Source organism: Comamonas serinivorans, assembly GCF_002158865.1.
GTDB lineage: Bacteria > Pseudomonadota > Gammaproteobacteria > Burkholderiales > Burkholderiaceae_C > Comamonas_E > Comamonas_E serinivorans.
The window spans coordinates 3,408,212-3,523,554 of sequence record NZ_CP021455.1; the positions used below are offsets into that span (position 1 = coordinate 3,408,212).

General features: G+C 67.6%; 98 protein-coding genes, 2 tRNA genes and 1 pseudogene (1 of these 101 cut by a window edge). 26 read left to right on the plus strand and 75 right to left on the minus strand.

The features are described 5' to 3' along the window. From CCO03_RS14480 to CCO03_RS14535, 11 genes are all read right to left on the minus strand, one after another. Nucleotides 1–441: the 5' portion of a multidrug effflux MFS transporter gene (locus CCO03_RS14480; RefSeq protein WP_087282180.1), read on the minus strand. 744 nt of this gene lie to the left of the window's left edge; the window shows 441 of its 1,185 coding nt (coding positions 1–441); it begins with the start codon at nt 439–441; its stop codon lies beyond the left edge, outside the window. Nucleotides 442–705: 264 nt separating this feature from the next. Further along, nucleotides 706–1,719 (minus strand): aldo/keto reductase, encoded by a 1,014-nt coding sequence (locus CCO03_RS14485; protein WP_087282182.1) that lies wholly within the window; start codon nt 1,717–1,719, stop codon nt 706–708. A 166-nt stretch (nt 1,720–1,885) separates the two neighbouring features. After that, nucleotides 1,886–2,656 carry an enoyl-CoA hydratase-related protein gene (locus CCO03_RS14490; RefSeq protein WP_087282184.1) on the minus strand — a complete coding sequence of 257 codons (771 nt, stop codon included), beginning with the start codon at nt 2,654–2,656 and terminating at the stop codon, nt 1,886–1,888. A gap of 501 nt (nt 2,657–3,157) precedes the next feature. After that, nucleotides 3,158–3,793: a PadR family transcriptional regulator gene (locus CCO03_RS14495; RefSeq protein WP_087282186.1), complete on the minus strand. Its 636-nt coding sequence runs from the start codon at nt 3,791–3,793 to the stop codon at nt 3,158–3,160. A 171-nt stretch (nt 3,794–3,964) separates the two neighbouring features. Further along, nucleotides 3,965–4,186, minus strand: coding sequence for a hypothetical protein (locus CCO03_RS14500; protein ID WP_157667697.1), 222 nt, complete (start codon nt 4,184–4,186; stop codon nt 3,965–3,967). A 137-nt stretch (nt 4,187–4,323) separates the two neighbouring features. Continuing rightward, nucleotides 4,324–7,884: a DNA polymerase III subunit alpha gene (gene dnaE / locus CCO03_RS14505; protein ID WP_087282189.1), complete on the minus strand. Its 3,561-nt coding sequence runs from the start codon at nt 7,882–7,884 to the stop codon at nt 4,324–4,326. Nucleotides 7,885–8,298: 414 nt separating this feature from the next. Further along, nucleotides 8,299–9,756, minus strand: coding sequence for a hypothetical protein (locus tag CCO03_RS14515; protein WP_087282192.1), 1,458 nt, complete (start codon nt 9,754–9,756; stop codon nt 8,299–8,301). A gap of 14 nt (nt 9,757–9,770) precedes the next feature. Beyond that, nucleotides 9,771–11,240, minus strand: coding sequence for a hypothetical protein (locus tag CCO03_RS14520; RefSeq protein ID WP_087282194.1), 1,470 nt, complete (start codon nt 11,238–11,240; stop codon nt 9,771–9,773). 105 nt (nt 11,241–11,345) lie between these two features. Beyond that, a complete protein-coding gene (locus CCO03_RS14525; RefSeq protein WP_087282195.1) occupies nt 11,346–12,248 on the minus strand; it encodes a dienelactone hydrolase family protein in 903 nt (300 codons plus the stop codon). 258 nt (nt 12,249–12,506) lie between these two features. Then, nucleotides 12,507–14,213 (minus strand): hypothetical protein, encoded by a 1,707-nt coding sequence (locus CCO03_RS14530; protein ID WP_157667699.1) that lies wholly within the window; start codon nt 14,211–14,213, stop codon nt 12,507–12,509. Nucleotides 14,214–14,302: 89 nt separating this feature from the next. Continuing rightward, a complete protein-coding gene (locus CCO03_RS14535) occupies nt 14,303–15,544 on the minus strand; it encodes an ATP-binding cassette domain-containing protein (protein WP_087282198.1) in 1,242 nt (413 codons plus the stop codon). 184 nt (nt 15,545–15,728) lie between these two features. Here CCO03_RS14535 and CCO03_RS14540 point away from each other — a divergent pair, with 184 nt between their 5' ends. From CCO03_RS14540 to CCO03_RS14550, 3 genes are all read left to right on the plus strand, one after another. Continuing rightward, nucleotides 15,729–16,481: an enoyl-CoA hydratase/isomerase family protein gene (locus CCO03_RS14540; protein WP_087282200.1), complete on the plus strand. Its 753-nt coding sequence runs from the start codon at nt 15,729–15,731 to the stop codon at nt 16,479–16,481. 189 nt (nt 16,482–16,670) lie between these two features. Beyond that, nucleotides 16,671–17,510, plus strand: a complete 840-nt coding sequence (locus tag CCO03_RS14545; RefSeq protein ID WP_087282201.1) for an oxidoreductase — start codon at nt 16,671–16,673, stop codon at nt 17,508–17,510. Nucleotides 17,511–17,721: 211 nt separating this feature from the next. Then, nucleotides 17,722–17,943, plus strand: a complete 222-nt coding sequence (locus CCO03_RS14550) for a hypothetical protein (protein ID WP_157667700.1) — start codon at nt 17,722–17,724, stop codon at nt 17,941–17,943. A gap of 263 nt (nt 17,944–18,206) precedes the next feature. On the opposite strand, the gene CCO03_RS14555 is transcribed toward CCO03_RS14550, so the two are convergent. Beyond that, a complete protein-coding gene (locus CCO03_RS14555) occupies nt 18,207–20,498 on the minus strand; it encodes an IPTL-CTERM sorting domain-containing protein (RefSeq protein WP_157667701.1) in 2,292 nt (763 codons plus the stop codon). 26 nt (nt 20,499–20,524) lie between these two features. Here CCO03_RS14555 and CCO03_RS14560 point away from each other — a divergent pair, with 26 nt between their 5' ends. Next, complete coding sequence (locus CCO03_RS14560) at nt 20,525–20,959, plus strand: transposase (protein WP_087284738.1); 435 nt, start codon at nt 20,525–20,527, stop codon at nt 20,957–20,959. Between the two features lie 260 nt (nt 20,960–21,219). Here the strand turns inward: CCO03_RS14560 and CCO03_RS14565 are convergent, their stop codons facing one another. The 10 genes from CCO03_RS14565 to CCO03_RS14610 all read right to left on the minus strand — a co-directional run bounded on the left by CCO03_RS14565 (nt 21,220) and on the right by CCO03_RS14610 (nt 27,934). Beyond that, nucleotides 21,220–21,588 carry a phage portal protein gene (locus tag CCO03_RS14565; RefSeq protein WP_236903854.1) on the minus strand — a complete coding sequence of 123 codons (369 nt, stop codon included), beginning with the start codon at nt 21,586–21,588 and terminating at the stop codon, nt 21,220–21,222. Nucleotides 21,589–21,649: 61 nt separating this feature from the next. After that, nucleotides 21,650–21,725: transfer RNA gene (locus CCO03_RS14570), tRNA-Lys, on the minus strand. A gap of 126 nt (nt 21,726–21,851) precedes the next feature. Further along, nucleotides 21,852–22,544, minus strand: a complete 693-nt coding sequence (locus CCO03_RS14575) for a glutathione S-transferase family protein (RefSeq protein ID WP_087282205.1) — start codon at nt 22,542–22,544, stop codon at nt 21,852–21,854. A 138-nt stretch (nt 22,545–22,682) separates the two neighbouring features. Further along, nucleotides 22,683–23,426, minus strand: coding sequence for a 1-(5-phosphoribosyl)-5-[(5-phosphoribosylamino)methylideneamino]imidazole-4-carboxamide isomerase (gene hisA, locus CCO03_RS14580; RefSeq protein WP_087282208.1), 744 nt, complete (start codon nt 23,424–23,426; stop codon nt 22,683–22,685). A gap of 86 nt (nt 23,427–23,512) precedes the next feature. Then, nucleotides 23,513–24,172, minus strand: a complete 660-nt coding sequence (gene hisH, locus CCO03_RS14585) for an imidazole glycerol phosphate synthase subunit HisH (protein ID WP_087282210.1) — start codon at nt 24,170–24,172, stop codon at nt 23,513–23,515. Nucleotides 24,173–24,220: 48 nt separating this feature from the next. Continuing rightward, a complete protein-coding gene (hisB, locus tag CCO03_RS14590; protein ID WP_087282212.1) occupies nt 24,221–24,817 on the minus strand; it encodes an imidazoleglycerol-phosphate dehydratase HisB in 597 nt (198 codons plus the stop codon). After that, nucleotides 24,814–25,923 carry a histidinol-phosphate transaminase gene (gene hisC, locus CCO03_RS14595; protein WP_418236028.1) on the minus strand — a complete coding sequence of 370 codons (1,110 nt, stop codon included), beginning with the start codon at nt 25,921–25,923 and terminating at the stop codon, nt 24,814–24,816. The genes hisB and hisC overlap by 4 nt, the downstream gene beginning before the upstream one ends. A 29-nt stretch (nt 25,924–25,952) precedes the next feature. Further along, entirely contained in the window at nt 25,953–26,525 is a 573-nt protein-coding gene (locus tag CCO03_RS14600; protein ID WP_157667702.1) for a PIN domain-containing protein, read from the minus strand. A gap of 10 nt (nt 26,526–26,535) precedes the next feature. Beyond that, nucleotides 26,536–26,808, minus strand: a complete 273-nt coding sequence (locus CCO03_RS14605) for a hypothetical protein (RefSeq protein ID WP_157667703.1) — start codon at nt 26,806–26,808, stop codon at nt 26,536–26,538. Between the two features lie 325 nt (nt 26,809–27,133). After that, nucleotides 27,134–27,934 (minus strand): hypothetical protein, encoded by an 801-nt coding sequence (locus CCO03_RS14610; RefSeq protein ID WP_236903856.1) that lies wholly within the window; start codon nt 27,932–27,934, stop codon nt 27,134–27,136. Between the two features lie 253 nt (nt 27,935–28,187). Here CCO03_RS14610 and CCO03_RS14615 point away from each other — a divergent pair, with 253 nt between their 5' ends. Continuing rightward, nucleotides 28,188–28,487, plus strand: coding sequence for a hypothetical protein (locus CCO03_RS14615; protein WP_157667704.1), 300 nt, complete (start codon nt 28,188–28,190; stop codon nt 28,485–28,487). 510 nt (nt 28,488–28,997) lie between these two features. Continuing rightward, nucleotides 28,998–29,603: a L,D-transpeptidase gene (locus tag CCO03_RS14620; RefSeq protein ID WP_157667705.1), complete on the plus strand. Its 606-nt coding sequence runs from the start codon at nt 28,998–29,000 to the stop codon at nt 29,601–29,603. A gap of 350 nt (nt 29,604–29,953) precedes the next feature. On the opposite strand, the gene CCO03_RS14625 is transcribed toward CCO03_RS14620, so the two are convergent. Further along, nucleotides 29,954–32,149, minus strand: coding sequence for a TonB-dependent siderophore receptor (locus CCO03_RS14625; protein WP_087282225.1), 2,196 nt, complete (start codon nt 32,147–32,149; stop codon nt 29,954–29,956). 319 nt (nt 32,150–32,468) lie between these two features. Between CCO03_RS14625 and CCO03_RS14630 the strand changes: the two genes are divergently transcribed. Further along, a complete protein-coding gene (locus tag CCO03_RS14630; protein WP_157667706.1) occupies nt 32,469–32,765 on the plus strand; it encodes a hypothetical protein in 297 nt (98 codons plus the stop codon). Between the two features lie 171 nt (nt 32,766–32,936). Here the strand turns inward: CCO03_RS14630 and CCO03_RS14635 are convergent, their stop codons facing one another. After that, the gene (locus tag CCO03_RS14635) at nt 32,937–34,388 is read right to left on the minus strand and encodes a catalase (protein ID WP_087282229.1); all 1,452 of its coding nucleotides are present in this window, start codon (nt 34,386–34,388) and stop codon (nt 32,937–32,939) included. A 177-nt stretch (nt 34,389–34,565) separates the two neighbouring features. On the opposite strand from CCO03_RS14635, the gene CCO03_RS14640 reads away from it, so the two are divergent. Continuing rightward, entirely contained in the window at nt 34,566–35,846 is a 1,281-nt protein-coding gene (locus tag CCO03_RS14640; RefSeq protein ID WP_087282231.1) for an NAD(P)/FAD-dependent oxidoreductase, read from the plus strand. Between the two features lie 171 nt (nt 35,847–36,017). Here CCO03_RS14640 and CCO03_RS20500 read toward each other — a convergent pair whose 3' ends face one another. Next, complete coding sequence (locus CCO03_RS20500) at nt 36,018–36,572, minus strand: PAS and helix-turn-helix domain-containing protein (RefSeq protein WP_236904149.1); 555 nt, start codon at nt 36,570–36,572, stop codon at nt 36,018–36,020. A 374-nt stretch (nt 36,573–36,946) separates the two neighbouring features. Between CCO03_RS20500 and CCO03_RS14650 the strand changes: the two genes are divergently transcribed. From CCO03_RS14650 to nth, 5 genes are all read left to right on the plus strand, one after another. Beyond that, complete coding sequence (locus CCO03_RS14650) at nt 36,947–37,645, plus strand: CoA transferase subunit A (protein ID WP_087282235.1); 699 nt, start codon at nt 36,947–36,949, stop codon at nt 37,643–37,645. Nucleotides 37,646–37,736: 91 nt separating this feature from the next. Next, on the plus strand, nt 37,737–38,375 hold the full coding sequence (locus CCO03_RS14655) for a 3-oxoacid CoA-transferase subunit B (RefSeq protein ID WP_087282237.1): 639 nt from the start codon (nt 37,737–37,739) through the stop codon (nt 38,373–38,375). Nucleotides 38,376–38,759: 384 nt separating this feature from the next. Continuing rightward, complete coding sequence (locus CCO03_RS14660; RefSeq protein WP_087282239.1) at nt 38,760–39,470, plus strand: histidine phosphatase family protein; 711 nt, start codon at nt 38,760–38,762, stop codon at nt 39,468–39,470. Between the two features lie 30 nt (nt 39,471–39,500). After that, a complete protein-coding gene (locus CCO03_RS14665) occupies nt 39,501–40,613 on the plus strand; it encodes a hypothetical protein (RefSeq protein WP_087282241.1) in 1,113 nt (370 codons plus the stop codon). 30 nt (nt 40,614–40,643) lie between these two features. Continuing rightward, entirely contained in the window at nt 40,644–41,282 is a 639-nt protein-coding gene (gene nth, locus CCO03_RS14670; RefSeq protein ID WP_087282244.1) for an endonuclease III, read from the plus strand. A 457-nt stretch (nt 41,283–41,739) separates the two neighbouring features. Here nth and CCO03_RS14675 read toward each other — a convergent pair whose 3' ends face one another. Beyond that, nucleotides 41,740–42,930, minus strand: a complete 1,191-nt coding sequence (locus tag CCO03_RS14675; RefSeq protein ID WP_205690311.1) for an AAA family ATPase — start codon at nt 42,928–42,930, stop codon at nt 41,740–41,742. Between the two features lie 137 nt (nt 42,931–43,067). Beyond that, nucleotides 43,068–43,871: a hypothetical protein gene (locus CCO03_RS14680; protein ID WP_087282248.1), complete on the minus strand. Its 804-nt coding sequence runs from the start codon at nt 43,869–43,871 to the stop codon at nt 43,068–43,070. Between the two features lie 115 nt (nt 43,872–43,986). On the opposite strand from CCO03_RS14680, the gene CCO03_RS14685 reads away from it, so the two are divergent. Beyond that, entirely contained in the window at nt 43,987–45,249 is a 1,263-nt protein-coding gene (locus CCO03_RS14685) for a zinc-binding metallopeptidase family protein (protein WP_087282250.1), read from the plus strand. Between the two features lie 419 nt (nt 45,250–45,668). Here the strand turns inward: CCO03_RS14685 and CCO03_RS14690 are convergent, their stop codons facing one another. The 5 genes from CCO03_RS14690 to CCO03_RS14710 all read right to left on the minus strand — a co-directional run bounded on the left by CCO03_RS14690 (nt 45,669) and on the right by CCO03_RS14710 (nt 54,776). Beyond that, on the minus strand, nt 45,669–46,586 hold the full coding sequence (locus tag CCO03_RS14690; RefSeq protein ID WP_087282252.1) for a transglutaminase family protein: 918 nt from the start codon (nt 46,584–46,586) through the stop codon (nt 45,669–45,671). A 4-nt stretch (nt 46,587–46,590) separates the two neighbouring features. After that, nucleotides 46,591–49,209, minus strand: a complete 2,619-nt coding sequence (locus tag CCO03_RS14695) for a circularly permuted type 2 ATP-grasp protein (protein ID WP_087282254.1) — start codon at nt 49,207–49,209, stop codon at nt 46,591–46,593. 180 nt (nt 49,210–49,389) lie between these two features. Further along, nucleotides 49,390–52,839, minus strand: a complete 3,450-nt coding sequence (locus tag CCO03_RS14700) for a transglutaminase family protein (RefSeq protein WP_087282256.1) — start codon at nt 52,837–52,839, stop codon at nt 49,390–49,392. Nucleotides 52,840–53,217: 378 nt separating this feature from the next. Beyond that, a complete protein-coding gene (locus tag CCO03_RS14705; RefSeq protein ID WP_087282258.1) occupies nt 53,218–54,123 on the minus strand; it encodes a crotonase/enoyl-CoA hydratase family protein in 906 nt (301 codons plus the stop codon). Between the two features lie 131 nt (nt 54,124–54,254). Further along, complete coding sequence (locus tag CCO03_RS14710; protein ID WP_087282260.1) at nt 54,255–54,776, minus strand: ureidoglycolate lyase; 522 nt, start codon at nt 54,774–54,776, stop codon at nt 54,255–54,257. A 171-nt stretch (nt 54,777–54,947) separates the two neighbouring features. Between CCO03_RS14710 and CCO03_RS14715 the strand changes: the two genes are divergently transcribed. Further along, entirely contained in the window at nt 54,948–56,276 is a 1,329-nt protein-coding gene (locus CCO03_RS14715; protein ID WP_087282262.1) for an MFS transporter, read from the plus strand. Between the two features lie 179 nt (nt 56,277–56,455). After that, the gene (locus CCO03_RS14720) at nt 56,456–57,148 is read left to right on the plus strand and encodes a FadR/GntR family transcriptional regulator (RefSeq protein WP_087284742.1); all 693 of its coding nucleotides are present in this window, start codon (nt 56,456–56,458) and stop codon (nt 57,146–57,148) included. Here CCO03_RS14720 and CCO03_RS14725 read toward each other — a convergent pair. Next, entirely contained in the window at nt 57,143–57,562 is a 420-nt protein-coding gene (locus tag CCO03_RS14725; RefSeq protein ID WP_236903859.1) for a DoxX family membrane protein, read from the minus strand. The genes CCO03_RS14720 and CCO03_RS14725 overlap by 6 nt on opposite strands. A gap of 135 nt (nt 57,563–57,697) precedes the next feature. Here CCO03_RS14725 and soxR point away from each other — a divergent pair, with 135 nt between their 5' ends. Further along, nucleotides 57,698–58,213 (plus strand): redox-sensitive transcriptional activator SoxR, encoded by a 516-nt coding sequence (gene soxR / locus CCO03_RS14730; RefSeq protein WP_087282266.1) that lies wholly within the window; start codon nt 57,698–57,700, stop codon nt 58,211–58,213. Between the two features lie 120 nt (nt 58,214–58,333). Here the strand turns inward: soxR and CCO03_RS14735 are convergent, their stop codons facing one another. From CCO03_RS14735 to rpsB, 23 genes are all read right to left on the minus strand, one after another. Continuing rightward, complete coding sequence (locus CCO03_RS14735; protein WP_087284744.1) at nt 58,334–59,221, minus strand: Kdo hydroxylase family protein; 888 nt, start codon at nt 59,219–59,221, stop codon at nt 58,334–58,336. A gap of 249 nt (nt 59,222–59,470) precedes the next feature. Then, the gene (locus tag CCO03_RS14740; protein ID WP_087282269.1) at nt 59,471–59,902 is read right to left on the minus strand and encodes a DUF4149 domain-containing protein; all 432 of its coding nucleotides are present in this window, start codon (nt 59,900–59,902) and stop codon (nt 59,471–59,473) included. 104 nt (nt 59,903–60,006) lie between these two features. Further along, the gene (gene greA / locus CCO03_RS14745) at nt 60,007–60,483 is read right to left on the minus strand and encodes a transcription elongation factor GreA (RefSeq protein WP_087282270.1); all 477 of its coding nucleotides are present in this window, start codon (nt 60,481–60,483) and stop codon (nt 60,007–60,009) included. A gap of 302 nt (nt 60,484–60,785) precedes the next feature. Continuing rightward, the gene (gene carB, locus CCO03_RS14750) at nt 60,786–64,061 is read right to left on the minus strand and encodes a carbamoyl-phosphate synthase large subunit (protein ID WP_087282272.1); all 3,276 of its coding nucleotides are present in this window, start codon (nt 64,059–64,061) and stop codon (nt 60,786–60,788) included. An 88-nt stretch (nt 64,062–64,149) separates the two neighbouring features. Further along, on the minus strand, nt 64,150–64,875 hold the full coding sequence (locus CCO03_RS14755; RefSeq protein ID WP_087282274.1) for a hypothetical protein: 726 nt from the start codon (nt 64,873–64,875) through the stop codon (nt 64,150–64,152). Further along, nucleotides 64,868–65,227, minus strand: a complete 360-nt coding sequence (locus CCO03_RS14760; RefSeq protein ID WP_087282276.1) for a hypothetical protein — start codon at nt 65,225–65,227, stop codon at nt 64,868–64,870. Before CCO03_RS14760 ends, CCO03_RS14755 begins: the two co-directional genes overlap by 8 nt. Before the next feature lie 42 nt (nt 65,228–65,269). Further along, on the minus strand, nt 65,270–66,442 hold the full coding sequence (gene carA / locus CCO03_RS14765; protein WP_205690312.1) for a glutamine-hydrolyzing carbamoyl-phosphate synthase small subunit: 1,173 nt from the start codon (nt 66,440–66,442) through the stop codon (nt 65,270–65,272). A 316-nt stretch (nt 66,443–66,758) separates the two neighbouring features. Then, a complete protein-coding gene (locus CCO03_RS14770) occupies nt 66,759–67,529 on the minus strand; it encodes a TrmH family RNA methyltransferase (protein ID WP_087282280.1) in 771 nt (256 codons plus the stop codon). A 105-nt stretch (nt 67,530–67,634) separates the two neighbouring features. Continuing rightward, a complete protein-coding gene (rnhB, locus tag CCO03_RS14775) occupies nt 67,635–68,249 on the minus strand; it encodes a ribonuclease HII (RefSeq protein WP_087282283.1) in 615 nt (204 codons plus the stop codon). 32 nt (nt 68,250–68,281) lie between these two features. Continuing rightward, nucleotides 68,282–69,439 carry a lipid-A-disaccharide synthase gene (gene lpxB / locus CCO03_RS14780; protein ID WP_087284746.1) on the minus strand — a complete coding sequence of 386 codons (1,158 nt, stop codon included), beginning with the start codon at nt 69,437–69,439 and terminating at the stop codon, nt 68,282–68,284. Nucleotides 69,440–69,535: 96 nt separating this feature from the next. Continuing rightward, nucleotides 69,536–70,336, minus strand: a complete 801-nt coding sequence (gene lpxA / locus CCO03_RS14785; RefSeq protein ID WP_087282286.1) for an acyl-ACP--UDP-N-acetylglucosamine O-acyltransferase — start codon at nt 70,334–70,336, stop codon at nt 69,536–69,538. A gap of 11 nt (nt 70,337–70,347) precedes the next feature. Then, nucleotides 70,348–70,788: a 3-hydroxyacyl-ACP dehydratase FabZ gene (gene fabZ, locus CCO03_RS14790; protein ID WP_087282288.1), complete on the minus strand. Its 441-nt coding sequence runs from the start codon at nt 70,786–70,788 to the stop codon at nt 70,348–70,350. A 68-nt stretch (nt 70,789–70,856) separates the two neighbouring features. After that, nucleotides 70,857–71,879, minus strand: coding sequence for a UDP-3-O-(3-hydroxymyristoyl)glucosamine N-acyltransferase (lpxD, locus tag CCO03_RS14795; protein ID WP_236903861.1), 1,023 nt, complete (start codon nt 71,877–71,879; stop codon nt 70,857–70,859). 7 nt (nt 71,880–71,886) lie between these two features. Then, nucleotides 71,887–72,402 carry an OmpH/Skp family outer membrane protein gene (locus CCO03_RS14800; RefSeq protein ID WP_087282289.1) on the minus strand — a complete coding sequence of 172 codons (516 nt, stop codon included), beginning with the start codon at nt 72,400–72,402 and terminating at the stop codon, nt 71,887–71,889. 2 nt (nt 72,403–72,404) lie between these two features. Continuing rightward, complete coding sequence (bamA, locus tag CCO03_RS14805; protein WP_205690313.1) at nt 72,405–74,690, minus strand: outer membrane protein assembly factor BamA; 2,286 nt, start codon at nt 74,688–74,690, stop codon at nt 72,405–72,407. A gap of 99 nt (nt 74,691–74,789) precedes the next feature. After that, the gene (gene rseP / locus CCO03_RS14810; protein WP_087284750.1) at nt 74,790–76,178 is read right to left on the minus strand and encodes an RIP metalloprotease RseP; all 1,389 of its coding nucleotides are present in this window, start codon (nt 76,176–76,178) and stop codon (nt 74,790–74,792) included. Between the two features lie 66 nt (nt 76,179–76,244). After that, complete coding sequence (gene ispC, locus CCO03_RS14815) at nt 76,245–77,438, minus strand: 1-deoxy-D-xylulose-5-phosphate reductoisomerase (RefSeq protein WP_236903862.1); 1,194 nt, start codon at nt 77,436–77,438, stop codon at nt 76,245–76,247. 77 nt (nt 77,439–77,515) lie between these two features. Continuing rightward, the gene (locus CCO03_RS14820; RefSeq protein WP_087282294.1) at nt 77,516–78,364 is read right to left on the minus strand and encodes a phosphatidate cytidylyltransferase; all 849 of its coding nucleotides are present in this window, start codon (nt 78,362–78,364) and stop codon (nt 77,516–77,518) included. Between the two features lie 35 nt (nt 78,365–78,399). Next, nucleotides 78,400–79,080 carry a polyprenyl diphosphate synthase gene (gene uppS, locus CCO03_RS14825; protein WP_087284752.1) on the minus strand — a complete coding sequence of 227 codons (681 nt, stop codon included), beginning with the start codon at nt 79,078–79,080 and terminating at the stop codon, nt 78,400–78,402. A gap of 65 nt (nt 79,081–79,145) precedes the next feature. Continuing rightward, complete coding sequence (frr, locus tag CCO03_RS14830) at nt 79,146–79,706, minus strand: ribosome recycling factor (RefSeq protein WP_087282295.1); 561 nt, start codon at nt 79,704–79,706, stop codon at nt 79,146–79,148. A 48-nt stretch (nt 79,707–79,754) separates the two neighbouring features. After that, the gene (pyrH, locus tag CCO03_RS14835; protein ID WP_087282297.1) at nt 79,755–80,480 is read right to left on the minus strand and encodes a UMP kinase; all 726 of its coding nucleotides are present in this window, start codon (nt 80,478–80,480) and stop codon (nt 79,755–79,757) included. Between the two features lie 141 nt (nt 80,481–80,621). Continuing rightward, a complete protein-coding gene (gene tsf, locus CCO03_RS14840; protein WP_087284754.1) occupies nt 80,622–81,503 on the minus strand; it encodes a translation elongation factor Ts in 882 nt (293 codons plus the stop codon). A gap of 122 nt (nt 81,504–81,625) precedes the next feature. After that, the gene (gene rpsB, locus CCO03_RS14845) at nt 81,626–82,375 is read right to left on the minus strand and encodes a 30S ribosomal protein S2 (RefSeq protein ID WP_087282299.1); all 750 of its coding nucleotides are present in this window, start codon (nt 82,373–82,375) and stop codon (nt 81,626–81,628) included. A gap of 344 nt (nt 82,376–82,719) precedes the next feature. Here rpsB and CCO03_RS14850 point away from each other — a divergent pair, with 344 nt between their 5' ends. Continuing rightward, a complete protein-coding gene (locus tag CCO03_RS14850; protein WP_087282302.1) occupies nt 82,720–84,273 on the plus strand; it encodes an NAD(P)H-hydrate dehydratase in 1,554 nt (517 codons plus the stop codon). 316 nt (nt 84,274–84,589) lie between these two features. Here CCO03_RS14850 and CCO03_RS14855 read toward each other — a convergent pair whose 3' ends face one another. From CCO03_RS14855 to alaS, 5 genes are all read right to left on the minus strand, one after another. Beyond that, entirely contained in the window at nt 84,590–85,300 is a 711-nt protein-coding gene (locus CCO03_RS14855; RefSeq protein WP_087282304.1) for a DUF3011 domain-containing protein, read from the minus strand. 205 nt (nt 85,301–85,505) lie between these two features. Next, nucleotides 85,506–86,849: a hypothetical protein gene (locus CCO03_RS14860; RefSeq protein ID WP_157667707.1), complete on the minus strand. Its 1,344-nt coding sequence runs from the start codon at nt 86,847–86,849 to the stop codon at nt 85,506–85,508. A gap of 26 nt (nt 86,850–86,875) precedes the next feature. Then, complete coding sequence (locus tag CCO03_RS14865) at nt 86,876–87,190, minus strand: hypothetical protein (RefSeq protein WP_087282308.1); 315 nt, start codon at nt 87,188–87,190, stop codon at nt 86,876–86,878. Between the two features lie 20 nt (nt 87,191–87,210). After that, a complete protein-coding gene (locus tag CCO03_RS14870) occupies nt 87,211–87,978 on the minus strand; it encodes a hypothetical protein (RefSeq protein ID WP_157667708.1) in 768 nt (255 codons plus the stop codon). A 323-nt stretch (nt 87,979–88,301) separates the two neighbouring features. Beyond that, the gene (alaS, locus tag CCO03_RS14875; RefSeq protein WP_087282312.1) at nt 88,302–90,938 is read right to left on the minus strand and encodes an alanine--tRNA ligase; all 2,637 of its coding nucleotides are present in this window, start codon (nt 90,936–90,938) and stop codon (nt 88,302–88,304) included. 247 nt (nt 90,939–91,185) lie between these two features. On the opposite strand from alaS, the gene CCO03_RS14880 reads away from it, so the two are divergent. From CCO03_RS14880 to CCO03_RS14890, 3 genes are all read left to right on the plus strand, one after another. Beyond that, nucleotides 91,186–93,336 carry a DUF4272 domain-containing protein gene (locus CCO03_RS14880; protein WP_157667709.1) on the plus strand — a complete coding sequence of 717 codons (2,151 nt, stop codon included), beginning with the start codon at nt 91,186–91,188 and terminating at the stop codon, nt 93,334–93,336. Between the two features lie 215 nt (nt 93,337–93,551). Continuing rightward, nucleotides 93,552–93,875 (plus strand): YbjQ family protein, encoded by a 324-nt coding sequence (locus CCO03_RS14885; RefSeq protein WP_087282316.1) that lies wholly within the window; start codon nt 93,552–93,554, stop codon nt 93,873–93,875. Between the two features lie 10 nt (nt 93,876–93,885). Further along, the gene (locus CCO03_RS14890) at nt 93,886–94,359 is read left to right on the plus strand and encodes a YbjQ family protein (RefSeq protein ID WP_087282318.1); all 474 of its coding nucleotides are present in this window, start codon (nt 93,886–93,888) and stop codon (nt 94,357–94,359) included. A gap of 403 nt (nt 94,360–94,762) precedes the next feature. On the opposite strand, the gene chrA is transcribed toward CCO03_RS14890, so the two are convergent. Beyond that, on the minus strand, nt 94,763–96,037 hold the full coding sequence (chrA, locus tag CCO03_RS14895; protein WP_087282320.1) for a chromate efflux transporter: 1,275 nt from the start codon (nt 96,035–96,037) through the stop codon (nt 94,763–94,765). A 679-nt stretch (nt 96,038–96,716) separates the two neighbouring features. On the opposite strand from chrA, the gene CCO03_RS14900 reads away from it, so the two are divergent. Beyond that, a complete protein-coding gene (locus CCO03_RS14900) occupies nt 96,717–97,865 on the plus strand; it encodes an esterase-like activity of phytase family protein (protein WP_236903864.1) in 1,149 nt (382 codons plus the stop codon). Between the two features lie 234 nt (nt 97,866–98,099). Next, the gene (locus CCO03_RS14905) at nt 98,100–98,555 is read left to right on the plus strand and encodes an SH3 domain-containing protein (protein WP_087282324.1); all 456 of its coding nucleotides are present in this window, start codon (nt 98,100–98,102) and stop codon (nt 98,553–98,555) included. A 187-nt stretch (nt 98,556–98,742) separates the two neighbouring features. On the opposite strand, the gene CCO03_RS14910 is transcribed toward CCO03_RS14905, so the two are convergent. From CCO03_RS14910 to CCO03_RS20505, 12 genes are all read right to left on the minus strand, one after another. After that, entirely contained in the window at nt 98,743–99,528 is a 786-nt protein-coding gene (locus CCO03_RS14910) for a class II aldolase/adducin family protein (RefSeq protein ID WP_087282326.1), read from the minus strand. 509 nt (nt 99,529–100,037) lie between these two features. Further along, complete coding sequence (gene arsH, locus CCO03_RS14915) at nt 100,038–100,754, minus strand: arsenical resistance protein ArsH (RefSeq protein ID WP_087282328.1); 717 nt, start codon at nt 100,752–100,754, stop codon at nt 100,038–100,040. Then, complete coding sequence (gene arsC / locus CCO03_RS14920) at nt 100,741–101,172, minus strand: arsenate reductase (glutaredoxin) (RefSeq protein ID WP_087282330.1); 432 nt, start codon at nt 101,170–101,172, stop codon at nt 100,741–100,743. The genes arsH and arsC overlap by 14 nt, the downstream gene beginning before the upstream one ends. A gap of 28 nt (nt 101,173–101,200) precedes the next feature. Next, nucleotides 101,201–102,487 carry an arsenic transporter gene (locus tag CCO03_RS14925; protein ID WP_087282332.1) on the minus strand — a complete coding sequence of 429 codons (1,287 nt, stop codon included), beginning with the start codon at nt 102,485–102,487 and terminating at the stop codon, nt 101,201–101,203. A gap of 106 nt (nt 102,488–102,593) precedes the next feature. Beyond that, nucleotides 102,594–102,920, minus strand: coding sequence for an ArsR/SmtB family transcription factor (locus CCO03_RS14930; RefSeq protein ID WP_087282334.1), 327 nt, complete (start codon nt 102,918–102,920; stop codon nt 102,594–102,596). A 233-nt stretch (nt 102,921–103,153) separates the two neighbouring features. Beyond that, nucleotides 103,154–103,229, minus strand: a tRNA-Thr gene (locus tag CCO03_RS14935). 86 nt (nt 103,230–103,315) lie between these two features. Next, nucleotides 103,316–104,326, minus strand: a complete 1,011-nt coding sequence (locus CCO03_RS14940; protein ID WP_087282336.1) for a class 1 fructose-bisphosphatase — start codon at nt 104,324–104,326, stop codon at nt 103,316–103,318. A 281-nt stretch (nt 104,327–104,607) separates the two neighbouring features. Further along, nucleotides 104,608–107,289, minus strand: coding sequence for an aminopeptidase N (gene pepN / locus CCO03_RS14945; protein WP_087282338.1), 2,682 nt, complete (start codon nt 107,287–107,289; stop codon nt 104,608–104,610). A 213-nt stretch (nt 107,290–107,502) separates the two neighbouring features. Then, nucleotides 107,503–107,865 carry a 5-carboxymethyl-2-hydroxymuconate Delta-isomerase gene (locus CCO03_RS14950; protein WP_087282339.1) on the minus strand — a complete coding sequence of 121 codons (363 nt, stop codon included), beginning with the start codon at nt 107,863–107,865 and terminating at the stop codon, nt 107,503–107,505. 85 nt (nt 107,866–107,950) lie between these two features. Next, nucleotides 107,951–108,589, minus strand: a complete 639-nt coding sequence (locus CCO03_RS14955; protein WP_087282341.1) for a LysE family translocator — start codon at nt 108,587–108,589, stop codon at nt 107,951–107,953. Nucleotides 108,590–108,763: 174 nt separating this feature from the next. After that, the gene (locus CCO03_RS14960) at nt 108,764–109,084 is read right to left on the minus strand and encodes a YkgJ family cysteine cluster protein (RefSeq protein ID WP_087282344.1); all 321 of its coding nucleotides are present in this window, start codon (nt 109,082–109,084) and stop codon (nt 108,764–108,766) included. A 293-nt stretch (nt 109,085–109,377) separates the two neighbouring features. Further along, entirely contained in the window at nt 109,378–111,477 is a 2,100-nt protein-coding gene (locus CCO03_RS20505) for an ABC transporter transmembrane domain-containing protein (RefSeq protein WP_236904151.1), read from the minus strand. A gap of 576 nt (nt 111,478–112,053) precedes the next feature. Here CCO03_RS20505 and CCO03_RS14975 point away from each other — a divergent pair. Both CCO03_RS14975 and CCO03_RS20510 read left to right on the plus strand, forming a co-directional pair. Continuing rightward, nucleotides 112,054–113,034: an aldo/keto reductase gene (locus CCO03_RS14975; protein WP_087282346.1), complete on the plus strand. Its 981-nt coding sequence runs from the start codon at nt 112,054–112,056 to the stop codon at nt 113,032–113,034. 510 nt (nt 113,035–113,544) lie between these two features. Then, nucleotides 113,545–113,655, plus strand: a pseudogene (locus CCO03_RS20510) (branched-chain amino acid ABC transporter permease); the annotation flags it as partial. Nucleotides 113,656–113,848: 193 nt separating this feature from the next. On the opposite strand, the gene CCO03_RS14980 reads toward CCO03_RS20510, so the two are convergent. After that, nucleotides 113,849–114,508 carry an alpha/beta hydrolase gene (locus tag CCO03_RS14980; protein WP_087282348.1) on the minus strand — a complete coding sequence of 220 codons (660 nt, stop codon included), beginning with the start codon at nt 114,506–114,508 and terminating at the stop codon, nt 113,849–113,851. A gap of 326 nt (nt 114,509–114,834) precedes the next feature. Between CCO03_RS14980 and CCO03_RS14985 the strand changes: the two genes are divergently transcribed. Beyond that, on the plus strand, nt 114,835–115,218 hold the full coding sequence (locus tag CCO03_RS14985; RefSeq protein ID WP_157667710.1) for a hypothetical protein: 384 nt from the start codon (nt 114,835–114,837) through the stop codon (nt 115,216–115,218). Nucleotides 115,219–115,343 lie beyond the last annotated feature (125 nt).

Genomic DNA, 115,343 nt, shown 5'->3' on the forward strand with positions numbered 1-115,343 from the left:
CACCGCACTGCCGGCCAGCGGCGCCAGGATGGGCGAGACGCTGAACACCAGCATCAGCAGCGACATCATGCGAGCCGCCTGGTGGCCGGTGTGCAGGTCGCGCACCACGGCACGCGGAATCGCCATGCCGGCCGATGCGCCCAGGCCCTGCACGAAACGCAGCGCCACCAGGGTGTGGATGTCCTGCGCCAGCGCGCAGCCGATGCTGGCCAGCACGAACAGGCCCAGGCCCAGGTACAGCGGCTTTTTGCGGCCCCACAGGTCAGACAGCGTGCCGAACACCGGCTGGCCCACGCCCAGCGCCAGGAAGAAGGCCGTGAGGCTGGCTTGCACCGCCGCCACCGGCGCGTTCAGGCTGGCGCCGATCTGCGGCAGCGCCGGCAGGTACATGTCGATGGCAAACGGCCCGATGGCCGAGAGCAGGCCCAGGATGAGCACCATGCGCAGGGCAACGGCGTCAGTCGGTGCATCCGTGTGCGGGCTGGATGCGGCGTGCCCGGTCTGCGTGGACGCCGTGCCGGGTGCGGAAGTGGGTGAAAACGTGGGCGATGTGTTGGGCGCCCCCGCGGGCGCCTGTGAAGAAGGGGAAACCATGCCCCGATTGTTGCGGACGCGCACCGCCCTGATGGCGGTGGGGCCGTATGCCGGCTCACCCGCCCCGATCACCGCCGGCACGGCGGTGCGCAGCCGCCGCCACGGCCCTCATCATCCCGCCGCGCGCGGGCGCTGGTTGGTCCACAGGTAGGCCGGGTCGTTGAAGCCCGGTGTGGACGGGTGACCCGGCGTGACGAGTGCATCGATCACGGCCTCGTCCTCGGGGGTCAGCGCCCAGTCGGCCGCCGGCAGGTAGGCCTGCCATTGCGCCAGCGTGCGCGGCCCGGCGATGACCGAGCTGACGGCCTCGTGTGCCAGCACCCAGGCGGTGGCAAACTGCGCCGGCGTGATGCCGCGCGACTCGGCATGGCGGGCCACCTGCTGCGCGATGGTCAGCGATTCGGGCCGGAACTCGGTCTGCATCATGCGGCGGTCGGCACGGCCGGCGCGCGTGTCGGCCGGCGGCACCTCGCCGGGCGCGTACTTGCCCGTCAACACGCCGCGCGCGATGGGGCTGAACGGCACCACACCCAGGCCATGGAACTTGCAGGCCGGCAGGATGTCGGTCTCCGGTCCCCGGTTGAGCAGGTTGTAGTAGGGCTGGCAGACCACGGGCTGCGGCATGCCGATCTGACGCGCCTGGTGCACGGCTTCGGCAATGCGCCAGCCGCGGAAGTTCGACAGCCCCCAGTAGCGCAGCTTGCCCGCGCGCACCAGGTCGTCGAGTGCCCGCAGCGGCTCCTCCAGGTCCAGCCCCGCGTAGTCGCGGTGCAGGTAGAGGATGTCGATGTGGTCCGTGCCCAGGCGCTTGAGGCTGGCCTCGACCTCGCGCACCATCCACAGCCGCGAGTAACGCGACTCGTTCGGCCGGTTGCTCATGGCATTGCCCAGCTTGGTGGCCAGCACCCAGTCGTGACGCTGGCCCGCCAGCAGCTTGCCCAGCAGGGTCTCCGAGGCGCCCTTGCTGTACACGTCGGCTGTGTCGATGAAGTTGACGCCGGCCTCGCGCGCGCTGGCCACGATGCGCGCCGACTCCGCCTCGTCGGTCTGGTCGCCGAACATCATGGTGCCCAGGCACAGCGTGGACACCTGCAGCGGGCTCTTGCCCAGGGAACGGTATTGCATGAAGGCCTCCTCAACAGGGTGAAAGGCGGCAAGCGCGCAGCATGTACCGCGACCTGCCACGAAGCAAACAACCAGTACACCCCACCGACCGTTCACCAATGAACGACAATGGGCTCATACTGGCCGCAACAAAACACACACGAGGCGCGCTGGCCCCGCGGTCGCATCAGGCCGAGAGCTTGCTGAAATCGGGCTTGCGCTTTTCGGCGAAGGCGGCAAAGGCCTCGCGGGCCTCGGCGCTCTTCAGGCGCTGCTGGAAGACCTCGCCTTCCCGGTCCATCTGGGCGCTGATGAAGGCCGCATCGCGCATGAGCCGCTTCATGGCCGTGAGCGAGCCCGCGGGCTTGCTGGCCAGCTGGCGGGCCAGGCGGTTGGCCTGCGCGCGCAGGTCAGGCAGGGGCACCACGCGGTTGGCCAGGCCCAGGTCCAGCGCGCGCTGGGCCGACACGGGCTCGCCCAGCGCGAACATTTCGTAGGCGCGGGCGTAGCCGATGCGCTGCGGAATCAGCCAGGTCGACGCGGCCTCGGGCACCAGGGCCAGGTTCACGAACGGCGTGACCAGCTCGGCATCGTCGGCCAGCACCACCAGGTCGCAGTGCAGCAACAGCGTGGTGCCCACACCCACGGCCTTGCCTTGCACGGCCGCCACCAGCGGCGTGGTGGCGTTGGCAAGGTTCTTCAAAAAGCGCGCCACGTGGCGCACGGCCGGACCAGCCCCGCTGGACTGCTTGGCGAAATCGCCGAGGTCGTTGCCTGCGGTGAACATGTCGCCATCGCCCTGGAAGACGGTGGCCCGGATCTCGGGCTGGGCCTCGGCCGCTTCGAGGGCATCGGCCAGCGCGCCGTACATGTCGTTCGTCAGCGCATTCTTTTTGTCGGGTCGCGTCAGCGTGATGGTTTGCACGCCGTCCAGCAGTTCAACGGTCACATCGGCCATGGGGTCGCTCCTGAAAAATGAGGGATTGGGGCGCAGTATCGCGCGCACGCGCGTAGGGCCTGAGCCGGGCGCGACTGCTGCGCAGGGTCATCCACCGAATCTGCATGCGGTATATGCAGACTCTCGTTGATTTTGAAATGCCAGTGGCACCATACTGCAGTCAGTCCTGCAAAACCCGCCTGCCTGCTTCCAAGCCAGATCGGCCCTGGGCGGACGCACCGCCGACGTCGTGACGGTCTCTCCGCCCCAGCTCGCCTGGGGTTTCATCTTCGGGTCTTCAAGCTTGGCCGGTGCGGCAGTGCTCGCGCTGGTCGACCACCGCGTCGCGCGCTTCCAGGTGTTGGTCGCGCAGCGCGGTCTGCACGCTGCACCAAGGCGCCGTGGTGACGGCGAGGCCGGCAGGCGATGACGCCTTGCGGTTGCCATGCGGCCTGCCCGGACGCTGAACCCGGGCCTGAAGACCCAGGCGCCCTGCCCGTCCTTCGGTCATCGGCCCGTGGCTCAGGCGCGCTCGATCTTCAGCGCGGCCTCGTCGAGGATGGCGGCCAGGGCCTGGACCTGCGCCTCGCTCAAGGCGGCGCCCGCGGCGCCGGGCTGGCCATCGAGCTTGAGGCGCAACGCGGTCTTGAAGTTCTCGAGCGCGCGCACCAGCTGCGGGGGACGTCGGCGCTCGCCGCGGCCTTTGCCCTCGGCCAGGCGCGCCAGCAGGCGTTGCACGGCGGGTGCCTGCTCGTCCAGGGCCTGCTGGCCTTCGGGCGTGAGGGTGTACTGCTTGCGGCCGCCCTGGGTTTCCGTGGCGGTGACGTGGCCCATGTCGACCAGGTAGCTCAAGGTGGGGTAGATGGTGCCCGGGCTGGGCTGGTAGTCGCCGCCCACCAGCTCGCCCACGGCGCGGATGATGTCGTAGCCGTGGCTGGGTTGCTGCGCGATGAGGTGCAGGGCAATGAGGCGCAGGCCGCCCGACTCGAACATGCGCTCGCGCTTGCGGGCCCGGTGCTCGGGGTCATGGTGGGGGCCGTGGCCCATGGGGTCGCGGTGGCCATGCCGGCCGAAGCCCGACAAACCATCGTTCAAGGGGCCGCGCGGGCTGTGCAGGCTGTGGTGAAAGGCGTGGTGGTGATGGTGGTGATGAGGCATCGAAGCTCCTTGTTGAAGACATATCTAAGATATATCTTTAAAAGGTGGCTTTCAAGCCCATCGGGCCCCGTTATTGTGTAAAGTTAGGGCGTCGAACCCAAGATGCACACAGTATCCGTGCATCTTCGTTTACCCTTCAACGAGAATGGGGTTGTACTACCCCATTCATCGTCATTGGGCTTGCACACCGGTTTCCTGCGTCAAGCGACGCACGATGGGGAAGTCACGCTTGAAGCTGGCCTGGGCCTGTTCGGCGACCGCGGCCATGCCACCGCGACCACGGCCACCGGCGTGGCCTTGCTGCGGCTCAGCTGGCTGCCGCTGTGGTGGGGCCAGCAGTCGGTCTGGGTCTTCATCGCCGGCATGCTGCTGATCGTCGGTGCAGGCCGGCATGACGATCACCTGGGCGACGGCTCGGGGGCAAACCGTTGGCTACGTCACGGCCACGCCGGCCCAGCCCTCAAGGCCACAGGGGGTGCCTTCAGGTCACACAGCGGCTCATCACGGAGCTGGCGGCCCGGCCGGGCCCGTCACTCGTAGACGACCGCCGCACGGCCTTCGTCGGCCTGCGCCATCCAGCCCTTGAGCGCTTCGTCGCTCGGGAAGATCCAGGCCCGGTTGCCCAGCTCCAGCTCGGCCGTCACCCCGACGCCGCCCTCGGCGGGCCGCCGCTCCAGCGCAATGCGCACCGGCAGGCCGTGGCGCAGGTCGCCCTCCTCCGTGACCTCGACCTGGGCCGGGTGCTCGGCGATCAGGGCGCGCACATCGGGGGCCGCCTCGCCCACGACCACGCGCAGGAAGCGGCCGAAGCGACAACGCGCCTGCGCCAGGCTCCAGACCTGAGTGACCTTGAGCCGGAACCCACCCGAAAAGCGATCGGGCTGCATCAGCGCGGTGACGATCACGGTCTCGTCGTCCTTGAGCAGGCCTTTGGCGGCGGTGATCACCCGCTCGTCGGCCGTGGCCTCGATGCTGGCCGACTTGTCGTCCAGCTTGAACAGCGCCAGCTTGCCGCGCTGGCCATTGATGACGCGCAAGTCACCGATGATGCCGGCCAGCGTCAACTGGTCGCGCGTCTCGCCCAGGTCGGCGATGCGGCGGCGCGCAAAGCGGCGCACCTCGGCCTCGACCTCGTCGAACAAATGGCCCGAGAGGTAAAAGCCCACCGCCGTCTTCTCGAGCGTGAGCTGCTCGCGCACGCCGAAGGGCACGGCGGCCACCAGCGGGGGTTCTTCGGTGCTGGCGCCGGGGCCATCGTCAAACGCATCGAACAAGCCGCCCTGGTTGGCGTTCTCGTGCGTGGCGCTGGCAAAGTCGAAGGCCAGGTCGATGGAGGCGATGAGGCTGGCGCGGTCGCGCAGGATGGCGTCGAACGCACCGGCCTTGATGAGCGCCTCCAGCGTGCGCTTGTTGAGGCGGGCGCGGTCCACGCGCACGCAGAAATCGAACAGGCTCTTGAACGGCCCCGCGATGTCGCCCTTGGGCCCGGTGCCCCGCCCTTCACGCGCGGCGATGATGGCCTCGATGGCTTGCTCGCCCGTGCCTTTGACCGCGCCCAGGCCATAGCGGATCACGGTGTTGGACACCGGCTCGAAGCGGTAGGTGCCGCGGTTCACGTCGGGCATCTCGAAGCTCAGGCCCTCGCGCAAGGCGTCTTCGTAGAGCACCTTGAGCTTGTCCGTGTTGTCCATTTCCACGGTCATGTTGGCGCAGAAGAACTCGGCCTTGTAGTGCACCTTGAGCCAGCCCGTGTGGTAGGCCAGCAGCGAGTAAGCGGCCGCGTGCGACTTGTTGAAGCCGTAGCCCGCGAACTTCTCCATCAGGTCGAAGATCTCGTCGGCCTTGGCTTCGTTGATGCCGTTCTTGGCCGCCCCCTCGCGGAAGGTGGCTCGGTGCTTGACCATCTCCTCCACCTTCTTTTTGCCCATGGCACGGCGCAGCAAGTCGGCGCCACCCAGCGAGTACCCCCCCAGCACCTGGGCGGTCTGCATCACCTGCTCCTGGTACACCATGATGCCGTAGGTCTCGGCCAGCACCCCTTCGACCAGTGGGTGCGGGTACTCCACCTCTTCGCGGCCGTGCTTGCGCGCGATGAAGGTGGGGATCAGGTCCATGGGCCCCGGGCGGTACAAGGCGTTCAGCGCGATCAGGTCTTCCAGCCGGCTGGGCTTGGCGTCCTTGAGCATGGCCTGCATGCCGCGGCTTTCAAACTGGAACACGGCTTCGGTGCGGCCCTCCGAGAACAGCGTGTAGGTCGCGCGGTCGTCCAGCGGAATGGTCTCGAACGCGAAGTTCTCCTGCCCCTTGTGGCGGCGCACGATGAACTCGCGCGCGAGTTCCATGATGGTCAGCGTGGCCAGCCCCAGGAAGTCGAACTTCACCAGCCCGATGTCCTCGACGTCGTTCTTGTCGAACTGGCTCACCGCCGAGTCGCTGCCCGGCTGCTGGTACAGCGGGCAGAAATCCGTCAGCTTGCCCGGCGCGATCACCACGCCACCCGCGTGCATGCCGATGTTGCGCGTCAGCCCTTCGAGCTTTTGCGCCATCTCGATGAGGTTCTTGACGTCCTCCTCCTTGCGCACGCGTTCGTACAGCAGGGGCTCCAATTCGAGCGCGTAGTTGTTCTTGTCGCCCTCCTTCTTGGGCTCGGGCGGGTAGGCCAGCGTGTACGACATGCCCGGCTTGGCCGGCACCAGCTTGGAGATGCCGTCGCAGAAGGTGTAGCTCATGTCCATCACCCGGCCCACGTCGCGGATGGCGGCCTTGGCCGCCATGGTGCCGAAGGTGGCGATCTGGCTCACGGCCTCCTTGCCGTACTTCTGCTTCACGTAGTCGATCACGCGGTCGCGGTTGCTCTGGCAGAAGTCGATGTCGAAGTCGGGCATGGACACCCGCTCCGGGTTCAGGAAGCGTTCGAACAGCAGGTTGTACTGAAGTGGATCCAGGTCGGTGATCTTGAGCGCATAAGCCACCAGCGAGCCCGCGCCCGAGCCCCGGCCCGGGCCCACAGGGCAGCCGTTGTTCTTGGCCCAGTGGATGAAGTCGGCCACGATGAGGAAGTAGCCCGGAAAGCCCATGTTCAAGATGGTGCCGAGCTCGAACTCCAGCCGTTCCTGGTAGCGCGGCCGGGCTTCGTCGCGCTTGGCCGGGTCCGGAAACAGCAGCACCAGCCGCTCTTCCAACCCCTCGTTCGACAGCTGGCGGAAGTACTGCTCCACCGACATGGGCGTGCCATCGTCCAGCAGCGGCGTGGGAAAGTTAGGCAATTGCGGCTTGCCCAGCACCAGCTCCACGTTGCAGCGACGCGCGATTTCCACCGTGTTCGCCACGGCCGACGGCACGTCGGCAAACAAGGCCTCCATCTGCTCGTGCGTCTTGAAGCACTGCTCGCGCGTGAAGCGGCGCACCCGCTTGGCATTGCCCAGCACCTCGCCCTCGGCAATGCACACCCGTGCCTCGTGCGCCTCGTAATCGTCCGGCGTCAGGAACTGGATGGGGTGCGTGGCCACCACTGGCAGGTTCAGCCGCGCGGCCAGCTGCACGGCGGCCACCACCTGGGCCTCGTCATCGGCACGGCCGGCGCGCTGCAGTTCCAGGTAAAAGCGGTGCGGAAACACCGCGGCCAGGGCCAGGGCCGACTCGCTGGCACGCGCCTCGGCGCCCGCCAGCAAGGCCTGGCCCACCGGGCCGGCCGCCGCGCCCGACAAGGCCATCAAGCCCTCGGCCAGTTCCTCGATCCAGGCGAACTGAGCCACCGCCTGGTCGCGCTCCACGCCCCGCGTCCAGGCCCGGGCCAGGATTTCGCACAGGTTGAAATAGCCTTGCGTGCTCTGCACCAGCAACACGATGCGCGAGGTGTCGCCCGGCGCCATACCGGGCAGCCCGCTGATCACCACCTCGGCCCCCAGCACCGGCTTGACGCCCTTGCCGCGCGCGCCCTTGTAGAGCTTGACGGCGCCGAACAGGTTGCTCAGGTCGGTGACGGCCAGCGCAGGCTGCCCATCCTTGGCCGCGGCCTTGACCAGATCGCCGATGGTGCTCGTGCCATCGACGACCGAAAACTCTGAATGACTGCGCAGGTGAACAAACATCGCGCGATTTTAGAGACCCCGGCCCGCTCGCCCGAGCCGGCGAACGGTCAGCCCACGCGCTGCGAGGCCATGCGCCGGCCGAACCGTGCCCAGTCGTCGTGGTCACGGCCCACTTCGGGGACGGGGGAGCCAAGCACGATGACCAGACGATGAGGCTTGGCGCTGCCGATCAGTGCCAGGATGGCCGAGCGCTGGAAAACGGGGGCTGACCCGTCAGCAGGTGCCACGTCATGCTGGCGCGTGCCAGGCCTCACGCCCTGGCGACACAGGGCCAGCTGCGGCGCCAGGGCTGAGTCACCCCATGGTTTGAACGGTCAGCACCGGTTGGCTGCCCTCTGCATCCGAGCAATTCAAAAGGCAGTACACCCGGCTTCTCGCTCAACAGACAACGAGAGCCGGGCGATACTCGATTCATCAATTCAACACGCGCACATGGGGGACCACCGAGCCGTAGTTCCCGTTTTGCGCCGTGTTGCGCAGCGAGGTGGCGGAATAGCCCAGCATGGGGCCGTGGCGCAGGCCATCTTGGCTCAGCGCGCGCGATCTGAAGATGGCCCACCCGGCTTCATAGACACCTGGCCTTCCTAATTCGCGACCCAGCGGCGTCAGGCCGGCCTGCAAGACCTGGACGGACCCAAACGTCACCACCGTCACCACCCCACACGCACGCCAGGGCTGCGGCAAGGCAAAGCCCGCATCTGATAAGGCATTCATTTCGCGGTTCCAGACCTCCAGGCCCGCGGGGCTGCACACCATGCTGCCCATCTCCCCGTTTGGCGGGAGGACCACGCCACTAACCCCGGGCAGCCTCAACAATTGACCACTGCGGGGATCCACCGCCACCACATAGCGGCGCAGGGGTTGGCTGATCACCCAATCCGTGGCACCGGGCACGCTGGTCGCCTCCACCGTGTGCACGAATTCATTGGCCAGGCCGGGCCGACCTTCGCCACGGCTGTGTTGCGCCTCTACCTGTGCCTGGGCCGACGTGCCGGCCAGCGGCGTGGACAGGTCGGGCAGGTCGCTCCAGCTCAGGCCGTTCAGCGTGAGCACAGGATCCGTCGTTTGAGCCAGGCCCGCAGATCCAGCGGCCACATCGGTCTGAGGTGCGAACGCCCAGTTCGCCACAGCCGGCCGGCCCTGTGCATCCACCGCCGCCACCGCGTGCTGGCGCCCGCTGTAACTGGCGTAATTCGACAAGCGGATGATTTGCCACATGCCCATGAGCCCGCCCGTGGGCGGCGCCAGACCCACGGCACGCGCTTGATCTTCGCGGGTGATGGCAGCCGGCTGCGTCAGGACGGCCAACGCAGCGGCATCGCACGACGCGGGTAAGCCTTTTTGGGGACGGATGACATTGAACAGGACACCCGAATCTCCGGGCGCGACATCTGCCATGACGATGGCCTCGACCAGCCCCTCGCGCGTGTGCAGAGCCTTGGCGTCTGCCGGCAGTTCGGGCTGCAGGCGGTCCGTGCGAAAAGCCACGCCGCTCAAACTGGCCGGCAGCGTACAGCTGTTGTCGGGCGTAACCAGGCGAGTCAGGCCATCTTCCCCCTGCGACAGGCTGGCCGTCCACACATCGCTCGGACCGAGAAGCACCATGAAGTCGAGCAGCGTGTCGCCATTGGCCGCGCCGCGAAAGCGCACCTTCAGCAGCTTGCCGTTGACCGGGTCGGTGTTGACCCAGCTGAGCAGCGTGTTGTTGTCACCCTGGGTGCTGAAATATGGCGTGATGAGCTGGTGGCCCGGCTCGTCGCTGGTCCAACGCAGCTGCGTGGCCGTGGTGCCCGTGCCGGGGCCGAAGAGCTGCGCCTGGCTGGGGCCAGCCGAGCAGACCCATGCCATTGCGGCAGCGGCCAGCCAGGTCATGCGTGCAGGGCATGTCATGGATTCTCCTTGGCGGGCGACAGCAGACGAACGTGGGGCGTTACGCTGCCGTAATTGCCATTCTGTGAAACGTTGCGCAGCGAGGTTGCGGCATAGCCCAGCACCGGCAATCCCTCCGGCTCGGCAAAGGACGCCCTCACCCAACCCGCTTGAAGGGCCTGGGGGATGATGTTCCACACACCACGGGGCGTGAAGGCGGTCTGCAACACGGTCTCAGAGCCGTCGTCGGCAGGCATGGAAGGAACATCCACCACACCGCACAGGCTGACTTGACTCACCACAGAAAACGACGTGCTGTGACTCACGCCGTCTCGATCCACCATCAAGGGCGTGAACGAGGTGCACACCTGCTTGCCCCAGGGCTTGGTCACCACCTGCCAAGAGGCTGCCCGGTCAGCGGGCACCACCTGCCCGGTCTGGCCGTCAAACGCCATCACATAACGCTTCAACGGTTGCGTCAGCACCCAGTCTGTCGACCCGGGCACGCTGGCACCCTCTGCGGTCGACACGAACTCATTGGCAACGGCCGTCGCGGTGATGCCTGCGGCCAACGCCTGCACCTGCCCCTGGGCAGACGTTCCCACCACGGGGGTCGACAGGTCCGGCAGGTCGCCCCAGGTCAAGCCATGGAGGGTGAGCACCGGGTCGGTCGTTTGCGCCTTGGCCACGTCATCGGCCGGTTCCGCGGATTGGGGTGCCCATGCCCAGTTGGCGGCAGCGCGCTGGCCCAGCGCATCGACCGCAGCGATGGCGTGCTGGCGGCCCGCGTAGCTGGCGTAATTCGACAGGCGGATGATTTGCCACATGCCCATGAGCCCGCCCGTGGGCTGCGCCAGACCCAGCGCCTGGGCCTGGGCCTCGGTGGCGAGTGCGCCGGGCTGCGTGAGGGGAGCGAGCACATCGGCGGCGCACCGCTTCCGTCGCACTTCGTCGTACAGCGACCCCGGCGCCACATCGGCCATCTGCACGGTCTCGACCAAGCCTTCACGGGTGTGCATGGCCTGGGCGGTCGCCGTCAAGCCGGGCTGCAGCCGATCGGTGCGGAACGCCACGTCCTTCAAGCTGGCCGGCAGCGTGCAACTGCCGTCGGGCGAGGTGAGGCGCGTGATGCCATCTTCGCCTTGCGACAGGCTGGCCGTCCACACGTCGCCAGGACCGAGGAGCACCGTGAAATCGAGCAGCGTGTCGCCATTGGCCGCACCGCGAAAACGCACCTTCAGCAGCTTGCCGTTGGTGCGGTCGGTGTTGACCCAGCTGAGCAGCGTGTTGTTGTCACCCTGGGTGCTGAAATACGGCGTGATGAGCTGGTGGCCCGGCTCGTCGCTGGTCCAGCGCAGCTGCGTGGCCGTGGTGCCCGTGCCGGGGCCGAAGAGCTGCGCCTGGGCGGCGCCCGCGCAGGCCAGCGTCACCGCGCCAGCAGCCGCCAACGTTGCCGCCCGCCAGCGCGGGAGTTTGGTCTGTTTCATGCCGATCTCCCTGTGTCGATGTGCGCCTGAAGCAGGCACACCCTCCTGCCAGTATGGGGCCATTCCCGTTTCAAATTAAACGGTAACAACCCCATACTGCCTGCATCATGATGCCGACGGCGCCACGCCGTTGGCCTTGAACCACTCCTGCAGCTGCTGCCAACCGGCCTCTGCGGCGGCCTTGTGGTAGGTGGGCCGGTAGTCGGCGTGGAAACCGTGGTCGGCCTCGGCAAACAGCTCGATCTTGCTGGCCTTGGCCGCGGCGTTGCCCGCGTCGCCGGCCACGGTCAGCGCCTGGCGCATGGCCTCGACCGACTCGAGCGGAATGCCGGCATCCTTGGCGCCGTACAGGCCCAGCACCGGCGCTTTCAGCTCGCCGGCCACCTCGACCGGGTGGCGCGGCGTCAGCTCGGTCTTGGTGCCGGTCATGCGGCCGTACCAGGCCACGCCGGCCTTGACCTTGCCGCTGGTTGCATACAGCCAGGTGATGCGGCCGCCCCAGCAAAACCCGGTGACCGCAGCCCGGCTGGCATCGCCGCCGTTGGCGCCGGCCCAGTCCAGCGCAGCGTCGAGATCGGCCATGACCTGCGCATCGGGCACTTTGGCGACGACCTCGGCCAACAGCTTGGGGATGTCGCTGTACTCGCGCGCATTGCCCTGGCGCAGGTACAGGTCGGGCGCGATGGCCAGGTAGCCCAGGCGGGCCAAGCGGCGGCAGGTGTCGGCGATGTAGGCGTGCACGCCAAAAATTTCTTGCACCACCAGCACCACGGGCAGGTTGCTTTTGCCGCGGGGCTTGGCCATGTAGGCCGGCACGCGCACGCCCGCAGCCAGGTAGGTGATGGTGCCGGCTTCCAGGCCGTCGCTGGCGGTGGTGATGGCGCTCTGGGCCATGAGCGGGCCGGCCGCGGCGGCGTAGCCCGCGCCCAGGGCCAGCTTCAAGGCCGTGCGGCGGCTCGTGCCCGAGCGTTCGTCGAAGGACAGGTCGTCGGCGTGCAGGTCAGGCATGGTGCGTGGCGGGCGTTGAATGAAGACGGATCAGTCTAACGTGTAGCCCGCGGCGGCGGCTGTCGTGTACTGGCAGCACCATCCCCCTGCCCGGCTTGGCGCCCTGTGCCATGCGATCCACCGGATCCAGGCTTGCGGGACTGAACCCTGGGCCGGATCGCTGACACGGGCACAACCGCTGAGCCGGATCATGGCCCCCCCACCACCCTGCCCGCGACGCGCCAAGGCTGACTGCGGCTGTGGTGACCGACAGGCGGCTCAGCGCTCGGCCAGGCTGCGCCATCGCCGCCACGCGGGCGCCAGCGCGGCCATCAGCGCCACCAGGCACAGCGCGTAAGCGGGCGCGCCCCACAGCCACCGAACGACCTCGCTGGTGTGGCGCCCGGTCAGGCTGCTGCCCAGGCTGTCCAGCGCCTGGCTCAGCACCAGCAGCATCACGGCCAGTCCGCCGCCCAGGCAGAGGTGGGTGCCCCAGGGCCGGCCGCGCCACACGCGCCACAGCCCCAGGCCCAGCAGGGGCAGACCGAGCAGCGCGGGCGCCAAGCTTCCGCGCAGGCCCACGGCACTGAGCCAGACGCCCAGCGTCAGCAGCAGCACCAGCGAGGCACTCAGCAAGGCCAGCTGGCCCCAGGTCAGCAAGCGGATGGCGAGCAAGGCCAAGGCGCAACACAAGGCCCACACCGCCAACTCAGCCAGGCTGTGGGCCAGCGCCAGCAGGGGGCTGCGCGGCGTATCGTCGGCGCGGGGCAGTTTCTGCAGGTGCTGGGTTTCGTAGGGGTACACGGCCTGGCCGTGGCGCGGGTGCACCCACCGGGCGTGGCGTGCCAGGTCCATGCGGTCGGTTTGCTGGTTGAGCCAGCCCAGGCGCATGGCGTCGGGCAAGGCCGCCAGGGCGTGCAGGCAGGCCTCGGGGGCGGGCGTGTCCACGCCGACATCGCGGCGATGGGCCGCGTAGCGCGTGTCGCAACGGTCCAGCACATCGCGAGCCTCGGACTGGCTGCGGGTCAGCTGCCCCTCGCCACCGGCCGCCAGCTCGGCTGCCTCAGCCGTTGCAGCTGCCACATCGGACGAGGCCCGCGACGAACCGCTGTGCGCACCGGCATTCGAGGGGGCACTGGTCGACGCCACAGCCTCCGCCATGGCCTTGGCCTGGCGCGCCTCTTCCGCTTGCCACAGGGCCTGGTAGGCGTTCAGGTGGTTGCGATAGGCCTGCACCAGGGCCTGTGCCTGCGTGCGTGCGCTGCCCCCTTCGGCCGCCACATAGCCCACGGCCTGCAGCAGCTGGGCGTGCTCGGCAATCTGCTGCGCGATGGTGTCGACCTGGCCGTGCTTGAGCAGGCGCAGGGCAAGCAGCGTGGGGGACAGGCCATCGGAGTTGGTCATCCTGGCCGTGGTGCCCGGCAGATCGGCCACCGCGTCCCAGTGGGGCACGAACGGCGCGTTGGCAGGCGCCACCAGGGCTTCGAGCAGCGCCACCCGCTCGCGCAGGCTCTCCTGCCGCTGCGGGTCCACCGGCACGCCGTGCGTCGCCTGCAGCCAGCGCGCTGCGGTCAGCCCGCGGTAAACGCGGTCCTGCAGCACCAGGGGCGCCAGCAGCAGCGCGCACAGCATGGCGCCCAGCAGCCATTCGCGCCACAGCGCAAACCGGCCTGCGGGCAGGTGGTCTCGCCAGCGGTTGTGCACGCGGGCGCTGACCAGCCACCCCAGCGCCTGCAGCAGGCCCAGCACCAGCCAGGTGACGAACATCACCTGCAGCGCCTGGCTTTCCGGCGTGTTGTGGCGCTCGATGTCGGTGCCCCCATCGGCACCCAGCCAGCGCGCCGGGTCGGCCAGCAGCCCCATGGTCAGCGCCCACGCCAGCAGCACCCCCAGGGCCAGCGGCACACAGCGGTGCAGGCGCAGCTGCCACAGCACGGGGCTGCGCTGCAGCACCGCGTCATCCCAGGCAAGCAGCAGGTGTTTCATGGCCATCCTCTCCATAATTCAGGGGGTATGCATTGCTTTTCAATGCATCCACATCGGCAACATCGGCATACCCGCTCACCTCATGCGGCTCAACGCACGAACAGGCGGCGGGTGGAACGCGTGATGTCGCGGAAGTAGCTCAGCGGCAGCCCCACCTCGACCGCGTGGCGCAGGAAGGCGCTGGCGTCGAAGGCAACGTGGAAGCTGATGATGCGGGTCTCGCCGCTGTGCGCGAGCTCGTGCGCGGGCAACCCGGCCAGCTTGGCCGCCAGCGCCGCGCCACTCAAGGGCGACTCGAACTCGATCGCGCTGCCGGCCATCTGCGCAAAGCGCTCGGCCACGTGGCGCGGCTGGCCCTGCTCGAGGAACAGCACCTGGTCGGCGATCTTTTCGACCTCGTACAGCTGCTGCGAGCTGAGCAGCAGCGCCAGCGGCTGCCACGGCGACCGCGCCATGTCGCGCAGGTCGGTCAGCAGGGTCTGCTGGGCGTTGATGTCCAGGTTGGCCAGCGGCTCATCCAGCAGCAGCACGCGCGGCGCGCACAACAGCGCACGCGCCAGTTCAAACCGCATCTTGTAGCCCGAGGACAGCTGCCGCCACGCGTGGCCGCGGAAGGCCCGCAAGCCCAGGCGCGCGATGACCAGCTGCACCAGCGTGTGCAGGCGCTCGCCCGTCACGCCATGGCTGCGCGCCGCAAAGGCCAGGTGATCGAGCAGGCGCCCGCCCCATTTGGGCGGCCGCTGCGGGATGTAGATCAGCTGGCTGCGCAGGCGGTGCACGTCACGGGCGTCGCAGCCCCAGTCCAGGCTGCCGGCGTCGGCCTGCAGGTCGGCCGCCAGCATGCGCAGCAGCGTGGTCTTGCCGTTGCCGTTCTCGCCCACCAGACCCAGGATCTCGCCGGGGTTCACGCGCACGTCCACCGGCCCCAGCTTGAAGCCGCCGCGCGCGTAGGCCTTGGTCAAGCCACGGGCCTGCACATAGCGGGCCACCGATCCGTCGCGGTCGGCCGCCGGACCGTCTCGGTCCCAGTCCCTGTCCCAGTCCTGCGCATCCAGCGCACTGGCGCCCATCACATTGGCGGTCAGTTCGCCCTGCAGGCCTTGCCAGGCCTGGCGCAGCACCGCCTGCCGGCGGCCCTCGTCGCCCGCCTCCAGCGCGTCCCATTCGTCCAGCCGCTGCAGCACCGCCCGCTGCGCCGGCGCCGCCAGCGGCGTGGCCGCATCCAGCACGCCATTCCAGGCCGTGTGCCATTCGCGGTTGTCCACCGCCGTCAGCACCGCCGCGCCCCAGGCGGCCAGGTCGTCGGGCGCTGGCCCGTGGCTTGCGTTCATGTGGTCCTCTCCTCCGGGCACTGTAACCGAGCCCCTCAGCATGCCTGGGCCCTGCGAAGCCTGTGTGAAGTCGCCATGCAGGCGCGCCCGCGTGCGCACACAGGTGATCGCGGGATCCCCGCAATTCGGGCAGGCTTGCACCATGCCGGCCTGGACCGGCCCCTGCAACCCAAGGAGACTCCGCATGCCCCTCGTGACCCGTGAAGACCGCAACGGCCTGACCATCCTGACCCTGAACCGCCCCGACAAACTCAATGCGCTGAACGTGGCCCTGTTCACCGAGCTGCGCGACCACGTGCTGCAGATCGCCGAACAGACCGAGCGCGTGGGCGTGGTGGTGCTGCGCGGCGCGGGCAAATGCTTCTCGGCCGGACACGACCTGGCCGACATCGCTGTGGGCGAAAAACCACCCAAGCCCAGCTTCCAGGCCGACACCATCGAAGCCCTGGCCAACCTGCCCCAGCCCGTCATCAGCGCCGTGCATGGCCACTGCTACACGGGCGCGCTGGAGCTGGCGCTGGCCGGTGACCTGATCCTGGCGGCCGACAACGCCAAGTTTGCCGACACGCACGCCAAATGGTCGCTGACGCCGGTGTGGGGCATGAGCCAGCGCCTGCCGCGCCGCGTGGGCCTGGCCAAGGCCAGCGAGATGATGTTCACCGCCAGAACCTACACGGCGCAAGAGGCCGTGGCCATGAACCTGGCCAACTTCTGCGTGCCCCTGGCCGACTTCGACGCCGAGATCGACAAGCTCGGCCAGCAGATCCTGGCCAACTCGTGGTTCAGCCACCGCGCCAACAAGGCCCTGCTGAAGGAAACCGACGGCCTGCCCCTGGCGGCCGGCCTGTCCTACGAAATCCACCGCAGCAAGGGCCGCGGCCCTGACATGCAAGAGCGCATCGCCGCCTTCAGCAACAAGACCGCCAAGGTCTCGTGAACGGCCGTGCCCGTTCGGGGCTTGACGCATCGCCGGCCCGTTGCGATGGGCCAAGCGCCGACAGGCCTGGCGTCTGGGCCCCGCACCAGGTGCCTTGAATCACCTTAGAGCCAGTATGGTCCATTTCTCGTTTTAAAGAAAACCGCATTCGACCCATACTGGTCGCGTCCATTCTTACAGGAGCATCCCATGACGACCCAAGCGCCTGTCTGGTTCATCTCCGGCAGCACGGCGGGCTTTGGCCTCGCGCTGGTGCACTGCGCGCTGCGCCACGGCCTGCGCGTGGTGGCCACCGGCCGCCACCTCACCACCCGCGACGTGGGGCTGACGCCCGGCGACCGCCTGCTCCTGCTCGACCTGGATGTGAGCGAGCCGGCCCAGATCCAGGCCGCGGTGGGTGCGGCCCTGGCGCACTTCGGCCGCATCGACGTGCTGGTCAACAACGCCGGCTATGGCTACCAGTCCAGCGTCGAGGAAGGCGACGACGACGCCATCCGCCAGCAGTTCGAGGTCAACTGCTTCGGGCTGTTCGCCCTCACCCGCGCCGTGCTGCCCCATCTGCGCGCGCAGCGCGCGGGCCACATCGTCAACGTCACCTCGGTGGCCGGCTTCATCGGCTCGCCCGGCATGGGGTACTACGCCGCCAGCAAGCACGCCGTCGAAGGCTGGTCGGACGCCCTGGCCGCCGAGGTGAGGCCGCTGGGCATCCACGTCACCTGCGTCGCGCCGGGCCCGTTTCGCACCGACTGGGCGGGGCGCTCGCTCGCCGTCACCCCCTCGGCCATCGCCGACTACCGCGACACCGCCGCCGCGCGCATGGCCCTCACGGCACAGCGTGCCGGCCACCAAGATGGCGACCCCGAGAAGGCCGTGGAAGCCATCGTCCAGGCCGTGCAAAGCGCCCAGCCCCCGCACCACCTGCTGCTCGGCGGCACCTCGGTCAGCCTGGTGAAACAGCGCCTGGAGCGGTCGCTGGCCGAGATCGAGCAATGGCGCGGCGTCAGCGAGGCCACCGACTTCACGGATTGAACGGCTCAGAACCGGACGCGGCGCATCGGACAGTCGGGGGATGTGGGGCGTTGGGCCACCCGGGCGTCGGCCATGAGGCCAAGCCGCCGCGCCAGTCTGCATGCCCCACCAGCGCAACGGGCTGCCTGACGATGCCGCTCACGCGAGCTGACCCGCCAGCCAGGCCACGCCAGGGACAATGGCGGCAACGCGACCCTTCCCTTCGTCACCCATGAGCATCCCGTACATGGGCGTGAGCATCACGCCGGACTCCAAACAGCGCGCCGACACACCCGGCCAATGGTGGCCGCACGCCACCCTGCGTCACATGGGCCGCGGTGAGAACTGGCCTCCGATCAGCCACCCTCAAGCCTGCGCCAGCCAGGACGAAGCCGACGCCGTCGCCCTGAGACTGGCCAAACGCCACATCCGCGAGGCGTTGCACCAGGGCTGAGCAGGCACGGAAGGCCCGGGTGACGATTTCGGCGTCGTGGACAAAGCCCTGTACCGCATAAGCGGTAGCCTCCCAGTCTCCTCGGTGCCCGCCAGGCCGTCTCCAAGAACTGCTTCAGGATGGACCTGTCCGAACTCGGAACCTGGCTGAATCGTTCCGGGTGATGTTGACCCCGTGTTCCCAGCCCCGTCCCATTCGCAAGAAGGCCCTACCCTCAAAGATGGCGATAGTTCGGGGCCAGAGATTCAGGGAGCCTTCTCATGTCAGCCTTGGCGGGTACGGCGCATGCCCCACAGCCCGAGCAGGCTGGAAAGACACAGCAGCATCCAGGTGCTGAGTGTAGGTACGGGCGCGATCACAGGAAGCACAGCCGGCAGCACGGTGATGCTCACGGTGTATTCGCTGGTGCCCCCTCGACCGTCGCTCACGATGAAGCTGAAGCTGTCGGGGCCCTCGTAGCCCGACGTGGGCGTGTAGGTGTAGCTGCCGTCTGCATTGACCACGACTGCCCCGTGGGCAGGCTGGGTGGCGCCCTGGGCGTAGGTGATGGGGTCCCCATCGGGGTCTGTGGCCGCAGGCAAGGTGCTCGTCAGTGGCTGGTTGTTGGGGGTGCTGGCGGCGCCGTTTTGCGACACGGGCGGGGCATTGACAAGGGGAACGGGGCTGATGGTGATCTTGGCCGTGGCCTCACCAAACAAAGGGGTGCCGTTGATGAGATCAAGCGTCACGCCATCCACCACCAACTGCGACCAGCCCTGCGTGCCCACTGGAACGCCCCGCAGCTCCAGCAACTGGGTCGTGGACGTGGCGGTGAAGGTGTGCGTCACCAACTGCCAGGGCGCAGCGGTGCCTGCAGCGGGCGGCGTCAGTGTTGGGCTGTCCACGACGTCGTGGCCGAAAGTCGTCCGCACGAACCCCGACCGGTTGGGGTATTCGCCTTGGTTGGCGATGGTTTGGTAAAAGCGAAGCTGATACGTGGCGCCGATGATCAAACCAGACACGTTTTGCTGAATGACGCCGCTCGAGCCAAGTGGGTCATAGCCATTGCCTTGGATCATCACAAAGCGCCCCCCGTCGGGCGATGCGATGAACCGTTGGTTGAAGTCCGTGGTGTTCTCGTCCCCGAACCTTGCACCGATCGCTACCCAGCCATCAGTGGGCGATGGGGTGAAGTCGGTCTCAAACGACACGTTTTTGACCGAGGCACCGCGCTCAGAAATGCGGTAGGTGACCGTGTCTTCCAGCACTTGGCCCTGCGCCAAGCCCATCACGGCTGGGTTGGCGGTGTCCAGTTGGTAGGTGTAGCTGCCATCGGGGTTGAACACCCAGGCGCCGTAACTGCCGGTCAGTGCCGTGCCGGGCAAGACCGCCGTGCCATTCACGGTGGTGAACGTGAACGCATCGCCATTGGGATCGCTGTCGACGCCAAAGCCGTCGTCATCGGTCAGGAGGTTGCCGGTGACGAGGCTGCTGTGGTCGCTGAGGATGGCCTTGACGTTGTCTGTGGCCACAGGACTGGCGTTGACCGTGATCACGGACCGCGCCACGTTGGATGGGTTCACCCCGTCATTCACCACAAAACTGATGATGCGCGGGACCGGGCTGGGACTGGCTGCCGTCGCCTGAAATGTGAACCCCTTCAATGCACCAATGTATGCGGCGTGGCTGCCGGCCCCGGTAAAACTGACGGTCGGCCCGGCAGACACGCTGTAGGCAATGCCGTTGGCCATGCCCGAGCTGCCCGTCATCATGGGTGTGCCATTCAGCAGCAGCACATCACCGGCCTGCGGATTGGTGAAGACCACGGTGGCGCTCTGCAAAGTGGTGCCATCCGGATCGCGAACGCTGGCCTCAGGGCCCAGCAGGCCGATGGGCACACTGCCTTGGTCGTACCGTTCAGTCAGGTCACGCCCCGGCGAGGTGTCGCGAAACGCTTGTGCCGACACGTTGTCCAGTCGGAAGATGTCGGATGAGGCTGATTCGGGCGCGGTGTAGCTGAACTCCAGGTTGGCGTTGCTGGAAATCGTGGAGGGCAGCTCGAGCACCAACGTCGATGTGGTCCCTGCGGTCAGCGTGGTGAGGTTCCCCACGATGCCAGGAGCGTAGGTGACGGTGGCTGTGGTCCCCACGCCATTGGACGAGGCGATGGTGGCGTACGTTGTACCCCCCACATTGATGCGCAATACATTCTGAAAGCTGCTGGGACCTGCACCATCGGTCCACAGGATGTCTACCTGCACACGCACGCCGCCCAGCACACTGGGGCCCGATTGCCAACCATCGACATGAGGGGCATTCAGCCCGTGCGGCCCTGGGTTGTCGGGTGTTGGCAGGACATAGGTGGGCGTGGTGGTGGCTGCGCCACCATAGGTCCATTTGCCCGTTGCCGACCATGTGCTGGTGTTGGTGAAGTCGCCATTCTCGATCAGCGGATAGACCACATCGGCCGAGTTGAGGTCCAGCACAGGCGCCTGCTGGGCAGCTGCCCCAGCGCTCCAGGCTGTGGCAAGGCAACCCACGGCGAGCCACTGTAGGCAGACGAATGAATCACGCATGAAAAGCCTCACCCAATTGTCAATGAATGAAAAAATATAACCCAAGGGAGCTGACCAAAAACGCATTCGCCATTGCCCAGCAATCGGTCTCCAGACCGGTGCTTCACACAGCAGTGCAGGTGAATTGCCCCTTGAAGTCCCTCGAAAACCTGGACCGCCCGGAAGTAGAGAATTCCCCCAGCAGGAGTCTCTACGTGAAGAAATCCAGATTCAGCGAAGCCCAGATAGTGGGCATCCTCAAAGAAGTTGAGATGGGTGCCAAGGTCAGTGAGGCGTGCAGAAAGCACGGCATCAGCGAACCGACGTACGACAAGTGGAAAAGCCAGTTCGCGGGCATGACGGTGTCTCACCTGGCGCAGCTTCGCCAACTGCAGGACGAGAACGCCAAGCTCAAGCGCATGTACGCTGACCTGGCGCTGATGCACCACGCGCTCAAAGATGTCGTTGATCGAAAGCTCTGACCCCGGAGCGTCGCGAGATGGTCGTTCAAACCCTCGTGGGTGAGCATGGCATGAGCGAGCGACGTGCTTGCCAGGCCAGCGGCATCGCCCGCTCCGCCCTGCGCTATCGGGCTGTTACATGGCGCTCAACCGAACCGGCTGCCCGCGCGCATCAAACAGTCACTGCAGGCCGCTGGCCAACGCAACCAGGGCTGGCGCTGCGACTTCATGGCCGATGCGCATGGCCCCGCCCAGCACCTGCCGCGACATGCTCAGCAAGTTCAGCGTGCGGCCACCTCTGTGCTGTCGGCCCACGAGCGGAATTTGGCCTCGGTGACGTGGCCCCACTCCAGCGCCCAGTCGATGGTCTTGCCCAGCAAGCGATAGTCGGGCGCGGTGGACAGGCGCAGTGTGTTGCCGACGATGTTGTCGCGCAGCGTCTGCATGCCGCCGGCCATGATGCCGTTGTTGCGGTCCAGATCGCGCGAGCGGGCAGTGAGGCTGCGCAGGTCGGGCAGCAGATCGGCGTCGGCACTGCCGGCGACCGAGTTCCAGTCCATCAGCGACAGGTCTTGCGCCGACGCCCCGTCGTACGCAGCCATGGCCGACGCCGCAGGGGCGGCGCGCAGGCGCTGGGAGCGGGTGCGCAAACAAAAACGCCATTGCTACATCAAGAGTAGCAATGGCGCTAAGTGCCCGAAGGCTTAAAACTGGTGGGCCCTGAGTGACTCGAACACTCGACCTACGGATTAAGAGTCCGCTGCTCTACCAACTGAGCTAAGAGCCCTTTGCGGTGCAGATCAATTGCTGCATCGATCAAAGAAGCTGAGAGTATAGCACCGTTTTTGGGTTGTGCGCAAATCACTCAACTTTTTTCGCACACGCCATCGCCAGATCGCGAGAGGCCCCGCGCTCACGCCTTGGCGGGCGCCTGCCGATACGGCTCTTCAAAGGCGATGAAATCGTGTTCGCTCAGCGCGTCGCGCACCCAGGCCTGCACGCCGGGCTGCTGCTGCACGGCCTGCACATAGCCCCGCAGGTCGTCCGGCACGGGAACGCCGTAGCTCAGCAGGCGCATCACCACCGGCGCGTAGAACGCGTCGGCCACGCTGAAGGCGCCGAACAGCAAGGGGCCGCCGGAGCGCTCGAGCAGACTGCGCCACAAGCCGAACAAGCGCGCCAGGTCGGCGCGCAGGCGTTCGTCGCTGGCCAGCAGGCGCGCGCCCACCTCGGGCAACTGCGCTTCGATGTTCATGGGCAAGGCGCTGCGCAGGCCGCCAAAACCGCTGTGCATTTGGGCCACGGCGCTGCGCGCCTGGGCGCGTGCGGCGGACTCGGCCGGCCACAGCTGCCGGTCGGGAAACTGCTCGGCCAGGTATTCGCAGATGGCCAGCGTGTCGGCGATGACCAGCGGGCCGTCGATGAGCACCGGCACACAGCCGGCGGGATGAATGGCCGTGATGGCGCGCTTGAAGGCCGAGTCGGGCTCGAACCCATCGAAGCGCAGCTTGCGCTCGGTGAACGGGATGGCGGCCTGCGTCAGCACCACCCAGGGGCGCATGGACCAGGACGAGTAGTTCTTGTTGCCGATGACCAGCTCAAGCATGACGTGACTCCTTCTGAACCCCTCATTGTGGCAGCTTGCCCTGAGGCTCCATCAAAAGCAGTATGCCCCGGTTTCCGTTCATGATTAAACGGCAACCGGGGCATACTGCCCTTCACGCAGGCCAACAGCCGGCGTCTGTCACGCCTTGCTCAGCAGGTCGGCACGGGCCTGGGCGGCGGCGAAGTCGAGGTCACCCGAGTAGATCGCGCGGCCGCAGATCACGCCTTCGATGCCTTCCGACTCGGCTGCGCACAGCGCCTCGATGTCGGCCATGTTCGACAGACCGCCCGAGGCGATCACGGGGATGGGCAAGGCCTGGGCCAGGCGGATCGTGGCCTCCATGTTGATGCCCGACAGCATGCCATCGCGGCCGATGTCGGTGTAGATGATGGACTCGACGCCCCAGTCGGCAAAGCGCTGGGCCAGCTCCACCACCTCGTGGCCGGTCAGCTTGCTCCAGCCATCGGTGGCCACCTTGCCGTCCTTGGCGTCCAGACCCACGATGATGTGGCCAGCGAACGCGGTGCAGGCGTCCTTGAGGAAACCGGGGTTCTTCACGGCCGCGGTGCCAATGATGACGTACTCGATGCCGGCGTCGATGTACTGCTCGATGGTGTCCAGGTCGCGGATGCCGCCGCCGAGCTGCACCGGGATCTCGCTGCCGACTTCCTTCAAGATGGCCTTGATGGCGGGCAGATTCTGCGGCTTGCCGGCAAAGGCCCCGTTCAGGTCCACCAGGTGCAGGCGACGCGCGCCCTTGTCCAGCCAGTGTGCGGCCATGTCAGCAGGGGCCTCGCTGAAGGTGGTCGCTTGGTCCATGTCGCCTTGTTTGAGGCGAACACAATGGCCGTCTTTGAGGTCAATGGCGGGAATCAACAGCATGATGTGGCAGGGGCCAAGGCAGCAAAAAGGCCCGAAGGAAGGGGTGGCAAGTCAGACGCCGTGCGCCGCAGAGGGCGGCCAGGCGCCTACGGATTCCAGTGCAGGAAGTTGCGGTACAGGGCCAGGCCTTGTGCCGCGCTTTTCTCGGGGTGGAACTGGGTGGCGAAAACATTATCACGCGCAACCGCAGCCGTGAACCAGCCGCCGTAATCCGCCTCGCCCACGCTTTGCGCGGCGTCAAGGGGCTGGGCGAAATAGCTGTGCACGAAGTAGAACCAGCTGTGGTCGGGCACCTGGCCCCACACGGCATGCGGGCGCGACTGGCGCACGCGGTTCCAGCCCATCTGCGGCACCTTGTAGCGGCTGCCGTCGGGCTGGGTGCGGCCGGCCAGGTCGAAACGCTTGACCTGACCGCGGATCAGGCCCAACCCCGGCGTGTCGCCCTCTTCCGAATGGTCGAGCAGCATCTGCATGCCGACACAGACACCGAACAGCGGCTTGTTGGCGGCGGCGTCCAGCACCGACTCGAGCAGGCCGGAGCGGCGCAGCTCGGCCATGCAATCGGGCATGGCCCCCTGCCCGGGCAGCACCACGCGGTGGGCGTCGCGCACGGCCTGGGCCTGGTCGGTGATGACCACGGACACCCCCGTGTCCTGGGCCGCATGCAGAACCGCCTGCGCCACCGAGCGCAGGTTGCCCATGCCGTAGTCGACCACGGCCACGGTCTTGTTCACACTGGAATTCATAGCTGGATTCGCTTGCACCAAGCGAGGCAAGGGCAGGAAGCGGTTGGTTTAAAGCACACCCTTGGTGGAGGGGATGACGCCGGCGGCACGCGGGTCGATCTCGAGCGCCACGCGCAGCGCGCGGGCAAAGGCCTTGAAGATGGTTTCGCACTGGTGGTGCGCGTTCATGCCCTTGAGGTTGTCGATGTGCACGGTGGCGCCGGCATGGTTCACAAAACCCTGGAAAAACTCGAAGGCCAGTTGGGTGTCGAAGGCGCCGACCATGCCGGCCGTGAACTGCACATCCATGTGCAGGCCGGGCCGACCCGAGAGGTCGATCACCACCCGCGACAGGGCTTCATCCAGAGGCACGTAAGCATGGCCATAGCGTCGCAGGCCCTTTTTGTCGCCCACTGCCTGAGCCAGCGCCTGCCCGATGCTGATGCCCACGTCCTCCACCGTGTGGTGGCCATCGATGTGCAGGTCGCCCTCGCACTGCACGTCCAGGTCGATCAGGCCATGGCGCGCGATCTGGTCGAGCATGTGGTCGAAAAAGCCGATGCCGGTGGCGAGCCTGGCCTGGCCGGTGCCGTCCAGGTTCAGGCTGACGGTGATGCGGGTCTCCGCCGTGTTGCGGGAAATCGTTGCGGTGCGCGGGGCGTTCATAAACTCGTTTGCAAGGCGGCCAGCATGCGCCGGTTGTCGTCCGGTGTGCCCACCGTCAGGCGCAGGCACTGCGCCAGCAGAGGGTGCATTGTAGAAACGTTCTTGATCAGGATGCCCTGGGCGCGCAAGCCATCGAAGGTTTTTTGCGCATCGGGCACCCGGATCAGCACCATGTTGCCCTCGCTGGGAAACACGGTCACGTCGGGGAGGGTCGCAAGGGTCTGCAGCAGCTCGTCGCGCGAGGCGCGGATGGCTTGCGCCTGACGCGCGAAGGTGTCGGCATGGTCCAGCGCGAACTGCGCGCACTCGGCGTTCAGGCTGCTCACGTTGTAAGGCGGGCGCACCTTGTCAAGCTCGGCGATCAGCGCGGCGGGTCCCAGGGCATAGCCCAGGCGCGCCCCGGCCAGGCCGAACTTGCTCAGCGTGCGCAGCACCAGCACGTGGGCGTTGGCCGCGGGGTTGGCGCGGGCCTCGTCGAGCCAGCTGTGCGCGGCGAACGGCTGGTAGGCCTCGTCCACCACCACCAGGCCCTGCCCGGCCTGCGCGGCGATCACGGCCCGCACCGCCTCGGCCGCCCACAGGTTGGCCGTGGGGTTGTTGGGGTAGGCGAGGTAGACCAGCGCCGGGCGGTGCGTCGCGATGGCGGCCCGCATGGCCGGCACATCGAGCGAGAAATCGGCGTTCAGCGGCACGCCCTGAAAACCCAGGCCGGCCAGCCGGGCGCTCACCCCGTACATGACGAAACCGGGCTCTGGCGCCAACACCTGGGCGTCCGGCCGGGCGCAGGCCACGGCCAGGAGCGAGATCAGCTCGTCCGACCCATTGCCCAGCACCACGCCCCACCCCGCCGGCAGCCCCGTCCATTGGCCCAGGCGGTCGCGCAGCGCCTGCGCATCGGCCCCGGGATAGCGGTTCAGGGCCACGCGCCCCAGGCGCCGGCCCAGCTCGTCCCGCAAGAGGGGCGGCAAGGGGTATGGGTTCTCCATCGCATCCAGCTTGAGCAGGCTGGCCGCGTCCTGCACCGCATAGGCCTGCGTGGCTCGCACATCGGGGCGGATGCGCGCCAGCGCCGCCTCGGTGGCGAGCACCGGTTCAGTGGGGGGCAAGGCCGCGACCGTGCCAACGGCGGGAGACGTCATCGCAGGCGGTCCAGCCACTGAGCCGGTGACACACGGGCCGGGTTCAGCACGTGCACGCCGGCCAGCGTGGCGTCGACCAAGGTGGCACCGGCGCCCTCCGGCGCATCGGGCGACACGCCCACCCATGCGGTCGGCGAGCTGCCGGCCACAGCGTCTGTGCCAGCCCCGCGGCGGTCACCCGTGCCCTGCATCAGCGCACCCAGCGACACCGACAGCAGCCAGGCACACCCGCTGTGCTGGGCCGCGGCCACCGTCAAACACGCCGAAAACGGCAGACCCAGCCGGGCCTGCACCGCCCAGGCGCTTTCCAGCGTGGCGGCGTCCAGGGCCCAGGCCGTCCAGGTCTGGTAGCGGCGAATGGCGGCTCGCGCATCGCCCTGCGGCAGGGGTCGGGACGCCTGCTGCGTGCAGGCGTCGTAAAAGCGCACCAGCTCGTCCTGGCTCACGCGGCCTGCGCGCGCAGCCCACAGCGCGTCCAGCCACGCCACGCAGGCGGCCTGCAGGGCCGGTTCGTGCGCGTTCTCGGCCGCCACCAGCACACTGGCGTCCACAAACACAGGGGCAGTCACGGCCATCATGTCATTGACCAGCAGTATTGCCCAGTTCCCGTTCATCGATGAACGGAGATTGCCGCATACTGCCCTTCAAGATGGCTGCAGTCGACTCACCGGCCTGCCAGTCGCGCGCCTCGTTGCGCCAGGACTGGTGGGCGCGCGCGTAGGCGTCCTCCCGTCGCTGCAAATCGGCCAGCACCTCGCCCACCATGCGCGACACGCTGGTGCCGCGCCGCGCCGCCTCCACGCGTGCCCAGTCGAGCACGGCGTCGTCCACGGTGATGGTGAGGTTCTTCATGGTGCGCATGGTACACGAACTTCGTGTTGCACGAAGTTCGTGTCGCTAGTTGAACACTCTGGTTTGCACGCCCCGCTTGGATCCGGGCCCGCGCAACGCCGCATGAGTCGTATCCAGCGTGAAACAGCAGCAGGGTGCAGATCCGGACAACCGCGACGCCGCGGTGCTTCGCCAACTTACGAACGGTGTGCCTTGCCGGTCGTGCCCATGAACCGCATGAACCTACCTGGGCACGGCAGCGGCAGCTGCGCACCGGCGCTCGTTTCAAGCCCGGGGTCATGGTCGACCCCGCACCTTCGCCAGGCCTGCCCTCTGGCCGAGCAACTCAGCGCCTGGGCTTGCCGCTGATGCCTTTGGACGCGGCCACCGGTGGGCTGATCAGGGCTTCGCGCACGCTGGGCCCGCCCACCCAGCGCTTGATCATCAGGCCCAGCATGCCCCCGGCCGCGATCACGGCCCAGAACACCCAGCCCTGCACGTCTTCGATGCCGCTGTGCAGGTTCATGCCCAGCGCGGCCCCGATCGCCATGAGGGGAAAGGTCAGCGCGGCGATGACGTTGAGCTTGCGCTGCGCCAGCGTCACCTCCTGCGTGGCGCGCGTCTGTTCCTCGGCCGCCAGCGCCAGCCGGTAATCCAGCTCCATGCGCGTGTCGGCCAGCAGCAGCTCGAACCCGCGTGAAATCTCCACCGCCCGGTCGCGCTGGTCGATCAGGCCCTGGTCGTCGGGCGCGGCATCGCGCGCGGCCTGCAGTGCCGCCTGCATGTTGGACGCCGCACGCGCCAGCGGGATGCAGGGCCCGATGATGGTGAACAGCTCCGACGCCGTCTGCGCCCGCTCATGGCGGGCCTCCAGCTGCTCCAGGATCTTGACGTAATCGTCCAGCAAACGCATGAGCTCGCGCTGGCCGCCATCCTGCCCCTCGTACATCCACCGCGCCGCGTTGCCCTCGGCGGGCAGGCGCAGGAACACCTCGTGGTCGCGCGGCTGCCCGGGCCGCGGCGGCGCGTGCAGGATGAGCAGCACCTGGCCATCGGCGGCAATCGCCCGCTGCGCACCGTAGCTGCTGCCCAGGCGCCGCTCGATCTCGGGCGACATGGGCCAGTTGTAATGGGGACGCTTGTTCACCAAAAGACTCCTCCTCGCCTGCGTGGGCGCGATGCGGGCGGCGACCGAGCCGCCGCTTGCGCGCATTGTGGCCTGCGCGAACCGGGGTTGTGCGCCACCCGCCACACACAAATTGTTGCGCCCAGGCGCCAGCGCGAAGCCCCAAAGTGCGTGAAGCGTGTCGCGGGTCGCCCCATGCACGGCACAATGGCCCGATTGCCGCCCGAAGCAGCTCGATTGGCCGGCCGGAGTCAATCCCCCAAGAGGAGAGAAGATGAAAAGAATTGCAACCGTTGCCGCCTTGATGGGCCTGGTGCTGTCCGGCGCCGCGCTGGCCGAAGACGCCCAGAATTCCGACCTCGTGTTCCCCAATTCCCCCCAAAAACCCGATGCGGGCGAATTCAACCCCGTGGGCACGCCCATCAAGGTGCGCCCCAAGCGCGTGGTGATTCCGCCGCCCATCCCCTTTCCCGAGCCCCCGCGCGTCCACCGCGAACGCCAGCCCGTGATGTGGGTGACCGAACCCATGTCGCCCGCACCGGCCCCGCGCACACGGCGCGCAGACCGCAACTGAGCGGCAGCCGAACACCCCTCTGCGCGGCTCAGCCCGGTCCGTCAGCTGGCCTGTGCCAGCGCAGCCCAAGCACCGGCCCGGTCGATGCCGGGTCTCGCGTCACGGCCATGCGGCGCTCAACCAATGGGCAATGTGGGGTATGACCGCCTTCCCGTTTTCAAACCATCGGAAAATCACGGATACTGCCAACACCGGCCACGGTGTCCGCCTCCATCGACATGGACAACCACCCCTTCGCCAGCGCCAAGGCAGTCAGGGCTAGCCGAGCGCAGTGGTGATGGGCGGACGCACCTTGCAATCGTTGCAGGCCTGACGCAGATGGACAAGCTGGGCGATTGCGATGCAGGACATGCCCGCGCACCTGCACGACCTGGCGCACGCCATGCAGATCAGCACCCACGCTGCGCCGACTCGCCTACGCGAAACCCTGACGGCCTGATGACCGCCACGCTGGAGGAGAACGCCTTGCTGCGCTACCCTCGGGCCCACCGCCGTTTTGCCCGAGGTTCCATGCCGATCCGTTTCCGCACCTGCGTTGCTTGGCTGTCAGCCGTGCTGGCCAGCGCCGCCGTGGCCCAAGTGCCCGAAGACATCCAGCGCTTCGCCCTCGCGGCGGCGAACGCGCGCGACGTGTTCGCCAAACCCTTCGCCGTCATCGACAAGCCGCGCGCCCGCCTGTGGGTCTTCGACGAACGCGGCCAACTCATGCGGGACAGCGCGGTGCTGGTGGGCGCTGCGGCCGGTGACGTGGCCCCGGACGACATCGGCACCCGCCCCCTGTCCCAGGTGAAGCCGCACGAGAAAATCACGCCCGCGGGCCGCTTCGTGACCGAACCCGGCCGCAACACCAAAGGCGAAGACGTGATCTGGATCGACTACGACTCGGCCGTCTCCATGCACCGCGTGCGCAATGTGCCACGCGAGAACCGCACCCAGCGCCTGGCCACGCCCACGGTGAGCGACAACCGCATCTCCTTCGGCTGCGTGAACATCCCCGTGGCGTTTTACGAACAGGTGCTGATGCCGCACTTCGGCAAACAGACCGGCGTGGTCTACGTGCTGCCCGAGTCGCAGACGCGCGAGGCGCTCTACCCCTTTTTGCGCGACAGCCTCTGACACCGAGAGGGACGACATCGAGCCACCAGGCTCAGCGCGTGACGGCCGGCCTGCTCAACGCCCCAAGCACCAGGGCGCATGAGCGACCGGGCAGCCCCGAGCCGTTCCCGGCTGCATCACAACGCGTCCAGTTGACCGGTTTGGTGGCGTGAGCAACGGCCCCCCTTGACATGGGCGCGGCCGCAGGGCAGAGATGGCCTTCAACCCGATGGCATCGCGTACCCGGCAACGGGTACGGCGGCGTCTGAATTTCAAGGCATCAGCCAAAGGAGTATGGCCTCGTTCCCATTGTTCAATGAACGGAAGTGAGGCCATACCCCATCAAGAAAGGCGCCCTGCTTCATCACCCATCAGAACTTCACGCGCAGCGTCAGCATCACGTTGCGCGGATCGCCGTAGTAGTTGCTGATGCCGGTGGCGGCGTACTTCTTGAAGTAGACCTTGTCGAACAGGTTGTTGATGTTCAGCTGCACCGAGTAGGTGTCGTTCACCTTGTAGCCGACCATGGCGTTGTAGACGGCGTAGCCGCCCTGGCGCGCCGTCACGGCGCCCGAGCGCGCGTAGCCGTCGCTGTAGGCATTCACGCCGCCGCCGATCGTCAAACCTTGCAGGGCGCCGCTGAAGCGGTAGCTGGTGAACAGGCGCAGGGCATGGCGCGGGTCGATGGAGCGCAGGGGCTGGTCGACGTTGCCCGCGTTGCTGTCGCGCAGGTATTTGGTGCGGGTGTTGGTGTAGCCGCCCATCACCTGCCAGCCCGGCAGGATTTCGCCCGACAGGTCGACCTCGAAGCCCTGGCTGCGCGTCTTGCCGTCTGCCACGTAGCAGGAGGCTGTCGGGTCCCAGCAGCCGCTGGGCGAGACCGCGGCCTCGACGGCCTTGCCGACGTTGTTCACGCGGAACAGCGCCAGCGAGCCGTTGAGCTTGCCATCGAAGAACTCCCCCTTGATGCCCGCTTCGAAGTCCTTGCCCGTCACGGGCTGCAGGACGCCACCGTCCACGCCCTTGCTGTTCTGCGGCGCAAAGATCTCAGTGTAGCTGGCGTAGACGCTGAGCTGCTCGTTCAGGTCATAGATGGCGCCCACATAGGGCGTGAACTGGCGACCGGGCTTGTAGCTGTTGGCGGGGTTCACGCTGGAGTTCACCGAATACCAGCTCAGGCGCCCCCCCACCATCAGCGTCAGCGGGTCGGTCACCGAAAAACGCGCCGTCGTGAAGATGCCCTGCTGGCGCGTGTCCACGGGCTTGGACGAGCCGTTCGACACGTAGGTCGGCGCGGGGTAGCTGTGGGGGTCCCAGTTGCGGATGTCGTCGACCACGACCGGGTTCATGTTGCCCTGGCCATGGCTGTCGTAGGCCTTATTGCGCAGCGCGTCCACGCCCACCACCAGGCGGTGGCGGCGGCCAAACAGCGAGAACGGCCCTTCGGCCACGGCACCCAGGGCGTACTGGTCGTTCTTGGCGCCCTCGTACACCGACTGCGTGACCGTCATCTGGTACGGGTTGGTGGTGCTGGTGCGGGTGAAGTACGACTGGCGGAAGTCGTCGAGCCGGTAGGTGGTGTAGGCGCCGGAGACCTTCAGCGTCCAGTCGTTGTCGAAGCGGTGTTCGACCTCGCCGAACGCCTGCTGGTTGGTGCGGTTCCAGGCATTCCAAGCGGCGCCCAGGTACAGGTTGCGCGGCAGGTTCAGCGAACTGCCGTCGAAGTTGCGCGGGATGTTGCCCCACGAACCGCTGGCGTCCAGGTCGGTGTGCTGGAAGCTCACCGTGGCGGTGGTGCGCGGCGTCAGGTCGGCCTGCAGCACGCCGTAGAACACCTTGCGGTCTTCCTGCTTCACATCCTGGAAGAAGTCCTTCTTGTCGGTCACGGCCACCATGCGGCCACGCAGCGTGCCCGCGGCATTGAGCGGGCCGGACAGGTCGAGTTCGGTGCGCTTGCGGTCCCAGGAGCCGAGCGACAGGCCCACAGAACCTTCGAAGGTCTTGGACGTGGGGCGCTTGCGAACCATGTTCACGGTGGCCGACGGGTTGCCCGAGCCGCGCAGCATGCCCGAAGCGCCGCGCAGCACCTCGATGCGGTCGAGCACGGCCGTGTCGGGCTGGGCGAATGCCGAACCCGAGAAGCTGAAGCTCAAGCCGTCGACCTGCAGGCTGTCGATGGCGTGGCCACGCGAAAAATACGTCACGCGCTCGCTGTCGGTGTAGTCCACGCTCACGCCCGGCGTGTTCTGCAGCACGTCGTGCAAATCGGGCAGCACGCGCTCATCGAGGTACTCGCGCGTCACCACCGTCACGGGCTGGGGGATGCTGCGGATGGACTTCACGCCCTTGAACACCGACACGTTGGACGTGGTCAGCGAGCCCGACTTCTCGGTGGCAGGGTCGCTGGTGGCGCGCACGGTGACGGACGGCAGGGTCTGGCCCGCCTCGGCGCCGGGGCTGGCCTGCCCCTCCACCGACTGAGCGTGGGCAAGCGGATAGGCCAGCGCCAGGGCAGAACACAGCACGGACAGGGGACGAACGGACGAAGCAAGTCGGGACAAGGACATGGTGAGGAGGTGACGCAAAGAAAAGGCCCGGCTGACCGGGCCCTGGTGCGGCCTGCGGGGCGGCAAGCGCAACAAATGAATGAGAATCGTTATCAATCATAACAAGCATCCGCGATGGCCACGGCTGGCCTGTTGCTGCGTCACAACAAGCGCCGCCCTGGGGCCGCCTGCGCCGCTCCCGTGCTGACAGCGCCAAGCGCCGGGCTCCTACAGGGCGACGGGTTTCCTTCGCCCCACGTCACGGGCAGGCCACGCTTCACACTGAGCGGGCGACTGTGCAGTGAGGGGTCGCACCTGATCGAGACCACAAGGAGCCACCATGACAACAAGCCTTTCCGTCACCGCCGCTTTGATCAGCTTGGCCTTCTCGGGCGCCGCCCTGGCCATGGACGCCCAGAACTCCGACGACGTCATGCCCAATTCGCCCCAGAAGCCTGACGCGGGCGAATTCAACCCGGTGCCGGGACCCATGCCTCCTCCTCTGCCCCCCGTCATGGCTCCGCCGCCGCCAGCCCCCATGCCGGCTCCGGCGCCGGTCATGGCGCCCCCCCCGCCCCCGCCGCCGCCCCCACCCGTCATGCCGCCGCCCCGTGCCCCGCGCGCCGACCGCAACTGACGCGCGCGAGCGAGCCGCGCCGTCACGCGGCTGGCGCGCAACAAGCCCGGCTTGGCGCCTGCGTGTGCGGGCTCACAGGGCGCCGGCGCGCTGGCTTCACGTCGAAGCCAGCTCACTGGGGCGGCGTGGCGCGTCCCCAAGGCGTCCGCCTGAGGCGGGACGCCCTCCTCGTCACAACTGGCCGGCTTTCTGGCGGGCGATGGCCGCGGCCACGCCTTGACCATAGGCCGGATCGGCCTGGGTGCAATGCGCGATGTGTTTGTGCACGATGGCGTCCGACACGCCGGCGATCGCACGCGCCGTGTTCTCGAACAGCAGCTGCTGCTTTTCGGGCGTCAGCAGCCGGAACAGGTCGCCCGGCTGGGTGAAGTAATCGGCGTCGTCCTCGCGGTAGTTCCAACGGTCCGCGTCCCCATACAGCTTCTCGACCGGCTCGGCGAACTCGGGCTGCTCGGCCCACTCGCCTTCGCGGTTGGGCTCGTGCGCCAGCGTGCGGCCGTAGTTGCCATCGACCCGCATGGCACCGTCGCGGTGGTAGGCGTGGTAGGGGCACTGGGGCGCGTTCACCGGGATCTGGTGGTGGTTCACCCCCAGGCGATAGCGCGCGGCATCGGCGTACGAGAACAGGCGCGACTGCAGCATGCGGTCCGGCGACGGGCCGATGCCGGGCACAAAATTGCTCGGCGCAAACGAGGCCTGCTCGACATCGGCAAAGTAGTTGTCCGGGTTGCGGTTCAACTCCATGACGCCCACTTCAATCAGTGGAAAGTCCTTCTTGCTCCAGACCTTGGTGAGGTCGAAGGGGTGGAAGCGGTAGGTCTGCGCCTGCGCCTCGGTCATGATCTGCACGCACAGCGTCCACCGCGGGAACTCCCCCCGGTCGATGGCTTCCAGCAGGTCGCGCTGGCTGCTTTCGCGATCCCCCGCGACCACCGCTGCGGCTTCGGCGTCGCTCAGGTTCTCGATGCCCTGCTGGCACACCCAGTGGAACTTGACGTAGTGGCGCACCCCCTCGCGGTTGATCAGCGAGTAGGTGTGGGAGCCAAAGCCGTGCATGTGCCGGTAGCCCCGCGGGATGCCGCGGTCGCTCATCACGATGGTGATCTGGTGCAGGGCTTCGGGCAGGCCGGTCCAGAAGTCCCAGTTGTTCTCGGCGCTGCGCAGGTTGGTGTAGGGGTCACGCTTCACAGCCTTGTTCAGGTCGGGGAACTTGAGCGGATCGCGGAAGAAGAACACCGGCGTGTTGTTGCCCACCAGGTCCCAGTTGCCCTCTTCGGTGTACAGCTTGACGGCAAAGCCGCGGATGTCCCGCTCGGCATCGGCCGCACCCCGCTCGCCGGCCACGGTCGAAAAGCGCGCAAACAGCGGCGTCTGCTTGCCGACCTCGGCGAACACCTTGGCGCGCGTGTAGGCCGTGATGTCGCCCGTCACCGTGAAGGTGCCGAAGGCGCCCGAGCCCTTGGCGTGCATGCGGCGCTCGGGAATCACCTCGCGGGCGAAGTGGGCGAGCTTTTCCAGGTGCCACAGGTCCTGCAGCAGCATGGGCCCGCGCGGGCCCGCCGTCATCGAATCCTGGTTGTTCGGCACCGGGGCGCCAGCGGCGGTGGTGAGTTTCTTGCTCATGGGTCTCTCCTGTCGTCGTGGGAACAGTCTTTTACTGTATCCAATCGATCAGCTCATGACCATTGGTTATATCTATTTGAGAGATTGGCCAGCGGCATCAATACATACATTCTTGAATGTATAAAGCGGACTTCCCCGAGCGCGCGCATGCGGGCTCGACCACACACAAGGATTGGCATGCATTTCGACATCGTGATCGTGGGCGGCGGCGCCGGCGGGCTGGAACTGGCCGCCCGGCTGGGCCGACAGCTGGGCAAGCGGCAAGGCCGTGAACGCGTGCTGCTGATCGACAAGTTTTCCTTCCACATCTGGAAGCCCACGCTGCACGAGGTGGCAGCGGGCACGCTGGACGCCCACCAGGAAGGCCTTTCTTACACCGTGCTGGCCCGGCGCAACCACTTCAGCTTCACCCTGGGTGAGCTGACGGCGCTGGACACCGAGCGTCAAAGCCTCACCCTCGCGCCACTGTGCAACGACCGCGGCGAAGAAATCGTGCCCGAGCGCACGGTCAGCTACCAGCGGCTGGTGCTGGCGCTCGGCAGCGGCTCCAACGCCTTCGGCACGCCCGGCATCGAACACGCCTACCTGCTCGAAAACGTGCGCGATGCGCAGCGCTTTCACGCCGACTGGCTCCATGCCTGCGCCCACGCGGCCTTTGCCGACAGCCACGCGCTGTCGGTCGCCATCGTCGGCGCCGGCGCCACCGGCGTCGAACTCTCGGCCGAGCTGCTCGAAGCCCACGCCGAGCTGCAGGACAGCATGAGCACCAACCAGCGCTTCCGGCTCGACATCCAGCTGCTCGAAGGCGGCGACCGCATCCTGGGCGGGCTGCCGCCGCGCATTTCGGAGCAAGCCACACTGGCCCTGCAGCGCCGGCAGGTGCAGGTGCTGACCAGCACCCGCGTGCTGGCCCTGCACCCCGGCCGGCTCGAGACCACGGCCGGCGACATCCCGGCCGACCTCATCGTCTGGGCGGCCGGCATCAAGGCCGCCGACACCAACGCCCGGCTGGGCCTGACGGTGAACCGGCTCAACCAGTTCGTGGTCGACGACCACCTGCGCACCTCGGCCAGCCACGTGCTGGCCCTGGGCGACTGCGCCGCCTGCCCCTGGGAAGACGGCAAAACGGTGCCCGCACGCGCCCAGGCCGCCCACCAGCAAGCCAGCTACCTCGCCAAGGTGCTGCACGCCTTCCTGCAGCAAGGCGAGCACAGCGCCCCGTTCGTCTACCGCGACTTCGGCTCGCTCGTGTCGCTGGGCGACAACGCCGGCGTTGGCAACCTCATGGGTGGCCTCAGCGGCCGCAACTTCTTCGTGCAGGGCCTGCTCGCCAAGTGGATGTACATGTCGCTGCACCTGAACCACCACCGCGCCATCCTGGGCACCACCAAGACCGTGGTGCTGGCGCTCGCGCGGCTGCTGCAAACGCGCGTGTCGGGGCGCCTGAAGCTGCATTGAACCGAGATTCATGGGTATGGCTTCACAAGCCACATTTTAAAAACGAGAAGTCACCTATACCCATGCTCATCGATCTGGCCGATTCTTGGCCAATGGCAAACGGCCTGACACAGCGCCGCTTCGCCAGCGGGACGGCACCGGCCTGCAGCACCACCGGCCTGCATGCCCTGCCTAGCCCGAGCCGCGCAAGATCTTCTGCACCAGCTCGGCCGTGGTGGCGGCGCCGTACTTGCGCATCAGGCGGGCACGGTGGATTTCGACCGTGCGGTGGCTGATGCCCAGCGCGCGGCCGATTTCCTTGGACGTGAGGCCGTCGAGCAGGCGCGCCGCCACCTCGCGCTCGCGGCTGGTCAACTCGGCCTTCACGGGCTGGCGCGCGCCCAGGTCCTCGAAGCTCCAGATGCCGGCCGCATGTGGATCGGCCCGATCCAGCGCGCGCCCCGTCACGTGGCACCAGAAGCTCTCGCCCGTGGCGCGGCGCATCACGCGCTGGTCGGACCAGCGGCCGCGCGCACCCAGCACGGGCAGCATGCGCTCGCCCTGGCGCACGTACTCGTCGTGGCTGGGGTACAACAGCATGAACGATTGACCGATCATCAGTTCGTGCGAATACCCAAAGATTTCGCAGGCCGCCTCGTTGCAGTCGACCATGATGCGCTGGCGCGAGATCACCAGGCCCACGGGCGCCAGCGCAAACGCCAGGCGAAAGTCGGTGGGCGAGCCCAGCGACAACGCAGGCGGGCGCTCGGCGCTGAGCTCGGCGTGCACATCGGGCGTGCCGGACACGGACGACGCCGAACGCTGTCGGCCAAGCGCGCGGGCGCTGTCGTGGGTGGCGGTGCGCTGATCCGAGGGGCTGCCATCGCGCGCGCGCCGCTGGGGCAGCGCCAGGCTCGGTGAGCTGGACACCGCGTCGCCATCGGGCTCGGCAGGCAGACCCGGCGGCCCGCCCTGGACCGGGAGCGTCCTGCCCTCGGGCCGGGCCACAGACCGAGGCTGACGGGGGAGCGATGGCGGGCGGGGCATGCGACGATCTTACGAAAAACTACCTATGCGCTTACGTAGTATCGTGCGCCATCCCCATCAGCCAGGAGACCCGTGTGAACAAGATTTACCCCAGTGCGGCCAAGGCGCTTGAAGGCGTGGCCGCCGATGGCCAGCTCATCGCCGTGGGCGGCTTTGGCCTGTGCGGCATTCCCGAAGCCTTGATCGAGGCGCTCAAGGATTCGGGGGTGAAAAACCTCACCGCCATCTCGAACAACGCCGGGGTCGACGGCTTTGGCCTGGGCAAGCTGCTGGAGACGCGCCAGATCAAGAAGATGATCGCCAGCTACGTGGGCGAGAACAAGGAATTCGAGCGCCAGTACCTGGCCGGCGAGCTGGAGCTGGAGTTCACGCCCCAGGGCACGCTGGCCGAAAAGCTGCGCGCGGGCGGCGCCGGCATCCCCGCCTTCTTCACCAAGACCGGCGTGGGCACGCTGGTAGCCGAGGGCAAGGAGCTGCGCGAGTTCGACGGCGAAACCTACGTGATGGAGCGCTCGCTGGTGCCGGCGCTGTCGCTGGTCAAGGCCCAACGCGCCGACAAGAGCGGCAACCTGCAGTTCAACCTGACGGCCCGCAACTTCAACCCCGCCGTGGCCATGGCCGGCCAGGTGTGCGTGGTCGAGGTCGAGGAGATCGTCGAGACCGGCGAGCTCGCGCCCGACGAGATCCACCTGCCCGGCATCTACGTGCACCGCATCGTGCTGAACGCCACGCCGGAAAAGCGCATCGAAAAGCGCACCGTGCGCGAAGCCTGATTCCATCGACAGAAGAGTATGGCCGTGTCACTGTTGAACAAAAAACGGCAACACCCGCATACTGCCAAACACCATTGAACTGGAGGCACACATGCCCTGGACGCAAGATCAAATGGCCGCGCGCGCGGCGCAAGAGCTGGAAGACGGCTTCTACGTCAACCTCGGCATCGGCATTCCCACGCTGGTGGCCAACCACACGGGCGACAAGGAAGTCTGGCTGCAGTCGGAAAACGGCATGCTGGGCATCGGCCCCTTCCCCACCGAGGGCGAGGTCAATGCCGACCTCATCAACGCCGGCAAGCAGACCGTGACGACCATCCCCGGCTCGTCCATCTTCAGCTCGGACCAGTCCTTCGCCATGATCCGCGGCGGCAAGATCAACCTCTCCATCCTGGGCGCCATGCAGGTGTCCGAAAAGGGCGACCTGGCCAACTGGATGATCCCCGGCAAGATGGTCAAAGGCATGGGCGGCGCCATGGACCTGGTGGCCGGCGTCAAGCGCGTCATCGTGCTGATGGAACACGTGGCCAAGAAGAAGGACGGCGGCTTCGACCTCAAGATCCTGCCCAGCTGCACGCTGCCGCTGACCGGCGTGGGCGTGGTCGACCGCATCATCACCGACCTGGGCGTGTTCGACGTCACCGACGCCGGCCTGAAGGTGGTCGAGCTGGCGCCCGAGGTCAGCCTGGACGACGCCCAGGCCAAGACGGGTGTGACGCTGCTGCGCTGAAGCGGCGCGCGGCCGGCCCGCACGGACTGGCCCGTGTGCGGCGTCCCAGCGTGTCATGCGCGTCGGCATCCAGGCAGAGCGCCTCGCGCGTCCTGACGCCTGGATGGGTGGGCCGCGCTTTGGGTGCATGCCGCTGCGGTGCCACCCCTCGCCGGACAACCGGCCGGTGGACACCGAGCCTCGCCAGGTGTTCGAGCGCCCCGCGCAGCACCTGGTCCCTTGCTGGGTGCACGGGGTGAGCAAGCGTCTGGCCACTGCGTACCGCTGCGCCACTGACGGAGCGCCTGGCAGGTCGGATGCCCGGTCGCTCACTTTCAGGCAGTATCAGCCGATTTCCGATAATTAATCATCGGAAATCTCCACATACCCCAATCACCCCTCACCATGACCACCCTGCCGCCGTCCGCCCCCACGGTCGCTGCACCTGAGGCGACACCCGCCCGCGCGCTGCGCAGCGTCTGGTTCGTGCGCCACGGCGAAAGCACGGCCAATGCCGGCGGCATGACCCTGGCCCACGCCGACATCCCGCTGACCGAACGCGGCCTGCGCCACGCGCAGGCCCTGGTCGACTGGCTGCCGGCCACCCCGGGGCAGCTGCTGTGTTCGCCGTTTCACCGGGCCCGGCAAACGGCCCAGCCCTATGCCACGCGGGTGCGCATGGCGCCCACGCCGCACACGCTGCTGCACGAGTTCGACGCCATCGACCCCGCCCTGCTGGCCGGCATGGACGGCAGCCAGCGCCGCCCGGTGGCCGACGCCTTCTGGGCCCGGGGCAACGCCCACGAGCGCATGGGCCAGGCCGCGGAAACCTTCGCCGAGTTCGCGGGCCGCGTGCACACCTTCATGCTCACCACGCTGCCCGGCCTGCCCGACCAGTCGGTGGCCTTCGGCCACGGCCAGTGGATGGGCATGCTGGCCTGGCTGCTGCTGGGCTTCGAGCCGCTGGCCGACGGCGGCATGGCGCGCTTTCGCCGGTTCACGCAGGGCCTGCCCATGCCCAACGGCGCCATCTACATCGCGCAGGAGCTGGCGCCCGGCCAATGGCGGCTGCAGGCCCATGCGCCTGCCATGCACGGCCTGGCGGCACTGGGCTGACGGGCGCCTACTCAAGTCCAGCATGCGTCGATGACGTCGCCCGAAGCCGACAACCGCTATCGCCACCCCACGACAGGGCGCTGGGGCCAAGCGCTGGCGGCCGCCATGAACCACGGCGGCTGGGCCCGCGCACGGCGGGCGGTCATGGCTCGCCTGCCCTTCATGACCCTGGCCAGCGACGTGCACGACGTGGTCTACCTGAACTGGCTGGTGCCCGTGGCAGCGGCGCAGTCGCTGGCCCCCCCGGGCCTGACGCTGTGGCAGCAAGGCGGCTGGACGCCCTTCACCGTGCTGAGCTACCGCCACCGGCACTTCGGCCCTGCCGCGCTGGGCCCGCTGCGGCGGCTGTGTCCCTCGCCGCGGCAAAGCAACTGGCGCCTGTACCTGGCGGATTTGGAATCCGACTCAGCCCGGCCCCACTCCGCCGAACCTCATCTGGCACTGGACCCGATGGTTGCGGCACCTGTCGGGGCGGACGTGACAACGACTGACCCGGCCGGGCCTCACCGGACGGAAGCCCGTCGGGCTGGAAGCCCTCTCGCCAAGCCTGGCCGCGCCGACGCTGATGCCGCTGGACGCGACCCCGCGGGCCTGGCCGCCGCCGGGCCTGGCGGTGCGGAGCCAACGGCACCCGTGACGCACACCGTGCTGTTCCTGAAAAACGTCATGGACAGCCTGCCCTTCACGCTGGCCACGCGCCTGTTCAGCGACGCCCTGCCCACCCATTTGCCGCAGTCCTTCACGCACCAGCGCGTGGGCCATCGCATCGCCACGACCATCGCGCCGGGTCGGGGCAGCGCGCCGGCACTGAACGCGGCGGTTGAGCTGACGGCGACCCGGCAGTTCGCGCCAGAGGCTGCCCTGTTTGCCCAGGTGTTCGGCAGCTGGGACCAGGCCGTGCGCATGTTGGCCTGCCAGGACGCGGCCATCACCGCTGTGCCCACCGCGGGCACCACGCCAGCCCCGCTGGCCTGGGCCGCCATCGACCTGCCCATTGCGCTGCCGCAGGTGGTGCCGGCCCTGCCCGTCGCGCCGGTGCAGTGCGCGCTGCTGGCCGCGTTTGCGCAGGCCGTCGGGCCGTTTTGCTTCGTCGTCGAACAGGTGCCGTTCCGGGTCCTGTCCGAGCGGGTGCTGCCACGCTGAAGCTGGTAGCGCTTGCACGACAATCGCGCCATGAACAAGGCCCAGATCGAGCACTTCTTCGCCACCCTGCAGGCAGCCAACCCCGAACCCGCGAGCGAGCTGGAATACACCAGCGTGTTCGAGCTGCTGGCGGCCGTGCTGCTGTCGGCCCAGGCCACCGACGTGGGCGTGAACAAGGCCACGCGCAAGCTCTTTCCGGTGGCAAACACCCCCGCGAAAGTGCTCGCGCTGGGGCAGGCGGGGCTGGAGGCGCACATCCAGACCATCGGCCTGTTCCGCAGCAAGGCCAAGCACCTGCTGGCCACCTGCCGCATCCTGATCGAGCAGCACGGCGGCCAGGTGCCGCGCACGCGCGAGGCGCTGGAAGCCCTGCCCGGCGTGGGCCGCAAAACGGCCAACGTGGTGCTGAACGTGGCCTTTGGCGAGCCCACCATGGCGGTCGACACCCACATCTTCCGCGTGAGCAACCGCACCGGCCTGGCACCCGGCAAGACCCCGCTGGCGGTGGAGCTGAAGCTGCTGCAGCGCGTGCCCAAGGCCTACATGACGCACGCCCACCACTGGCTGATCCTGCATGGCCGCTACATCTGCCAGGCGCGCAAGCCCCGCTGCTGGGAGTGCGCGGTGGCGGCGGATTGCGACTTTTCGCCCAAGACGCCCAAGCCTTGATGGGGCAGTATCCCGTCATTCTCGATGATGCAGAAACGAGAAGAACGGCATACTGCATGTATGGATTCCCCCGTCGCGGCAAGGTGCCAGCGAATGCTGGCCTGCATCACCTGGGGCCGGCAGGGCTCCGCCGCGCCATCCCTCAGCCCGGCTGCGCACCGGGGACGAGGCTGCGCCGCCACCTGGCGACGCTGCCGGGCTGCGCGGCCTGAGCCTGCGCTCGCCCAGACGCTGGCGCGGCCGTGCATGCGGTGGGTACCCTGCGCGCGGGGTCAGGCGCTTTGCGCCACGCGGCGCTTCTCATCAGGCCCGCTGCGCTTCACGCGGATGTGATGCAGGCCCTGCACCTCGCCGCGCTGGGCTTCAACCATGGCGCATGCGGTTGGGCCCCCCACCCTGTCCCACCGCGAGCACCAGGCTGGTGTAGGCCGACAGGTCGTGACGCAGGCGTCGCCCGTCAATCCAGCCAGGACCAGCGCGGCAGTTCGTCGGCGCGCAGGTTCGCCACCACGGTCTCGCCCAGCTGCTTGTCGAGGTGCAGCGGCAGGTAACCGGACTCGGGCGCGGCGGCTTCCAGCGCGGCCAGCAGCCGGTTGGCATGGCTGACCACGACCACCTGCGTTTGCGCGGCCGCACGTGCGATGAGCCGGCCCAGCGCGGGCAACAGGTCGGGGTGCAAGCTGGTCTCGGGCTCGTTCAGCACCAGCAGCGGAGGCGGCCGGGGCGTGAGCAGCGCCGCCACCCAGAGCAGGTAGCGCAGCGTGCCGTCCGACAGCTCCGCCATCTGCAGCGGCCGCAGCAGGCCGGGCTGGCGCATCTGCAGCGCAAAGCGCTCGCCCTGCAGCTCGGCCGTCACCGTGGCGCCCGCAAACGCATCGTCCACGGCCTCGGCCAGGGCGTCGTGGTCGCCAATGGCGTGGATGCTGGCCCAGGCCGCCGCCAGGTCGGCGCCATCGGCCGCCAGCACGGGCGTGAAGCTGCCCAGGCGCGGCTGGCGCGCGGGTGCGTCGGCGTCCGAGCGAAAGTGATCGTAAAAGCGCCAGCGCCGCAGGTGCTCGCGCACCGTCAGCATCTCGGGCGCCGACCGGGGGTCTGCGTGCTCGGTCATCATGCTGGCCCAGCCCGGCACGGGCCGGTCGACGCGGGCCCAGCCCCGGCCGGCCTCGTCGCGCACGCGCAGGTTGGGGCCCTCGCGCTGCACCAGCAGGCTGGCCGCTCGCGGCTGCGGGCCCGCCCACACGGCCTCGTGCTTGATCTCGGGGTCGCGCTCGAACACCTTGGGCACGCTGCTGGGGGCGGCCGAGCCCAGCGCAATCGCATAGCCAAAACCGTCGTCGTCCGCGGCGAAGCCCAGCTTCATGCGCGTGGGCTTGCCCCCCACGGTGCCCTGCACCGGCACCTCGCCGCGCTTCATGCGGGCGCTGACCACGCCAGGCCCGGCCCACAAGGCCGAATCCAGCCCGCCTTCGCGCACCAGCGACGACACCACGCCTCCGCTGGCGATGTCGGCCAGCAGGCGCAGCGCTTTGTACACGCTGCTTTTGCCGCTGCCGTTCGGGCCGGTGATGACGGTGAGCTGTTCGAGCGGCAGCACCAGCTCACGCAGCGAGCGGTAGTTGGCGATGGCAAGGGTGGTGATCATGGGCAAAGGGGCAAGGCGCCGACAGGCCGACAGCCTACTCGACGCGTGCCTGTGCCGTCAGCGGGCGCATGGGCCAGCCCGCGAGCCGCGGTGCGCCCGCGCTGGTGCTGCTGGCCGTGGGCGGTTGGCGGGCGATCAGGCGGTCAGGCCCGAGACCGGCGACGGCGCACAGCCGTCGCCCCGAGCAAGCCCAGCAGGGCTGCGACGCTCCACCCACCCAGCGCAGGCACCGCCTTGGGCGCCACCACCACAGGGGGCTCTGCCATGAACTCGCACAGGTTGGCGAACAGTTGGCCGTTTCCATTGGCCGCGTTGCCGGCCATCATGAAATTCACATCCAGGACCATGGTCAGCTTGCCGGCTGCAGCCGGCCCGCCCAAGGAACCCACTGGCCACACAAAGGCGGAGCCAGCGCCTGCGACCATGTCATCCTGTGCGGCCATGACACCCGTCAAGCCCGTGGCTGTGGCAGAACCCGCCGCAAGAAAGTTCACAGTGATCAGCCCATTGGCATTCAACGGCGCCACCACCGTTTCACTGTAGCCGCCGCCGTTGGCGAACGTGAGCTGGCCTCCTCCAAGCTGGTTGACGAACTGAAACAAAGAATCGTTTCGCGTCATGAAACTGCTGTTTTCTCCCATCAGGAACAGCGACGCGCCGGCCGACAGCGCCCCCGTGTAGGCCGTCATGTCTGCAGGTGTCAGCGGGCTCGAGTTATCGAACCGAATGTCCCAGATCTGCTGGTAGGTCGACAGATTGGCCGGTGGGGTGTCGGCATAGGTGATCGTGTGCTGGCTCTGCGCATTGCAGACCACCGGCCAGTTGTCCATGTTGGCCTGCGTGGTGCCTGTCTCCGACGTCGTGCTCAGCCCATGCACGATCAACACGTTGTCGGCGTGTGCCTGAAAGCCGACGACACAGGCCAGCCAGATCAAATGCTTTTTCATGAATCCCCCGCGCGTTTGTGAATTAACCCTTTTCATTGTATTGGCATTGAGGCATGCCCCGGTCCATCCAGCCCTGTTAACGTCCCCTCTTCTCTTCTGACCCAGGACGCCCTGCATGCACAACCCCAGCGACGCGGCGCCGCAGCCGCTTGCGCCAACGGCGGCCTACCCCGCCACAAGCCTTTCAACCAACCCTTCGGCCACGCCTTCGACGACCCCTTCGGCGAGCCGGGCCTACACCTGCCAATGCGGCCGGCCGGTGTACCTGCGCAACAGCCAGTGCCTGGCGTGCGGCACGCCCCTGGGCTATGTGGTGGCCCGTCGCAGCGTGTTGCCCTTGGCGCCCCGGGCCGGCGTGCCCCAGGCCGATGTGCCCCAGGCCGATGCCGCCCGATTCACCGTGGTGGGCGAAGACGGCGGGGCGCAGTACCAGCGCTGCGCCAATTTCGAGCCGATCGGCTGCAACTGGATGGTGCCGGTCGATGGCGAGGCCCATGCCCAGGCCGACGCCAACCTGGCCCCCGGCTTGTGCCTTTCGTGCAGTTGCACGCGCACCATTCCCGACCTCGCGGTGGCCGGCAACCTGACGCACTGGCGCAAGCTGGAAACGGCCAAGCGCCGCGTGCTGTCGCAGTTGCTGGTGCTGGGTCCGGCCGGGAAAGGTCTGCCGCTGACCACGCGGCACGCCGCGCCCGACAGCGGCCTGGCCTTCGACATCCTGACCGACACGGTGGGGGCCGACCGCGTGCTGACCGGGCACCAGGACGGCGTGATCACGCTGAACGCCGAAGAAGCCGACGACGCCGTGCGCGAGCGCATCCGCACCGACATGCACGAGCCCTACCGCACGCTGGTGGGGCATTTCCGCCACGAACTGGGGCACTACTTCTGGGACGTGCTGGTGCGCGATGCACCGGTGTTGGGCGATTTTCGCCAGCTGTTCGGCGACGAGACCCAGGACTACGCGGCCGCGCTGCGCCAGCACTACGACAACGGCCCCCCGGGCGACTGGCCGTCGCGTTTCGTGACCAGCTATGCCAGCACCCACCCGTGGGAGGACTGGGCCGAAACCTGGGCCCATTACCTGCACATGGCCGACACCGTGGACACCGCCGTCAGCTTCGGCCTCGACGCCGGCCGGGTCGAGCTGAGCACCGACCTGTTCACGCCGCAGGACCTGTGGCGACCCGACGCGCCCGAAGCGGCGGCGTTTCTCGAGTTTCTGAACACCTGGGTGCGGCTGACCAATGCGCTCAACGAGCTCTCGCGCAGCATGGGCCAGCCGGACTTCTACCCCTTTGTGCTGCCGCATGCGGCCGTGCCCAAGCTGCAGTTCATCCATGCGCTGATCACGGCGCAGTCGTCGCCATCAACTTGACACAGTATCCAGCTGTTGCCGATCAATTCAAAACGGCAAACAGGTGATACTGCCTTATTGGCAACAAACAGCATGGCGATCGAATCGGGCCGCCATCCTGAACGCGGCCGCTGTGCCCCTACGTCCCCGGTAACGGCCCCGCATGGGGCAAACCATTCGGCGAGCCTTTTGGCGTTCCCTTCGGAAAGCCCACCGACAAGCCCCTCCGCAAGCCACTTTGGCGCATCGTTCGGCAGGCCACATCCGCAAACCGTTCTGTGGGCCACGTGGGCGGGCCGGTCCGCGAAGCTGTTGGCGCCGCGACGTGGCCAGCGGATCGACAGGCCTCTTCAACGGGCTGGGCCGACAAACCCTCGGCGAGCCTACGACAAGCCGTTGGGCAAGCCATTTTGGCAAACCACTCAGCAAGCCCCTCGCCGTCAGAGGCCGAAACCGGCTTCGTCCAGCGGCATCACCGTGACGGCCACGTCCAGCTCGTGGTGCTGCCCGCCCTGGATCACGCCGCGCACGGGCGAGACGTCGGTGAAGTCGCGCCCGCAGGCCATGTAGACGTAGTCCTCGCCGGGCGTGCGCGCGTTGGTGGGGCAATGGCCAAACCACTGGCCCGTCGCCTGCGCGGGGTCGGGCGACGGCAGGTAGACCTCCACCCAGGCATGCGAGGCATCGGCCCCGATCAGGCGCGGCTGCCCCGGTGGCGGGTGGGTGAGCAGGTAGCCGCTGACGTAGCGCGCCGGCAGCCCCAGGCTGCGCAGGCAGGCCACCATGACGTGGGCAAAGTCCTGGCACACGCCGCGGCGTTTGGCCAGGGCCTGGGCGGCGGTGGTCTCGACGCCCGTGCTGCTGCCGTCGTAGACGAAGTCTTCGTGCAGGCGCAGGTTCAGCGCCTGCGCGGCCTCGATCAGGGGCCGGCCGGCGCCGAAACTCTGGCGCGCATAGTCCTCGAAATCGGCGCCACGCGGCACCAGCGGACTGGGAAAGAGGTAGACGGACGCCGGGTCGTCGGCGCGGCCACCGCGGTAGACGAAGCGCTCGCGCACCTGTTCCCACGGCAGCTGCAGGTCCAGATCGGCCCGGGCCTCGAAAGGCCGGGTGCGCACGCGCGAACGGGCGCTCAGCGTCAGCGCATCGTGCGGCTCGGTCAGCGTGAAGAAGCGCCGCTCGTTGCCAAAAGGGTCGATGTCGAGGTGCCAGTCGCCGGGCACCGGCCACACCTGCAGGTGATGCGATTCCACCGCCTGCTGGTCGGTGGCGCGCGGCGAGAGGTGCAGCTGGTGCTGGGCGACCTGAACCGGCGCCTGGTAGCGGTAGTGGGTGTCGTGCAGAACGTCGAGCAGCATGGCGTCAACTCATCACCGAGGTGGACGCATCCGACAGCGTGAAAAACCGCGTGCCCAACGCGTCGGACAGCGACGTGGCGCCGCCACCGAGCTCGTCGAGCAAGGTGGCCAGCAGCGGGGTCGGCAGGTTCGCCAGGCACAGGGCCTCGGCCTGCCAGCCGTCGGGGTTGGGCAGCAGCGCACTCAGGGGCTGGCCGGCGTCCTTCACCTGCGCCTGCAGCTTGTCGAGGTGGCTGCGCACCGTCTGGCTCACCCAGGCCAGCGCGCGCGGGTTCTCGTCGTCGGTCACCAGCACGTCGCACAGCGTGAGCAGGTTGCGCCGCTGCTGGTGACGGGCGTGAAAGGTGATGGTGCTGTCGAACAGCGCCACCACGGCCTCGAAGCCCGCCACATCGGTCAGCGACTGGTGGTCCAGCGCCAGGGCCAGGGTGTCGGCCAAAAAGGCCAGGCGCTCGATGAGGCGGCCGATGAACAGCAGGCGCCAGCCGCTGTCGCGCGTCATGCGATCGGTCTGGCAACCGGTGATGGCCGACAGCCTGGCGCTCACGTCGGTCAGCAGGCGCAGCGCCGCCGGCGCGGCATGCCGGCCCGCATCCTGCAGCGCGCAGGCGGCCCGGCTGGCGTGGTCCAGCTCGGTGCTGGCCTGCTGGATGAGCTGCCACTGCTCCAGGCTCAGGCGCTCGCGCACGGATTGCGCGGTTTGCTGCATGCAGCTCAGGTTGAAGGCCACGCTGTAGCCGTCGCGCACCTTGCCCAGGTCGGCGATCACGGTTCGCTCGAACACGCGCAAGGCCTGTTCCAGGTGCGGCGCCGTGGCCTGCGGCGTGCCTTCGTCGGGCACCAACCCGTTGCGGCAGGCCATGCGCATGGCCCAGCGGCTCACGGCGGGCGACGGCAGGTCCTCGCCATCCACCAGCGCCAGCAGCTGGCGCGCCAGCCTGACGCTGTTTTCCGCGCGCTCGGTGTAACGGCCGAGCCAGAAGAGGTTTTCCGCCGCGCGGCTGGTTACCGGTGGCCGCGAGCGCGTGGCCAGCACGGTGGTCTGCGGCAGGCGCGAGGTGTGCGCTTCGCGCGCCTGCGCGCTGACCCAGACGTCGGCACTGCTGGCACCCAGCCGCATGGCGGCCGAGCGTTCATGGGGAGCGGAGAGCCGCGCCATGCCGCCGGGCAACACCCGCCAGGTCTGGGGACCGGTGCTCAGCGCGTACACGCGCAAGACCATCGATTTCAGGGTCACCTGACCGGTGCCATGGGCGTCGACGGTCCAGCTGGGCATTTGCGAGCTGGGCACCCATTGCTGCAGCGTGTGGGCCGAGGGCGCCTGACGGATGCGCGCCGCCCAGGCCTCGCGCTGGGGGGCGCTCAGCCGGTCGCCGAACACGGGCTCGAAATCGGCGTGCAGGCGCGAGCCGCGCACGGTGGGCTTGATCACGGACTGGTCCAGCAGCGGCAGGGCCTGGTCCAGGGCGGGCTGCTCGCCACACCACCAGGTCGGCAGGGCCGGCAGGTGCAGCGGCTCGCCCAGCACCTGCTCGGCCAGCCGGGGCAGGAAGCCCAGCAGCGCCGGCGATTCGAGGAAACCGGCGCCCGGCATGTTGGCCATGACGACGTGGCCGGCACGGATGGCCTGGAGCAGGCCGGGCACCCCCAGCGTGGAGTTGGCCTGCAGCTCCAGGGGGTCGAGAAACCCGTCGTCCAGGCGCTTGATGAGGGCATGGACGGGCCGCAGGCCCTCGAGGGTCTTGAGGTACAGGCGGCTCTGCCGCACCGTCAGGTCGCTGCCCTGCACCAGGGTCACGCCCAGGTAGCGCGCCAGAAACGCATGCTCGAAATAGGTTTCGCTGTAGGGCCCGGGCGTCAGCAGCGCGACGTGGGGTGCGCCATCCGGCGGGCACCGCGCCTCGAGGCCGGCCATGAACGCCGTGTAGGTGGCCGCCAGCCGCCGCACCTGCAGGGCCTGAAACGCCTGCGGAAACTGGCGCGCAATGGCCAGGCGGTTCTCGAGCAGGTAGCCCAGGCCGGAGGGCGCCTGGGTGCGCTGCGTCACCAGCCGCCACTGGCCATCGGGCGCGCGCACCAGGTCGAACGCCAGCACGCGCAGCCACGTGCCGTCGGCCACTTGGGTGTCTTGCAGGGCATGCAGAAAACCCGGGTGACCGCGCACCAGCTCGGCCGGCAGCAGCCCCCGGCGCAGCAGCTCGCGCGGGCCGTAGGCGTCGGCCAGGATGTGGTTGAGCAGCTTGGCGCGCTGCAGCACACCCGCTTCGATGGCCTGCCACTCGTCGGCCTGGATCAGCAGGGGAAACAGGTCCAGCGACCAGGGCCGCAGCAGACGACTGGCCTCGGCATGGACGTTGTAGGTGGCGCCATCGTCGCGCACCTGACGATCCAGCTCGGCAAAGCGCAGTGGCAGGGACTCCAGGCCTTCCAGGCCCAGTTCGTCGAAAAACGTCTGCCAGGCAGGCGATACGGGACGGGATGGGCCGTCGTCACCCGGCGCACGAAGGCACCGGCGCACTTCGTCGAAGTGGCCGGGCGTGGCGGGCGCCAGCAAGGCGGGCGCCAGGTCTGCGGCAGAACCGAGCACCAGGTCACCCAGCAAGGATGGAAGGGAAGCAGGCACGGAGGGGCCGAAACTCCCCGTCGGACACGCGGACCGGCTGCAGCCCGACCCAGCCTGGGCCAGGCGCCGCCACGTGCGCGGGGAAGGTCATGAAAGCGACCGATTTTATCGGGGGCCTGCGCCGGCGCCGGCTGCCCTTCCCCGGCCCCAAGGGGCCCGCGGGCGCCATCCGGTGAAAAGTCACTGCCGGCGCAGATCCATCGTGAACGGAAACTCGCGGCTGCCCACCAGCGCCAGGTTGGCGGGTGGCGTGGGCATGGTGCCGCCGGTGTGGCCCATGGCGAAGAAGCGCGCCAGGCGGCGGCTCTCGGCCTCGTAGGCGTTGACGGGGAAGGTCGTGTAGTTGCGGCCACCGGGATGGGCCACGTGATACTGGCATCCGGCCACCGAGCGGCGCATCCAGGTGTCCACCAAGTCGAAGGTCAGCGGCGCATGCGGGTCGATCGAGGGGTGCAGCGACGACGTCGGGTTCCACGCCTTGTAGCGCACCCCGGCCACGAACTCCCCCGTCACCCCCGTGGGCTGCAGGGGCAACGGCCGGCCATTCACGGTCACGGTGTAGCGGCTGTCGTTCAGGCCGGTCACGCGCACCTCCAGGCGCTCCAGCGACGAGTCCACGTAGCGCACGGTGCCGCCCACCGACCCCTCTTCGCCCATGACGTGCCAGGGCTCGAGCGCGTGGCGCAGCGCCAGGCTCATGCCCATGGCGTCGATGCGGCCGACCGACGGGAAGCGGAACTCCAGGTGGGGCGCGAACCACTCGTCCTGAAAGGCAAACCCGACCTGGCGCAGCTCGGCCAGCACATCGGCGATGTCCTGCTGCACAAAGCTCGGCAGCAGCCAGCGGTCGTGCAGGGCCGTGCCCCAGCGCGTGGCCGGCGCCCGGTACGGCGTCTGCCAGAAACGCGCGATCAGGGCCCGCAGCAGCAGTTGCTGCACCACGCTCATGCGCGCATGCGGCGGCATCTCGAACGCCCGCAGCTCCAGCAGGCCCAGGCGCCCCGCCGGGCCATCGGGCGAGGCCAGCTTGTCGATGGAGAACTCGCTGCGGTGCGTGTTGCCCGTCACGTCCACCAGGATGTTGCGGAAGGTGCGGTCCACCAGCGACGGCGGCATGGCCGAGCCATGGTGGCGCAGGTGCCGGTCCAGCTCCTGCAGCGCGATCTCCAGCTCGTAGACCTGGTCGTTGCGGGCTTCGTCCACCCGCGGGGCCTGGCTGGTGGGGCCAATGAACAGGCCGCTGAAGAGGTACGAGAGCGAGGGGTGGTTGTGCCAGTACAGCAGCAGGCTGCCCAGCACATCGGGCCGGCGCAGGAAGGGGCTGTCCGCGGGTGTGGCCCCGCCCATGACGAAGTGGTTGCCGCCGCCGGTGCCGGTGTGGCGGCCGTCGGTCATGAACTTCTCGGCACACAGCCGGGTCTGGTGGGCGGCCTCGTAGAGGAACTCGGTGTGCGCCACCACCTCGCGCCAGTTGCGGGCGGGGTGGATGTTGACCTCGATGACGCCGGGATCGGGCGTGACCTGCAAGACCTGCAGGCGCGCGTCGCGCGGTGGCGGGTAGCCCTCGAGCACCACGCGCACATCCAGCGCCTCGGCCGTGGCTTCGACGGCGGCGAGCAGGTCCAGGTAGTCCTCGAGCAAGGCCAGCGGCGGCATGAACACGTAGAGGGCCGACGAGGCCTGCCCCACCCGCTCGGCCGCAGGGCCATTGGCGCGGCGCGGGTCGCGCGCCTCCACGCACAAGGCCGTGCGCGTGATCCCCGCCGCCGACTGGTGCAGGGCTGGCTGGGCGGGTTGAACCGACTGAACCACGTCACCCGGCCGCTGCAGGCGCAGCCTGGCCGCCTGGGCCGGTACGCCGGCCTGCGGCAGCTCGGCCTGTTCACGGGGTCGTGCCGACGCATAGCGCGCATGCAAGGCCGCCGCGGCAGGCAGGCGGCCCACAGGCGCCAAGGGGTCGCGCTCTTCCAGGAAGGGGTAGTCCGCCTCGCTGACCCAGGGCTGCGAATCGAGTGGCAGCCGATACCCCATGGGCGAGTCGCCCGGCACGAGATACAGGCGGTCGTCGCGCAGGAACCAGCTGCCCGACCGCCAGTGCGGCCCATCGAGCGCCGGGTTCGGCTTCGCGGGCTCCAGCGGCAACACGTAGCCGATGGCCGAGCCCAGCTGCTGCGTGAACACGCGGCGCAGGCGCGCGCGCTCCAGCTCGTCGTCCAGCCGGGCATCGAAGGGGTCGACGTTGACCGGCAGTCGGCGCTCTCGCCACAGGTAGTAATAGACGTCTTCGTAAGCTGCTTGAACGAAATCAGGCGATACCCCCACGGTTTCAGCCAACTTGCGGGTGAAGCGCGCGGCATCGTCGCTGGTGTAGTGCATGGGTTCGCGCTCGTCGGCCAGGCGCGCCGGGTTGCGCCAGATCGGCTCGCCGTCGGCCCGCCAGTAGATGGACAAGGCCCAGCGCGGCAGCTGTTCGCCCGGGTACCACTTGCCCTGGCCTGCGTGCAGAAAGCCGCCTTGGCCGTACGCGTGGCGCAGGCGGTCGGCCAGCTCGCTGGCATAGCCCCGCTTGGTGGGCCCCAGGGCATCGGTGTTCCACTCGGGCGCGTCGCGGTCGCTGGTGGCCACGAAGGTGGGCTCGCCGCCCATGGTCAGGCGCACGTCGCCCGCGTCCAGGCTGCGGTCCACGGTGTCACCCAACGCCAGGATGTCGGCCCACTGGTGTTCGGCATAAGGCTTGGTGACGCGCGGCGATTCGTACACCCGCGTGACCTGCATCTCGTGGCCGAAGCTCACCTCGGCCTCGTCCATCAGCCCCTCGATGGGCGCGGCGCTCGAGGGCTGCGGCGTGCACGCCAGCGGAATGTGCCCCTCACCCGCGAGCAGGCCCGAGGTGGCGTCCAGCCCGATCCAGCCCGCACCGGGCAGGTAGACCTCGCACCAGGCGTGCAGGTCGGTGAAATCGACCTCGGTGCCGCTGGGACCGTCCAGCGCCTTCACGTCGGGCGCCAGCTGGATGAGGTAGCCGGACACGAAGCGCGCCGCCAGGCCCAGGTGCCGCAACACCTGCACCAGCAGCCAGGCCGAATCGCGGCACGAGCCGCTGGCCTTGGCCAGCGTGTCCTCCGGTGTCTGCACGCCGGGCTCCATGCGGATCAGGTAGCGCACGTCCTGCTGCACCCGCTGGTTGAGCTGCACCAGGAAGTCGATGGTGCGCTGCGGGCTGCGGTCGATGCAGTCGAGGTAGGCCTGCAGGCGTGGTGTGGCCGGCTCGGTCACGCGGTAGGGCGCCAACTCGTCGGCCTGCTCGGCGCTGTAGCTGAACGGGAAGGTTTCCGCCTGCGGCTCGAGGAAGAAGTCGAAGGGGTTGTAGACCGCCATCTCCACCACCAGGTCGACCGTGACCTTGAACTCGGTCACCGGCGCGGGGTAGACGATGCGGGCCAGGTAATTGGCGAAGGGGTCCTGCTGCCAGTTGATGAAATGGTCGGCCGGCTCGACCTTCAGCGCGTACGACACCACATGGCTGCGGCAATGGGGCGCAGGACGCAGCCGGATGAGCTGCGGGCCCAGCTGCACGGGCCGGTCGTAGCGGTAGTGGGTGACGTGGTGGAGGGCGGCGTGGATGGACATGGTGGGGTGCGATGAGCTGGAACGCGAACAGGCTGCAAGCAATAATCAGGCCATTTCATGACAGGGCAGCGGCACAGGCCACGGCGGCAGACTGCGCAGCCCCGCGCGACTGCGGGCCGGCGCCCTGGGCTGCCCACCCCGCCTCATCCGGCCGCCTTACCCGGTCACTGCGCGAGCCTGTCGACGGTCCACGCAGCACCGATCCGGACGAGGCCTTGGACCGGCAACGGGCCAGGCGCAGGTTGCGTGGGCTGCCCATGCGCCGCACCTTCAACCGAGAGACCCGCTTGCGGTTTGCACGCGGTGTGGCTACCACCCGCCAGTTCATCGCAGTATGGGCCTACTGCCGTTTTTTTCATAACGGAAATTCACCCATACTCATGATTTTTTCAGCTTCTCATCCATCTCGCGGATCAAGACACGGGCCTCGTCGCCTTCGGGGATGGGCCGCCCCGAGTCGCGCCAGGCCACGGCCGACTTGAAACCCTCGGTCTGTGCGTGGCGGCGAAACCACAGGCCTTCGGGGTTGTGGCGGGTGATGCCATCGAACACCGTGGCCATCATCTGGGTTTGCTCCAGGCCCATGGTCAGCATCACCTGGTTGACCACCATTTTGTGCATGGCCAGGTGGCCATTGGGCACGCCGGCGATGCGGTCGGCCAGCCGGTCGACTTCGGCGTCCAGCTGCGCGGCCGGCACGGCCGAGGTTGCCAGCCCCCAGTCGGCAGCCTGCCGCCCGTTGATGAGGTCGCCCGTGAACATCAGCTGTTTGGCGCGCATGGCGCCCAGGCGGTAGGTCCACATGGCCGTGGTCGGACAGCCCCAGACGCGCGTAGGCATGTAGCCAATGCGGGCGTCCTCGGCCATGACCAGCAGGTCGCAGCACAGCGCGATGTCGCTGCCGCCCGCCACGGCGTGGCCGTGAACCTTGGCGATGGTGGGCTTGCTGCAGCGCCACAGGCTCATGAAGTCCTCGGTGTTGCGCTTCATGTAGGCGTAGTCGCGCATGGGGTCCCAGGGCTGACTTTCCTGTTGACAGGGGTGCTCGTGCAACTGCTCGGCTGAACCCTGCAGGTCGTAGCCGCCGCAAAAACCCTTGCCGGCGCCCTCGACCACGATGACGTGGATGTCGTCGTTGGCCTGGGCCCATTCCACCGCGGCCCGGATCTCGCGCGGCATGTCGCCGTTGATGGCGTTGAGCCGTTCAGGCCGGTTGAGCAACAGCCGCGCAACGCGCGGGCGATCGGTCAGGGCGTCGATGCGCAGGGTGGAAAACTCGGGCATGGTCTGGTCTCCAGCGCACGCGAGGGTGAACAGGAGCCGCGGCGCCTGGCCATGCTAGGAGTGCCCCGGCCTGGCGACCAGCAAGGTGGGGACAGGCGGCGCCACGCAGGGTGCAGCCTTCCGGGGCACGCTCAGCGCGGCAGCGTGATCGACACCGGGCGATCCAGCGCCGCCACGTCGCAGTTGGGCCCCGGCCCCGCACGGTCCACCACCACGAAGCGCGAGGGACGATCGAGCACCAGCAGCGAGTGGTGCCAGACGCCAGCTCGGTAGTTCACGCCCTGGCGGCCATCCGTCCAGAACGCACGCACCGCATCAGCCCGGGGCTGGTCGCCCGGCGGCGCCACCACCACCAGAAAGGCCTGGCCGTCCAGCGGGACGAACGCCTGGCTGCCGCAGGGATGGCGCTCGAGTTCATGCGCCAGCAACGGCAGCGCATAAGGCTGGGTGTGAAACAGGCTGAGCACGGGCCGCGCGCCTTCGCCCAGGGTTTCGATGCGGGCCAGGTCATCGAAGCGTGCGGTCTTGCCGCCATTGATGGCCAGGGCATCCAGGCCCTCTGCCTCGATGACGTCGCCGAACTCGGCGAACGCGGCGCGCGTCAAGGGCTGGGCCACGAGGGCGTGGGCGACAACGGGGGCGGAAACGTCCATGGTGGGTCTGATGCTTAACTGGTCAGACCAGTTTATCCCACGACATCCGCCATATTGGGGCAAATATTAGAGGGTTATCCCTTGATTAATCAGGCAAAAGTCGCGATAGGATGCCGCCCACGCCAACTGGTCAGACCAGTTGAACCCTCTTCATTCCCCCAACAACCGATCATGACCAGCCTCTCTGCCCCCGCCGCACATGCCGATGCGGCGCCCGCGTCCGCCGCGATGCACGAAGACGCGCTCTACCGCCGCGTGGCCTGGCGCCTGCTGCCCTTCCTGATGCTGTGCTACGTCGTGGCCTACCTGGATCGCGTGAACGTGGGGTTTGCCAAGCTGCAGATGCTGCAGGACCTGCACTTCAGCGAAGCCATGTATGGCCTGGGCGCCGGCCTGTTCTTCATCGGCTACTTTTTCTTCGAGGTGCCCAGCAACCTGCTGATGCACCGCATTGGTGCCAAGGCCACGCTGGCCCGCATCATGATCCTGTGGAGCATCATCTCGGCGCTCATGATGTTCGTGCAGGTGCCGTGGCAGTTCTACACCCTGCGCTTCCTGCTGGGCGCGGCCGAGGCCGGCTTCTACCCCGGCATGATCCTCTACCTCACCTACTGGTTTCCCTCGCACCGCCGGGCCAAGATGGTGGCCTTGTTCATGTGCGCCATTCCGGTGTCGGGCGTCATCGGCGGGCCGCTGTCGGGCTGGATCATGGAAGCCATGCACGGCATATCCGGCCTGCGCGGCTGGCAGTGGATGTTCCTGATCGAAGCCATCCCGTCCTTCATCGTCGGCCTGCTGGTGCTGAGCTACCTGGACAACAACATCCGTTCGGCCAAGTGGCTGAGCACGGCCGAGAAGGACCTGCTCGAGCGCAACATCGCCAACGAAAACCAGGGCAAGCAGGACAGCCACACGCGTCTGCGCGACCTGTTCGCCGACCGACGCATCGTCAAGATGGCCCTGATCTGCTTCTGCACCGTCATGGGCCAGTACGGGCTGACGTTCTGGCTGCCGTCGCTGATCAAGCAATCGGGGGTGGTGGGCACGCTGAATGTCGGCCTGCTGACCGCCATCCCGTTCTCAGTGGCCGCCTGCTCCATGTTCCTCGTCAGCCGCAGCTCGGACCGCCTGCGCGAACGCCGCTGGCACCTGATCGTGCCCTTCTGCGTGGGCGCCACCGGCCTGGTCATCGCCGGCGTGTTCAGCCACAACGTGACGCTGTCGCTGATCGGCCTGTGCCTGGCCGCAGGCGGCAGCCTGGCCACCTCGCCGCTGTTCTGGAGCCTGCCGACCGCCATCCTGTCGAGCGTGGGCGCCGCCGCCGGCATCGCCATGATCAACTCGTTCGCCAACCTCGCCGGCTTCATCAGCCCCTACATGATCGGCCTCATCAAGGACCAGACCCAAAGCGCCAGCATGGGCCTGTATGTGCTGGCCGGTGTCCTGCTGCTGGGCGCCGTGCTCACCTACACCGTGCCGGCCAAGCTGGTCAACAAGTAAGCCTTCACCGCCCTGCTGCGCAATGCGGCGGGGCGCAGGCCTGAGCCGAAGCGCTCTGCGCCCGCCGGGTGGGCCGCCGTCCCCACCGCCACGCTGCACGGGCTGCCACCGGCGGTGTGCCCCGTCCGCCAGGCGATCAACCCGATAAGATCGCTGCGTCCCTCACTCTGCCCCTCGCCCTGGTGTCCTCTTCCGCCGTCGCTGCGCAAGCCGCTCATACCATCCAGCAATGGATTGCCCAAGGCCTGTACCCGGCGGGCGCCCTGCTGCCTTCGCAACGCGACCTGGCCGAACAACTGGCCGTGAGCCGCGCCTCGCTGCGCGAAGCCCTGTCGTCGCTGCAGGGCCTGGGCCTGATCATTTCGCGACCCGGCAAAGGCATGTACGTGGCCGAGGCGGTTGCCACGCCAGCCGGTGCGCCACCCTGGCGCTTTGCGGCCACGCACTCGCTGACCGACATCTACCAGCTGCGTTTCGCGCTCGAGAACTTTGCCGCCCGGCTTGCGGCCATGGTGATCGAGGACTCGGACCTGCATGAGCTGCGCAGCAACCTGCAGGCCCTGGTGGCCGCCATCGAGGCCGGCGACCTCGCCACCGCTGCCCAGCTCGACTACGCATTTCACACCCAGATCATCGGCATTTCGGGCAACCGTGCGATTGCCGATGTGCTGAGCAACAGCGCCGAACTCATGCAGGAAAGTCAGCGCCTGCCCTTCTACCAGCGCGCCGCCCGGCGGGCGACCGGCGAGGAGCACGCCGCCATCCTCGACGCCCTGGTGGCACGCGACCCCGCGGCCGCCCAGGCGGCCATGGCGCGCCACATCGTGCAGGCGGCCCAGCGCGCCGGCGTGCATTTCCCGACCGGTCTATAGCACCGCCCGCTGCGGAACCGCCAAGGCCGCACGCCGCGCCTGGCTGGCGATGGCCGCCGCGAGCAATCCCCCGACGAGGGACAGGTGCTCGAGCGCAAAGTACAGCGACAGCTGCGCCTGTTCGGCCGGCAAGGCCCAAAAGCGATGCACGATGAGGATGCTGAGCAGCAGAAAGCCCGCCAACAGGCCGGCACCCAGCCACAGGGCACGGTCCAGCAGGATCAAGGCCGACCCCAGCAGCAAGGTGACCGCCACCACCACGTTGAACAGCACCGGCGGTGCCAGACCGGCCGCCTGCATTTCGGCCACACCGCCTGAAAAGTCCAGCGTCTTCGCCAGGCCCGAAGCCACGAACACCACGACCAGCAGGCACCGCGCCACACGCCACGGCCACGCCCCCAACCAAAATCCCACACCTTGCATGCGCTCAACCCCCATGTCTGCACGACTGGCGGGCGCGCCCCATGCGAGCCCGCAACCCGGCGGTTGCAGAAGCCCGGCAGGTTCGTGACACCATACGACCTCAACTTAACCTGAGGTCAAGCCCCCATGCGATCGCCCGCCCCGCCGCCGCCCGAAACCCCACTGCCGTCATCGGCCGAAGTCACACGCTGGCTCAGCATCGGCGAGCTGGCCACGCGCAGTGGCGTCGCCGTTTCAGCGCTCCACTTCTACGAAGCCAAGGGCCTGATCGAGAGCACGCGCACCAGCGGCAACCAGCGCCGTTTCCTGCCCGTCACGCTGCGCTACATCGCCATCATCAAAGCAGCCCAGCGGACCGGCATCGCCCTGGAGGACATCAAGGCCTGGCTGCAGCCCTACCAGTCTGGCCGCAAGCTCTCGTCCAGCGAGTGGGCGCGGATGTCCGCCGCGTGGCGCGATCAGCTCAACGCCCGCATCGAACTGCTGACCCGGCTGCGCGACGAGCTCGACGGCTGCATCGGCTGCGGCTGCCTGTCCCTGGCGCATTGCCCGCTGCGCAACCCCGGCGACGCGCTCGGCCGCCAGGGCGCGGGCGCGCGCCTGCTCGAGCGCCCGCTGGGCACGGCCTACCCGCAAGACTGACGCGCGCAGCCACCTGCAGGAACAGCGGGTCGATCGCCCTTGCGGTGAAGCATCCCCACGCACCCTGAACGCGCGGCGGCGCGCTGTGCCGCGGGCGTCCGTGGTGCGTGACCGATTCGTTCAGCGCCGATCCAGGCCGCGCAAAGGACGGCCCAGCGCCTGCTCCAGGCGACCCAAGGGGCTGGAGGCCGGGTTGTACTCAGCCCCAGCCGGAAAATGCAGCGTCTGCTCGAGCATGAACTGGCCCGACATCACCGCATGCGTGGCCTGGTCCGAGAAGCACACCCAGGTCGACCCGGGCGGAAATGGCACAGTCTCCTGCCGGCAGTTGGCCTGGTAGTCCAGGTCGCCCTTCATGCCGTCGTGCAGCTGCAGCATCAGGTGGTCGAACTCGCTGCGGTAGGACTTGGTGGCGTGCAGCAGCTTCAGCGCCTGGGCCTGCCAGGGCACATACGACTTGGCCCTGGGCAGGAACTGCTGCACCACCTCGTCGAACGACTCGCCCACGCGCCACACACGCGGCTCGCCATGGGGGTTCACGTTGGTGAACACGCGCAGGATGCGCTCGCCATACGTGGGCCGCGACGGAAACGCATCCACATGCAGGCGCTTGTCATCGGCCCGCCAGGACTGCGCACGCGTTGCCACGGCCATGGGCCGGTAGCTGGTCGGCGCCAGGCGCAAGCGAGGCACATAGTGCGGGAACAGGCCATGCACCAGCGCCTGGGCCTGGCTGCGAAACCGGGCCACCATGGCGGTCAGCGCCGCCAGCGTCGCCGCATCGCCCTGCCCGCCCTTGAGCTGCCCCTCCACGCCCAGGCTGATGTTGCGCGCCTTGGGGTCGCGCACGGCCGGCGTCAACAGGGCCTGTTCGTCGGGCGAGAGCACGAAGGGCAAACTAGGAAAGTAGAGCACTTGACCCGCTTCCAAGGCGTCGATCCAGGCGGGATCGGCCTCCGGGCCAAGCCATTCGGTGCGGGGCACGTGAACGATGGAGGACGTGCGCATGTCCATGGCAGGTCAGGCGGTGCGGCATCCAGGTCCCACAGAACAGAACCCGCCAGCACCTCTCAGTGAAACAAGGCGGCCATGGTAGCGCGCCTGGTCCTTCACCTCCTGACCTGGATCAGGGACCGCGCCCCCGACAGGGGAAATCCCGGTTCAGGGCAGCGCCGTCGGCAACGGCGTGCCCGGGCGCCAGGCGCGGGCCACGGCCTGGGCCCCAGCCAGGCGCCGTTTGCTAACGCCGACCGCGTTTCAGGCCCACCGGGGCCGCCCGGCATGGCGCCACAGCAAGGCCGTCACGCACAGCCATTGCACGAGGTACAAGGCGCTGCCCACGCTGTGCCAGAGCTTGAGGTTGTCGCGCGCCACGATGCGCGGCGACACACCGTACTGGTTGGCGATCACCACGAACAGCGCCACCAGCACGATGACCAGCGTGGTGCGCGCGTGCGGGTCGGCCGGCACGCCGTGGCGCGTGGCGGCCGCGCGCCGGTTCACCAGCAACAGCACCACGCCGCAAGCGAGCGCCACCAGGCTTTGTTGCGCGAACAGCTGCGCCGCCAGGGTGCCCGCCATGGCCGGTGTGGGCAGCTTGGCAAACAGCATGGGCACGATCCAGAACCCCAGCGCGCTGATGCTGGCCCACCAGGCCGCGATCACGAACAAGGACAAGCGATTCAACATGGCAACTCCGCGCACCGGGTTTCAAGGCATTCAAATGGCAGTATGCCCGCATTGCCGTTTTGTTTGAAACGGCAATGCGGGCATACTCTCTACTGAATTAACGGTCAGCGATAGACGACGCTGACGATGTCGTAATGGCGCACACCGCCGGGCGCCTGCACCTCGGCCGCATCGCCCTCTTCCTTGCCGATCAGGGCGCGGGCGATGGGGCTGGAGATGTTGATCAGGCCCAGCTTCAGGTCGGCCTCGTCCTCACCCACGATCTGGTAGGTGACGGTGGCGCCGCTGTCCTGGTCTTCGAGTTCGACCGTGGCGCCAAACACCACCTTGCCGCCCGCGTCGATGGCGGCCGGGTCGATGATCTGCGCCGCGGCCAGCTTGCCCTCCACCTCTTTGATGCGGCCTTCGATGAAGCCCTGGCGGTCCTTGGCCGCGTCGTACTCGGCGTTTTCGCTCAGGTCACCCTGGGCACGGGCTTCGGCAATGGCCTGAATGACCGCAGGACGCTCGACGGACTTGAGTTGCTGCAGTTCTTTCTTGAGTTTTTCCGCACCGTTCTTGGTGATGGGAATGGTGGCCATGTGTTTGTCTACCTGTAAAAAGCAAACCGCCGAGCGTTGAGCCTCGGCGGTGTGTGAGCAATGCCTCGATTATGCAACCCACCAGCGTGCGTGCATGCCTTGGCCGGATGAATCTGTCGGGGCCGTGGACCGGCCCCTGTTGCCTGCATTTTAAGGGAGGGACGATGGCGGGGAAAGCCCGCCCGCCCCGCGCATCGCAGGCGCCGCACACACGGGTTGCGCGTCTCCCGTCATGGCGTCACGCCCACACGCGTTCGGCGGGACGCCCACGGCTCGAACGAGCGCCGCGGGCGCCAAAGCCGTCACGCGGCGTCGTGCAGGTGCGCGTGCATCTCCTGCACCGAGATCACACCCAGCTTGTCCATGTACTTCATGCCCTCGACGGCCGCCTCGGCGCCGGCGATGGTGGTGAAGGTCGTGACGCGGCCCAGCAGGGCGCTGGTGCGGATGGCGCGCGAATCAGCGATGGCGTTGCGGCGCTCTTCCACCGTGTTGATGACCAGGGCGATCTCGTCGTTCTTGATCATGTCCACGATGTGCGGACGGCCTTCGGTCACCTTGTTGACGACCTGCACCTGCAGGCCGGCGTCGGCCAGCGCCTGCGCCGTGCCGCGCGTGGCGCACAGCGGGAAGCCCATGGCGGCCAGCTCCTTGGCGATCAGCACCGCCTGCGGCTTGTCGGCGTTCTTCACCGTCATGAAGACCTTGCCCGACGGCGTGCCGTCGGCCTTGGTCGCGCGCGGCAGGCGCTCGCCGGCGCCCATTTGCGCCTTCACATAGGCTTCGCCAAAGGTCTTGCCCACGCCCATGACTTCGCCCGTGGACTTCATCTCCGGGCCCAGGATGGTGTCCACGCCCGGGAACTTCACGAACGGGAACACGGCTTCCTTGACGCTGAAGTACGGCGGCGTCACCTCCTGGGTGATGCCCTGCTTGGCCAGGCTCTCGCCGACCATGCAGCGCGCCGCCACCTTGGCCAGCTGGATGCCCGTGGCCTTGGAGACGAAGGGCACCGTGCGCGAGGCACGCGGGTTCACTTCGAGCACGTAGATGATGTCGGCGCCGTCGCGCTCCTGGATCGCGAACTGCACGTTCATCAGGCCAACCACGTTCAGGCCCTGGGCCATGGCGGCGGTCTGGCGCTTGACCTCATCGACCGTGGCCTGCTTGAGGTAGTACGGCGGCAGCGAACAGGCCGAGTCGCCCGAGTGCACGCCGGCCTGCTCGATGTGCTCCATCACGCCGCCGATGAAGACCTGGCCGGTGCTGTCGCGCACGCAGTCCACGTCGCACTCGATGGCGTTCGACAGGAAGTGGTCCAGCAGCACAGGCGAGTCGTTGCTCACCTTGACGGCTTCGCGCATGTAGCGCTCGAGGTCGCGCTCTTCGTGCACGATTTCCATGGCGCGGCCACCCAGCACGTAGCTGGGGCGCACCACCAGCGGGTAACCCAGCTCGCGCGCATGGGCCAGCGCCTCTTCGTGGGTGCGCGCCGTGGCGTTGGGCGGCTGCAGCAGCTTGAACTGTTGCAGCATCTGCTGGAAGCGCTCGCGGTCTTCGGCCGCGTCGATCATGTCGGGCGTGGTGCCGATGATGGGCACGCCTTCCTTTTCGAGGCCCAGCGCCAGCTTCAGTGGCGTTTGGCCACCGTACTGCACGATCACGCCAGCGGGCTGCTCGACCGCCACGATCTCCAGCACGTCTTCCAGCGTCAGCGGCTCGAAGTACAGGCGGTCCGAGGTGTCGTAGTCGGTCGACACGGTCTCGGGGTTGCAGTTGACCATGATGGTTTCGTAACCGTCTTCGCGCATGGCCATGGCGGCGTGCACGCAGCAGTAGTCGAACTCGATGCCCTGGCCGATGCGGTTGGGGCCACCGCCCAGCACCATGATCTTCTTCTTGTCGGTGGGCGCGGCCTCGCACTCCTCGTCGTAGGTCGAGTACATGTAGGCCGTGTTCGAGGCGAACTCGGCGGCACAGGTGTCCACGCGCTTGTAGACCGGGCGCACGCCCAAGGCGCGACGCGCATCGCGCACGGCTTTGTCGGTGGTGTGCAGCAGCTTGGCCAGGCGGCGGTCCGAGAAACCCTTGCGCTTCAAGGTCTGCAGCTCGTCCTTGCTGATCTGCGCCAGGGCCTGCTCGCCGTGTTGCTCGGCCAGCTGGTCCAGCTCGAGCTCGATCTTCACGATCTCTTCGATCTGCACCAGGAACCACTTGTCGATTTTGGTGATGGCGTGCACCTCGTCCAGCGACCAGCCGGCCGCGAACGCGTCGCCCACATACCAGATCCGGTCGGGACCGGGTTCGCCCAGCTCCTTTTCCAGGATCTCGCGGTCCTGGGTCTTTTCGTTCATGCCGTCCACGCCGACTTCCAGGCCGCGCAGGGCTTTCTGAAACGACTCCTGGAAGGTGCGGCCGATGGCCATGACCTCGCCCACCGACTTCATCTGCGTGGTCAGGCGGTTGTCGGCGGTGGGGAATTTCTCGAACGCGAAACGCGGGATCTTGGTGACCACGTAGTCGATGGTCGGCTCGAACGAGGCCGGCGTGGCGCCACCCGTGATGTCGTTCTTCAGCTCGTCCAGCGTGTAGCCCACGGCCAGCTTGGCGGCGATCTTGGCGATCGGGAAACCCGTGGCCTTGGACGCCAGCGCAGAGGAACGCGACACGCGCGGGTTCATCTCGATGACGATCATGCGGCCGTCGGCCGGGTTGACCGAGAACTGCACGTTCGAGCCGCCCGTGTCCACCCCGATCTCGCGCAGCACCGCCAGACTGGCGTTGCGCATGATCTGGTATTCCTTGTCGGTCAGCGTCTGCGCCGGGGCCACGGTGATGGAGTCACCCGTGTGCACACCCATGGGGTCCAGGTTCTCGATCGAGCAGACGATGATGCAGTTGTCCTTCTTGTCGCGGACCACCTCCATCTCGTACTCTTTCCAGCCCAGCAGCGACTCCTCGATCAGCAGCTCGTTGGTGGGCGAGGCCTCGAGGCCGCGCTTGCAGATGATCTCGAACTCTTCGGGGTTGTAGGCGATGCCGCCGCCCGTGCCGCCCAGCGTGAAGCTGGGGCGGATCACGGTGGGGAAACCCACGCGCTTTTGCACGTCCCAGGCTTCCTCCATGCTGTGGGCGATGCCCGAGCGGGCGCTGCCCAGGCCGATGCGCGTCATCGCATCCTTGAACTTCAGGCGGTCTTCGGCCTTGTCGATGGCCTCGGGCGTGGCGCCGATCAGCTCGACCTTGTACTTGTGCAGCACGCCATTGCGCCACAGGTCCAGCGCGCAGTTCAGCGCCGTCTGGCCGCCCATGGTGGGCAGGATGGCGCTGGGGCGTTCCTTGGCGATGATCTTCTCGACCGTCTGCCAGGTGATGGGCTCGATGTAGGTGACGTCGGCCGTGGCCGGGTCGGTCATGATCGTCGCAGGGTTGCTGTTGATCAGGATGACCTTGTAGCCCTCTTCGCGCAGCGCCTTGCAGGCCTGCACGCCGGAGTAGTCGAATTCACACGCCTGGCCGATCACGATGGGGCCGGCGCCGATGATGAGGATCGACTTCAGGTCTGTTCTCTTTGGCATAAACGGTTCAGTTCATCTATGGAGTATCAACCGATTCCCGTCATCAAACAAACGGCAATCTGGCCATACTCCTTTTCAAAAAATCAGGTCAAGAGGATTTCAAAGGCTTGCGTGCGGACATCAGGTCCAGCCCGCAGGCCCGTGCCGCATCCACCGTCAACGGCACCATGAAGCGCATGCCGATCTGCTGGCCCATGCGGTAGCCGCCACCGGGTTTCAGCATCGCGTCCGTCGCACCGTCGAGGTACAGCGCCTCGCGCAGGTCGGCATACCGCGACGCCGTCAGGAACTCGATCGTCCCCTTGAGGTCCTGCGGATCCGGCTGCGCGCCGCCGAACATGCCCGCGCGCATGGCGCCGCCCACGAAGCGCACCGCGCCGTCATCGAGCATGGCCACATCGCCGGACACGCGGTCCGGGTGCTTGCGCGCGTAGTCGGCAGCCCGCTGACGCATCACGGCGTTGCCCTTTTCAGGCGCCAGCTCGCGACGCATGCAGGCCACGTCCTGCGGCGTGTGGCGGTCCATCTCGTTTTGCAGCGGCCAGTTCGGGTCGTGCGCGGCGATGTGGCCCAGCATCTCGCCCAGCGGCATGATGGCCAGGAACTGATCCTGCAGGCGCTCGACCTGGCCCGCCGGCACCGAGGGCGCCGTGGCACAGCCCGCGAGGGCCGCCACGCCAAGCGCCGCGAGCCAGAAAGCCGGCCCCCGGCGGCCAAACGGCCACAGACGCGCCGACCCTGCACAGGCCGTGCGCGCGGCACAACCAGCAGCGCCGGCCAGGCCAGCGAACGACCCGGGCTTGGCCTCAGGCATGGCGGTCCTCGAACTTGGCGAGGATCGCCTGCTTGCGCGCGTCGGGCATGTTCTTCTGCATCAGCTGGATCAGGCCGTCGCCGTCCACCATGGGGCGCAACACCTCGACTTCGGCGTCGTAGAACTTGACGTTCCAGTCGGCGAGTTCGGTCGCGAAGGTCTCGTCGTCCCAGGTCTTGCCCTTGGCCAACACCGTGATGAGCGGCATGGCCTTGTGCTCGATGAAGGACTTCTTGTAGGGCTTTTGCTGCCAGCGGTCACCAAACCACTCGCGATGCGGCGAGACCAGCGTGAGCAAGCGCTTGTTGATGGCCTTCTCAAGCGCCGAGATCGGAAAACTGTAGAGCTTCATGGCGTGGATCGGTGGTTGCGGGTGGAACGACGGGCGACGCGATCACTGCATCAGCTTGATGAAGCGGTCGAACAGGTAGCCGATGTCGTGCGGGCCGGGCGAGGCTTCCGGGTGACCCTGGAAGCAGAACGCCGGGCGGTCGGTGCGTTCCAGGCCTTGCAGCGTGCCATCGAACAGGCTGATGTGCGTGGCGCGCAGGTTGGCCGGCAGGCTGTCCAGCGCCACGGCAAAGCCGTGGTTCTGGCTGGTGATGCTCACCTCGCCACTGTCCAGGTCCTTGACCGGGTGGTTGGCGCCATGGTGGCTGTTCTTCATCTTGAAGGTCGTGGCCCCGCTGGCCAGCGCCATGATCTGGTGCCCCAGGCAAATGCCGAACACCGGCTTGCCCGACTCCATGAGCTCGCGCGCGGCCGAGACGGCATAGTCACAGGGCTCAGGATCGCCGGGGCCGTTCGAGAGGAACACGCCATCGGGGTTCATGGCCAGCACGTCACGGGCCGGCGTCTGCGCCGGCACCACCGTCACGCGGCAGCCACGCTCGGCCAGCATGCGCAGGATGTTCTTCTTCACGCCGAAGTCGTAGGCGACGACGTGGAACGCGGGCTGGGTCTGCTGGCCATAGCCGGGCGTGCCGTCCTCGCGGGCCAGCTGCCACTCGGTCTCGGTCCACTCGTAAGCCTGGGGGGTGGACACGACCTTGGCCAGGTCGAGACCGGCCATCGACGGTGCCGCCTGGGCCTTGGCCAGGGCCTCCTGGCGCACGGCGTCGGTCAAGGTCTGACCGGCAGCCAGGGCCACGATGCACCCGTTTTGCGCGCCCTTGTCACGCAGCAGACGCGTGAGCTTGCGCGTGTCGATGCCGCCAATGGCGACGGCATTCTGACGCGTGAGGTATTGCGTGAGGGTTTCGGTGGCGCGAAAGTTGCTGGCCAGCAGCGGCACTTCCTTGACGATGAGGCCGGCGGCCTGGATGCCGTCGGCCTCCACGTCTTCGGGGTTGGTGCCGTAGTTTCCGATGTGGGGATAGGTCAGCGTGACCAGTTGTTGGCAGTAGCTGGGGTCGGTCAGGATTTCCTGATAGCCCGTCATGGCCGTGTTAAAGACCACTTCACCCACCGTGGCGCCAGCGGCGCCGATGGCGTAGCCCTCGAACACCGTGCCATCTGCAAGCGCCAACACGGCGGGGGGGTATGCGCCCTTCAAGGACAAAAGCACTGGGTTCTCCGATTGTTGCGGGTCGCCCTCGTTTGTCGATGCGCCGCCGCGTGGGGTGCGGACGTGCTTGGCGTGCGCCAAAACGGCCTGATCGATCGATCAGGCCTTGCGCGGTGAGAAATCAGGGGGCAACCGGTGTGCGAAAAAGCCCATCATTGTAGCCTGTGACCGGCTGCCTCGCCCGCGACTCGCGCGGCGTGTGGTGCAGTGGCCTGGCGGGAGTGGTGCATCGCCCTGCACACCCTTGGTCATGAGTATGGCACCACTTCCGATGAAAATAGATCGGGAACCAGGCCATACTCCAACAAATTGACTTTCAGTCGCCGGTTCGGGCCACGGCACTGGCGTGCAGGCAGATGGCGGCCGCAGCCGCCACGTTGAGCGATTCTTCGCCGCCCGGCTGCGCAATGCGCGCAAAGGCCTGGGCCTGAGCCATCAAGGCCGGGCTCACGCCCTGCCCTTCGTGGCCCATGAGCCAGGCGCAGGGCCAGGGCCAGGCGCGGGCGTGCACGAAATCGCCCTGGTGCGAACTGGTGGCCAGCAGCGGCACCCGCAGCTGCTGCACCAGCCCCTCGTCGGCCAGCTCGTGCAAGGCCAGCGCGAAATGGGCGCCCATGCCCGCGCGCACCACCTTGGGCGCCCACAAAGCCGCCGTGCCCTTGATGGCCAGCACCTGGCGGAAACCGAAGGCGCTGGCGCTGCGCAGGATGGACCCCACGTTGCCGGCGTCCTGCAGGCGGTCGAGCACCACGGTGGGCGCATCGGGGTCCACGCCCTGCGCGGCCGGCAGCGCGAACACCATGCCCACGCCGCGCGAGGACGGCAGGGCCGACAGCTCGGCGAACAGCCGGTCGGGCAACAGCACCGCACGCTGCGCATGGGCCGCGTACCGGGTCAACCCCTCGGCATTGGACTCGGCCAGGATCAGCTCCTGCGGTTGCCAGCCGCGGCTCAGCGCGGCGTCGCACAGGTGGTCACCCTCGACCCACACGCGCTGCAGGCTGCGGTAGCTGTTGGCGTCCTGCACCAGCTTGCGCAGGGTTTTGTAGCGCGGGTTGTCGCGCGAGGTGATGACCAGGGCCGGCATGGGCTGTCTTTGCAAAACGGGGGAACGCTCGCGCGTTCAAAAAGGGTCGGCGGCACCCGTGCCAGGGGCCGCAGGGCCGGATCAGCTGGCCACGACCTGCAGCCTTCAGGGGGGGCACGCGGCTTGCGCCTGCAGGGCCTCGCGGCATTTGGCCACAGGTGCAAAGCTGCTGCGGTGCAACTCGCACGGGCCATGTTGACGCAAGGCCAGCATGTGGGCGGCGGTGCCATAGCCCTTGTGCTTGCCAAAGCCATACTGCGGCCAGGTGGTGTCGACCTGAGCGCACCAGCGGTCGCGGTGCACCTTGGCCAGGATGGAGGCCGCCGAGATCGACGGCACCAGCGCATCGCCGCCCACGATGGGCTCGCACAGCATGGGCAGCACGGGCAGCTGGTTGCCATCGACCAGCACCTTGACAGGCTGCAGGCGCAGGCCCGCCACCGCCCGCTGCATGGCCAGCAAGGTGGCCCGCAGGATGTTCAGCGAGTCGATCTCCTGCACCGAAGCCTCGGCGATGCACAGGCACAAGGCCTTGTCCTGAATCTCGTCGAACAGCTGATCGCGCCGCTTGGCGGTCAGCTTTTTCGAGTCGTTCAGGCCATCGATGGGCCGATCCGGGTTGAGGATCACCGCGGCCGCCACGACGGGCCCCGCCAAAGGGCCGCGACCGGCCTCATCCACGCCGGCCAACAGGCCTGGCGCATCCCACAAGAGCGTCATTTGTTCAGCGCGCAATCGTCGTCTCTAAGAAATCAAGCCCCGGACCGGGCAGCCACCACGTTCGCAATGGCGTCACAGGCCAAGGTGGGGGTGTCCTGGGCCAGCTCGGTGTGCAGGCGGGCCAGGCGCTGACGCAGCGCAGCCACCTCGGCCGGGCTGTGCAGCCACTGCAGCACCGCCCGCGCCAGCGCCTGGGGCGTGGCCTGATCCTGCAGCAATTCGGGCACCACGGCTTGCTGGCACAGGATGTTGGGCAGCCCCACCCAGGGCATGAGCTGTTTGCGGCGCATCAGCCAGTGGCTGAGCGCCGGCATGGCATAGGCAATCACCATGGGGCAACCGAACAAGGCGGCCTCCAGCGTGGCCGTGCCACTGGCGATGAGGGTCACGTCGCAGGCCGCCAAGGCCGCGTGCGACTGCCCGTGCAGCAGCCGGACCTGGTCCTGCGCACCCTGCGCCGCCAGCAAGGCGGCCAGGCGCGCGTGCTGGCTGGGCACGGCGGGCATCACGAACTGCACGGGCCGCCCATGTTCGGCCTGCACCAGGCGGGCGGCCTGCACAAACCGATCGGCCAGGTGCTCGATCTCGGCCGCGCGGCTGCCGGGCAGCAGCGCCACCACCGGCACGTCGGGCTGCAGGCCCAGCGCCTGCTTGGCCGCCGGCCGGTCCACCTGCTGCGGAATCACGCTGGCGAGGGGGTGGCCCACGTAGGTGGCGGCCACCCCGTGCTCGGCCAGCAAGGCCGGCTCGAACGGGAACAGGCACAGCACGTGGTCAGCCGCCTCGCGCAGCTTGAGGACTTTTTCAGGCCGCCAGGCCCAGAACGAGGGGCTGACGAAATGCACCGTGGGCACGCCCGCCTGCCGCAGACGCCGTTCCAGATCGAAGTTGAAGTCGGGCGCGTCGACGCCCACGAACACATCGGGCCGTTGCGCCAGCCAGCGGTCGCCCAGGCGCTTGCGCAGCCGCAGCAGCGGAATGAGCTTGGGCAGCACCTCGACGTAGCCGCGCACCGCCAGCGCCTCGCTGTCGGACCAGGCCTCGAACCCCTGGGCCTGCATGGCGTGACCGCCCACGCCCTGGGCGCGCACCTGCGGCCAGCGTGCGCGCATGGCGGCCAGCAGCGCCGCAGCCAGCAGGTCGCCCGAGGCCTCGCCCGCGACCATGCCCACGCGCTCAAGCGACGGCATGGCACGCATAAAACTCAAGGAGTATGAGGTTGTTGCCGTTCACATTGAAACGCCAACAGCCGCATACTCCATGCAGACTGGAACAAGCCATGACCATCAGCGCACGATGCCGCGCGTCGCCTCCTGCAGAAAGGCCTGCATCAGGTGCACATCGGCCTGCATGTCGGCATCGTGCACCTCATCCCGCAAGGCATCCAGCTGCCCGCGCACCGCCTCCAGCGCCAGGCCCTGGCGGTAAAGCAGGCGCTGCATGTGCTTCACGTTGGCAATGCGCTCGGGCGAAAAGCCGCGCCGACGCAAGCCCTCGGCATTCACGCCATGGGCCGCCACGGGGTTGCCGCCCACGGTCATGAAAGGCGGCACATCCTGCGGCAACCGGGTCTGAAACGCCGCCATGGCATGCGCCCCCACGCGCACGAACTGGTGCACGCCGGTCTGACCGCCCAGGAACACCCAATCCCCCAGGTGCACGTGGCCGGCGAGCTGCACGGCGTTGGCCAGGATGATGTGGCTGCCCAGCTGGCAATCGTGGGCCACGTGCACGTACGCCATGATCCAGTTGTCATCGCCCAAGCGGGTGATGCCCTGATCCTGCGTGGTGCCGGTGTTGATGGTGACGAACTCGCGGAAGGTGTTGTCGTTGCCGATCTCGAGGCGCGTGGGCTCACCAGCGTACTTCTTGTCCTGCGGCGCGGCCCCGATGGAGACGAACTGGAAGAAGCGGTTGTTCTGCCCGATGCGGGTGTGCCCTTCGATGCAGGCATGCGGCCCGACCGAGCAGCCCGCGCCCATCTGGACGTGCGGACCGATGACGGCATAAGGCCCGACCTCGACCGACGAGTCGAGCTCCGCCCGGGCGTCGACCAGGGCCGTGGGATGAATCTTGGCGTGCGTCATGCTCAGGCGAATCAAGCCACCTTGCGCATGGTGCACATCACGGCGGCCTCGACCGCCAGCTCGTCTTCCACCGTGCCTTTGCAGTTGAAGCGGTAGATGCCCCCGCGCACGCGCTCGAGCGTGGCGTGCAGGATCAGCTGATCGCCGGGGCCCACGGGGCGCTTGAAGCGCGCGTTGTCGATGCCGACGAAATAGAACACGGCGTCGGGCGCCAGGCTCATGTCGAACAGGTCAAACGACAGCAGCGCCGAGCTTTGCGCCAGCGCTTCGAGCATCAGCACACCCGGCATGACCGGGCGGCCCGGGAAGTGGCCCTGAAAAAACGGTTCGTTGACGGTGACGTTCTTCAACGCCCGGATGGTCTGGGAAGGTTTGTCGATCTCCAGGATCCGGTCGACCAGCAAAAACGGGTACCGGTGGGGCAGCTTGGCGAGAATGTGCTGAATATCCATGTCAGGATCTGATGAAACTCTTCTGAAAACGAAGGCGTGTCGGATGGACACGCCCTGGCTTGTGTGGCTCAGGCATCGGACGCCTGCGGTGTCTGCAAATGCTCCAGCGCACGCACGCGCGCACGCAGTTGATGAAGTTGCCGCACATTGGCCGCATTCTTTTCCCAGCTGGCGTTGTCGGACAGCGGAAAAAACCCCGTGTACTGACCTGGCTTGGCGATCGACCGGGTCACCACCGAGGCCGCCGACACGTGCACGTGGTCGGCAATCGTCAGGTGACCCAGGATCATGCCGGCACCGCCCACGGTGCAATGGGCGCCGATGTCGGCCGAACCGGCCACGCCCGTGCAACCGGCCATGGCCGTGTGCTCGCCGATGCGGGTGTTGTGGCCAATCTGGATCTGGTTGTCGAGCTTGACGCCATCGGCAATCACCGTGTCGTCGAGCGCACCGCGGTCGATGCAGGTGTTCGCCCCCACTTCCACATCGTTGCCGATCACCACGCGCCCCAGCTGTTCGATCTTTTCCCAGCGTCCGTCCACGGCCGCAAACCCGAAGCCATCGCCACCAATCACGGCGCCCGGCTGTATCAGGCAGCGCTCGCCCAGTGAGCAATCTTGTCCGAGCCATACCCCTGATCGAAGCACGGAGTGTGCGCCCACCCGGGCCCCGGCCTCGACCACACACAGCGGCCCGATGTGGGCGCTGGCGTGGACCTCGGCCTGCGGGTGCACCACCGCCGTGGGGTGAATGCCGGGCGGAAAGCGCTCGCCGCCCACCGAGGTCAGGCTGCGCCACAGCTGACTGAGCCGCGCGTAGTACAGGTAGGGATCACCCGCCAGGATGTACGCCCCGCCGCGCGCCTGCGCAGCAGCCTCGGCCTTGGCCGACACCACGACGCACGCAGCCTGGCAGTCCGCCAGCTGGGCCGCGCGGCGTGGGTCCGACAGGAAGGAGATGGCCCGGCTGCCGGCGCGCGCCAACGGGGCCAGCTCGGTGATGGACAGGGCGGGATCCCCGTGCAAAACGCCACCCAGGCGATCGGCGATGCTGCCGAGCGAGATCGGCTCAGCCAGGATGGATGGCGTCACACCGGCCTCACTTGGCGCTGTCGAGCGCCTTGATCACTTTGTCGGTGATGTCGTGCTTGGGGTTGATGTAGACGGCTTCCTGCAGGATCACGTCGTACTTTTCCGTTTCGGCCACTTGCTTGACCACGCGGTTGGCACGGTCCAGCACCTGGGCCAACTCTTCGTTCTTGCGTGCAGCGAGGTCTTCCTGGAACTCACGGCGGCGACGTTGGTAGGCGTTGTCCTGATCGGCCAGCTGACGCTGGCGCGTGGCGCGGGCCGACTCCGACAGCGTGGGCGCGTCGCGCTCGAACTTGTCCGACGACGCCTTCAGGGCGTTGCCCGAGTCCACGAGTTCTTTTTCGCGCTTGGAAAACTCCGATTCCAGTTTGCTTTGCGCCGCCTTGGCCGGACCCGACTCGCGCAGCAGCTTGTCGGTGTTGATGAAGCCGATCTTGAAGTCCTGAGCCACCGCAGGCAGCGACACCAGCACGGCAGACGTGCCCAGGGCCAGTGCAGACAGGTAGCGTTGAAGTTTTGTCATGATCAGAAAGACGTCCCGATTTGGAATTGCAGTTTCTCGATTCTATCGCCGGCAAACTTGCGCACAGGCTGAGCGAACGCAAAGCGCAGCGGGCCCAGCGGCGAGATCCAACTGATGCCGATGCCGGTCGAGGCGCGCATGCGGCTCAGGTCAAAGCTCTCGTTCTCGCCGTACACGTTGCCCACGTCGACGAAGACGAATGCCCGCAGCGTGCGGTCGTTGCCCACACCGGGGAACGGTGTGATGAATTCGAGGTTGGCGTTGAAGCGCTTGGCGCCCCCGATGAAGGATCCAGTCACGTCGCGCGGGCCCAGCGTCGATTGCTCGAAGCCCCGCACCGAACCCAGACCGCCCGCGTAGAAATTCTTGAACACCGGGAAGGCGCGGCCCCCGAAGCCCTTGCCCCAGCCCACCTCGGTGTTGAACGCCAGGGTGTAGGACTTGGACAGCGGCAGGTACTGCTGGAACTGGTAGTTGGCCTTGACGTAGCGCGCGTCGGCCAGCGCACTCAGCTCGGTGTTCAGGCGCTGGTAACGGCCCTTGGTGGGCGCCAGCGCGCTGTCCCGGCTGTCACGCGACCAACCGATGGTCAATGGAACGCCCCAGCTGGTGTAGCCATAGTTCTCGGCATACGCCAGGTAGGCGCCGGGGATGTTGGTGCCGGGCTTGATGCGCGTGCGTTCTGCGGTGACGCCGAAGTACACCGTGTCGAGCTCACTGAACGGCACGCCGAACTTGATCCCGCCGCCGGTGGTGATCAGCTCGTAGTTGCCGCCCTGGTCCTTGTAGGGGCGTACCGACTTGTAGAACAGGTCATAGGTGCGTGACACACCGCCCGTGGTGAAGTACGGGTTGGTGGTGCTCAGCACCAGGGCACGGTTGTAGCGGCCGGTGTTCAGCTCCGCCGACAGGTAGTTGCCCGAGCCGAACACGTTCTCCTGCTTGATGGCAAAGGTGAACGACAGTTTTTCGGACGACGAGAAGCCCGCCCCGATGGACACGCTGCCCGTGGGCTTTTCCTTGACCACCACGCTCACGTCGACCTGGTCGGGGGCGCCGGGCACCTCCACCGTTTCGAGCGACACATCGGTGAAATAACCCAGGCGGTCCACACGGTCGCGCGACAGTTTCATCTTTTCGCCGTCGTACCACGACGACTCGAACTGCCGGAACTCACGGCGGATCACTTCGTCCCGCGTGCGCGTGTTGCCCTGGATGTTGATCTTGCGCACATAGGCCCGGCGAGACGGGTTGGCCTGCAGCGTGATCGCGACCGTGTTGTCAACACGGTCCACGTTCATCTGCGGCTCCACCTTGGCAAAGGCATAACCGTAGCGCGCAAAGCCATCGGTGAAGGCCTTGACCGTGTTCGCCACCTGATCAGCGTTGTAGGGCTCGCCCGGCTTGATCTCGATCAGCGACTTGAACTCGTCGTCCTTGTTGAGGAAATTGCCTTCGATGTCGACCTTGGAGACCACGAAGCGCTCGCCCTCGGACAGGTTGACCGTGACGCTGATGGACTCCTTGTCCGGCGAGATTGCCACCTGCGTCGAGTCGATCTTGAAGTCCAGGTAGCCACGGGCCAGGTAGAACGAGCGCAGCGCTTCCAGATCGGCGTTGAGCTTGGTGCGCGAGTACTGGTCGGACTTGGTGTACCAGCTCAACCAGCCACCGGTGTCCAGGTCGAACAGGTCCCTCAACTGGCTTTCGCTGAACGCGCGGTTGCCGACGAGGTGGATGTCCTTGATCTTGGCCGATTCGCCTTCGGTGAAGGCAAACGACACGTGAACCTGGTTGCGCGTGGTCGGCGTCACCGTGGTCACGACGTTGGCCGCGTACTTGCCGCGCTCGATGTACTGGCGGCGCAATTCCTGCTCAGCCCGGTCGGCCAGGGCCTTGTCGAACGGACGACCTTCGTAGAGGCCGATGTCGCGCAGTGCTTTGCTGAGCACTTCTTTGGTGAATTCCTTGTTGCCCGTGAACTCAATCGAGGCCACGCTGGGACGCTCCTGGACGACCACGACCAGCACGTCGTTCTGCACCTCCAGGCGCACGTCGGAGAACAGGCCCAAGGCAAACAGCGAACGGATGGCGCTGGCGCCCTTCTCGTCGTCGTAAGCGTCGCCCACCTGCAGCGGCAGGGAGGCGAACACCGTGCCGGGTTCCACGCGTTGCAAGCCTTCGATGCGGATGTCGCGCACTGTGAACGGGTCAACCGCCCAGGCCGCCTGGGCCGAAAAAATCATGGCCACGACTGCGGCAGCCGTTCGGACTCGGAAAGCTTTCATCGGTAATCGCTCACGGATTGAAGGGCGTCAGGCGGCGGGACTGGGCGTCCGCGCCTGCGGGGCAGCTGAATCGGGTGCAACATGCAGCTGCCAAGTGTCTCATGCGGTGAACCACGGCAACAGGTACCGCGACAAATCGTTGAACATGGCCAGAGACATCATGAGCAACAAGATGGCCAGACCACCTTTTTGCAGGCGCTCCAGCCAGACATCGGTCAGCGGTTTTCCTCTCACCGCCTCCCAAAGATAATACATCAGGTGCCCCCCATCGAGGACGGGGATTGGCAACAGATTGAGCACGCCCAGGCTCACGCTGAGCAGGCCCATGAAGGTCAGGAATGGCGTCAGGCCGATGCTGGCCGACTTGCCCGCATAGTCGGCAATCGTGAGGGGACCGCTGATGTTCTTGAGCGATGCCTCGCCGATCACCATGCGCGCCATCATGCGCAGCGTCAGCGCCGACATCTCCCAGGTTTTCTGCGCGCCCTGGGCCAATCCGGCGAACACGCCATAGCGCACCACCGTCATGTCGGGTGCGGCGCCGATGTAGGCCCCCACCCGCCCGATGCGGGCCCCGGCGTCCTGCACCACGTCGGGCAAGACTGCCAGGCGCAAGGTCTGGCCTTCGCGTTCAACCTGCCACTGCTGCGCCGGCGCCTGTGGCTGGTTGGCGGCTTTGATGAGGCCGCGCAGCTGACCGGCGTCGGTCACCGGTTGCGCATTCACGGCCACCACGCGGTCGCCCTCCTTCAGGCCGGCTTTCGCGGCCGCGCCGCCAGCCATCACCTGACCCAGCACCGGTGGCATCTGGGGCGCGTCGATGCCCGCCCGCTGAAACAGCTCGGGCGTGGGGTCCTGGATGCGCAATTGCGCCAGGGGCAGCGTCACCGGTGCCAGGGCGCCCCCATCGCGCCGCACGCTGAGCTGCAGGTCTTTGCCCTCGAGTGCACCGCGCGTGACCAGCCAGCGCAGGTCATCGAAAGACCGCAGCTCGCCCAGGCTCGCGTCGTCCAGCGCGGCGCGCTCCACCACATCGCCCGCCCGCAGGCCCACCCGCTCGGCCAGCGAACCCGCCGCCGGCGGCGCCAGGATGGCCCGCGGCTCGTTGACCCCGATCCAGTTCACCGCGCTGTACAGCAGAACCGCCAGCACGAGGTTGGCCACCGGCCCCGCGGCCACGATGAGGGCACGCTTGCCCACGGACTGCGCGTTGAAGGCGAGGTGCCGCTCGTGCGCAGCCACCGGGCCGTCCTGCTCGTTCAGCATGCGCACGTAACCGCCCAGCGGCACGGCGCTGATGACGTATTCGCAGTCTTCCAGCCCTGGGCGCGGGTGCTTGGGCTTGTAGCGCCAGATCACGCGGCCGAAGCCGATGGAAAAGCGCAGCACCTTGACGCGGCACGCCACCGCCATGCGGTAGTGCCCCCACTCGTGAAAGGCCACCAGCACGCCCATGGCGACGATGAAAGCCAGCACCTTGATCAACAGCATCACTCGTTGTCCCTGCGGCCCAGTACCGCGCTCATGCAGGCCGCAGGCCTGCGGCGCCTGGGATCAGGCGCGCGCCAGGCCATGCTGGACCTGTTGCTCGGCCAGGCACCGCGCCTCGCGGTCCAAGGCCAGCAAATCCTCGAGATTGTGCGGTCGCGAGAAATCCAGGGCATCGAGTGTGGCGACGTTGATGCGGTGGATGTCGGTGAACCGGATGCGCTCGTCCAGGAAGGCCTGCACCGCCACCTCGTTGGCGGCATTGAGCACGGCACAGCTGCCAAAGGGCGCGCGCAAGGCATCCCAGGCCAGGCGCATGCCCGGGAAGCGCTGCTCGTGGCCATGGCTGTCCAGCGCCTCGAAGGTAAGCGCAGACAGCGACGAGAAATCCAGCGCCTGCGCCCCCGAAGCCATGCGTTCGGGCCACGACAGGCCATAGGCGATGGGCACGCGCATGTCGGGCGTGCCCAACTGGGCCACCACCGAGCTGTCGTGGTACTGCACCATGGAATGCACCACGCTCTGCGGGTGGATCACCACGTCGAGCTGGTCGGGCGGCAGCCCGAACAGGTAGCGCGCCTCGATCAGCTCGAGCGCCTTGTTCATCATGGTGGCCGAATCGACAGAGATCTTGCGCCCCATCACCCAGTTCGGGTGGGCGCAGGCCTGCGCCGGCGTCACGGCGTCCAGCGCATGGGGCGCCCAGTCGCGAAACGGCCCGCCCGAGGCGGTGAGGATGATCTTGGCCACACGCGTGGACCAGGTGGCGGGGTCATCGGGCAGGGACTGGAACACCGCCGAATGCTCGCTGTCGATGGGCAAGAGCTTGGCGCCGCCCTGAGCCACAGCCTGCAGGAACAGCTCGCCGCCGACCACCAGAGCCTCCTTGTTGGCGAGCAGCAGGCGCTTGCCGGCGCGCGCCGCCGCCATGCAGGGCGCCAAACCGGCGGCCCCCACGATGGCAGCCATCACGGTGTCCACCTCGGGCGCGGCAGCCAGCGCAGTCAGGGCCTGCGCACCCGCCTGGGGCTGGGTGCGCAGGCCGGCCGCCTTCAGCTTGCTGGCCAGCTCGTCCAGCCGCGCCGCATCGGCCACGGCGGCCACAGCGGGTTGAAACTGCATGCATTGCGCCACCAACGCATCGACACGACTGGCCGCCGTCAAGGCATGGACCACGAAGCGGTCCGGGTGACGCGCGATGACGTCGAGCGTGTTGACCCCGATCGACCCCGTGGAACCCAACACGAGCACGCGTTGCATGGAAACCCCCAATTCAATCATTCAGGAGTATGCCCACGTTGCCGTTCAAAAATAAACGGCAGTGGCAGCATACTGCATCACATCAGCACCAGCATCAGCGCCAGCGGCAAGGTGGGCAAGAGCGCATCGACCCGGTCCAGCACGCCCCCATGACCCGGCAGCAGCTGGCTGGAATCCTTGACGCCGGCCGCGCGCTTGACCAGCGACTCGCTCAGGTCGCCCACCACGCTCATCGCTGTCAAGAAGACCAGGCTGAGCACCAGCACCACGGGGCCGTGCGTCTCGAGCAGCAGCGTGTACAGGCTGGTTCCGCCCACATGGCCGCCGCGCTCCAGCGCCATCCAGACGCCGGCCAGCACCGCCACGCCGACGAGGCCGCCCACAGCACCTTCCCAGCTTTTGCCCGGACTGATGGCCGGGGCCAGCTTGCGGCCGCCGAACAGCTTGCCGCCCAGCGCCTTGCCAAAGAAATAGGCGAACACATCAGCCGCCCACACCAGGGCCAGGGTCGACAGCAGGAAGGCCACGCCCAGGTAGCGCGCCTGCCCCAGGGCCAGCCAGGCGGCCAGCAGGACGAGCAGGCCGACGGCCATGCGCACAGGCTGGGGCACCCGGGGCCAACCGGCCACGCCAACCTTGAGCAACCAGCAGCCGCACAGCACCCAGAAGGCGCCCACGCCGATCCAGAGCACGCGATGCGGGCCGGCAAAAAAGCCCGCATACCAGCACGCCACGCACACCAACGCCATCAGCGCGCCCGCAGCGGGGGCCCACGCGCTGGCCCCGTTGAGCCGCGCCCACTCCCAGCTGGCGGCCACCATGGCCACCGCCCCCACCAGCAGGAACCAGTCGGGGTTGGTGGCGAACAAGGCCGGCAACAGCACGGCCAGCAGGATCAACGCGGTGACGATGCGCTGCTTGAGCATGGGAGAGGTCCTCTGTTCAGCCGCAAAAGAAGGGATCAGGCCGCGGACATGCCACGCTCCACCTGTTCGGAGGTCTTGCCGAAGCGTCGCTCGCGCCCGGCGAAATCGGCCAGTGCGGCATCGAGTTCGGCCGCATCGAAGTCCGGCCACAGGCAGTCGCTGAAGTACAGCTCGCTGTAGGCGCACTGCCAGAGCAGGAAGTTGCTGATGCGGCGCTCGCCTCCCGTGCGGATGAGCAGGTCGGGATCGGGTGCATGGGCCGTGGCCATGGCCGCAGACAGGGTGCCCTCGCTCAGGGGCTGACCCGCATCCACCACGCGCTGGGCAGCCTGCACCACGTCCCAGCGTCCGCCGTAGTTGAAACAGACGTTGAGCAGCAGCTTGGCATTGCCGGCCGTCTGCACCTCGGCCCCTTCCATGCTGGCCAGCAGCGAGGCGTTGATGCCGGAGCGATCCCCCACGAAGCGAATCGCCACACCGGCTTCGTGCAGGGGCTGCACTTCGCGAAGCAGGGCCGCAGCCATGAGCCGCATCAGGCCCGACACCTCGTCGGCGGGGCGCTGCCAGTTCTCGGACGAGAAGGCAAACACGGTCAGCACGCCCACGCCGCGTTCCATGCACAGCCGCACACAGCGGCGCAAAGCCTCCACGCCCTGCTTGTGACCGGCCACACGCGGCAAGAGGCGCCGCTTGGCCCAGCGCCCATTGCCATCCATGACGATGGCGATGTGCAGCGGCCGGGGTTCGGCGTTCGGTTGCTCGGGTTTCAAAACGATCGGCCTCAAACGGCCATGATGTCCTGTTCCTTGCTGGCGACGAGCTGATCGATCTCGGCGATGCGCTTGTCGGTCAGCTTCTGCACCTCGGCCTCGGCGCGCTTCTGATCGTCTTCGGATGCTTCCTTGTCCTTGACCAGCTTCTTCACCGATTCGTTGGCGTCGCGGCGCAGGTTGCGGATGGCCACCTTGGCGTTCTCGCCCTCGGTCTTGACCAGCTTGGTCATCTCGCGGCGACGCTCTTCGCTCATGGGCGGCATGGGCACGCGGATGAGGTCACCCATGGATGCCGGGTTCAGGCCCAGTTCGCTCTCGCGGATCGCCTTCTCGATCTTGGCGCCCATGTTCTTTTCCCAGGGCTGCACGCTGATGGTGCGCGAATCGATGAGCGCCACGTTGGCCACCTGCGACAGCGGCACCATCGAGCCGTAGTACTCGACGTGGATGGTGTCGAGCAACGCGGGGTTGGCACGGCCCGTGCGGATCTTGGTCAGGTTGTTCTTGAAGGCCGCGATGGATTGTTCCATCTTGGTCTGCATGGTCTTGTGAATGTCTTGAATGCTCATGGCCGGAATTCCAATGCGCTGTGTGCGCAAAACAGCAACGGGGACGCCTCAGGCGTGAACCAGGGTGCCCTCGTCGGCACCGCAGACCACACGCCCCAGCGCGCCGGGTTTGACGATGGAAAACACCTTGATCGGCAGCTTCTGATCGCGGCACAGCGCAAACGCCGTGGCGTCCATGATGCCCAGGTTCTGCGTCATGGCCTCGTCAAATGTCAGATGGGTATAGCGCGTTGCCGTTGGATCCTTCATCGGATCGGCGGTATACACCCCATCAACCTTGGTGGCCTTGAGGACCAGTTCGGCACCGATCTCGGCGCCGCGCAACGCAGCGGCCGTGTCGGTGGTGAAGAACGGGTTGCCCGTACCGGCCGCGAACACGACCACTTTGCCCTCTTCCAGGTACTGCAGGGCCTTGGGGCGCACGTAAGGCTCGACCACCTGCTCGATGCCGATGGCCGACATCACGCGGGCCGTCAGCCCCTGCTTGTTCATGGCATCTGCCAGGGCCAAGGCGTTCATCACCGTGGCCAGCATGCCCATGTAGTCGGCCGTCGCCCGGTCCATGCCGGCCGAGCCGCCCGCCACACCGCGGAAGATGTTGCCACCACCGATCACCACCGCCACTTCCACACCCTTGGCCACCACATCGGCCACCTCGCCCACCATGCGCTCGATGGTGGCTTGATTGATGCCGAAGGCATCGTCACCCATCAAGGCCTCGCCGGACAGCTTGAGCAGGATGCGTTTGTAAATAGGTGTGGCAGGTTCGGTCATGGGCAAACAGGGGTGTTCAAAACAGCGGCAGTTTAGCGGGGAAGCGGCGCCAGGCGGTCACTGGCCGCAGCAACGGTCGCCAGATGCAAAAACTGCGGGCCGAACGCCATCCAGCGTCCAGACCCGCAGCCGGTCAGGGGATCAGGCGCCCTTGGCAGCCGCAACCTGAGCGGCCACTTCGGCCGCGAAGTCGTCCTGCTTCTTCTCGATGCCTTCGCCCACGACGAACATCGTGAAGCCCTTCACATCGGTCTTCTTCTCTTTGAGCATCTGCTCGACGGTCTGCTTGTCGTTCTTCACGAAGGCCTGGTTGAACAGGGACACTTCCTTGAGGAACTTCTGCACCGAGCCTTCCACCATCTTGGCGACGATGTCAGCCGGCTTGCCCGACTCAGCCGCCTTGGCGGCGGCCACCGAACGCTCGCGCTCGATCAGCTCGGCCGACACGTCGTCGCCCTTCAGGGCCACGGGCTTCATGGCAGCGATGTGCATGGCCACGTCCTTGGCGGCGGTTGCGTCGCCTTCGAACGGCACCAGCACGCCAATGCGCGTGCCGTGCAGGTAGCCGGCCACGTTGCCTTCCAGGCGCACGAAGCGGCGGAAGCTCATGTTCTCGCCGATCTTGCCGATCAGGCCCTTGCGCACGTCTTCCAGCGTGGGGCCGTAGGTGTCTTGCTCATAAGGCAGCGCGCCCAGGGCCTCGACGTCAGCCGGGTTCTTTTCAGCAACCAGGCGGGCAGCGGCTTCTGCCAGTTGCAAGAAGCTGTCGTTCTTGGTCACGAAGTCGGTTTCGCAGTTCACTTCCAGCAGCGAAGCCACCTTGCCGTCGTTGTACGAGGCGATCACGCCTTCAGCCGTGACGCGCGAGGCGGCCTTGCCAGCCTTGGTGCCCAGCTTGACGCGCAGCAGTTCTTCCGCCTTGACCATGTCGCCGTTGGCCTCGGTCAGGGCCTTCTTGCATTCCATCATGGGGGCGTCGGTCTTGGCGCGCAGTTCAGCGACCATGCTTGCGGTAATAGCCATCTTGTCTTTCTCCGAAATCTGTTTGCGAATGCCCGCACGTGGCGCAAAAAAGGGGCGCGCACGCCCCTGATTCACTCACGCACCACGTGCCAGGCGCGTATGGATGTCTTGCAGACGTCGTCTTACTTGGCCGACTCGTCGACTTCGACGAATTCGTCGTCGCCTTCACGCACGGCAGCCACCACGGCCTCCACGCGGTTGTTCTTGCCTTCCAGCACGGCATCGGCGATGCCACGGGCGTACAGCGCCACAGCCTTGGCCGAGTCGTCGTTACCGGGGATCACGTAGTCGATGCCATCGGGGTTGTGGTTGGTATCGACCACGCCCACCAGCGGAATGCCCAGCTTCTTGGCTTCGGACACAGAGATCTTGTGGAAGCCCACGTCGATCACGAAGATCGCGTCAGGCAGCGCATTCATGTCCTGAATGCCACCGATGTCACGCTCGAGCTTGGCGATTTCGCGCGTGAACATCAGCTGTTCCTTCTTGCTCATCGCGTCCAGGCCAGCTTCTTGCTGAGCCTTCATGTCCTTCAGGCGCTTGATCGAGGTCTTCACGGTCTTGAAGTTCGTCAGCATGCCACCCAGCCAACGCTGTTCGACGAAGGGCATGCCGGCGCGGCGGGCTTCTTCAGCCACCAGCTCACGCGACTGGCGCTTGGTGCCCACGAACAGCACGGTGCCGCCATTGGCAGCCAGCTGGCGCACGAACTTAGCGGCTTCCTCGAACTTCGGCAGCGTCTTTTCGAGGTTGATGATGTGAATCTTGTTGCGGTGGCCGAAGATGAACGGGGCCATCTTGGGGTTCCAGAAGCGCGTTTGGTGACCGAAGTGGACGCCGGCTTCCAGCATTTCACGCATGGTGATCGACATGGGGTTTTCTCCAGAGGTTGGGACTGTTGAACGCCGCGATCGCCCACATGACCTGCTAGCAGTGGGGGACACCTGTGTTCGACGTTCAAGTGATTGCAGCGCCACCCCAGGCGGCAAAGCGTCTGGGGGCAAGCCTGGCACTGGGTCATCCAGGCGCGGCTTGTGCACTGCTGAAAGGCTCCCAAAAAAGAGCCACCCTCGATTTGAGGGCCGCGGCATTGTAGCAGCTAAACGCCCACCTTTGGCACCGGCGGACCCAGTCGATCACACAACGTGTTACGCGCCCGGATTAGGCCAAATTTATCAATAAACTGTTGATCCTCCTTGCTCTCCACAGTCTCGACATGCACCGATTCCTCAGCGCTCCTGTAGCGGTTTGTCACAGCATCGAGGCCACCCGCCTGATCGAGGCCACCGCCATGGCGGACCTGCCCCCACGGGCCCTGATGCAGCGCGCCGGGCAATCGCTCGCCCGTTTTGCGCTCGCGGTCGCGCCCCACGCCCGCACCATCTGGATCGCGTGCGGCCCCGGCAACAACGGCGGCGACGGCATGGAGGCCGCCATCCACCTGCGGCGCCTGCACCCCAACGTGGTGGTGACGTGGTTTGGCGACATGCGCCAGCTGCCGAGCGAAGCCAAGCAGGCCCTCGAGGCGGCCATGGAAGCCGGTGTGACCTTTGCCATCCAGCCGCCCGATAGCCTGCGCCCGGGCGACCTGTGCATCGACGCCCTGCTGGGCATCGGCGCCAACCGCGCCCCCAAGGGCAAGATGAACGAGTGGCTGCAGCTCATGCGCAGCGCGCCGTCCGACCTGATCTCGGTCGACGTGCCCTCGGGCCTGGATGCCGAATCGGGCGTGCTGCTGCCCAACATGGGCTTTGGCGAGACCACCATGATGGCCGGCATCCTGCTGCCCGGCGCCCTGCCCGACATCACCCGCAGCGTGAAGCACCCGCAACAGCGGCGCTACACCCTCACCTTCCTGAGCGGCAAGCCCGGCCTGCTGACCGGTGAAGGCATCGACCTGGCCGGTGAGATCTGGCTCGACCCGCTGGGGGCCGAAACCTGGGTGCGGGCCGTTCAGCCCGAATGGACCGTCAACCGCAGCAAACCCAAGCGCGTGGTCGACCACCACGCCCACAAGGGCGCCCGCGGCGACGTGGTCATCGTGGGGGGCGCAGGCGACGCCCAGAAGGACCACAGCATGGCCGGCGCCTGCACCCTGGCGGGTGCGGCCGCATTGCACGGCGGTGCTGGCCGCGTCTACATGCACCTGCTCGACGCGCGGGCGCCGCGCAACAACCCCTTGCAGCCCGAGCTCATGTACCGCTCGATCCGGGACCTGGACCTGCAAAAGGTCACCGCCGTGTGCGGCTGCGGGGGCGGCGATGCCGTGGGCACCCTGATCCCCGACCTGTTCACGGACTGCAAGCAGCTCGTGCTCGATGCCGACGCACTCAACGTGGTGGCCACCGACGCCGCCCTGCGCACCCTGCTTCAGTACCGCGCCCAGATGGGCTGGCAAACCGTGATGACGCCCCACCCGCTGGAGGCAGCCCGCCTGTTGGGCCGCAAGGACGCCGCCGAGGTGCAGGCCAACCGGCTGCAGGCAGTGCGTGAGCTGGTCGACGTGTTCGAGTGCGTGGTCGTGCTGAAGGGCTCGGGCACCTTGATCGCCGGCCCCGGCATGCCCTGCCACATCAACGTCACCGGCAACTCGCGTCTGGCCACGGCCGGCACGGGTGACGTACTGGCCGGCTTCATCGGCGCGCTGATGGCCCAAGGCATGCCCGCCTTCGAGGCCGCCTGCGCGGCCGTGCGGCGGCATGGCGAAGTCGCCGACGAGTGGCCGACGGCCACTCAGCTCACCGCCCTGGACGTGGCGCACAGGCTGTGACGCCTGCCGGCGCCAACTCGGCCGCCAGATGCGGTGTGCCACAACACCTGCCCACACGCAGCCGGCGTGCCACCTCAGGTCCTGCGTGGCGCAGGCCGGCACGCCACACACCCTGCATCACTCAAAAGCAGTATGGGGTGATTGCCGTTGATGAGATAACGGCGATCACCCCATACTGTCTCATGCTTCACACCGGAGTTCAGGCGCAGTCAGCCGACACCCTCACCACGCTGGCGTTGCCACCCATGTGCCAACGCTGCCGGGATCAGCCCGACGCGGCTGTCTGAAGACGCCGCCCAGACTGTCTCAGGCCGACTCAATACGTGCCAAAGCGCGCGCGGCAACCGCGGTCCACCCACAGCCGACCACGGCCGTCATAGCCCCAGGAGCTGCCCTCGCGGCAGCTGTCCGACGACAGCTGCTCGATGAGGCGCGGCCGGCCCCAGCGCGAATTCCAGTTGCAGGTGGTCTGGCGGCGGTTTTCGCTGCTGCACGTCACCGTGCGACCCTGATCGGAGCCGTGGTGGCCCCCGCCGCCCCAGGCATTGGCAGCCACGAACTCGGCGCGGCAGCCGTCGCGCACCCAGATGCTGTTGCCCCGGTTGCCCCAGCTGCGGCCTTCGATGCACGACGACTCCGACAGCTGGCGCGAGATCACCATGCGCATGCCGCCAGGCGTGGGGCATTCGCGGTAGCGCCCATCCTCGCTTTCGCAGCGCACGGCCCCACCCTGACCACCCGAGCCCGACCAACCGCCACGCCCCTCGACAAAACGCGCGCGGCAGCCATCGTTCACCCACACCGTGCCCGAACCCCGCTCACCCCAGGTTCGCCCCTCGATGCACGACGAACTCGACAGGGTCTCGGCCACCACCGGATTGCGGAACGGCGTGCGGCACTCGTTGTAGCGGCCATCCTGGCTTTCGCACGTGACGGCGCCACTGCCGCCGTATTGCGCCTGAGCCGGCAAGGCAGACAAGCCGAGCATCAGCGCGGCCAGCGAGACGGGAAGACGGAACCGGATCATGAAGCAACTCCTCATTGGAAGGGAATAGGACCGACTTCCCGGACAACACCTGCATCGCCCCAGGGTCGGCTTTCGCGCGTCCGGCACATCCTCCGGGACCACCGCACGTGGCCGGCAATGTACTGCAGCCGCCTGCCCCCCTGTCGGTCGATGGCGCATTCGTCATGCTTGCCAAGCGGGCGGCTGCTTCACACCACGCTGCCATTCACCGCGTCATCACCAACATTTCCACCAACCCGGTTTCACCGTCCACATGGGGCTGCAAGGCCTTGCCGATGACGGTTCCCGGTGTCACCTGAGCTGGCGCCTTTTTGGCATGCCCTGCCTTGGCCGCAGAAACCAGCAGGTCGCCAGGCTTGATGGTGCCGCCCTCCAGCGTCACCTTCACGGGCACGCGCCCCACCAACGCCAGCGCCGGTATGCCAGGGGCATCAGCGACGCCTGCATTCATCAGCACGCCCGGCTTGGTGGTGATCACGCCGGCCACCAAGGCGCTTTCCGCGCCGCTGGAGAGGCGGTAGTGCAACGCGTTGTCGGGGTCGATTTCCACCACATCGCCAGGGCGCGGCAGCAGGCCTTTCGTCGGGATGAGCTCCGCCACATCGGCCCCACCAGTCTGCGTACCGCCATCGAAGAATCCTCTGCCCGCGCTGTCGATGCGCGCTTTGCCGCCTTGGCCCTCGAACAGGGCAATGTTGCCGCTTGCACTCCGGGTCGTTGCAACCAGGGCAGCGTCCGTGTTGGCGGCGTTCACATTTTCAAACCGGCCGCCATGGCCCGTCCCGCCGCTGATCCCCGCTTGCCCCAAGACGCCGACGCCCCCTTCGGGATCGGTGACGAACCCACGGACTGCCGGACCTCCGGGGCCATCATGGCGCCCCACGATGGCCCCGATGCCATTGCACTTGCCAATGTTGGCACCGCACACCACACCGGAGTGCCGCGCCACGATGATTTCACCCGAGCCCCCATCGCCAATGATTGCCGCAGATGAGATCGAGTTGACTATCCCCCAGATCGAGTTGCCTCCCTGGGAGTTCACGAACACCCCGGGTCCCACACCGTTGTGCTGGACATTGATGCCGCGCGCGCTACTGGTGGCGGGCAAGGTGACCTCCAAGCCGTTGCCCTGCCCCTGATGCTCCAACGTGAGCACTGGGTTGACGTTGCCGTTGCTGCTGATCGCGCCCCGCAGAGCCCCGCCGCTGCCTGACTGCGTGACGTTGAACAGGGTGGCCGCATCGTTGACCGTTTGTGCATAGGGCAACGAAAAGCCGACCGTGGCTGCGCATGGGCCCATCTGACCCGCCACAAAGTCGATGCACATCTGTGTACCCTGCGAGGGCAAGCTCTGCCAGCCGGGGATGGCAATCCTTCCGTCTTCTTGCACGCGCAGGCGCTCCGCGGCACCTGCCGCATCCTTGACCACCAAGGCACTGCCCGCAGCGGGCTGCACCACCACATCGGCTGCCAGGACAGAGCAAGCGCAAGCCAAGGTCAGCGGCAAGACCGCGAATTTCCTCCAGGCCGTATCGGGCTGTGCAAACATGTTGTGCTCCTCGTGATGCATGGCGTTCATCGTTGCGCCGCTGGGGTTTCGGAAAAAGCCGGTTGCTCAGAGACCAGGGGCAGCCTGGGCGTGGCTGTGCGAGCGCGGCTGACAGATGATGCCGCCTTGTTCTGATCGGGCTGTGGCAGGTCCACCTCGGAGGCCAGGATGAAGGGCAAGTCCCTAGGGTGGACTGCCGCGCGCGCCTGCGGGTTGACCGGCGCCGGCTGATCCGACGCCAAAGGCACCGCGCCCTGCGCCAAAGCGCCTTGCGCCAAGCTGATCGATGCGATCACGACCCAACTCGAACAGAACCGTTTCAAGGACACGAATCGGTGCATGGGAGGTCCTCCTTCGGCAATCAATGGGACCGGGCGCGACGGGTGCGCACCACACCGACCCCAGCCAGCAGCAAGGCCACCGCGGCCAACGCCCACCCCGACAAGGTAGGAATGCGCTTGGCCGAAATGCTCTGCCCGGACTCGTCGTAGTCGAACCACGAGAACACATTGCTGCCGGCCACGGATTTGTACTGGCTTGGGTATCCCGGTGCGATGTGCGCCCCCACGGCTCGGTTGTCGGCCACATCCACAAACTGAATGGACTGCTGGGTGCTGGCTGCAATCCGCGCCGTTGTGCCGGGCACCGAGCTTCGCACTTGCAGCAGGTGGCCATCCACGCCTTGCAACGTCAGCATGCCCGACACAGTAGTGGTCTGGCCGGCTTCGAGCACCAGCTTCTTGCCCGCCGTGCTGATCACCGACAAGTCGTGAAAGGTGGCGTTGCCACTGACGCGCGACTCCGTGTTGCCACAGGTATCGGTGATGGCAACGGTAGAGCTGCCTGGAATCAGGGTCCCGCTCTGCGAGACATCACCCCCCAATGCGATGCGCGCGCTGCCGCCGTCCAGCACACCCGCTGCACCGACCGCCAAATTGTCGACGTCGGCCAGCTCGACGGTTTGCGCATGAAGCGCACCATCGACCTGCAGATCAGCGCAGCCCAGGTTGACCACCGCGTCTCCCAGATGCACCGACGACCCGACACCCACCTGCAGCTGGGCCGCATGTACTGAGCCGCCTACAACAAGGACGACAAGCCAGGCGCTACTGCGCCATCGAATGTTCATGGTGCCCACTCCTCAGCCGCGCTGTCCACACCCGCATCCCAGCAACAGGTTCTGGGATGCTCCTGCACAACCGGGACTAATTAGAACCAAAAAACATTATTTGGTACAGGTTTTTCAGCAGCCCTCCGCCGTCGGTTACACCTGGGCCACTCAATTCGCCCAGCGGATCAGCTGACGGTGCCCGGGCGACGCGACAGGCGGCTGGGCGACGAGGAAGGACTCGCCCGAATCCTGGTGACGCACAAGGCTGCGTCGATCAGGGCAAAGCTCTGCAGTATATGCCGATTACCGCTTTATTTTCAACGGAAATCGGTGCATACCCCTCACAACCGTTCAGCCACCCAGGCTTGCACGGCGGCGAGCGCCTGGGGCAGCTTGCTGGCATCGGTGCCGCCGGCCATGGCCATGTCGGGCTTGCCGCCGCCCTTGCCGCCCACTTGGCTGGCGACGAAGTTGACCAACTCACCGGCCTTGACCTTGCCGGTTTCGGCCTTGGTCACGCCCGCGGCCAGCTGCACCTTGTCGCCATCGACGGCGGCCAGCACCACGGCAGCGGCGCCCAGCTTGTCCTTGAGCTTGTCCAGGGTCTCGCGCAGGGTCTTGGCGTCGGCGCCGTCCAGCTTGGCAGCCAGCACCTTGATGCCCTTGACCTGGACCGCCTGACTGGCCAGTTCGTCGCCCTGGCTCGAGGCCAGCTTGCCCTTGAGGGCGATGATTTCCTTTTCCAGCGCCTTGATGGTGTCGAGGTTGGCATGGATGCGCTCGCCCAGCTCGGCCGGCGGCGTGCGCAGCGTGGCGGCGGCGCTGCTCACCGTGTCTTCCAGCTGTTGCAGGTAGGCCAGCGCGTTCTCGCCGGTCACCGCTTCGACGCGGCGCACGCCAGCGGCCACGCCGCTTTCGGCCACGATCTTGAACAGGCCGATGTCGCCCGTGCGGTGCACGTGGGTGCCGCCGCACAGCTCGCGGCTGGTGCCGATGTCGAGCACGCGCACGCTGTCGCCGTACTTCTCGCCGAACAGCATCATGGCGCCGGTGGCTTTGGCGCTGTCGATGTCCATGACGCGGGCCTGCGTGTCGGTGTTGGCCAGCACCTCGGCGTTCACGCGGCGCTCGATCTCGCGCGTCTGCTCGGGCGTGACGGCGGCGTTGTGGGCGAAGTCGAAGCGCGTGCGCTCAGGCGTCACCAGGCTGCCCTTTTGCTGCACGTGCTCGCCCAGCACCTCGCGCAGGGCCTTGTGCATGAGGTGGGTGACAGAGTGGTTGCGCATGGTGGCGGCGCGCGCGGCCTGGTCGACCTTGGCGATCACCGCGTCGCCCACCACCAGCTCGCCCTCGGTCAGCTCGCCGTGGTGACCGTACACGCCGGCCTTGACCTTGAGGGTGTCGTTCACCGAGAAGACCCCCGCCCCGGGCCGATTGGCGAGCAGCAGCGCGCCCTGGTCGCCCACCTGCCCGCCGCTTTCGGCGTAGAACGGCGTGATGTCCAGCACCACCACCGCGCGGTCGCCGGCCTGGATGCGCTGGCGCGGTTCGCCGTCCACGTACAGCGCCACGATCTGGCCCGTGTCTTCCAGCAGGTCGTAGCCGGTGAATTGGTTGTCGGCGCCGTCGTAGGCCAGGGCCTTGTCCATCTTGAACTTGCCGGCCGCGCGCGCCGTGTCCTTCTGGTGCTGCATGGCGGTATTGAAACCGGCCTCGTCCACGCTGACGCCGCGCTCGCGGCACACGTCCTGGGTCAGGTCCAGCGGAAAGCCGTAGGTGTCGTGCAGCTTGAAGGCCACGTCGCCGGGCAGCACGGTGGCGCCCTCGGGCAAGGCGGCATCGAGGATGTGCATGCCGTTGGCCAGCGTCTCGTAGAAGCGTTCTTCCTCGGCCTTGAGCACGGCGGTGATGTGCGCCTGCTGCTCTTTCAGCTTGGGATAGGCCTCGCCCATCTGCGCCACCAGGTCGGGCACCAGCTTGTAGAAGAAGGGCTTGCCCTGGCCCAGCTTGTAGCCGTGGCGGATGGCGCGGCGGATGATGCGGCGCTGCACATAGCCACGGCCCGCGTTGTCGGGGATGACGCCATCGGCCACCAGGAACGAGGTGGCGCGAATGTGGTCGGCAATCACCTTGAGCGAGGGGTTGGTGAGGTCGGTGCAGCCGGTTTCACGCGCGGCCGCCTGGATGAGGGCCTGGAACAGGTCGATCTCGTAGTTGCTGTGCACGTGCTGCAGGATGGCCGCGAGGCGCTCCAGGCCCATGCCGGTGTCGACGCAGGGCGCCGGCAGCGGTACGACCGAGCCGTCTTCCTGCATGTCGAACTGCATGAACACGTGGTTCCAGATTTCGATGAAGCGGTCGCCGTCTTCGTCGGGGCTGCCCGGCGGGCCACCGGGGATGTGCGGGCCGTGGTCGTAGAAGATCTCGGAGCACGGGCCGCAGGGGCCGGTGTCGGCCATCATCCAGAAGTTGTCGGACTTGTACTTGCCGCCCTTGTTGTCGCCGATGCGCACGATGCGCTCGGCCGGCAGGCCGATGACGGTGTGCCAGATGTCGTAGGCCTCGTCGTCGTCGATGTAGACGGTGGCCAGCAGCTTCTCGGGCGGCAGCTTGTAGACCTGGGTCAGCAGCTCCCAACCCCACTGGATGGACTCTTTCTTGAAGTAGTCGCCAAACGACCAGTTGCCCAGCATTTCAAAGAACGTGTGGTGGCGCGCCGTGTAGCCCACGTTCTCCAGGTCGTTGTGCTTGCCGCCCGCGCGCAGGCAGGCCTGCACGCTGGTCGCGCGGTTGTAAGGGCGCTTGTCGGTGCCCAGGAACACATCCTTGAACTGCACCATGCCCGAGTTGGTGAACATCAGCGTCGGGTCGTTGGCCGGCACCAGCGAACTGGACGGCACCACGGTGTGGCCACGCTGGGCAAAGAAGTCCAGAAAACTCTGGCGGATGTCGGCGACGGAATGGGGAGCTTGGCTCATGGTGCAAAGCGGTGGGCTGATGGGCCGCCTGCGCCGGGGCACCTGGACGCTGGGGTCCCCGAACCTTGCCGACACTCGGGCACATTCCCGGCCGGCTGCGCATGGCGGCAAACCCGGCATTTTAGGCTGCATCCCCTGGCGCACGACCGTGGACCCGGGCCGCCCGTGTGCAGCCAGGGCAAGGACGATTGCTATGCTTGCGCGGTTCGCCAGCGGATTGGCCTCTGGCCCCACGAATCGGCACACCATGTGGAAGCGACTGCGGCTCTGGCTCTCCCCTTCTCCCCCGGCACCGGACGACGCGGCCCCACACATCGAACCGGGCCTGGACGCCCCATCGGCCACCGATCAAGCCGCCCCCGAAGCCGGGCCACACCACCCGGACCTGCTGGAGCTGGGCGATGCCTACGCATCGGCCCTGCCCGGCGGCCCGCAGACCGCCCGTGCCGACACAGAGCCGGTGTTGAGCCACCAGGCCGATGCCGACCCGGCCGACCTGCCCGTGCCCCGGCAGGTGCCGCTCGACCTGGCGCCTGGGCCTGCCGATCTGGCGCTCGACCCGCCGCTCAACCCGCCGGCCGACGGCGCCACCGACACCCCGCCGCGGCCTGCGACGCCCAGACTGCTCCCCGTGGCGGACGCATCGCTGGACAAGCTGGCCCTCGATCCGGTCCTCGATCCGACCTTGGACCCGCCCCTCGACGCCGTCCCGCCCCTGGCCGCTGAGCCAGCCCATGCATCCGTCGCCGAGCCCACCCTGACGTCAGCCGCCGAGCCAACCCGCGCCCCCATCGCGGAGCCTGTCCGTGCGTCAGCCGTGGCGCGCCAGCCCATGCGTGAGGTGGAGCCCACGCTGGAGCCTGTGCTCAACCTGGCACCCGACCCGCGACGCGAGCCGGCGCATGACACCGACGCCCCTGCCGTCGATGCCCCAGCACCAGCCGCCCCGCCCACACCCACCTCCCCGACCGTCGCCGCGACCGCAAGCGACCGCGGCGAGCCGGCCTGGTCCGAGGCCTGGCCCGACGACGTGCCCGCTCACGGTTTGCCCGCTCACCCGGCCGAGCGACGCGAGCCCGGCCTGCACCACGGCGACGCCGAGGTCACGCCCTGGCCCGAATCGCGGCTGGACCCTTACCTGCCCTCGCAGTTGCCCCTCGATGCCCTCGACACGACCGGGGAACCCGTGCTGACCGACGAGGCTGCGGCCCCGGCCCGCCAGGCACCCACGCCTGCCCCCACCTTCGCCTCAGCGCCTGCTGCGGTCACCGCTGCACCCGTCATCACGCCGCTTACCGCACCGGCCGCGCCCGCCATCGCACCGGTCCCCGCGCCGCCTGCGCTGGCCCGCGCGCCCGAGGACCAGCCCGTCCTCGTGCACGTGTTCGCCACCCTGCGCGAAGGGGTTTCGCCGCCGTTTGCCAGCCTGACGCTGGAGCACCTGGACACCCGCCACCCCGAGATGGCCGAGCACCTGACCGGCCTGATGCGCTACGTGCAAGGCCGCAACCCGGCCGACATGACCCCGCGCCGCCATGCGCTGTGGCGCCACCTGCAACGCGTGCAGCACGTCTGGCGGCTCACGCTCATGCCCGCGCAGCTGGAGGCGCTGGGCCAGTGGGCCGGTGCCGTCAATGGCGTGGTGGCCCTGCCCGACGGCAGCGTGCGCGACCCCAAGGGCTACGTGCTGCTGGCCGCGCCGGGCGGCAGCGACGACGCGCTGGCCCGCCTGCCCCACCCCGCCGACGCCTGGCAGCGCAAGCGGGCCAGCGAAGCCCTCATGCGCGCCCGCGGCTGGCGCGTGTCGGCCAGCCTGCCGCCCGTGGCCGGCGCTGGCGAAGTCAGCCTGCGCACGGTGCCCGACGTCGTCGGCCGCGCGCTGGCCCTGGTGCTGGTCGCCGCGCGGGCCGAGTCGCTGGCGGCGGGCGGTGGCGATGCCCTCACACCCGACCGCTTGCGCCAGCGGCTGCCCGCCGCGCTCGCGCACCTCAGCCCGAACGAGCGCCAGTTCCTCGACACCGCGGCCCCCACGCAGGCCCAGGTCGTGGCCATGGGCTGGCGCTACGAGGCCCTGCATGGGCTGCTGTGGGCCCTTGGCCTGCTGGACGATCTGCCCTGGCCCCAGGACGTCTGCAACGTCGCGCAGTGCGTGGCGCTGCTGCTGGACGCGAACCTGGACCGCCTGGCGCACGACGCCAGCCTGCGCCCCGCCAGCGACATCCTTGACCAACTGGACCTGCACATGCGCCTGCACTGGCTGCTGCGCGACAGCGAGCTGCAGGGCCAGACCGCCCCGCAGGCGCTGCGCCGCGGCGTGGTCATGGAGCGCCACCAGGTCCTCAACTGGCTCATCGCGTTCGAGCAGGCCGACTGGGACAAGGTGGGCACACCCACCTGACTGCCTTGTAGTATCTGCCCATTCCCGTTTCTTGACAAACAGGAATGGCACCATACTCTTCATTCATCCACAACCTTCAACGCCCGTTCAGGCCGCGCGCGCGCGGACGCCCTGAGCGCCAGCGCGCCGCGTTGCGTGCCGCCGGCAACGCGGCTCGAACTCGCGCTGACCATGCCGCACAATGCGCTGCATCCACAACCCGGAGGAGGATCCCCATGCTGCTGAGCAACACCGAATACATTCCCGGCCACCGCGTGAGCCGCCACCTGGGCCTGGTGCAGGGCAGCACCGTGCGCTCCAAGCACGCGGGGCGCGACCTGATGGCCGGCCTGAAGAACATCGTCGGTGGCGAGCTCAAGGGCTACACCGAGCTGCTCAACGAATCGCGGCAGGAGGCGCTGGACCGCATGCAGGCCCAGGCCAAGCAGCTCGGCGCCAATGCGGTGATCAACATCCGCTTCTCCACCTCGAACATCGCGGCCGGCGCCTCCGAGCTGCTGGCCTACGGCACGGCGGTGGTCATCGACAGCGCCGCATGAGGCCCGCGCCATGGAATTCCTCATCAACCTGGGGTTCATCCTCCTGCTGGGCCTCATCGGCCTGGTGTTTGGCAGCCTGAGCGAGCGCAAGCACTACCGCTCCATCCGCGAACGCGAAGCGCGCTACCGGCACATCCTGGTCTTCAACGAAAAAAAGCCGCCGCTCACGGTGTCGGGACAGCCGTTCCACCTCGTGCAGGGCTCGGTGGTGGTGTCGAGCGACTACTTCAAGAACATGGCCGCCGGCCTGCGCAGCCTGTTCGGCGGCAACCTGAAGAACTACGAAGCCCTGCTGGACCGCGCCCGCCGCGAGGCCTTGCTGCGGCTGAAAGAGCAAGCCCATGCGCGCGGCGCCCACTTGGTGGTGGGCGTGCTGTTCGAGACCAGCACGCTGAACCAGAACGGCCGCGGCCAGATCGTCAGCTGCGAGGTGCTGGCCTACGGCACGGCCTTCGTCATGCCGCGCGAGCCCGTGGCCGCCTGAGCCTTGGCGGCGCGACCCGTCCCGGGACCGCCGCCTTGAATCGGCCGGGCTGAAGGGCTGAGCCCGTCAGCGCCCTGGCCTGGGAGGCGTACAGCGCGGCCAGGCCCACGCCGCGTCCCCATCCCGAAGCAGCGCATGAAGGGCCGCCAACCCGCACGATTGCTCAGGGTCGGCGGCGGCGTGCGCGGGGTGGCATGGCCACATCGGCCTCCACGCCCTGTCGTTTCAGCTGGTGCCCACGCCGGCCCACCCAAGCAGTATGACCCCTTTGTCGATCAGAAACTGACGGCAGTGGCTCCATACCCCATTCATCGTTCTGTTGACATCTCCGGACTGCGCCAGGCCGCCCAAATCACCACACCGTTCCCATTGACGCCAGGCCCCAGGCGAATCGAACGCGAGGTCAGGCCGCCACCAACGTCATGCCCCAGCCCGTCAGCGCAGCGAGCAACACCACCCACACCGGCGACACCCGGGCCACCACCAACAGGCCGAACGCCGTCAGCGCCAGCGCCAGATCGGCCCGGCCGTGGATGGCGCTGGTCCACACCGGGTCGTACAGGGCAGCGGCCAGGATGCCGACGACCGCCGCGTTGATGCCCGCCATGACGCGCTGAACCCCGGCGCGGTGCCGCAGCGCCTCCCAGAACGGCAAGGCCGCAACCAGCACCAGCAGCGCCGGCAGGAAGATCACCGCCAGCAAGGCCAGGCCACCGACCCAGCCGCTCAGCGGCCCGTGAACCTGCGCGCCCAGGTAAGCGGCAAAGCTGAACAAGGGCCCTGGCACCGCCTGCGCCGCGCCATAGCCCGCCATGAACTCGGCGTTGCTCATCAGCCCGCTGGGCACCACCGTGGCCTGCAGCAGCGGCAACACCACATGCCCGCCGCCGAACACCAGCGCGCCAGCGCGGTACACGCCGTCCAGCAGCGCCAGCGTGGACGAGCCAGTGGCGGTCGCCCACAGCGGCAGCCCCACCAGCGGCAGCGCGAACAGCAGCAGCGCCACCCAGCCCACCCGGCGCGACACGGCCCCGCGCACGCGCAGCGGACCCGAGGCCCCCACCGGACCCATCGGGCCAGCCGAACCGGGTGGGGCCACGGTGAGCCCCCACCCGCCCAGCAGCCCCACCAGGATGAGGGCCGCCACCTGCCCCAGTGCCGAGGGCAACGCCAGGGTCAGCAGCGCCGCCAGAAAGGCAAGGCCCGCGCGCGGGCGATCCGTGCACAGCGTCCGGGCCATGCCCCACACCGCCTGGGCCACGACGGCCACCGCCACCACCTTGAGCCCCTGCACGGCGCCCGTCAGCGCCGGTCCCTGGACATGGGCCATGCCCAGCGCAAACAGGATCAGCACCACGGCCGACGGCAGGGTGAAGCCCAGCCACGCCGCCAGCAGCCCCGGCCAGCCGGCGCGGCCCAGGCCCAGCGCCATGCCCACCTGGCTGCTGGCCGGGCCCGGCAGGAACTGGCACAGCGCGACGAGGTCGGCGTAGCGGCGGTCGTCCAGCCAGCGGCGGCGCTCGACGAACTCGGTGCGGAAGTACGCCAGGTGCGCGATCGGACCGCCAAACGACGTGAGCCCCAGCTTCAGGAAGGCCCCCAGCACCTCGGCGAACGTACCAGTGGCGGACGTACCGGTGGCGGGCGCACCGGCTGCGGATGTACCGGTGGCGGGCATACCGGCTGCGGGCATCCCGGCCACGTCGGGGTCGCGGGCGGGCTCAGGGGGACGGGCGGGCGTGGCTGGGGTCATGGGTGTGCGGTCGGGCGTGAGGACTCGCCGGGTTCAAGCCTGCATGATGCCGCCGGGCCCGCGCTGTGCGCGAGCGAGCTGCTGGGCTGGAGAACCGAAGGGCCGGACAGCCGCCCGTGTACACAGCCAACCTGGCGCCGATGCACGCGCCGCGTGTCTGCCGGGGCGCCTTGGCCGCACGCTGCCCTCGCCGCCCACGCCGGATACAGCGCGGACGCCGGGCCTGGCACGGCACGCCCTCCGGGCCGGGGCCATGCCATTGGCCCAGCCCTGTAAACGATCAGCACGCAGTATGCGGGCATGGTCGTTTTTTTGTAAACGACAAGATCTGCATACTGCCTTCACATCTCAACAACCAGAGGCCTGCGACACGGGTTCCAGCACTGGGCCGCTGAGCGTCAGCGACCCACGCGGTGTCTGCCGCCTACCTCGGCCATCGCGTGGACCTGGCCAAGGTCACGGCGCTGCTCGACGAGGTTCGCGCCACCGGCCTGGACTGAGCCACCCGCAGGCCTGGCCTTCGCTGCCACTCACTGCCGTGTCACGCCGCTGACGCGCACGCCCGTTAGGTTCCAGGGTTTCTTTGAACCGAATGGATACCTGCATGGATTGCACACCGCTTTGGCGTCGAGCCGTTTCCACCGCCGCGTTGCTGGCCGTCACCACGCTGGCGGCTTGCGGCAGCGGAGACGACGACAGCGAACCGCACATCGCGTCACTCAAACTCCTGGGCGCCACCAGCCTGCCCACCGGCACGGCGTTCGACGGGGTGGAGTTCGGGGGCATCTCCGGCCTCGACCGGGCCCGGGACGGCAGCTACTGGGCCATCTCCGATGACCGCGGTGGCGAGCGTGGCACGCCGCGCTTTTACAACCTCAGCATCGACTACGGCGCCACCGGCCCGGTAACGGTGACCATCAATCGCCAGCTGTTCATGCAGCGCGCGGACGGCACACCGTTTCCCGCCACGGCCCGCACCGTGGACCCCGAAGCCATACGCCTGGCCCCCAACGGCAACCTGTACTGGTCGTCCGAGGGCAATTGGGGCACGACGCCGGAAACGCTGTTCCAGCCCTTTGTGCGCGAGATGACACCCGACGGCCAGTTCGTGCGCGAGTTCAAGACGCCCAGCCTCTACAACTACGTGGACAACACCACGACAGGCGGGCGCAGCAACAAGCTCTTCGAGGCCTTGACGGTGGCCGGTGACGGCACGGTGTACGTCGCCAACGAAGACGCGCTCATTCAGGACGGCTCGCTGACCACCGTTCAGGCCGGCAGCGTGGTTCGGGTGACGGCCCTGGACGCCAAGACCGGCGCGGCCACAGCTCAGTACGCCTATGAGCTGCCGAAGATCCCGGTGGATGCTCCGGCTGGCGCGCCCTTCGGCCCCGACAACGGCTTGTCGGACATGCTGGCCATCGGCGACCGCAAGTTCATCGCCGTGGAACGTGCGTTCGCATCGGGCATCGGCAACACCATCCGGCTGGTGGAAACCGAGATCACGAACGCGACCACCGACATCACCCACGAAGCCAGCCTGAAGACAGCGCGGTACACCCCGATGACCCGCAAGCTGCTGCTGGAGCTGCCCATCATCCACGCGGGGGTGAAGCTGGACAACATCGAGGCCATCACCTGGGGCAAGACCTTGCCCAACGGCCACCGCACCCTGGTGCTGGCAGCCGACAACAACTTCACCGCCGACACCCAGGCCAACCAATTCCTCGTGTTCGAAGTGCTGCCCGAGTGAAGGCGTCGCGCCAAAACCGGGTCAGGCTTGCGCCCCCCAGGAAGGCCCGATGCGTGCGCGGCACCACCTGCCTCCGGCACATGGGGAGCCAACCTGAGGGCGCAGGGGCGGCCTGGTGATCAGGCCGGCGACCCAGCCAAGTTCAGGTCCGCCACGCACGTCCATACCCCTGGATGCGATTGAAACAATGTGAGACAGCGGGAACTTCCCTGCAAATGGGCTTCCATGAAAGGCATGTTCAAACGTTTCACTGCCGCTTCGTTCCTCCTGGCCTCCCTGGTCGTCACCGCCTTGCCCAGCGCGGCCCTTGCCCAGCAGATGGTGAGCATCTCCAAGACAGAGGCCAACATGCGCACAGGGCCAGGCACCCACCACGCGGTCAGCTGGTCTTTGGTCAAGGGCTTTCCGCTGCAGGTGGTGAGCCGCAAAGGCAATTGGCTCCAGGTACGCGATTTTGAGAACGACCGAGGGTGGGTGTTCCGCTCGCTGACCGGGAGCTCGCCGCATCACATCGTCAAGGCAAATGTGGCCAACCTCCGATCAGAGCCCACGACGCGCAGCCAAGTCGCCGGCAAGCTTGTGTACGGCGAAGTGGTCACAACACTGGACAAGCGCCCAGGGTGGGTCAAGGTTCAGCGCGACACAGGCGTGAAGGGCTGGGTGTCTGACAACCTGCTGTGGGGGTGGTGAGCCCTTGGGATGCGGCGTGACAGCCCGACGTTGCAAGCGCTGCTTGGCTTCAACGCTTCTTGGACTGGCTGTCTCGTGGGTGCGCTGCGCCTGCTGCGGCCTCACGGACTCAGATGAGGACTGCTCCGTCACGCTGGACAAGCGCCGTCGCACATGCCAGCGCTCGCCCGAAGGTGCGCTCGGCGCTTCAGTCTGCGTAGCCAGGGTTGGTGCGGTCCAGCACCCGCATCATGGCCGCGAAGTACAGCGCCTCGCGCTCGGCGCGCGGGTGGCTGTCGTTCGGGTTCGGCTTGTCGACCTTGGCCACCATCTCGTCGGACAGCAGCGCCAGCGGCTTGCCCGTGGCCATGGCCAGCAGCTGCGCCTTGCAGACGCGCTCGAGCCGGTACAGCCGGCGGTAGGCCTGGGCCACGGTGTCGCCCACGGTCACGACGCCGTGGTTCTTCATGAACAACACGTGCTTGTCGCCGATGATGCCGGCCAGGCGCTCGCCCTCGCTGAGCTCGGCCGCCAGGCCCGTGTAGCCGTCGTCGTAAGCGATGTTCTTGGCGAGGAAGGCCGCGGTCTGGCTGCCCGGCAACAGACGGTTGTCCTCCAGCATGTTGAGCGCCAGCGCCCAGGTCTGGTGGGTGTGCAGCACCACCTTGGCGCCCGTGATGCGGTGCAGCGGCGCATGGATGCTCAGCGCGCTGAGCTCCAGGCTGCCGCGCCCTTCCAGGATCTCGCCCTGCTCGTTGAACACGATCAGGTCGCTGGCCCGGGCCTCGGACCAGTGCAGGCCGAAGGGCAGGACCAGAAAGCGGTCCGTCGTGCCTGGCACGACCATGGTGAAGTGGTTGTCGATGCCTTCCTCCAGGCCGTCGTGCACGGCCAGCCGGTTGGCGGCGGCCAGGTGCACGCGCGCCTGGCGGACGGCGTCGTCGGGCGTGACGGCATGCAGGTGGCTGGCGGTTCTGGGTGCGGTGGCGTTCATGGGTCCTCGGGGGGCTGGGTTGACATCAAATCCTGTGGCCGGGACGGCTGCCGGTCCGCAGGCATTGTCCCGTCTCGAGCCTAAAGATCTGTCCCCAAGGAAACTGCCACAGCAACGCAGTGCGCCAGTCTGTGCCCTTGCCGAACTGGGCCAGCTTCTCGAGCGCCGAATCGACGGGGTTCAGCGGCGTCCACAACGGTCGGGGCGCGATGGCGTTGACGCGGATGCAGCGGCCAGCCAGGTCACGCCGGCAAGGGGTGGTGGCAAGCCACCACGCGTCCGGGACGCCTGCGGCAGCTCTCGCAACTCCGGCACCTCACTGCGGCAACGTTCACTGACCTGAGGAAGCAGCACCCCGAGGGCACGTTGAGCGGTGATGGCATGCCCTGGCTGCTGGGCTTCAGCCCGCCCTCGGGACGCGCGTCGACGGTGGGGATCGCCGCCAGCAGGATGGCGGTGGCGCGCCGTACAGGCGCCGTGTCGCGCAGCTCGCATGGATGTTGCGCACCTCACAGGCTGCGCAGGTTGACCCGCTTGGACAGCGCCTCAGCGCTCTCGCGCCGTTCGCTGTAGCGGTCCACCAGGTAGCCCGCGCAGTCGCGCGTCAGCAGCGTGAACTTCACCAGTTCCTCCATCACATCCACCACGCGCTCATAGTAGGGCGAGGGCTTCATGCGGCCATCTTCATCGAACTCGGCGAAGGCCTTGGCCACCGACGACTGGTTGGGGATGGTCAGCATGCGCATCCAGCGACCCAGCACGCGGAGCTGGTTCACCGCGTTGAAGGACTGCGAGCCGCCCGACACCTCCATGACAGCCAGCGTCTTGCCCTGCGTCGGCCGCACCGATCCGACCGACAGCGGAATCCAGTCGATCTGCGACTTCATGATGCCGGTCATGGCCCCGTGCCGCTCGGGCGAGCACCACACCATGCCCTCGGACCACTGCGCCAGGTCGCGCAGCTCCTGCGCCTTGGGGTGGTCCTCCGGCGCGCCATCGGGCTGCGGCAGGCCGCGCGGATCGAAGATGCGCGGCTCGGCGCCCATGGCGTGCAGCAGCCGGGCCGCTTCCTCGGTCAGCAGCCGGCTGTAGGAGCGCTCGCGCACGGAGCCGTAGAGCAGCAGGATGCGCGGCGGATGGGTGGCGCGCTCGGCCGGCAGCAGCCGCGCCAGGTCGGGCCGGCGGAAGTGGTCGGCGTCGATGTTCGGCAGTTCAGGGCTTGGCAATGCGCGCTCCCTTGGCGTCGATGACGGCCTCGCCGTCTTCCTTGGTGAAGGCGCCTTGCTGCGGCTGCGGCAGCAGGTCCAGCACGGCTTCCGAAGGCCGGCACAGCCGCGTGCCCAGCGGTGTGACGACGATGGGCCGGTTGATGAGGATGGGCTCTTGCAGCATGAAGTCGATCAACTGCGCGTCGGTCCACGTAGTGCTGTCAAGGCCCAGCGCTTCGTAGGGCGTTCCCTTCTTGCGCAGCAGTTCGCGCGGCGTGATGCCCATGGCGGCGATAAGCCGCACCAGCGTAGCCCGGTCGGGTGGCGTCTTCAGGTACTCGATGACCTGCGGTTCCGCACCGCTGTTGCGGATCATCGCCAGCGTGTTGCGCGAGGTGCCGCAGGCGGGGTTGTGGTAGATCGTGATGTCGCTCATGGTGGTTCCTTGTGAACAGTCGCCGCGGTCAAGCCAGGCTCAAGCGCAGCGCCAGGGCCGCCAGCGTGACCAGCAGCACGGGCAGCGTGAGCACGATGCCCACGCGGAAGTAGGTACCCCAGGCGATGGTGGTCCCCTTCTTCTGGAGCACGTGCAGCCACAGCAGCGTGGCCAGGCTGCCGATGGGCGTGATCTTGGGGCCGAGGTCGCAGCCGATGACGTTGGCGTAGACCATGGCCTCCTTCACCACGCCGCTGGCCTGCGATGCGTCGATGGACAGCGCGCCGATGAGCACCGTGGGCATGTTGTTCATGACCGAGGACAGCAAGGCCGTGAGCACGCCCGTGCCGATGGCCGCACCCCAGATGCCGCCCTGCGCGAACACGTCCAGTAGCGCGGCGATGCGGTCGGTCAGGCCGGCATTGCGCAAACCGTAGACCACCAGGTACATGCCCAGCGAGAACACCACGATCTGCCAGGGCGCGCCGTGCAGCACCTTGCGCGTGCTGATGACGTGGCCCCGGGTCGCGACGGCCAGCAGCACCACGGCGGCCACGGCCGCGACTGCGCTGACCGGCACGCCCAGGGGCTCCAGGCCGAAGAAGCCGACCAGCAGCAGGACCAGCACCACCCAGCCGGCGCGGAAGGTGGCCGGGTCGCGGATGGCCTCTCCCGGCGTCTTGAGCTGGGCCAGGTCGTAGCGCGCCGGCACGTCCCGGCCGAAGTACAGCAGCAGGACCAGCAGGCTGGCCAGCACGGCCGCGATGTTGACCGGCACCATCACGGCCGCGTATTGCGTGAAGCCCAGACGGAAGAAATCGGCCGATACGATGTTGACCAGGTTGGACACGATCAGCGGCAGGCTGGCTGTGTCGGCGATGAAGCCGGCGGCCATCACGAAGGCCAGCGTGGCGGCCGGCGAGAAGCCCAGCGCGACCAGCATCGCCATGACGATGGGCGTGAGGATCAGCGCCGCGCCATCGTTGGCGAACAGCGCTGCCACGGCCGCACCCAGCAGCACGATGAAGGCGAACAGCCGGCGGCCGTTGCCGCCGCCCCAGCGGGCCACGTGCAGCGCGGCCCATTCGAAGAAGCCAGCCTCGTCCAGCAGCAGGCTGATGAGGATGACCGCCACGAACGTGGCGGTCGCATTCCACACGATGCCCCACACCACGGCGATGTCGGCCAGGTGCACCACGCCGAAGACCAGGGCCAGCACGGCGCCCAGCGACGCGCTCCAGCCGATGCCCAGGCCACGCGGTTGCCAGATGACCAGGACGAGCGTGAACACAAAGATGAGGATGGCCGGGAGCATGGGGAGGTCTTCAAAGGGAAAGAGAAAGGGAACGGGAAAGACAGACGTTGCCCACGCGGACTGCAAGAAAGGTCAGGGCTTGACAGGTGATCGCGGGAGGCAGCGTTCAACAGCGACGGACAGCTGCCGCATCGGTGAGAACGCACACCGAGCCCTCACAACAGTTCTTGGTGAGGTAATCCAAGAGCTCATTCATCGTGGTGAACGCAGCCCGGTAAATCAGGTGACGGCCTTGGCGCTCCTGGGTCACCAGGCCTGCATGGCTCAGCTCCTTGAGGTGGAAGGACAGCGTGCTGGCCGCTACCCCCAACTGTTCGACCATCACCGTGGGCGTCATGCCCTCCGGACCTGCGACGACCAGGGCGCGAAACAGACGCAGGCGCACGGCTTGCGCCAAGGCAGCGAGCGCTTGAACGGCTTGATCTTCTTGCATGCATCAATATTACTAAATTCATGGAAATATGGAATTGATTATGAGCTTCGTATGGTGCATCGCTGGGGCGCGCTCACCGACCGCTACGCCGCCAGAACTTATGCATAGCCTGTCACGCCAATCCACTGGGGCAGCAGCGCCAGGTTAACCGCGCGAGACGCTACATGGCGGCTACATGAAGCCAAAAAGAAAACCCCGCTATCCAATCGATAGCGGGGTTTCCTTGTTGTATCTGGTGCCGGTGAAAGGAGTCGAACCCTCGACCTTCTCATTACGAATGAGCTGCTCTACCAACTGAGCTACACCGGCGAAAGACTGTCATTCTAGCGCGATTTTGGCCTCATCGTCCACAGCCGGCAAAAATTATCACCGCCTCGATCCGCGTGAACCGAGCGTCAGCTTTGTTCGTTGTGGTACGCCGTGACGCGCTCGACCTCGTTCTTGCTGCCCAGCACCACAGCCACGCGCTCATGCAGCTTGGTGGGCTGGATGTCGAGGATGCGCTGGCGGCCATTGGTGGCGGCACCACCCGCTTGCTCGACGAGCCAGCCCATGGGGTTGGCTTCATACAGCAGGCGCAGCTTGCCGGGCTTGTTGGGTTCACGCTGATCCCAGGGGTACATGAAGATGCCGCCACGCGACAGGATGCGATGCACGTCCGCCACCATGGACGCGATCCAGCGCATGTTGAAGTCCTTGCCACGCGGCCCTTGGGTGCCCGCCAGACACTCGTCGATGTAGCGCTTGACCGGGGCATCCCAGTGCCGCATGTTGCTCATGTTGATGGCGAATTCCTTGGTGTCCTCGGGAATGCGGACGTTGTCGCGCGTCAGCACGAAGGACCCCAGCTCGCGGTCCAGCGTGAACATGGCCACACCGTCACCCACCGTCAGCACCAGCGTGGTCTGGGGGCCATACACGCAGTAGCCGGCCGCGACCTGCTGGTTGCCGGGCTGCAGGAAGTCCTGCTCGGTCACGCCGGGGTGGCCTTCGGGCTTCTTGAACACGCTGAAGATGGTGCCGATGCTGACGTTGACGTCGATGTTGGACGAGCCGTCCAGCGGGTCGAACATCAGCAGGTACTCGCCCTGCGGATAGCGGTTGGGCACGACGTAGATGCCTTCCATCTCCTCAGACGCCATGGCCGCCAAATGGCCGCCCCACTCGTTGGCGTCGATGAGCACCTCGTTGGCGATGATGTCGAGCTTCTTTTGGACCTCGCCCTGCACGTTCTCACTGCCGGCCGAGCCCATCACGTCACCCAACTCGCCCTTGTTGACGCTGTAGCTGATGCGCTTGCAGGCCCGCGCGACGACCTCCAGCAACAGGCGCAATTGGGCGGGGATGAGGCCGTCCACGCGCTGCTGCTCGACCAGGTAGCGGGAGAGGGAAATCTGTTTGCTCATGGTGAATGCTCTCGAAGAAAGAAAAAATCGGTCGGTGACGCCCCCAGCGGGCTCAGGGGTCGCAGGCGCCAGCCCCGCGTCCATGTCTCCGGTCTACCCGCCAGTCCCTGCTGACCCGCCGGGGCCGGGGCCTTCGCAAGGCGGCTTGGTGTGACGAACCCGCCCGCCTCGGTCGGACCTGGGCATCGAAGGGCCTCAATGACAGCCCCGCACGCCCGAAGGCTCACAAGTCACCACCGCACAGCGCCCCTGAACCGACGGTCGCTCGGATGCAGCAGGCCTCAGGCGGCCAAGGCCTTTTCGACGATCTCGCGCACGTCTTTGCTCAGGCTCGGGTGCGCAGCCACCTTCTGCAGCTCGCCATGGGCCGCGCTGCGGTACGGCTCGGCCAGCTTCTTCCAGCGGTCCAGCGCGCGCGCCAGGCGCGCGGCCACCTGCGGGTTGAAGGCGTCGATGGCCAGCAATTGCTCACGCCAGAAGGTGTAGCCCGCGCCGTCGGTGCGGTGGAAAGCCGCCGGATTGCCCGTGAAGCTGAAGATCAGCGAACGGGCGCGGTTCGGGTTGCGGGCGTTGAAGTCGGGATGCCGCAGCAGCGCCTCGACGCGGCCCAGGGCATCGCCGCCGCGGTCCGGGGCTGCCGCCTGCAGGGCGAACCACTTGTCGATGACCAGGGCATCGTCGGCAAACAGGTCATGGAACCGGGTCAGTGCCGGCTGGGCCAGCGCATGGCCAGCGTTCACCAACGCGGCCGTGGCGGCGTAGCGATCGGTCATGTTGCCCGCGTCCTTGGTGCGCTGGTAGGCCTTGCCTGGCCACACGCTGTCGCCGGTTTCGCGCGCTAGCTCGACCAGCATACCCAGGGCAAGTCCAGCCAATGAACGGCGACCACTGGATACTGGATCTGGACGGTAGGAGCCGTTGTCTTCGTGTTCGTCAAAGGCCCAGGCCCAATCGGCCGCCAGGTCGCGCGCCAGCTGGCGGCGCGCGGCTTCACGCACCGCGTGCACGCGCTGGGGATCGACGTCGGCCAGTTGCTCGGCCAGGTAGCTTTCGGTGGGCAAGGTCAGCACCAGCGCCTTGAACGCCGCGTCCAGGTCGCTGCGGCGCAGCGTGCTGCGCAGTGCCGCCACGGCATCGGCCTGGAGTGGCGCAGCCAAGTCACCGGCGCCGGTCACGGCCGCCAGCAGCTGGCGCATCAGCAGGCGCTGTCCGGCCTCCCAGGCGTTGAAGGGGTCACTGTCCTGCGCCAGCAAGGCCAGCAACTCGGCATCACTCAGGTCCTGGTTGAGCACCACCGGCGCACTGAAGCCGCGCAACAGCGACGGCACCGGCTCAGCCGTCACGCGCTCGAACACGAACTGCTGGCTGGGCTCGGTCAACACCAGGGTGTGTGCCGTGGCCGGCTCGCCACCGTGCAGGCTGACGGCCAGGTCGCCCTGCCCAGGCGCCACCAGCCCCGCGATGACGGGGATGACAAAGGGCTGCTTCTCGGCCTGGCCCGGTGTCGCCGGGCAGGTCTGGCTCAGGGTCAAGGTGTAGCGTTGGCCTTCGGCGTCGTACTGGCCCACGGCGGTGACACGCGGCGTGCCCGCCTGGCTGTACCAGCGCTTGAACTGATCCAGGTGCAGCGCCAGCGTGGACCCGGGGTTGGCGTCGCTCATGGCCTGCGCGAAATCGTCGCAGGTCACGGCCTGACCGTCGTGACGCTCGAAATACAGCGCCAGCCCCTTGGCAAAGCCTTCGCGGCCCAGCAGGGTCTGGTACATGCGGACGACTTCGGCGCCCTTCTCGTACACCGTCACGGTGTAGAAGTTGTTGATCTCGGCGTACTGATCGGGCCGCACCGGGTGCGCCATGGGGCCCGCGTCCTCGGGAAACTGCACGGTGCGCAGCACCCGCACGTCTTCGATGCGCTTGACGGCACGGGCCGATGCCGTGCGCGCCAGGTCCATGCTGAATTCCTGATCGCGGAACACGGTCAGGCCTTCCTTCAGGCTCAGCTGGAACCAGTCACGGCAGGTGACGCGGTTGCCGGTCCAGTTGTGGAAGTACTCGTGGCCGATCACGCTTTCGATGCCGTCGAAATCGACATCGGTGGCCGTGGCCGGGCTGGCCAGCACGTACTTGGTGTTGAAGATGTTGAGGCCCTTGTTCTCCATGGCGCCCATGTTGAAGTCGCTGGTGGCGACGACCATGAAGCGCTCCAGGTCGAGCTTGAGGCCGAAGCGGGCCTCGTCCCAGGCCACCGAGTGCATGAGCGACTGCATGGCGTGCTCGGTCTTGTCCAAGTCGCCGGGGCGCACGTAAATCTGCAGCAGGTGCTCGCTGCCCGATTCGGTGACGATGCGCTGCTCACGTGCCGCCAGGCAGCCTGCGACGATGGCGAACAGGTAGCAGGGCTTGCGGTGCGGATCGACCCACTTGGCGAAGTGGCGGCCGTCCTCCAACACACCCTGCTCCACCAGGTTGCCGTTGGACAGCAGCACCGGAAAGCGCTTGCGGTCGGCGCGCAGGGTGACCGAGAAACTGGCCATCACGTCGGGCCGGTCCAGGAAATAGGTGATGCGACGAAAGCCCTCGGCTTCGCACTGCGTGAAGAAGGTGTCCTGGCTCAGGTACAGGCCCATGAGCTTGGTGTTCTTCTCGGGGTTGCAGGTGGTGAAGATCTCCAGGTCAAACTCGTCGGGCAGGCCATCCAGCACCAGCTGGTCGCCGTCCATCTTGAACGAGGTGCCCTGGCCGTTGACCAGCACACGCGCCAGGTTCAGCTCATCGCCATCCAGGCGCAGCGGCTGCGGGGGTTGTTCGGCATTGCGGCGCACGCGCATGCGGTTGAGCACGCGCGTCTTGGTGGGATCGAGGTCGAAGCTCAAGTCCACCGTGTCGATCCAATAGGCCGGCGGAGCATAGTCCTCGCGGCGGATCACCGGGGGGGACGCCTGGGCATCACGGGCGTGAAACATGGGAAAAATCTCCGTGTGAAACGAGGGTGGTCACCGCTGTCAGGGTGTGGCGCAAGTCCATAACCGTGAATGCGGCTTGAAAGCTTGCGGCAAACCCCATATTTTGCCTGTTCGCCCGCCCGCTGCCGACCAGCCGCCCTTCATCCGCTCACACCGGCGGCCATGGCCGCGCGCCACCGCCGCCCGCGAGCCGCGCCGCGCGTCAGCCCGCCATCACAAACGGCCCTTGAAATACGCCGCCCGGTCCATGTCCACCACGTCCACGCTGAGCTGCACCAGCATGCCCTCCGGCTTGGGCGTGTGTTCGCGCAAGACGGCGGCAATGCGCTCGGACAGGTCGCGCTTGGCCTCGGGCGTGCGGCCCGTCAGCAAGCGCAGTTCGGCGTGCACAAAGCCGCGCGACGCCGTCGCGTCGTTGCCGACGGCAAAACGCGTGGTGCGCGTGACGCGGCTTTTCAGGTCGCACTCGTCCAGCACCTCGCCGCTGGCGATGACGGTCGCGTTCAGCGCCGTCAACACGGGCACTTCGGGAAAACCGTCGAGGTTGTCGGTGTACTCGACAAACAGGTGGGGCATGCATTTCTCCAGTTGACAATGATCGTCACAGTATGCTGCCACTGCCGATGATTTTTAATCGGCGATGGCACCATACCTCTCAAAATCAAGTTCTCTGCAAGGCCAGACGGGCGGCCAGCGCCACGAACACGCCCGCCGCAGCCCGATTCAGCCAGCGCTGCGCCCGGGCCGAGCGGGCGAGCTGATCGCGGATCACGCCCGCCAGCAGCACCACGGCCCCAAACACCCCCAGCGTGGCCAGCATGAACAGCAAGCCCAGGCAGACGATCTGCCCGGCCACCGGCCCCCGCCCCGCCTGCACAAACTGCGGCAGCAACGCCAGGAAGAACAGGCCCACCTTGGGGTTGGTGAGGTTCATGACCACGCCACGCCGCCACATCGCCAGGCGCGTGGGTGGGGCGGTGCGAGCCTGCGCCTCGCCCGGCACCGCCAGGCTCGCCGGTGCGCGCCACGCGCCCCAGGCCAGGTAGAGCAGGTAGGCGGCGCCCGCCAGCTTCAGCACCGTGAACGCCAGCGGCGACGCGGCGAACACCGCCGCCAGCCCCAGCGCCACGGCCAGCGTGTGCCCCACCAGGCCGGTGCACAGTCCCACGACCACCCACCACCCCGCGCGCCGGCCCTGCGTGGCCGACTGCATGAGCACGAACAGGTTGTCGGGCCCGGGCGACAGGCCGAGCAGCACGGCCAGGGAAAAAAAGGTGAGCGCGGTATCCAGGGTGGGCATGGGTGTCAGTCAGTCACAGCAAGCAAACGTCAAGGCGCCGCACGGGCCCAGCGCGACGGCACGATGGGGTCGCAGCGCTGCGCACCGTCGGGCTTCCCGGCACGGCGCGGCCGCATGGCCGCACGCCGTGGAGACCCGCCCGTCCGCGGCCACACCCGGGGCGGACACGCGGCGTCACACCCCGTCCTCCAGCGCCGGCAGCCCTTGACGCAGGCGTGCGCGGTTGCAGGCGTCCGAGCCGGCTTCCAGCTCGTGGCAGGGTCCCGGTCGCCATTCGTAAATGCCGCAGGCCGTCCGAACCCCCAGGGTGCCGGTCAGCGCCGCGCAGCGCGGCGGGCTGTGGTCGGTGCCCCGCATGCGGGCCAGGGTGGCGGTCAGCGGCACCGTCAAGCCATCGGGCACGCTGCCGCCTTGGCTCAGCAGCTCGTAGACGCTGAAATCCACGCGAAAACAGGCGCAACAGGCGCCGCAGCTGGTGCAGGGGTTGGAAGGCATGGGTTGGGTGGCAAGCGACGCCACGGCTGAGCGCCACGGCGGCTGAAATTATGCCGGTGGGGGCACTGCACGGAACGATCCCAAGACCACGCACCGGCCCGCTGCGACTTCGAGCACGTGGATGATGTCGGCCCATGGCCCACATGAGCAACCACCCCGCGGAGACCATTTCATGGCGGTGAGCAGCATCCTCTCCACGCCTCTGAATGGATGACGAAAATCCCCAGATACTGGCCCGATTCAACCGAGGGTCTCGCGCTGCGCGAGCCGCACAGCACCGCCAGCTGCAGGCCTCAAGCCGGCGACAACCCGGTGAACTGCAAGGCCGCCAGACGCGCGTACAGCTGCCCGTGCGCCAGCAGCGACTCGTGCGTGCCCTGCTCCACCACACGCCCGTGTTCAAAGACCAGGATGCGGTCGGCGCGTTGCACCGTCGCCAGGCGGTGCGCAATGACCAAGGTAGTGCGTGGCGGCTGCGCGGCGCCGCCCGTGACGGCGCCGGCATCGCGCTCGATGGGGGCCGCTCCCGCCCCCCGCTCCGCCGATGCCCCCGACAGGGGCGACTGCCGTTGCGCCACGGTGGCGTCCAGCGCGGCCTGCACCATGCGCTCGCTCTCGGCATCGAGCGCGCTGGTGGCCTCGTCCAGCAGCAGGATGGGCGCGTTTTTCAGCAGCGCCCGGGCAATCGCGATGCGCTGGCGCTGGCCGCCCGACAGGCGCACGCCATGCTCGCCCAGGTGGGTGTCGTAGCCCTGGGGCAAGGCCTGCAGGAAGTCGTCGGCAAAGGCGGCGCGCGCCGCGGCTCGCACCTCGGCGTCGCTGGCAGCAGGCCGGCCGTAGCGGATGTTGTCGGCCGCCGTGGCCGAGAACACGGTGGCGTCCTGCGGCACGATGGCCATCTGCTCGCGCAAGGCCTCCAGCGACCACTCGCGGGCGTCCTGTCCCCACAGCAGCAGCTCGCCCTGCTGCGGGTCGTCAAAGCGTTGCAGCAGGTGGAACAGCGTGCTTTTGCCAGCGCCGCTCGGGCCGACCAAGGCCACGGTTTCGCCGGCGCGGATGCGCAGATTCACCGCGTCCAACGACGGCGCCAGTGGCCGCGAGGGGTAGTGGTAGCTGAGGTCGCGCAATTCAATGACCGGAGTATCCCCATGCTCTCGATTTGAATTCATCGGAGATGGCACCATACTGCCAATGGTAGCCTGCGACTCCGCAGCACGGGCGTCACGCCCTGGCCCTTGCTCCCTGCCCTCAGGCGCAGCCATCGGTTCACCCGCGACAGGCCCTGGGTCGCCCGCCGACGTGCGGGCCACCGACGCCGCGCCAGCGGTTGCGCCACCGCCTGCACCTGGCAAGGCGGGCGACGTGATCGCGACCGGCGCCTGCACCAGCTCGACCAGGCGCTCGCTCGCGCCGGCCGCGCGCAGGATCTCGCCGTACACCTCGCCCAGCACCGCCACCGAGCTGGCCAGCAGCATCACGTAGACGGCGGTCTGCCCCAGCGTGCCCGCCGTCATGCGCCCATCGAGCACGGCCTGCGTGCCCAAATACAAGCCCCACAGCATGACGGCCGCGTTGGCGATGATGATGAACGCCAGCAGCACGGCCCGGGCGCGCGTGCGCCGCATGGCGGTGCTGAGGGCGGCCTCCGTGGCGCGGTCAAACCGCGCGGCCTCGCGCCCCTGCGCGTTGAAGGCCTGCACCACGGGCATGGCACCCAGCACCTCGCCCGCCACGGCGCTGGCGTCCGCCACGCGGTCCTGGCTGGCACGCGACAACTTGCGCACCCGCCGGCCGAACCACATCGCCGGCAACACCACGCACACCACCGCCACCAGCACCTGCGCCATCATCCAGGCGTTGGTCCACACCAGCATGACGATGGCGCCCAGCCCCGTCACGGCGTTGCGCAAACCCATGGACAGCGACGACCCCACGACCGACTGCACCAGCGTGGTGTCGGTGGTCAAGCGCGACAACACCTCGCCCACGCGGGTGTGCTCGAAAAAGGCCGGCGGCTGGGCCAGCACCCGGCGGTACACGGCGTTGCGCAAATCGGCCGTGACGCGCTCGCCCAGCCAGCTGACCATGTAGTAGCGTGCGGCCGACAACAGGCCCATCGCCACCGCCACGCCAAACAGCACGCCCATGTGGGTGCGCAGCTGCATCAGCTGCGCGCCACGGTCCGACGCGATCAGGCCCTGGTCGATGAGGCCGCGCAGCGCCACCGGAAACGCCAAGGTGGCGGCCGACGAGCCCAGCAGGAACAGCATCGCCAGCACCAGGTGCACCCGGTAAGGCCGCACAAAGGGCCACAGCGCCGTCAGCGACGTGGGCTTGCCACGCGCACGGGCGTGGGCCGGGCCGGGGGCCTCCGCGGCAGGCGTCTGTGCCATTCCTGGCCGGGCCTGCGCACCTGCGCCGCCCGTGGATTCGGTGTGTTGTGTCATCGCGGGGTATGTGGGCATCTCCGTTCACATTTCAACGAAGGTTCAACCATACTGTTCAGGTGTTTTGATAGCGCGGGGCCAGCATGTCGCCAGTCCCCACCCCGTTGTCGGCGGCGGCCGTCAGCTCGAACACGCTGGACACCACGGCCCCGAACCGAGACGCCCGCACGGATCGTGCTTGGCCGTGATCAGCGCGTTGCGCATCGGGCGCGCCATGTCGTCCCCGATGGCCTTGGGCATGACATGCGCGGCCAGCTTGTCGAGGATCTGTGCGTGTTTCATGCGCCGCAATGTGCCACAGGCGCTGCGCACCCCTTTCGTTCCAGATCGAGCGGGTACGCGAAGGCCAGGCGCAGTCCGTGCGTGGGCACTGGCCACAACGAAGCCGACCCAGCCATCGATCTGGAGAGCGAATCAGTACCCGGGCGCCGGCGAAGGCCTGCGCCGCTGGCCTAGCATCCACGTCGCGCATCCGCGTTGTCGGCCCCGGCCAGGCAACGCCCCACACACAGGAGAAAACCCATGCAACGTCGCACCCTGGGCCGCTCGGGCCTGCAAGTCTCGCCGCTGTGCTTTGGCGGCAACGTGTTCGGCTGGACCGTGAACGAGGCCGAGAGCTTCCGCCTGCTGGACGCCTGGCTGGACGCCGGCTTCAACTTCATCGACACGGCCGACGTGTATTCGCGCTGGGTGCCCGGACACGCGGGCGGCGAATCGGAAACCATCCTGGGCAAATGGCTGCGCCACAGCGGCAAGCGCCACCGCATCGTGTTGGCCACCAAGGTCGGCAAGCCCATGGGGCCGGGCCAGGTGGGCTTGTCCCCCAAGTACATCAAGCAGGCCGTCGAGGCCTCGCTCAAACGTCTGAACACGGATTACATCGACCTGTATCAGTCCCACGACGATGACGTGTCAACGCCGCTTGCCGATACCCTGGGGGCGTTTGCCGATTTGATCCGCGAGGGCAAGGTGCGCGCCATCGGCGCGTCGAACTACAGCGCCAACCGCCTGGAGCTGGCCCTGGCCACGTCACAGCGCCATGGCTTGCCGCGCTATGAAAGCCTGCAGCCGCTGTACAACCTGTACGACCGCGCTGCCTACGAAGCAGAACTGGAACCCCTGTGCGCCAGCCGAGGGGTGGGCGTGATCAATTTCTATGCCCTGGCCGCCGGCTTTTTGACCGGCAAGTACCGCCGCCCGGCCGATGCCGGCAAGAGCGCGCGAGGCGCCAAGACCGTGTCGCTGTACCTGAACCCGCGCGGCCTGGCCATCGTCGATGCCCTGCACGAGGTCGCCCGCGAGCTGAACGCCACCCCGGGCCAAGTGGCCCTGGCCTGGCAAATCGCCCGCCCCTCGATCACCGCGCCCATCGCCAGCGCCAGCACCTTGCAGCAGCTGAACGAACTGGCGCAGGCCGCGCAGCTGAAGCTGGATGCCGCCACCATCGCCAAACTGGACGCCGCCAGCGCCGAGCGCGGCGCCACCCCGAGCGCCAAGGCGTGAGCCGCTTCGTGGCCCCACGTCAGCGGGCCAGGGCTGGCGCAGAGCGATGCGCGCTGCCCAGCCGCGCGGGTGGCGCTCATTGAAATACGCCGTGGGCCAATCGCGACTGTCCAACGGCCATGGCTCCACTGAAATACACCGCCTCGTCGAGGTCCTCATGGGTCATGCGTGCCTGCGACGGAAAACCATGATTCAGGCAGATGGCGCGACATCGAGCGACTCCGGCGCATCGCGCGGCCCAGCTCCCCCATTCACGGGACGCCCCCTGACAAATCGGCCACCTCATCATGGGCCCTGCGCCGATGCGCCCGGTTGCTCAGACCCAACTCGCGCGCGGGCTGCAGAACACACAAGCTCAACCCGAACGCGCGAATTCGGCTTGCCGACGCCAGCCGGCGAGCGACTTGGGCCGCCGCTCAGCGCCTGGCGCCCTGACGTGCGAGAAAGGGGTGGGCAGACTGCGCCGATTTGCCGTCCACAGCGCTGCTGTAGTCGCAGGGTAGCGTGCCGCTGCCGCTGTTGCCGCTCTGGCTGGTGCTCACGCGAGCTCGCACCGGCCTGGTCATCCAGGCGGCGCTCACGCATCCCCAGATGGCTGAGGCCCAAGGGCACAACGCGCCGACCACGCCGAGATGGAGAAGGGCCGCCAACGCGTGAGGCTGAGAAGCTGGTCTTGGGCGAGCCGGCCAGGCTGCGGACAGCCACAGCGGGCACTCGACCGCATCCAGGCTCAATCCAGTCCGTTCCCTCGAGCGCGAACCGCCGGCGCTTGGCTCGACGTCAAGACACGCACGGGGTCGACGCTCGGTCCGCCTCACACGGAATCCGCGGTCAATCCATCCAGCCACGCCATGGCGGCTTGCAGTTCATCGAGGGGGATGTCGTGCTGACCGTTGAACTCGTGGTAGCTCAGCGCCAAGGGCAAATCCCGGACAAAGTCGCGTGTGGCACGCGCCTGGGCGATGGGGATCACGTCGTCCTGCAGGCCATGGCTGACCCACAGCGCGTGCCCGGCGAGCGCCTCGGGTGCGGCCATCCGCTCCGACACCTCGGGCAGCAGCCGGCTGTGCAAAGCCATGGCCGCCCCCATGCGCTGCGGCTCGGTCAACAACAGGCTCATGGCCATGATGCCGCCTTGGCTGAAGCCTCCCAGCACCGTTCGCTCGGGCGGCACGGCCAGGGCAGCCTGCAGCTGATCCAGCACCTGGCCCAGCAGTTCACGGCTGGTGGCCTCTTGAGCGGCATCGATGCGGCGCCCGCCATCGGGCAGCACGTCGAACGCAAACCAGGCATGGCTGTCGGGCCCCATGGCAAACGGCGCGCGCAGGCTCACCACATGAAAAGGGGCTGGCACCGCAGGCGCCAGGCTGAACAAGTCGGCCTCGTTGCTGCCCACGCCGTGCAGCAGCACGAGCAACCAGGCGGCTTGATCGGGCGCAATGTTGGCAGGGCGATACAGGTGATGAACGTGCATGAATGTCCTCGAGGAATGCCATCGTCGGCAAAGACCATGAACCGCGAGGGCCCGAAACCGGGCCGCGCGTGAAGTGACGATAATGCAATTCACGGCGTCGATGCTCGCGCACAACACCGTCGTGACACCGCCGGTCGCGTGGCCCCAAGCACGCATACTTTCGGTGTAAAGTATTTCAAATCGTACATTCGAGCTTGAATCCGTCCTCCAAGGTCCCGCAACACTGGCATCGCCTGGTACGCCGGATCGAGCTTGAAGGCCGTCAATTGCTGAAGGTAGAAGGCCCTGTATTCGTCCGCTTGCTGCCCTCAGAAACCCCGCATTCCATGAAAACCGCGCTTGACGATCGTCCTTACTATCGCTGGCATTTGTCTCACCTGAACTACAGCGACGGCGTGCTGAGCCTGGACATCCGCAGCGATTCGCAAGCGAATGCCTCGGCCTTCAAGGACGACCGTTACCTGGTGGTGTTCAGTGACGTGGTCTTCCACCAGGTCTTCGACGAATGCATGCAGAAAAAGGACGAGGGTGCCCGCGTTGGCGGCACCATTGGCCTGCACCAGTCCTCGAGCCTGCTCGACTACCTGCGCGAACACACGGCCCTGCTCCATTGTGTGGGCAGCGACGTGCGCCACTACTCGCTGCTGACCGCCCTCGAATGCGTGCACGTCATCACGCGCGGCGAGCCCAAACTGACCCAGATCGACTGACGCCCCGCCACGGCGTCAGTCAACCAACCTCACTGGCCTGCAATGCAGCGTCGAGCTGATTCAGGCTATCGATGGCCCGAACAGGCAAACGGTGCATTAACCCCCAGGTGCACGCTCTTCCTGCA

Coding starts and splice junctions, on each gene's coding strand:
- CCO03_RS14485 (WP_087282182.1), bottom strand. CDS start 1,719: ATGCAATACCGTTCCCTGGGCAAGAGCCCGCTGCAGGTGTCCACGCTG.
- CCO03_RS14490 (WP_087282184.1), bottom strand. CDS start 2,656: ATGGCCGATGTGACCGTTGAACTGCTGGACGGCGTGCAAACCATCACG.
- CCO03_RS14495 (WP_087282186.1), bottom strand. CDS start 3,793: ATGCCTCATCACCACCATCACCACCACGCCTTTCACCACAGCCTGCAC.
- CCO03_RS14500 (WP_157667697.1), bottom strand. CDS start 4,186: ATGCCGGCCTGCACCGACGATCAGCAGCATGCCGGCGATGAAGACCCA.
- dnaE (WP_087282189.1), bottom strand. CDS start 7,884: ATGTTTGTTCACCTGCGCAGTCATTCAGAGTTTTCGGTCGTCGATGGC.
- CCO03_RS14515 (WP_087282192.1), bottom strand. CDS start 9,756: ATGACCTGGCTGGCCGCTGCCGCAATGGCATGGGTCTGCTCGGCTGGC.
- CCO03_RS14520 (WP_087282194.1), bottom strand. CDS start 11,240: ATGAAACAGACCAAACTCCCGCGCTGGCGGGCGGCAACGTTGGCGGCT.
- CCO03_RS14525 (WP_087282195.1), bottom strand. CDS start 12,248: ATGCCTGACCTGCACGCCGACGACCTGTCCTTCGACGAACGCTCGGGC.
- CCO03_RS14530 (WP_157667699.1), bottom strand. CDS start 14,213: ATGAAACACCTGCTGCTTGCCTGGGATGACGCGGTGCTGCAGCGCAGC.
- CCO03_RS14535 (WP_087282198.1), bottom strand. CDS start 15,544: ATGAACGCAAGCCACGGGCCAGCGCCCGACGACCTGGCCGCCTGGGGC.
- CCO03_RS14540 (WP_087282200.1), top strand. CDS start 15,729: ATGCCCCTCGTGACCCGTGAAGACCGCAACGGCCTGACCATCCTGACC.
- CCO03_RS14545 (WP_087282201.1), top strand. CDS start 16,671: ATGACGACCCAAGCGCCTGTCTGGTTCATCTCCGGCAGCACGGCGGGC.
- CCO03_RS14550 (WP_157667700.1), top strand. CDS start 17,722: ATGAGCATCCCGTACATGGGCGTGAGCATCACGCCGGACTCCAAACAG.
- CCO03_RS14555 (WP_157667701.1), bottom strand. CDS start 20,498: ATGCGTGATTCATTCGTCTGCCTACAGTGGCTCGCCGTGGGTTGCCTT.
- CCO03_RS14560 (WP_087284738.1), top strand. CDS start 20,525: ATGAAAAAATATAACCCAAGGGAGCTGACCAAAAACGCATTCGCCATT.
- CCO03_RS14575 (WP_087282205.1), bottom strand. CDS start 22,544: ATGCTTGAGCTGGTCATCGGCAACAAGAACTACTCGTCCTGGTCCATG.
- hisA (WP_087282208.1), bottom strand. CDS start 23,426: ATGCTGTTGATTCCCGCCATTGACCTCAAAGACGGCCATTGTGTTCGC.
- hisH (WP_087282210.1), bottom strand. CDS start 24,172: ATGAATTCCAGTGTGAACAAGACCGTGGCCGTGGTCGACTACGGCATG.
- hisB (WP_087282212.1), bottom strand. CDS start 24,817: ATGAACGCCCCGCGCACCGCAACGATTTCCCGCAACACGGCGGAGACC.
- CCO03_RS14605 (WP_157667703.1), bottom strand. CDS start 26,808: ATGAAGAACCTCACCATCACCGTGGACGACGCCGTGCTCGACTGGGCA.
- CCO03_RS14615 (WP_157667704.1), top strand. CDS start 28,188: ATGAAAAGAATTGCAACCGTTGCCGCCTTGATGGGCCTGGTGCTGTCC.
- CCO03_RS14620 (WP_157667705.1), top strand. CDS start 28,998: ATGCCGATCCGTTTCCGCACCTGCGTTGCTTGGCTGTCAGCCGTGCTG.
- CCO03_RS14625 (WP_087282225.1), bottom strand. CDS start 32,149: ATGTCCTTGTCCCGACTTGCTTCGTCCGTTCGTCCCCTGTCCGTGCTG.
- CCO03_RS14630 (WP_157667706.1), top strand. CDS start 32,469: ATGACAACAAGCCTTTCCGTCACCGCCGCTTTGATCAGCTTGGCCTTC.
- CCO03_RS14635 (WP_087282229.1), bottom strand. CDS start 34,388: ATGAGCAAGAAACTCACCACCGCCGCTGGCGCCCCGGTGCCGAACAAC.
- CCO03_RS14640 (WP_087282231.1), top strand. CDS start 34,566: ATGCATTTCGACATCGTGATCGTGGGCGGCGGCGCCGGCGGGCTGGAA.
- CCO03_RS14655 (WP_087282237.1), top strand. CDS start 37,737: ATGCCCTGGACGCAAGATCAAATGGCCGCGCGCGCGGCGCAAGAGCTG.
- CCO03_RS14660 (WP_087282239.1), top strand. CDS start 38,760: ATGACCACCCTGCCGCCGTCCGCCCCCACGGTCGCTGCACCTGAGGCG.
- CCO03_RS14665 (WP_087282241.1), top strand. CDS start 39,501: ATGACGTCGCCCGAAGCCGACAACCGCTATCGCCACCCCACGACAGGG.
- nth (WP_087282244.1), top strand. CDS start 40,644: ATGAACAAGGCCCAGATCGAGCACTTCTTCGCCACCCTGCAGGCAGCC.
- CCO03_RS14680 (WP_087282248.1), bottom strand. CDS start 43,871: ATGAAAAAGCATTTGATCTGGCTGGCCTGTGTCGTCGGCTTTCAGGCA.
- CCO03_RS14685 (WP_087282250.1), top strand. CDS start 43,987: ATGCACAACCCCAGCGACGCGGCGCCGCAGCCGCTTGCGCCAACGGCG.
- CCO03_RS14690 (WP_087282252.1), bottom strand. CDS start 46,586: ATGCTGCTCGACGTTCTGCACGACACCCACTACCGCTACCAGGCGCCG.
- CCO03_RS14700 (WP_087282256.1), bottom strand. CDS start 52,839: ATGTCCATCCACGCCGCCCTCCACCACGTCACCCACTACCGCTACGAC.
- CCO03_RS14705 (WP_087282258.1), bottom strand. CDS start 54,123: ATGCCCGAGTTTTCCACCCTGCGCATCGACGCCCTGACCGATCGCCCG.
- CCO03_RS14710 (WP_087282260.1), bottom strand. CDS start 54,776: ATGGACGTTTCCGCCCCCGTTGTCGCCCACGCCCTCGTGGCCCAGCCC.
- CCO03_RS14715 (WP_087282262.1), top strand. CDS start 54,948: ATGACCAGCCTCTCTGCCCCCGCCGCACATGCCGATGCGGCGCCCGCG.
- soxR (WP_087282266.1), top strand. CDS start 57,698: ATGCGATCGCCCGCCCCGCCGCCGCCCGAAACCCCACTGCCGTCATCG.
- CCO03_RS14735 (WP_087284744.1), bottom strand. CDS start 59,221: ATGCGCACGTCCTCCATCGTTCACGTGCCCCGCACCGAATGGCTTGGC.
- CCO03_RS14740 (WP_087282269.1), bottom strand. CDS start 59,902: ATGTTGAATCGCTTGTCCTTGTTCGTGATCGCGGCCTGGTGGGCCAGC.
- greA (WP_087282270.1), bottom strand. CDS start 60,483: ATGGCCACCATTCCCATCACCAAGAACGGTGCGGAAAAACTCAAGAAA.
- carB (WP_087282272.1), bottom strand. CDS start 64,061: ATGCCAAAGAGAACAGACCTGAAGTCGATCCTCATCATCGGCGCCGGC.
- CCO03_RS14755 (WP_087282274.1), bottom strand. CDS start 64,875: ATGCCTGAGGCCAAGCCCGGGTCGTTCGCTGGCCTGGCCGGCGCTGCT.
- CCO03_RS14760 (WP_087282276.1), bottom strand. CDS start 65,227: ATGAAGCTCTACAGTTTTCCGATCTCGGCGCTTGAGAAGGCCATCAAC.
- CCO03_RS14770 (WP_087282280.1), bottom strand. CDS start 67,529: ATGCCGGCCCTGGTCATCACCTCGCGCGACAACCCGCGCTACAAAACC.
- rnhB (WP_087282283.1), bottom strand. CDS start 68,249: ATGACGCTCTTGTGGGATGCGCCAGGCCTGTTGGCCGGCGTGGATGAG.
- lpxB (WP_087284746.1), bottom strand. CDS start 69,439: ATGCCGTCGCTTGAGCGCGTGGGCATGGTCGCGGGCGAGGCCTCGGGC.
- lpxA (WP_087282286.1), bottom strand. CDS start 70,336: ATGACGCACGCCAAGATTCATCCCACGGCCCTGGTCGACGCCCGGGCG.
- fabZ (WP_087282288.1), bottom strand. CDS start 70,788: ATGGATATTCAGCACATTCTCGCCAAGCTGCCCCACCGGTACCCGTTT.
- CCO03_RS14800 (WP_087282289.1), bottom strand. CDS start 72,402: ATGACAAAACTTCAACGCTACCTGTCTGCACTGGCCCTGGGCACGTCT.
- bamA (WP_205690313.1), bottom strand. CDS start 74,690: ATGAAAGCTTTCCGAGTCCGAACGGCTGCCGCAGTCGTGGCCATGATT.
- ispC (WP_236903862.1), bottom strand. CDS start 77,438: ATGCAACGCGTGCTCGTGTTGGGTTCCACGGGGTCGATCGGGGTCAAC.
- CCO03_RS14820 (WP_087282294.1), bottom strand. CDS start 78,364: ATGCTCAAGCAGCGCATCGTCACCGCGTTGATCCTGCTGGCCGTGCTG.
- uppS (WP_087284752.1), bottom strand. CDS start 79,080: ATGGATGGCAATGGGCGCTGGGCCAAGCGGCGCCTCTTGCCGCGTGTG.
- frr (WP_087282295.1), bottom strand. CDS start 79,706: ATGAGCATTCAAGACATTCACAAGACCATGCAGACCAAGATGGAACAA.
- pyrH (WP_087282297.1), bottom strand. CDS start 80,480: ATGACCGAACCTGCCACACCTATTTACAAACGCATCCTGCTCAAGCTG.
- tsf (WP_087284754.1), bottom strand. CDS start 81,503: ATGGCTATTACCGCAAGCATGGTCGCTGAACTGCGCGCCAAGACCGAC.
- rpsB (WP_087282299.1), bottom strand. CDS start 82,375: ATGTCGATCACCATGCGTGAAATGCTGGAAGCCGGCGTCCACTTCGGT.
- CCO03_RS14850 (WP_087282302.1), top strand. CDS start 82,720: ATGCACCGATTCCTCAGCGCTCCTGTAGCGGTTTGTCACAGCATCGAG.
- CCO03_RS14855 (WP_087282304.1), bottom strand. CDS start 85,300: ATGATCCGGTTCCGTCTTCCCGTCTCGCTGGCCGCGCTGATGCTCGGC.
- CCO03_RS14860 (WP_157667707.1), bottom strand. CDS start 86,849: ATGTTTGCACAGCCCGATACGGCCTGGAGGAAATTCGCGGTCTTGCCG.
- CCO03_RS14865 (WP_087282308.1), bottom strand. CDS start 87,190: ATGCACCGATTCGTGTCCTTGAAACGGTTCTGTTCGAGTTGGGTCGTG.
- CCO03_RS14870 (WP_157667708.1), bottom strand. CDS start 87,978: ATGAACATTCGATGGCGCAGTAGCGCCTGGCTTGTCGTCCTTGTTGTA.
- alaS (WP_087282312.1), bottom strand. CDS start 90,938: ATGAGCCAAGCTCCCCATTCCGTCGCCGACATCCGCCAGAGTTTTCTG.
- CCO03_RS14880 (WP_157667709.1), top strand. CDS start 91,186: ATGTGGAAGCGACTGCGGCTCTGGCTCTCCCCTTCTCCCCCGGCACCG.
- CCO03_RS14885 (WP_087282316.1), top strand. CDS start 93,552: ATGCTGCTGAGCAACACCGAATACATTCCCGGCCACCGCGTGAGCCGC.
- CCO03_RS14890 (WP_087282318.1), top strand. CDS start 93,886: ATGGAATTCCTCATCAACCTGGGGTTCATCCTCCTGCTGGGCCTCATC.
- chrA (WP_087282320.1), bottom strand. CDS start 96,037: ATGCCCGCCACCGGTACATCCGCAGCCGGTGCGCCCGCCACCGGTACG.
- CCO03_RS14900 (WP_236903864.1), top strand. CDS start 96,717: ATGGATTGCACACCGCTTTGGCGTCGAGCCGTTTCCACCGCCGCGTTG.
- CCO03_RS14905 (WP_087282324.1), top strand. CDS start 98,100: ATGTTCAAACGTTTCACTGCCGCTTCGTTCCTCCTGGCCTCCCTGGTC.
- CCO03_RS14910 (WP_087282326.1), bottom strand. CDS start 99,528: ATGAACGCCACCGCACCCAGAACCGCCAGCCACCTGCATGCCGTCACG.
- arsC (WP_087282330.1), bottom strand. CDS start 101,172: ATGAGCGACATCACGATCTACCACAACCCCGCCTGCGGCACCTCGCGC.
- CCO03_RS14925 (WP_087282332.1), bottom strand. CDS start 102,487: ATGCTCCCGGCCATCCTCATCTTTGTGTTCACGCTCGTCCTGGTCATC.
- CCO03_RS14930 (WP_087282334.1), bottom strand. CDS start 102,920: ATGCAAGAAGATCAAGCCGTTCAAGCGCTCGCTGCCTTGGCGCAAGCC.
- CCO03_RS14940 (WP_087282336.1), bottom strand. CDS start 104,326: ATGAGCAAACAGATTTCCCTCTCCCGCTACCTGGTCGAGCAGCAGCGC.
- pepN (WP_087282338.1), bottom strand. CDS start 107,289: ATGTTTCACGCCCGTGATGCCCAGGCGTCCCCCCCGGTGATCCGCCGC.
- CCO03_RS14950 (WP_087282339.1), bottom strand. CDS start 107,865: ATGCCCCACCTGTTTGTCGAGTACACCGACAACCTCGACGGTTTTCCC.
- CCO03_RS14955 (WP_087282341.1), bottom strand. CDS start 108,589: ATGCCCACCCTGGATACCGCGCTCACCTTTTTTTCCCTGGCCGTGCTG.
- CCO03_RS14960 (WP_087282344.1), bottom strand. CDS start 109,084: ATGCCTTCCAACCCCTGCACCAGCTGCGGCGCCTGTTGCGCCTGTTTT.
- CCO03_RS20505 (WP_236904151.1), bottom strand. CDS start 111,477: ATGGCACAGACGCCTGCCGCGGAGGCCCCCGGCCCGGCCCACGCCCGT.
- CCO03_RS14975 (WP_087282346.1), top strand. CDS start 112,054: ATGCAACGTCGCACCCTGGGCCGCTCGGGCCTGCAAGTCTCGCCGCTG.
- CCO03_RS14980 (WP_087282348.1), bottom strand. CDS start 114,508: ATGCACGTTCATCACCTGTATCGCCCTGCCAACATTGCGCCCGATCAA.
- CCO03_RS14985 (WP_157667710.1), top strand. CDS start 114,835: ATGAAAACCGCGCTTGACGATCGTCCTTACTATCGCTGGCATTTGTCT.